The organism is Streptococcus mitis SK1080 (assembly GCF_000220085.1).
In the GTDB taxonomy this organism is placed as follows: Bacteria; Bacillota; Bacilli; order Lactobacillales; family Streptococcaceae; genus Streptococcus; species Streptococcus mitis_K.
This window is the reverse complement of sequence record NZ_AFQV01000013.1, coordinates 1-98,458: the sequence shown is the minus strand read 5'-3', so window position 1 is coordinate 98,458 and position 98,458 is coordinate 1. Positions and strand designations below refer to the sequence as shown.

Genomic DNA, 98,458 nt, shown 5'->3' with positions numbered 1-98,458 from the left:
ATTTTACGAGCCTGTTTTCGCTTTTCCTCCGCAGCCCTTTCCAATCGGGCACGTTCCGCAATAAATTGTTCGTATTCTGCAGCTTGGCTCTTACGTTCTTCCTCTTTCTGACGAAGATAATCAGAATAGTTTCCCCAATACTCAGTGATTTTGCCATCTTTCAGTTCCCATATTTTATCTACTATTTCATCAAGAAAATAGCGGTCATGGCTAATAACTAACAGTGCACCTGTAAAATATTTTAGCTGTCCTATTAGAAAATCAATTCCTTCACGGTCTAAATGGCTCGTAGGTTCATCCGCTAAAATACCATGAACCTGTGCCGATAAGGCCTGTGCTATTTTAAGCCTTGTTTCTTCACCACCGCTCATAGTCTGTATATTTAATTGCTCAACACCTAGCTTGCCTACAAGTGCAAAATCTTTTTCCTCCTGCAGAGTTACTTCGTCCAACTGGGGAATATAGGCAAGTTCACCCAGACGATTCATTTTACATCCTGGGGGAGTTAATTCTCCTAAAAGTACCCTGAGTAAAGTGCTTTTTCCAGCACCATTTGCTCCTACTAAACCAATACGGTCATAATCATATACTTCTAATTCATTTATATCTAAAACATCGCGTCCTTTGAATTCCACACGAATGTCTTTTGCTTTTAATATTAATTCCATAACATTTCCTCCTGTCTATAATCGCATGCTTTCATTTGCTTGTATGCAGGGAAAACCCTGCGATTTTAGCAGGAAGAGTTACATGAAAATAAGATACATAAATATTCCTCCAATATTGTTTATTTTAAATCTAATTTTCTAACCTCAGTTATCATTTGGCAAACTATAGCAATGCCAATAATTAAAATACCTGATAGTAAAAACCAATGATTTACACCGATTTTATCAGCAAAGAATCCAGAAAGAATTAACCCAATTGGCATAGCAAGTGACATGATACTTCCGATCAAAGAAAATACACGTCCTAAATATTCAGGCTTAATTTTCTCCTGAAAAAGAGCTGTTTGCACACCGCTATAAAATGGCACCGAAAGCCCCATTATTGCACAGCAAACTACGAATATTACAAATCCATTTGGAGGAAGTATTCCCGAAACGGCTAAACTGGTCCCCATTATAAAAAATGAACTTGTTATTAGTAATACATGCTTTTCGAAGCCCCCTAATCTTCCTAATAATAAGCCTCCTGCTAGCATCCCAAATGCAAAGGAAATTTCCGTAATAGAAATATGCACAGGCGTTCCATTAAAGTGTTCCATGCTTATTAAAGGAAATAGTGCATTGATTGGCATATAAACAAAAGTATATAGTGTTCCTAAGAGTAATAAGGCAAACAATCCTTTGTTTTGTCTCAGAACCACAACTCCTTCTTTCATCTCCCTTATGAAATTTGGTTCTAAACTTTGCACTTGATTACCCAGCTTAGGTATACGTACAATTGCTACCGTAATAGATGCAATCACAGCACCCAATACGTCGATGGCAATAATAGCATTTAAATCCCAAACGGAGTATAAGAGTGCTGCAACTGCCGGACTAACAATATAGCTTATAGACTGCAAAGACTGACTATAGCCTGCGCATTTCGTTAGCTGTTCTTCTGGTACTAAAAGTGGTGTAACCGCATTGAGTGCTGGGGTATGAAAAGCTGTTCCAATGCTACGGATAAACAATACTATCATAATCATCCAGACAGGTAGCTCCATACAGAATGCAACAATAGCAAGCACTGCACCAGCTGCTGCGATAATTAAATCGGCACCAATCATTATCTTCTTCCTATCATGACGATCCACTAGCACACCAATGGCAGGTCCCAAAATCGCATAGGGTAAAAAACCTACTAATGAAGCCATAGACAAGACCATCGCAGATCCTGTTTTTTCTGTAAGGTAAAAAATAATCGCCATTTGCAGGATGGCACTAGTGATTAATGATACTGCTTGCCCTGCCCATATTGCATAAAATTTTCGTTTCCAATTGTTGTATTTTTCCATTTATATTATCTCCTGCATATTATTTTGCTTGAATTTCTATTTTGAATAGCATTCTAGGCAATAAAAAATGCAGGCCAAACCCCACAATGTGGCTTTTGGTCTGCATACATACAATTTGGAAACATTCATATTAAAGACATAGTTAAATAAAGGTATAGTTAAATAACCAATATCCTCACCGTAACTAATGAATGCTCAATATCGTATAAATAAGCACAACAAAAAAGCCTATCATCGGGTATAGATTCTGCTTTTTTTATTGCCAGCTTATCTTAAACGCATTGAGGCTGTCATAGTTTCGGTTCCTCCTACATCTTTGTTTATATCAATTTATAGTATAACACAACAAGATGATATGTTCAATATAAAAGTTATGGAATGAGACTCATACTTCCAATTCGATGCCAGATTTAAAGGATATGACGAAGTTTTCTTCATAGACTGTAACGCTCTGGATTATCTTCCTTAGTAGCAAGCGATTAGCTTTCACAAAATCTTCTGTTTGTAGTTTTAAAAATTCATCAGGATTTTCTAACTCAACCTCAAAATATTTCATTTTACATTCCCTCATTTCATTTATTGATAAATTGAGTTTGCAAAAAAGAGTGGACAATTTTTGTCTACTCTTAACCTTTAAAATAGTTTTTTTAATCGATTTGAAGTTGCCTAAATTATTACTTATTCGGTAAAATGAAGTATTGCTTTCAACAGATTTCCTTCAACTACACTTCACTTGATTCAAACAAGGTGGGTACATTTCTATTCCCACAAACTCCTTGTCAATGGAAACAAACACGTACCCACAGGGTAAATGGAAATAGAAACTGATAATTTCTAGCTATCACTTCTACTCATTCCAAAAATTTTCTCACTCTGATACTTACCCACCATAAAGCAAAAAGCCTTGCAATCAAGGCTTTCATTATCCCTTTCGTTCAAAGGTTTCTAAGCTTTTACGAGCAGAGCAACACACTCCACGTGTGGAGTTAGTCAACATCTATATTATATAACGAAAGTGATAGAGTTGTTGTTTAAAATTAAACTTTAGAATGAAAATATTTAAAAAAAGTAGATCACTTTTAGAAGTGTCCTACTTGTATTATTTTTATTTAAAAAGGGATAAATCCTTAACAAAAGGGGTGTACTCCCGCGCCTTCGGGAAGGAAAAAAAGAAATGGCGCAAAATCAAGGTTTTATTTTTGAAATTTACCAGAAAATACCCTTAATGAAAGTAACGTAGTTCTTGTTGATGGTCATAGTGTGTTCTATTGATGCACGTTCAACGGTTACTAGATTTAGGTTAAAATCGTTAAAGCCCATATCATAGTTTAAAAAAGCGATTATACAAAAACTTGTATATCGCTCTGTTTGTTCACTTACTTTGACAAAGTGGAGGTATCTATCCTCAAGGTCCTCAATGCATTCCATACTGCCAGTAGCGTTACACCAACATCTGCAAAGATTGCCTCCCACATATTAGAAATTCCCAATCCACTTAGAACCAAGAAAATTAGTTTAACTACAATAGCCAAGGTCATGTTTTGCCGAGCTATTCTGACTGTCTTTTTAGCCAGTCGAATGACTTGAGGAAGTTTTCCAAGGTCATCATCCATCAGTACAACATCTGCTGATTCAATGGCTGCGTCCGAACCTAGCCCTCCCATAGCAATACCAACATCTGCCCTAGCAAGAACCGGTGCATCATTCACTCCATCTCCAACAAAGGCAACAGCCTGCTGAGACTGAGTCAGAATTTCCTCAAATGTACTCACCTTATCCTGAGGCAAGCAATCTCCAAATGCATCATTGAAGGCAAATTGCTGTGCAAATTCATCAACCACTGCCTGACGATCACCTGAAAGGAGAACCGTTTTTTTAATTCCGACCGCCTGTAAATCCTTCAAGGCCTCGATGCTCGTCTCCTTCACTTGGTCTGTGATAAGGAAATAGCCTAAAAAGTGACTGTCCTCTGCCAAATAGAGAACTGTTCCTGTGCTGTCAATAGCTGGATAAGCAATCCCTTGAACTTCCATTAATCTAGCATTCCCAAGATAGAGCTGTCTGCCATCTATCCTACCGGACATGCCCTGCCCTGGTAGCTCGGTAATCTGACTCACCCTATTCTCGTCCACTTCCTGTCCATAGGCTGTTCGAATCGAGTTTGCGATTGGATGATTGGAATAGCTTTCCAAATGGGCAGCGAGGTACAGAATATTATCCTCGATACCTTCTGCGTTGACAACGGTATCTACCGCAAAGATACCTTTTGTAATTGTCCCCGTCTTATCAAATACGACCGTATCCAACTTGGCAAGAGCCTCTAAATAATTTCCACCTTTCACTAAGACACCTAATTTAGATGCTCCCCCTAGCCCGCCAAAGAAACTCATTGGTACCGAAACCGCAAGAGCACAAGGGCAAGAAATGACTAAAAAGGTAAGTGCCCGATAAAGCCAAGTCGACCACTCCCCTAAACCAAGCAAGGGAGGCAGGCTTGCAAGCAGAAAAGCGATTCCGACAACCACTGGTGTATACACACGCGAAAAACGTGTGATCATCCGTTCCGTCTCCGCTTTTTTATTGCTTGCATTTTCAACTAATTCCAAAATTTTGTTGACCGTTGATTGCGAAAAAGTCTTTCTCACTTCAATTACCAATGGACTAGTCAAATTGATCACACCACTTGTAATGTCCTCACCAACGCCAATTTCCCTAGGCAGTGATTCTCCTGTCAAGGCTGACGTATCCAGAATAGAACGACCTTTTCTGACCAGACCATCTAGGGGCACCTTCTCCCCAGGCTTAACTAAAATATGGTCCGCAACCCTTACTGTTTCAGGGTCTACTTGAACGGCTTCTCCCCCCTCTAGTCTCCAAGCCTTAACCGACCGAATATCCATCAATTGTGCAATGGACTGACGAGATTGAGAGGTGGCCTTGTCTTGGAAATACTCCCCAATCTGATAAAAAAGCATGACGGCTACTGCCTCTGGAAATTCTCCCAAGAGAAAGGCTCCTAAGGTCGCGATACTCATCAAAAAGTTTTCATCAAAAATATTGCCACGTTGAATATTTTGAACCATCTTGATAAGAACCTTATGACCGATAATGATATATAGGGTCAGATAATAGACCAGACGAATCCAGAAATACTCCTCTGGCAGGAAAAAGCCGAAGGCAAATAGAATCGTAACAGCAAGTAGCAGCTCTTTCGCCCAATCTCGTTTTTCTGGAAGTGCCTCTTCCTTTTTCTCACTGATCACTTCGATTCCAGGTTCAATAGCATCTACTAAGTCAATAATTTCCTTATCTATCCCATCTTCGCTTTTTGTTTCCAAAGTCAGCTTTTGAGCTATCAGATTGACAGTGGCAGATTCTACCTGCTCCAATTGATTGACAGCACGTTCAATCTTAGCAGCACAATTGCCACAGTCAATTCCCCGAAGTACATACTCTTTCTTCATGTTTTTCCTCCTTCAAATGCTTCAGTGTCAAAGACAAGACTGATGCGACATGATTATCCGCAAGTTCATAATAGGTCATCTTTCCTTTTTTCTCCCCCTTGACCAATTGGCAGTCCCGCAGATAGCGTAGTTGGTGAGAAATAGCAGATTTGGTCATCTGTAACGCAATCGCTAAGTCTCCGACACAAATTGTTTTTTGCCGTACTGCTTGTAAAATCCGCAAACGAGTTGGATCAGAAATCGCCTTAAAAAAATTGGACATATTTAGCAATGTAACGGTATCAAACTCCGTCTCATGGACCCCTTGAATTAAATCTGGATTACAAGCTGTTAAACACTGTGACATATTTTGTATTCCTCCTATCCTAAAGTTGTATCAAGTAACATCATAATTAGAAATCCGTCCATAAACTCACCTGTTGCAATATCGGTATTCTTGTGTTCTTGAGCACCTGGCACAAGTTTTTCCACTACAACATAAATCATGGCTCCTGCCGCAAATGAGAGAGCATAAGATAGTAGCTGGGGCATAGACATAACAGCATAGGCCCCTAAAACAACTGCAATCGGCTCAACAATCGCTGACATGGCGCCATAGTAGAAAGCTGATTTCCTACTTCGCCCTTCTGCCCGTAGCGGCAAGGACAAGGCAGAGCCTTCTGGAATATTTTGGATACCAATTCACAAGGCTAATCCAAGGGCACTCATCCACGTAAAGGAAAGTCCAGTTGTGGCATTTGCCACACCAACTGCTAAGCCCTCTGGTATATTATGAATCACTACCGCCAGATAAAGCAGCATGGTCTTTGATAAGGGTCTTTGGGGATTCAAAATCCCTTCCTTATCACTCATCTGTTGATTCAAATGCAGGTGGGGAACCAAATAATCAATAAAGCGGATAATTAAGCCCCCGACAATAAAAACCAACAGCCGTCGGCAACCAGTAAAATCTGTTTGCAGCCATTGACTGGCTATAGCCAAATGAAAGGACAAGCAAAGACCAGACTGCAGCTGCCGTCATAATACCCGCTGCCAAGCCCATCATCATATCCATGAATTTTTGATGAATGGTTTTGACAAAAAAGACCAAACTAGCACCGATAATGGTACAAAACAGGTGAATAAGCCAGCTAATAAAGCTTGCATTACTGGTGATAGAGATGAAAAAAATGACATCTTATACCTCAATAATCGATAATAGTTGAGCAACTGTTCAACTATTACCATTATAGTTGAACAGTTGCTCAATTGTCAAGGAAGAAAGTAAAAAAGCTATGAGAAATCCCCATAACTTTGTAAATTATTGAAGCAATCTCGTGTTCTTAGAGAATATCACAATGCCATAAAAAGCCCAAAGGACTATTTGGAATTATCATATCATATAACGCTTCGACACAATTTAACGATTACTATATTGAGAAACAAACTTTACTCCTCAAGAAAGTTAGATGTTCCCAATGCTATCCGTAAGAGTACTTAAAACCTTGAAACATACTGATTTCAAGGTTTTTATAACGTGTTATTGTATCACCTAATTTCTACTGATTTCCATAGATCAAACCTTTCGTGATTTTTTCATATAGGTGGGTACGTTTCTATTCCCTCAAACTCCTTGTCAATGGAAATAAAAACGTACCCACAGTGTAAATGGAAATAGAATTTGAGAATTCCTAACTATCACTTCCACTCACTCCAAAAATTACTTACTCTAATACTTCCCCACCATAAAGCAAAAAGCCTTGCAATCAAGGCTTTTCATTATCCCTTTCGTTCAAAGGTTCTAGGCTTTTACGAGCAAAGCTACACACTCCACGTGGTGCGTTTGCGGAAATAAATCAACCGGTTGTACTTTCTTCAATTCATATCCCAATTCTTGGTAGAGTTTGATATCACGCGCCATGGTTGCTGGGTTACATGAGACGTAAGTAATCTTCTCAGGTTGCATGGCAACACTGGCTTTGATGAAGCTTTCAGTCAAGCCCTTACGTGGTGGATCCACAATGATGACGTCTGGTTTGATGCCATTCTTACTCCACTTAGTCATGGCATTTTCAGCTGTGTCACAGACATAGTGGGCATTGGTGATGCCATTTATACTAGCATTCTTCTGGCTATTCTCTACTGCTTCTGGGATGACTTCGACACCATAAATTTCCTTGACATGCTTAGCGACAGATAAACCAATAGTACCGATTCCTGAATAGGCATCGATCACCACATCATCTTCACTTAACTCCGCAAAGTCAATAGCTGTCTGATAAAGCTTCTCTGCCATTTCAGTATTAACCTGGTAAAAAGCTGGTCCAGAGATTTGGAAGCTATTCCCTAACATTTGGTCCGTAATGTAATCTTGACCATAAAGCGTACGCCATTCTTTCCCGAAAATGGCATTAGTATTTTGGTCATTGATATTTTGCATAACTGATACGATTTCTGGGAACTGCTTGATGACTTGTTCAATCAACTGTTCTACTCGGAAAATTTTAGGACGAGTGGTCACCAAAATAACCATGATTTGACCTGAATGATGGCCACGACGAACAACAAGGTTACGAATCAGACCAGACTGTTCCTTCTCATCATAGGGTTTTAAGTCATAGCGACGAAGCAAATCACGTAAAGCCACAATAACTTGGTCAATCACTGGATCTTGGATATAAAAATCTTCAAGAGGCATAAGGTCATGAGAATTCTTACGGAAGAAACCAGTTTCTAGAACACCATTTACTCTACGTACAGGGACCTGAGCCTTGTTACGATACTTGATAGGATTTTTCATGCCAAGTGTATCTGCGACCTCTATATCCGTGATTCCAGCAATCTTATAAAGACTGTCCTTAACTTGCTTGGTTTTAAATTTGAGCTGTTCTGGATAGGCAAGATGACCTAAATCCGCGATTCCTGAACGTAGGTAAGCCAAATCTAGATCTTGATTACGGTGTGGTGACTGGACAAGGTATTCTTCAACCTTCCCAAAACCAATCTTTTTATTAACCTTGAGGACACGCATGAGGATTTTTTCACTCGGTAAAGCATTCTCTACAAAAAAGACCAAACCATCCACCTTGGCAACTCCTGCGCCTTCATGGGTCAAGTCAACAATTTCAACTTCTACAATATCATTTTTCTTTAACATTCTCTTCTCTTTCTATTAGCCGACAAAAAAGATGGCAACGTTACGGTTACCATCTATTATACCATGAAATTTCTTAAGAACCAAAACTCTTGAAGAAGTTGACAAGGGCTTGCCAGAGGGAGCTTAAGAAGTTCCCACCGTCCTCTAGCGCCTTATCCGCATCAAAGTTAAGGTTGATATTTTTAAAACTGTCGCCAGCTTGTGAAACAATACTTTGTTTAAGGTCATTCAGGGTTTTAGTGAAGTCTGTATTGCTGAGGATATCACTCTTTGAGAGATTCAAAGCAAAATTGATGATGACATTGATCTGGTTTCCTGTTATGACCTGATCAAGTTTGTAATTTTTTAAGGTATCTTCAACGATTTTACGGACATCTTCCTCTGTCAGATTTCCCTTACTTTCTTTAGCTTTGGCGAGTCCTGACTTGATATCAGCTAGGGCAACGTTTAATTTATTAGCATCATAGCCTGACTTGTCCTTGTTTTCAGCATTGATATCAGACAAAGCCTTCAACTCTTCTTGAGCCAAGTCTTTGTTGGCTTGTGGCACCTTGGCTCCATTGGCTTCTAGCGAATAATAAATCCCTGCTAAAGCACTTTCTCCTGTAACGGGAATAGGTGCTGCTACAGTGATTTTGGCGTGTTCCACACCCAGAGTTACTGCTGCATTTCGGTACATATCCTGAGTTACCTTAGTAATATTTTCTGGTGTTTCAATCTTGACTTCAAGTGGCGATTTGTCACCTAGCTTTTGAATCTTGGCTGATGAATACAGTTGTAAGCTAGAGTCATTGGCAACATTCATAATCTTAGAATAGACATCAGGTGTCATCGTCTTGAGCTCTTTGGTGTCTGTTGAGGCATTGTAGCCTAGTTTTTTTAGGGTTTGATTTTTTTGGTCTTCAGACAATGAAGAACCTAGGACATATTCAGGTTGAACATAGGTTTCATCGATGACTTTTTGAACATCTGTTGCTGCATGGGCGCTATTCATAGCTGTTACTGCCCACAAGACCGCAGCACTAGTCAGAAAGAGTTTCTTTCTCATAGGGATTTTCCTCCTTTACCTTTCTAGAGTAATATATCTATCTTAAAGAAAACTTATAACAAAAACACCTGGACTAGCCAGATGTTGAAAAGAGATTGAAACATTTGATGACGTAAAGGTTGAGTTGGACCTGTCTAGAATAATAATAGTTTCCTCCATTTACATAGAGTTCGGCACCGTGAAGAATGGAAATAGGGTGAATATAACTATAAGTCTTTCCAGTGGTATTGCCAAGCAAGGGAGCAACAGTCTCACGAGAGTACTGTTTGGCCAGAGCCAAGGTATTTTCCTTGCCATTTTGTGCGATAAAATCGATATAGGCAGGACCAAAATTATAGGCTTGAACAGCCGTCCAGACATCTACACCCTGCTTCTGGGCTAGATAGAGATTGTCTGTTAGAGTTTGAACGCCTTGCCGAATGCTAGAGGCGTTATCATTGATGGTGTTGGTGGAACCACTGGCAGACTCACTAGACTGCATAACATCGCCTTCTTTTCCTTTTGTTTCGGTATAAATCATAGCGAGCACAAGCTCTTCGTTTGCTGGGGTGTCTTTTTCACTCAAGATTTCTCGCACCATGGGTTGATAGGTCATGACTTGCTTGACATCTTGGTGAACGCGGTAAGCTTTATATCCAGCAAAAAGGAAGACTGCTAGTACAAGCACTCTTCGAATTCGTTTAAACATTATTTACTTTGGATATCCTCGATATTTTTGATTAAGATAGAGTAGGTTCCATTATCATTTTGGATAAACTCAACAGACTCGGCGTCTTGATAGACGTTATTGGGAACGATGAGCTCAATTCCATTTGACAAGGAGAGTTTTTGGTTTTCAAATTTTTTAAGCTGGCGACTGGCATCAATTTCATCAAATTGAACAGGCTCTGGTACTGCTTCTTTGACTTGGTCAATAAAGCTCAAACGAGCCGTCAGATTATTGTCAAAAAGGTCATTGGCCAATTTTTCAGGTGATAATTCATTGCTTTCTTCTAGGTTGTTGAAAATCGCTGATTTGACCTTGGATTGAAATTGAAAATCATCTGTGTTAAAGGTTTCAGCAATTCTCTGGGCTGTCTTTTCCAGTTCCTTGATGGATTTCTTGGGTGAAATCTTAGGGGCGACGGCAAGAAGATTATCTGAAAAATAGTTCAAGAAAGCCCCGTTGTACTTGATTCGTTTTTCAATCAGATGGTATTTGCGGCTCTGAAGATTGACCACCAAGGCCTCGTCAGCACCCGTTCCAAATCCAGGCAGGTTATTCTGAGTCAGCTTGATTGGATTATCAACTTCTCCTCCGAGGTGGGTCAAGGTCTCCCTCAGGGCAATTCGCAAGAAAGCGAAATGTTCCACGCCTTCTTTAGAAAATTGCACAAAAATCAAGTCATTGGTCTTGAGATTTTCTGAAATGCTGAACTCCTCTTTCCAGAGATTAGCCAGTGTTACTGATGTCTCCAACAAATCGTCTGTGATATGATTGAAGAAGGGATTTTCTTCCTCGAAAATCCCAGTCTTGGCTTCATCTGAATACACACGTTCAATTTTTCTACGCAGGTATTCTTCGATTTTTGGAGTAATATTGAGAAATTTATCCGCTAGGAACAGCTCGGTATCATCCGGACTGAACTGGTGAATAATGGCTTTCTTAATATAAATGTCCATAAAAGTTTTAGTCCTCGTATAATGGGAAGGCATCTGTCAATTCTTTGACTGCACTTCTCACTTCTTCTAAGACAGCCTCATTTTCTGCATTTTTAAGGGTTTTAATGATCAGTTCAGCCACTTTGCGACTTTCTTCTTCACAAAATCCACGTGCAGTGATGGCTGCAGATCCGATACGAATTCCACTTGTCTTAAATGGTGACAAGGTTTCGTAAGGGATTGAGTTTTTATTTAGGGTAATATTGACCTCATCCAGCAAGTTTTGAGCAACTTTTCCGTTTTCTACAACCTTAGTCACATCCACTAGGAAGAGGTGGTTTTCAGTCCCGCCAGAAATAATACGGAAATCAGGGTCTTGTAAGAAGACATCTGCCATAGCCTTGCTGTTCTTGATAACATTAGCAGCATATTCCTTGAAGGCTGGATCCAAAACTTCTTTGAAGGAAACAGCTTTAGCCGCCACAACGTGCTCCAAAGGACCACCCTGAATACCAGGGAAAATAGCTGAATTGATTTTCTTAGCTAAGTCTTCATCATTGGTCAAAATCAAACCACCACGTGGTCCACGAAGGGTTTTGTGGGTCGTTGTTGTCGTGATGTGAGCGTATGGTACTGGGCTTGGGTGAAGACCAGCAGCAACCAAACCAGCGATATGAGCCATATCTACCATGAGTTTAGCACCAACGGCGTCCGCAATTTCACGGAATTTTGAAAAGTCGATAATTTGAGAATAGGCTGAAGCACCTGCTACGATCAATTTTGGTTTTACTTCTTGGGCTTGTTTCAAGATAGCATCAAAATTCAAGAGTTCCGTTTCAGGATCCACACTATAAGAAACAAAGTTGTAGGTTTGACCTGAGAAGCTAACAGGAGCTCCGTGGGTCAAGTGTCCACCTGCTGCCAAATCCATCCCCATAACGGTATCACCTGGCTCAATCAAGGCCATGTAAGCCGCACAGTTGGCTTGGCTTCCTGAGTGAGGTTGGACATTGGCAAATTTTGCACCGAAAATTTCTTTTGCGCGTTCAATGGCTAGAGATTCTACCACGTCTACTACATCTGTTCCACCATAGTAACGGCGTCCTGGGTAACCTTCGGCGTATTTATTCGTCAAGATAGACCCTTGAGCAGCCATAACAGCCTTGGAAACTACGTTTTCCGAAGCAATCAACTCAATGTTGTTTTGTTGTCGTTCTTCTTCTTTGGCAATAGCATTCCAGAGATCAGCATCGTATGCTTTAAAATCATCTTTGTCAAAAATCATAGGTCTTCTCCTTTATTGTGTGACTAGTCCATTAGTTTGATTTTACAATAAGAAAATAAACTAAAAGATGCGAATAAACCGTTTCTGCATTTTATCACAAGTATAACCAACTTTTTCATAAAATGCATGAGCTCCCAGACGATGATCGGCAGAGTTTAAGCGGATAAACCCATAACCACGTCTTTTGGCTTCTTCTTCCAACCCTTGTAGTAAACTTTTACCAATACCTTGACCTTGCGCTTGAGGTGAAACTGCTAAAGCTAAAATATTAAATCCTGCTTTAGAATAAAGTGATTCATAGACCTCAGCGTGGACATATCCAAGCAAGGCATGACTAGCTTCATCCTCATAAGCAAGTAGGAAATGATGTGAATTCTGAGATAGTCTAGCTAGTTGACTAGCCGTTTCCTCTGGACTAAAAGAATAGCCCAAAGCCTCTTGGTTGATCTCACATATAGCTTTCACATCTGTTTCTTGCAAATCTCTTAGCATCTCATTCCTCCTCAAAAGAAATCTCTGGCAACCGAGCAAGTATATCTTCTCGCTTAATGGCCCCTTGGCGTAAGATTTTCACCTTGTCTCCAGACAAGTCCAAAATAGTCGAATCTTGTCCAGTTAGAAAAGCATCGTCTTCCAGACCCAGAACCTCTTGGTCAAAATCCTTCAGAATTTGCTCAAAGGTTACACCACTTGCCTGACCTGAAATATTGGCAGACGGTCCAATCAGGGGCCCCGTCTCTCTAATCAAATCAAGCGTGATGGGATGACTTGGCATCCGAAATCCCACCGTTGCTAGACCAGAATTGACCCAATAAGGAACTCGGTCATTGGCTTCGAGAATAATGGTCAAGGGACCTGGCAAAAAGGTCTCTACAAGTTTTTGTAGATAAGCTGGCTGATTATTAGAAAAGTGCAAGATATCCTCTAAAGAGGCAACATTGAGATTAAGTGCCTTGTCTCTAGGACGACGTTTGAGTTGGTAAACATGGTCAACTGCTTTTTCATCTAAGGCCTTAGCAAAAAGACCATAAACAGTCTCTGTAGGCAGAACGACAGCTCCACCATTTTCCAACTCTTGCCTAATCCTGTCCATCATCAACCACAACCATCCTATCTTGACCAAATTGATCCTTAAGCGTTCTTACACGTTTTTCAGGAAGATGCTTCCTAAAAAGTTCAGGAACACTTTGACCTTGCTTGTATCCAATTTCAAGGTAAATCTTACCACCATCTTTGAGATAGTCTTTTGCATCTTCCGCAATTCTACGGTAAATAGCTAGGCCATCCTCATCTGCAAAGAGAGCTAGATGAGGCTCCGAATGCAAAACATTCAAGCCGACCTCTGACTCATCTTCACGAGAGATATAGGGTGGATTGGAAACAATTATATCATATTTTTCAGAAATTTCTGTAAAACAGTCAGATTTTTTTAAAAATATTTGAAGATTTTGATTTTTAGCATTTTCGTTAGCTAAATCTAAAGCATCTTGGGAAATATCTGCTGCTGTCACTGACCAATCTGGGCTGTTTTTTGCTAAGGCGAGAGCAATAGCTCCACTACCTGTTCCAATATCCAGAACTGAAAGATTTGTCTCAGGATTTTCAGCTAAGATAAACTCCACCAACTCCTCTGTCTCTGGACGAGGAATCAAAACCCGCTCATCCACTTTTAACTGTATTCCATAAAAATCTGCCTGTCCAATGATGTACTGTGCCGGTTTATGAGCTGCTAACTGTTGGAAAATTCCTTTTACAAATACTTCTTCCTCTTCCGTCACTTCCTGCTGGAGGGCAAAAACAAAGTCTGTAAACGTGAGGTCTTTCAGACTACGATAGACAAAAGAGAGGCTTTCTGCTTCCTCTCCTTTTCTTATCAACTCTTCTTCAAAATCTGAAAATAATTGAGCTAATTTCATTATTTGTTTAATTCTTCTAATTTTTGTGTTTGGTCATAGAGCACCAAGGCATCCACAACCTCATCCAATTTACCAGACAAAATAGTATCTAGTTTTTGGAGAGTCAAGCCGATACGGTGGTCTGTGACACGGTTTTGTGGGAAGTTATAAGTACGAATCCGTTCTGAACGGTCCCCAGTACCAATCGTTGACTTACGTTCAGCGTCTTGTTCGTCTTGTGCAATCTGAGCAAAGTGGTCAGCAACACGCGCACGGATGATTTTCATGGCTTTCTCACGGTTTTTCTGCTGGGTACGTTCTTCCTGCATCTCAACCTTGATATTGGTTGGCAAGTGAACGATACGAACGGCAGTCGCAACCTTATTGACGTTCTGTCCACCAGCACCAGAGGCGTGGTAGATGTCGACACGAAGGTCTTTGGGATCAATGTCGTATTCAACTTCTTCAACTTCTGGCATAACAAGAACTGTCGCTGTCGAAGTATGAACACGGCCTTGACTTTCTGTCACAGGGACACGTTGCACACGATGGGCACCTGATTCGTACTTGAGTTTAGAGTATACAGATTGACCTGAAACCATAGCAACAACTTCTTTGAAACCACCGACACCGTTCATAGAAGCTTCCATAACTTCAAAGCGCCAGCCTTGGGCTTCCGCATACTTTTGATACATAGTTAGAAGGTCTCCAGCGAAAAGTGCCGCTTCGTCTCCACCAGCTGCTCCACGGATTTCAAGGATAATATTCTTGTCATCATTTGGATCCTTTGGAAGGAGCAAGATTTTCAGTTTTTCTTCGTATTCTTCTTTTTCAGCCTTGGCATCTTTGAGTTCTTGCTTGGCCATTTCTTCCAAGTCAGCATCTCCACCTGATTCCTTAATCATTTCTTCAGCGTCAACGATGTTTTGAAGGACTTGTTTGTACTCACGGTAGGCTGTTACTGTGTCACGAGTGGAAGCTTCTTCTTTTGAAAGCTCCATGAAACGCTTGGTATCCGATACCACATCTGGGTCACTGAGTAGTTCTCCTAATTCTTCATAACGGTCTTCTACAGCTTGTAGTTGATCATAGATGTTCATTTTTCTTCATTCTCCTTATTGATTTCAGGGGCAAAATAATGTTTACGGCAAACTGAGATATAGGTTTCATTACCACCAATCTGAATCTGTTCACCATCATAGACTGGCAGTCCATCCTGTGTACGCAAAACCATAGTCGCCTTTTTCTTACAATACTGACAGATGGTCTTGATTTCGTCAATCTTGTCTGCTAAGAGCAAGAGATACTTGGAACCTTCGAACAGTTCATTGCGAAAGTCATTTTTCAAGCCAAAAGCCATGACAGGTATGTCTAACTCATCAACTACACGAGCTAGATCGTAAACATGGTGACGCTTGAGAAACTGGGCTTCATCGACCAAAACACAATAAGGCTTTTCTGGTAGGTCTCGGATATAGCCAAAGATATCCGTCGTCTCCTCAATCGCAAGAGCAGGGCGTTTCATACCGATCCGACTCGACACATAGCCAACACCGTCACGAGTATCAAGAGCTGAGGTCATAATCACAACACCTTTTCCTTGCTCCTCATAGTTATAGGCCACCTTGAGAATCTCAATCGTCTTACCAGAGTTCATGGTCCCATAACGATAATACAACTGTGCCATGTTTCTTGCTTCACGTCCATTTCTAAATTTTTGCTACATTCTAGTATATCATAATTTTCTTAAGCTTTAAACGGCAAAATGTGGTAAAATAGAAGAAATCAAAAACTAGTGGAGGAAGCTATTATGCCATTTGTACGCATCGATTTATTTGAAGGACGCACGCTCGAGCAAAAGAAAGCTCTTGCTAAGGAAGTGACGGAAGCTGTTGTCCGTAATACTGGAGCCCCTCAATCTGCTGTCCATGTCATCATCAACGACATGCCAGAAGGAACTTACTTCCCACAAGGGGAAATGCGCACCAAATAAGCTAGCTTAAGCAGAATTGCTTAGGCTTTTTCAATCTCCAAGTAGCATTCATTGAAGAAATATCCTAAATTTGTTACAATTTGAAAAGAGACTTGGAAAAATTTCCAAGCAAAGAGCTATTTATTAAAGGAAACATTATGATTACACGTGAATTTGATACCATCGCTGCTATCTCTACTCCACTAGGTGAAGGGGCTATTGGTATTGTCCGCCTGAGCGGAACAGACAGTTTTGCTATTGCGCAAAAGATTTTTAAAGGAAAAGACTTGAGTCAGGTTGCTAGCCATACCCTTAACTACGGTCACATCGTTGACCCTCTGACTGGTAAAGTCATGGACGAGGTTATGGTTGGGGCTATGAAATCTCCAAAAACCTTCACTCGTGAAGATATTATCGAGATTAACACCCACGGTGGGATTGCGGTGACCAATGAAATTCTCCAGCTAGCTATTCGTGAAGGAGCTCGGTTGGCAGAACCCGGTGAATTTACCAAACGTGCCTTCCTAAACGGTCGTGTGGACTTAACTCAGGCAGAGGCTGTGATGGATATCATCCGTGCTAAGACAGATAAAGCCATGAACATTGCTGTCAAACAATTAGACGGCTCCCTTTCTGATCTTATCAATAATACCCGTCAAGAAATCCTCAATACACTTGCCCAAGTCGAGGTTAATATTGACTATCCTGAGTATGACGATGTTGAGGAAGCGACTACTGCTGTGGTCCGGGAAAAGACTATGGAGTTTGAGCAATTGCTAACTAATCTCCTTAGAACAGCCCGTCGCGGCAAAATCCTCCGTGAAGGAATTTCCACTGCTATCATCGGCCGTCCTAACGTTGGAAAATCCAGCCTCCTCAACAACCTCTTGCGTGAGGACAAGGCTATCGTTACAGACATTGCTGGTACGACACGTGATGTCATCGAAGAATACGTCAACATCAACGGTGTCCCTCTCAAATTGATTGATACAGCAGGTATTCGTGAAACGGATGACATCGTTGAACAAATAGGGGTTGAGCGTTCGAAAAAAGCCCTCAAGGAAGCTGACTTGGTTCTGCTAGTACTAAACGTTAGCGAGCCCTTAACTGCCCAAGACAGACAACTTCTTGAAATTAGTCAGGAGACTAATCGCATTATTCTTCTTAACAAAACTGACCTGCCAGAGGTTATTGAAACCTCTGAACTTCCAGAAGATGTCATTCGCATTTCAGTCCTTAAAAATCAAAATATCGATAAGATTGAAGAGAGAATTAACAACCTCTTCTTTGAAAATGCTGGTTTGGTTGAGCAAGACGCAACCTACCTATCAAATGCCCGTCATATTTCCTTGATTGAAAAGGCAGTTGAAAGCCTACAAGCTGTTAACCAAGGGCTGGAACTAGGTATGCCAGTTGATCTGCTTCAGGTTGACTTGACTCGTACTTGGGAAATCCTCGGAGAAATCACTGGAGATGCTGCTCCAGATGAACTCATCACCCAACTCTTTAGCCAATTCTGTTTAGGAAAATAAGAAAAATCCATGCTCGTTCGTGCGGTCATGGATTTTATTGTCTTTATTAGTAATCTGGTCTTAAGACACCTGTTACAGTTGCCTTGGTCGCTTCGTAGTCGCCATCTACAACAACCTTGATAATGCGTTTGGCATCTTCTTCTGGTGCTGGAACAAGAGGTAGACGAGTTGGGCCAGCTTCAAATCCCATATAGTTAAGAACGGCCTTAACAGGAGCAGGACTTGGATAAGAGAAGAGGGCATTGACCTTAGGAATGAATTTACGTTGAATAGCTGCAGCCTTCTTCATATCGCTTTCTGCAATGGCGGTAAACATCTCGTGCATTTCATCCCCATTTGTATGAGATGCAACAGAAATAACACCATCCGCACCAAGGTTCATGGCATGGAAGGCATCTCCATCCTCACCTGTATAGACCAAGAACTCCTCTGGCTTGTGCTCAATCAAGTAAGCCATATTGGCCAAGCTAGTACATTCTTTGACACCAATGATATTTGGATGGTCAGCCAAGCGAAGCATAGTTTCTGGAGTCAATTCGACAACCACACGACCTGGAATGTTATAGATAATAATTGGTAGGTCAGAAGCATCTGCAATGGCTTTAAAATGCTGATACATTCCTTCTTGAGAAGGTTTGTTGTAGTAAGGAACAATAGCAAGCCCAGCTGCGAAACCACCAAATTCTGCTACTTCTTTGACAAACTCGATCGAGTCACGCGTATCATTAGTACCTACACCCGCAATCAAAGGAACGCGTCCATTGACAACCTTTTGTACAGCCGCAAATAGCTCCAACTCTTCATCGTGAGTCAAGGTTGGACTCTCAGCAGTCGTTCCTGCGAGAAGAATACCATCTGTATGATGAGCCAACAAATGCTCAATCAAGGCTGGAATAGCATCAAAGTTGATGGAACCATCCTCGTGGAAGGGAGTAATAAAGGCAGTGATGATTTTACACTCTTTTAAATCTTGATAAGACATGAAAACACCTCTCTATTTCAAAGAAGGAGTTCATCTGAACTCCTAAACGTTATGACTATTTTAATTCAAATTTCAATTCAGCTGTTGGACGAACCAAGCCACGTTCGTGCAAAGTTTCAGCAATCTGAACTGAGTTCCAAGCAGCACCTTTGAGAAGATTATCTGAAACAACCCACATGTGGATCCCTTTTTCAGCATCCAAGTCTTTACGGATACGACCAACAAAGGTATCACGCGAACCCACTGCATTGATGGCTTGCGGATAGATTTGATGAGCTACATCATCTTCAAGAACAGCGCCTGGGAAGGCTGCGATAGCTGCTTTGACTTCTTCTATTGGAGCCACTTCTTTTGTTTCGATGTAAACAGACTCAGAGTGAGCTGACAAGACTGGAATACGCACACATGTTGCAGATACTGCAATGCTATCATCTTCCATGATTTTCTTAGTTTCCTTGGTCATCTTCATCTCTTCGTATGTGTAATCATTGTCAGTGAAGACATCGATTTGTGGAAGAGCGTTAAAGGCGATAGGATAGTGTTTCTTGTCACCACCTGAAGGCAAGATTTCCGCATGCAAATCACGTGGTTTCACTCCGTCATTCAAGACCTCACGAAGCTCACGTTGTGTCTCAAGAATTGCTCCCATACCAGCACCTGAAACGGCTTGATAAGTTGAAACAATGATACGGTCCAAGCCCCATTTTTGGCGAACTGGCTCAAGAGCCACCATCATTTGGATTGTTGAACAGTTAGGGCAAGCAATAATCCCGTTGTGGGCATCAAGTGCGTGAGCATTGACCTCTGGAACAACCAAAGGAACATCTGGATTTTGACGGAAGTAAGATGTATTATCTACTACTACCGCTCCAGCCTTCACTGCGTATGGTGCATACTTAGCTGATGTAGAACCACCTGCTGAAAAGAGAGCAATATCAACTCCTTCAAAAGCAGTTTCAGTCGTTTCTTCAATCGTAATATCTTGGTCTTTAAATTTCAAAGTCTTGCCTGCTGAACGTGCAGAAGCAAGTAAACGAATTTTATCGATTGGAAGTGTTGATTCTTCCAACATTTTTATCATCTGAGCTCCGACAGCACCTGTCGCGCCGACTACAGCAACTGTATATCCCATAAATAACCTCTTTCGGAATTTTCTAAAAATTTCTATAATAGAAGTATTATACTACTTTTTCCATGAATTGCAAAGCTTTTTCATCATTTTTTGGAAAATAAAAATCCCCAGTTGCTAGACTAGGGACTAAGAGGCATCTTCATGTGATGAGCAGGTTCACACAACTCATCAAGGTCCGCTCCTGCGTTATGACCTCCTTATGCTCAATAGTAGTCCGAAGACTACCTATCGACTCATCGCATCTACTATTCTACTAGATAGAGTCACTTTTGTCAACAGCCAAAACTCTTTATACTCTTCGAAAATCTCTTCAAACTTCGTCAACGTCGCCTTACCGTATGTATGGTTACTGACTTCGTCAGTTTCATCTACAACCTCAAAAACATGTTTTGAGCTGACTTCGTCAGTCTTATCTACAACCTCAAAACAGTGCTTTGAGCAACCTGCGGCTAGCTTCCTAGTTTGCTCTTTGATTTTCATTGAGTATTAGTTTTATTTACACAGGTGCATAAGAAATATCTTTGAAAAATTTGGGGCATACATAACAAAAACCCTTGTAAATAAAGGGTTTTGCTGTCTATATCATGCTAATTGCCGGGATTGAACCGGCGACCTCATCCTTACCATGGATGCGCTCTGCCAACTGAGCTAAATCAGCTTACTTAAAAAGTATACTATAGTTAGAAAAACTTGTCAAGTTTCCTTAGAAATTTTCCATAAGAAAAAGCCAGGTAAGAGCTACCTAGCTTATCTTCTTCTATTTGCTTAAATCGATTCGACGACCAATTTTACCGATAATAATCGCTCCAATAATCAATGAGGCAAATTCACCAATTCCTGTTGTGAACCAAGTAAGGAAAAATGGTAATTGCGCTACAATATTTAACTCTGCAGCGATGGTAAACATGGAAATTGAAAAGAGGATTGAAAAGAAGAAATGATCTTTTCGAATCAATCCGTTAAAGAGGTAATCTTTGCTGTATTTTGCAAAAAGCCAAACACCTAGACTGAGGAATACTAAGGTTGATCCACCACCAACAAAGACATCTAACAGTCCGAAGCTAAAGAAATTAGCAATCATACAACCGATGGTAACTCCGATGATGTACTTAGGATTGTAAAAAGCCATAAAGTTCATCATTTCTGAGATACGGAACTGATAAGCACCATAGCTGATGGCATTTAGAGGCGGTGTGACAGTCAAAACGACATAGATAGCAGCAACGATTGCAATATCTGCAACATCACGAATAGTTAATTTTTTCATCTTTTCTCCTTTAGCGGGTTGTCCGCGTAAAATATGCTTGGTGAAAGAAGCTAAGCACCAAGGGTTGCTTTATTCAACCTTACTAGTATAGCACAATAGCCTGCTTTATGCTATACTTAAAGCATGAAAAAACCTATTCAAAAATTTTTTAACAATGAAATCTTAGCCTATCTCTTTTTTGGCCTTGCAACAACTCTAGTTTCAATTCTCTCACGACTAGTCATTTATCAGCTAACTCATAAAGAACTCCTCGCTACTGCCCTAGCAAATAGTATTGGCATCCTATTTGCCTTTATCACAAATGATACGATTGTATTTAAGCAAGCAAGGAAGAATCGCCTTATCCGTTTATTGAAATTTTCTCTTGCCCGCCTTTCTACTTTTCTATTAGATTTGCTCTTTACTTTTCTGTTTGTGACTCAATTCCCTCATATCATAGGGCAATTCGTAAATGAAAATCTTGATAAAGTAAATGCAATCGAAACACTCCTTGCACAATTATTGATAATTATTCTTAATTACATTTTAAGCAAGGTCTATGTTTTTTAATAAATAAAACTTCTGAGCATCTATCTTGCAAGCTTTTCTTAATTAATATATAATAAATAGTAAAAATTTTTGAAAGGATATTATGAAAATGTTAAAAGATCTTAAAGCATTTTTGCTTCGTGGTAATGTTGTTGACCTTGCTGTCGGTGTGATCATTGCCTCTGCTTTTGGTGCTATCGTAACTTCATTCGTTAACGATATCATCACCCCACTTCTATTGAACCCAGCCTTGGAAGCTGCGAAAGTACAAAATATCGCTGAGCTTGCATGGAATGGTGTTACATATGGTAAATTCTTGAGTGCTATTATCAACTTCCTTGTTGTAGGTACTGTTCTCTTCTTTGCGATTAAAGCAATGGAAAAAGCTCAAAGCCTTACTAAAAAAGAAGAATCTGTTGAAGAAGTTCCAGCTGGTCCAACTGAGTTGGAAGTCCTTCAAGAAATCAAAGCTCTTCTTGAGAAAAAATAATCGTTTAAAAGGATCTAGCGCAAAGCTAAATCCTTTTTCTTTACTCTTTCGGCAACTTGCCTGCTTTTTCTAGCATCTTCTTGATAAGATAAGGCATCTTGACATTCTCCCGACCTTTTTTCTCAATCAGTTTTTTCACAAATTCAGGCATTTGTAAATCTTGAGATTCAGCCAAAATGTTTTTCGTCTCATCTGAAGGAACTAACTCATCAAAGGTTTCTTCTTCTGGAAGAAATTCCTTAAACTCTTGATCTTCATTGGCTCTGACTGTACTAATCAAGGCATCAATCAAACGAGAATCCGTATTTGGCATTGGTGGTCGATGGTAGTTCACACCCAATTCTTGACACAAGTCATAACATTCCACATCGTTGTCAAACAAGACTTCAATATGCTCACTAATGAAGCTGATAGGAACAAAAATATAATGGTCTGGATGTTCTGTCTGTTCTCTGAGATACTCCAAAACATCTGGCTTAATCCATGGAATCCCGATATCACTTTCACTCTGCCAAGTGTTGGTATATTGTTCTGAACTCAAACCTAGTTTTTCAGCGACTAGCTTGCTATTTTCAAAAATTTGGTCGATATAAGGATCACCAAAGTCCAAGGCAAAAATGGGCACACTGTGGGCTGAAAAGATGACTTTAAAGCTATCCTGCTTTACTTCTTCTTTTAAAATCTTAGCAATTTCATCTGCCCAATAGTTTATCAAGGCCTCTTCTTGATACCAGTCCTTAATGACTAAAAATTGAATTTGCTTGCTTTCTAAAAATTTCTCATAACCCATGACAGAGTAGAAAGAATAATGGGGCTCCAAAATCAGGCAAATACATTGCTCGATTCCGTCTGCTTCCATCTGACCAATCACATCTGGGATAAAGGGTCTAGAAAACTTATTGGCAAAATAGACACTATACTCATCCTCCAGCCTAGCTTCTACCAAGGCAACCTCTTCACGGGTAATTTTTTGCAGAGGCGTGCCTCCAATAAGTACATAATTATCATAGAGTGTTTGAATCTCATGGTCTTGAGGTCTCACTCCACGACGAATGTTTGTGAAAAAATCAGCTACACCTTCAAAGGTAATCTCTTCTGGCGAACCAAAAGTCATCATTAAAATTGCTTTTTTCATAATCGCTTCCTTGTGATATTTTTATCAAGTTTATTTTATCATTTATTCATTAATAAGTAAACGCCAACATAGCGAATTTCCCTAACTTCTGTCTTTTGTTTTTCACTCTTTTCTATGATACAATGGAAAAAATGAATTCAAAAGGAGTTTTTTATGACTTATCCCAATCTCTTGGACCGCTTCTTAACCTACGTTAAGGTCAACACGCGCTCTGATGAACACTCTACTACTACTCCAAGTACACAGAGTCAGGTTGACTTTGCGACAAATGTCCTAATTCCTGAAATGAAACGTGTTGGATTACAAAATGTTTATTATCTACCAAATGGTTTTGCTATTGGAACTTTGCCAGCCAATGATCCGTCTTTAACACGTAAAATTGGCTTCATCTCCCATATGGATACTGCTGATTTTAATGCCGAAGGAGTCAATCCACAGGTAATTGAAAACTACGATGGTGGTGTGATTGAACTAGGAAATTCTGGTTTCAAACTCGATCCAGCTGACTTTAAGAGTCTTGAGAAATATCCAGGACAAACGCTCATCACAACAGATGGAACAACCTTGCTAGGTGCTGATGACAAGTCAGGGATTGCTGAGATTATGACTGCCATTGAATATCTGACTGCCCATCCTGAAATCAAACACTGTGAAATTCGTGTTGGTTTTGGTCCAGATGAGGAAATCGGTGTTGGTGCTAATAAATTTGATGCAGAAGATTTTGATGTTGATTTTGCCTACACAGTTGATGGTGGCCCACTAGGTGAACTTCAGTACGAGACCTTTTCAGCAGCGGGTGCTGAATTGCATTTCCAAGGACGCAATGTCCACCCTGGTACTGCCAAAGGGCAAATGGTCAACGCTCTTCAGCTAGCAATTGATTTTCATAATCAACTTCCAGAGAATGACCGACCTGAGTTAACAGAAGGTTATCAAGGCTTCTACCATCTAATGGATGTGACAGGTAGTGTCGAGGAGGCACGTGCAAACTACATCATTCGTGATTTTGAAAAAGATGCCTTTGAAGCGCGTAAAGCAGCTTTGCAGTCTATCGCTGATAAGATGAATCAGGAACTTGGTAGCGACCGTATCACCCTAAACTTGACAGACCAGTACTACAATATGAAAGAAGTCATTGAAAAAGATATGACTCCAATTACCATTGCTAAAGCCGTTATGGAAGATTTGGGGATCACTCCTATAATCGAACCAATCCGTGGAGGGACAGACGGCTCTAAGATTTCCTTTATGGGAATCCCAACTCCTAATATCTTTGCGGGAGGAGAAAATATGCACGGACGTTTTGAATACGTCAGCCTTCAGACTATGGAACGTGCAGTTGATACAATCATTGGCATCGTAGCTTATAAAGACTAAAAAGACGAGGTAGCTTAGCTACTTCGCCTTTCTTTTTATTGAGCTGGATTTTCTTGATTTCCAGTACTTATTGTAGATTCTGTTGTTTCCTTTTCTGAAGCTGGTTCAGCAGGTTTAGAATCTGTTGTATTGCTTGGTTTGTTTTCGTCGCTTGCGGTATCACTGTTAGATTCAGATGCTACTGGTGCTTCGGTTGCTGTACTTGCAATTGGTTGATTCTCTGCACTTGTGCTATCAGCATTCGATTCAGGTTTTGTTGCTGGAGTTGCTTCTTCACTTGCTCTTGATTTTGACTTGATTTCTTGATTCAAGGCTACTATTGTTTTGGCTAATTCAAGTAAAGCTTCCTTATCATTATTTTTCACATCATCATCAAGCTGATCGAATAGTTTATCAACTTTTTCAAATTCTTCATTTGAACCATTGTTATCTTCTAAATACTTATGTAGTGAGTTGATATATCCATAGAGTTGTTTATGTAGATTAATTATTTGTGGATCTTGTTGCGCAGTCTCTTTCTCTTTTTGTAGAGTAGCTACAATACGTTTCAAGAGATCTTTAACTTGGACATTGATTTCATCCAAATCTGCATCAGCCTTGCTAGCTGCAACTTTTAGATTTTCTACTTCTTCTGCCAAGGATTGTCTGATTCCTACTTCTTTAACTTGAGCTAAGAATTGCTCTGCTTTGGTTAAGATAGTTTCAACTTGCTCTTTACTTACATGATTGACATGTTCCTCCTTCTTAAGATTAGGATAGATCTCTTTCAGGAATTCATAAATTGCTTGCTTAGCAGATTGACTATCAACTGTTTCTTTATCTAAAACTGTTTCATTTACTTTTGCAGTAGCTGGCTGATTTTTCAAAGCCTCTTCTACTTCTTGTTTTGTTTGGTAAATGCTTGGGAACAGTTTATTCAAATCTACAGCCTTACGGAAAGATTGGGATTGATATAAAGTCAAAGTCAAATTAGCAACTTTATTACGAAGCTCATCACTTAAACGACCATCAGTTACATGCTCGTAGAAGTACTTGATGTATTCCACTGTTGTATCACCAGTACGATCATTAAAGTCTTGAAGAGCTTGAAGTTGTGATTCAACCGCTGCTAAAGCAGCCTCATCTTTAGCCAATTTAGCCTCTTGGAGTCGAACGAGAAGGTTTTTCTTAGGAAGTCCAAAAGTGTCTGTATCCAGAGTATTGATTTTATCAATCAAGGCCTGATATTTCTTATCTAAAGCACTTGTTTCAACAGGTTTGACACTTTCATCAATATGGATATATTGCTTATCAAAGAGATCAAGGGTTGCAAGATAACCTGCTGTAGAGTTAGTTGCCAGTTTCTTCATGTTCTCAGTAAACTGACCTAAGGCTAACTCAATCTGTCTTTGTTCGATAGGCTTGTCTTTGTAGATGCTTCTGCTATCAGCTAGAAGTTGATCTACTTTTTCCAAGACTGCCTTCTCATCAAAAGCTCCAGGTTGGTAGTTAGATTGAAGAGCTGGAATCTTGTTTTTCAAAGCTACTTCATAGCCCTTGGTTTGAACCTTAATGTAGTGATTGTGGTCACCATGAGGAATCACAAAACTACCATTTTCTACCTGTAAGCTATACGGAGACACGCCATCTCTCAAAGCAGTCGTATAGAGTTCGTTTAGGAAATCAAGTTCTGGATTGCCAGTTTGCAGTGGCAAACGAACATGTTCCTTACGAACAGCATATGGGTGGATATGAGTTGGATCGTAGGCTTGGTCTGGATTTCCAAAGACAAAGAATCCGTTTGAAATTCTAATCGCTTCAAGTGGAACACCATAAGTTTTAGAGATATAAGCAATCTTTTCTTCATCGCTAGCATCTTTTGAGAAAGACTCTACCGTTTTAGCAAGAGGTTTTACAGGCTCTGCATCATGATGTGTTTTCAAATGATCCTGAGCTGCCTTAATTTGCTCTGCTGTCAAATCTTTCTTGAAGAAGTAATGATTGTGGTCGCCGTGACTCATGACAAAACCTTGTTCATCCTCACTGATGACACGATTGGCATCAAAACCGTGATCATGGTCTTCATCATGATGGTGTCCATGATGATCTTCATCGTGATCGGCATCATGGGCTGGGCTTGGTGTTACTGGCGTTTTACCTCTCAAATGATCCTGTGCTGCCTTAATTTGGTCTGCTGTCAAATCTTTCTTGAAGAAGTAATGATTGTTGTTACCATGAGTCATGATAAATCCTGATTCATCTTCAGCAATAATACGATTGGCATCAAAGTCGTGTCCACCTTCTTCATGTTCCTCATGTGAAACACCAGGATTGACTGGAAGAGATGGCGAAGGTGTTGTTAGACCATTGTTTGGAAGAGTCGGTTGCCCAATTACGGTTGATTTTGGAATGTAATGGAAATGATCACCATGTCTTACAATATAGGCTGTAGCAGTTTCTTCGACAATATCTTTAGGATTAAAGATATAACCATCAGATGTTGAAGAAATTTTCTTATTTAACGTTGAAGAAGCATTATTCAATATAGATGGATTACTTGGAAGACTTCCCAGACTAGATGCCACTTCACGGGTCTTTTCATTTGTAGAGACCGTAGAACCAGTTCCACCGATAGGCACCATTCTGGCAATCTTTTCTTCTAAAGCAGAAAGCTTGCTGTAAGGAATAAAGTGATAATGATCGCCATGCGGAATCGCAACTCCATTTGGTGTACGACTGATAATCTTAGCAGGGTCAAAGACCAAACCATCTGATTCACTGTAACGTTGGTCACTAGGTGAATCATAGAGTTCCTTCAAAAGACTTTGGAGATTCTCAACTTTGCTTTCTGGCTTGCTAGTTGAGCCTTGCTCTATAGCTTGAGTATTATTGGCACTAGCTGTTGAAGAATAGCTTAGCTGACTTGGTTGCGTATTTTTTCCAGCTAGAATAGCTTTAGCGGCTGCTAATTCACTAGCAGACAAATCACTTTTTGGAATGTAGTGATAGTGACCTCCGTGAGGAACGATATAAGCATCACCAGTATCTTCGATAATATCAGCTGGATTAAAGACATAACCATCATCTGTCGTATAGCGTCCCTGAGACCTTGCTACAGCAACATCAGAGCTGACCTTCTCATTATCTTTGACATGTTCTTGTTTTTGACGATTGATTTCATCTTTGGTTCGAACATTATCAGCATGAGCTGCATCTTTCAGGTAGACATAATATTTTCCATCGACCTTGATGATATAGCCACCCTTGACCTCATTGACAATATCTCCATCCTTAAGTTGGTAGTTTGGATCCTTCATCAAAAGTTCTTCACTAAAGAGGGCATCATAAGGAACTTTCCCATTATAGTAATGATAGTGATCACCGTGTGACGTCACATAGCCCTGATCTGTAATTTTGATGACAATTTGCTCAGCCTGAATTCCTTCTTTCTGGCTAACCTGATCTGGTGTCAAGTTTTCACTTTTCTGACTTGACTGGCTGCCATCCACATAAGAAACCCGATTATTGTCCTTATTTTCCTGCGAGCGATGCTGGTTCAGTGCATAGGCGCAAAGACTCAAGGATACAATAACAGCTGATCCGGCTGCAATATACTTTTTACTGAATTTCATAAATCCCTCATTTCAATAAATAATGAAGCTTTTTCTTAACTTCTTTTTCTCGGTTAAACAGTTTTTCTAAACCGGTTATTTAACCATTTAATTAACCAGTAAATAGTTTGCCTTTTTTAAACTTATCTGTCAAGATTTTTAGTGAAAGATAATAAAATGATTACTTTAAGAATCTTTTTTCATTTTTTATCAAGAAATTTCATCTTTTTATTAACAAATAAAAGGACATTATTCTATCCAAATAATAGAACAATATCCTTTCAACTAGATTATCATTAGTCAAAATATTCTAAGGTTTAATTTGCTTAAGAGTTTTAATATCATAGGTTACTAAATCCCCATTCTTATTATAAAATTGAACACCTTCTGATGAAAAAATAAGATATTTAGAATCAATTTGAGCAATTTGTGCTATTTGGTTTATATGATTTTTTAAAGTATCCTTATCTAATCCATAATCTGGTATATCGTCATAATCATCTTTCTTATTTTCTTCTACTTTAGGTTTGTCTTTTTCATCCGAAGGATTGTTGATAGTCGCATCTGCCTCATTTTGAGGTGTATTATCCTTTGGTTGTTCATCGACTTTACCTGAATCACCTTCTTCTTTCTTTGTTTCCGATTTCTTATCTGAAGAAACTAGATGTGAATTAGAAGAATCATTTGTTGTTTCTTTTTCTTCACTTCTTTTAGCTATCAACTCTTGAGCTTGTTTCCACTCTTTCTCTGATAAATCAGACTGAGTGATACTTCTCAATGAGCCACCGCTAGCTTTTGGAATACTGAAAGATTTATCTGCCCAAATATAGGTTCCCTTTGCCAATACATCCTGAGGATCAAAAATATATCCATCAGGAGTTGCAAACTTGCCTTCTTTAAGTGCTTTCTGAACTTCTTCCGCAGAATGGATAATTTGCCAGTTCTGCATTCCAGCACGTTTTTCAAGAGGAGTTACATTAGCAATAACAGATCCAGCATCATCATGACCTGGTTTTGACCAAACTTCAGGACGCACATCAGGATGTTGCATTACATATTTTATAGTTGCTATTTGCTCACTATTTAACCAAGAATAAGGTACGACGTGAATGTGATCGATATGCGGAATAATGAAGGAAGTTCCAGTATCATACGTAGTATTGGCTGCATGCATAGGCAAGCTAGATACATCAACAGCTAATCTTGGTTTAATTTCTGTTTCTACAATATCATAACGATAATTATCTTTATCTTTAAGCATTAGTTCCTGCTCAGAAAAAGCTATTTGAGTAAGATCGAGTTCTTCACGTGAATAAAAATAATCTTTACCACCCTCATTAATTATATAACCAACTTTACTATTTCTAGAAATTCTATTAGTTACTTTTTTATAATCAAACTTTGGTCTTTCCTTCTCATCTGAGTGAACTGAAGAAACAATGTCGTCTGGATTTTTACCAGTTTCTTGAATCCATTTAGCAACTTCATCCAATTCGAATTGTTCTAATTCACCATATCCCATATAATGGAAATGATCTCCGTGTTTGGCAATAACACCTGATTTATCAACAGAATCGATGGAATCTTTGGTAAATATGTATCCATCACTCGTATCATAAGGTTTACCATCTAAACCTTTTCCATAAGCTTTGATTGGTTGTCCTAAGAACTTATGAACTACTTCTTTTGATACTAAAGGTTTAATGTCTGTACCAATTTGATTTAATCCATTTTGTCCTTTTAACGGAATCATTCTTGCAATCTTCTGCTCTAAATCAGACATTTGTGAATAAGGGATAAAGTGATAATGGTCTCCGTGAGGCACTGCGACACCATTTGCAGTACGTTTGATGATTTGTGCCGGATCAAAGACTAAGCCATCAGATTCCACATGGCGTTCTGATAAGGGTTTGGCATACAATTCACGTAAAAGGCTTGAAATGTCTTCCCCTTGATTTTGATGATATGTTGGAGTGACAGTCAGGTTTGGAGTCTCTGTCAAACTTGGTTGAGCTGGATTTGCATTATGACTAGAACTTGAAGAAGGACGAGACCCCTGCTTCCCATTCCAATAGGCTTGGGCTGCAGCCAATTCCCCTGCAGACAAAGCGCCTTTTGGTATATAGTGGAAATGATTGCCATGCGGTACAATAAAAGCGTCTCCTGTATCTTCAATCACATCTGTCGGACTAAAGACATACCCATCATCCGTTGTATAGGCGCCTCCAGTTGCTCGATTCGGTGCTTGCGTATTGAGATTAAAGTTTGGTTTAATGGTTGAACTTAGTTTCGCAGGACTGCTTGGTTTCGTATTATCAGCATGACTTTGAACTGGCTGACCTCCAATTGGTAGATTTCGAGCCAATTTTTCTTCCAAAGCAGACATTTGCGAATACGGAATGAAATGGAAATGATCCCCGTGAGGAACTGCCACACCATTTGCAGTACGTTTTATAATCTGTGCTGGGTCAAATACCAATCCATCAGACTCCACATGACGTTGGCTAAGTGGCAAAGCGTACAACTCTTGAAGGAGACTAGCTAAGTCCTCACTTTGACTTTCAGAATCTGTTGCAGGATTTTGAGGAGTTCCAGATGGACTCGTTCTCACACTAGATCTTGTTTCTCCCCTGCTAGAACGATATTCAACCGTACTTAATTGACCGCCTTTTCCAGATAAGAAGGCTTGGGCAGCAGCTAATTCACTGGCAGACAAGTCACTCTTCGGAATATAGTGGAAGTGATTGCCATGAGGAACGATATAGGCATCACCTGTATCCTCAATAATATCAGAGGCATTGAAGATATAACCATCATCCGTTGTATAGCGTCCTTGGGCTCTGGCTGCAGCAACAGCATTATCTGTACTTGAATTATGATTATGACTGTGTTCCTGCTTCTGACGTTTAATCTCTTCTTTTGTCCGAATATTGTCCGCATGGGCCGCATCTTTAAGGTAAACATAGTATTTCCCGTCTACCTTAATGACATAGCCACCCTTGATTTCATTGACAATGTCTGCATCTTTCAACTGATAATTAGGATCTTTCATGAGAAGTTCTTCACTGATGATAGCATCATAAGGAACCTTACCATTATAGTAATGATAATGGTCTCCATGAGAGGTCACATAACCTTGATCCGTAATCTTGATAACAATTTGTTCGGCGTTGATTCCCTCTCTCTTACTGACTTCATCTGGTGTCAAATTTTCTGCCTTTTGACCAGCCTGATCACCATCTATATAAGCAACTCGATTAGACTCTTTCTTAGCCTGACCAGCTTGGTAACGACCAAGTTCATAGGAACAAACACTTAGGGCAAGAACTGCCACTGAACCTGCGACATATTTTTTATTGATTTTCATTCTTTCCTCACTTTAATTCTTCTGCTAAAACACTTATATTTTCTTCAAGATTTTCTAAATAGGTCTTGTCATTTTGTGGGTCTGCCTCTAAAGGATTCAGAGTTTTAAGACCCACACCTGTTGATTTGACAAGAGTTTCAGCTACTTTTGAAGAAGCATTACTTTCTGTAAAAATCGTTTTAACCTTATAGGTCTTAACAAATTCCTGAATTTCTGTTAGTTGTCTTGGACTTGGTTCTTGTTCAGGAGAGATGCCTGCAATACCAAGTTGATTAAGTCCAAATCTCTTCGCTAGATAAGAAAAGGCTGTATGTTGTGTTACAAAAGTTTTCTGACTCGCTTTTTCAAATTTAGGCTGGAATTTCTTAGTCAATTCTTGAGCTTTTTTGATAAAGGCTTGCGCATTTTTTTGATAAGTTTCTTTATGTTCACTATCCACCTCTGAAAGTTTATCAGCGATAATCTGAGCTTCTTCGCCAGCTTTTTCAGGATCTAGCCAAGTGTGAGGGTCATAGAGCGTTTTTTCATCAACTCCATCCCCTGCTTCCACATCCTCTAGTCCAGGGACACGTTCCAAAGTCATTCCCTCTGAAGCCTCTAAGACCTTCACTTTAGATTTTTTTAGATTGGGATCTAAACTTCCTGCCCAAGATTCGAGTGTATGAGAATGATAAACAAAGACATCTGCATCATAGATGGCCGCGATGTCATTTGCCGAAGGCTCAAAGGAGTGAATCCCACTACTTGACTGAATCATCCGAACATCATTCAAGTCACCAGATACTTCCTTAACCATAGCGTAGATAGGATAAAAACTGGTCACAATTTTCATCCCCTTTCCTGTCTGGCTTTCCTTTTGTCCACAGGCTCCTAGCAATAAAAGAAAAACACTTAACAAGACTAAAAATAAATTTTGTTTCTTCATGAACAACTCCTTAACCATTTAATTAACTAGTAAACATTCTACTCCTAAAAATTTAATCTGTCAAGATATTTTTAGAAAAAATTTGAAATTTCTTTCACATATAAAAATCTGCTGAGTGTCAACAACTCAACAGATTCTCACTTTATATACTCAATGAAAATCAAAGAACAAATTAGGAAGCTAGCCGCAGGCTGCTCAAAACACTGTTTTGAGGTTGTAGATAAGACTGACGAAGTCAGCTCAAAACATGTTTTTGAGGTTGTAGATGAAACTGACGAAGTCAGCTCAAAACATGTTTTTGAGGTTGTAGATGAAACTGACGAAGTCAGTAACCATACATACAGCAAGGCGAAGCTGACGTGGTTTGAAGAGATTTTCGAAGAGTATTATTCTTCTATGGTAGAATGCTTATAGCCATAAGTGAAGTAAATGATACTTCCTACTAACAAAGCAACTAGGAAAGCAATCCAAGTTTCCATATTATACTGCAACATAAAGGATAAACAAATGATGATTGATAAAATTGGTAACAGGGGTACCAATGGTGTTTTAAATTCGCCCGCTTTGGGCATTCCTTTTTCTTTCCGTAAGCGAATCAGACCATAAGCTAGCATAATCAAGTAGGCTAAGGTACAAATATTTAAGAAGGCTGCGATACTAGCAAGAGGGAACATTCCTGCTGCTACTGCTGAAGCTAGACCTGTCAAGATAGTAGCATTCTTTGGTACCTTGCTTGTCTTCGTCAGTTCCTTAAAGATGGCAGGCATTAAGCCATCGCGCGCTAAACTGTAAATCATACGCGATAGGGCATAGGTCATCGAAATACAAACTGTAATCAAGGTTAAGATAGCCACTAATGACACATAGTTAGCTGCCCAACCAATCCCAATGCTACGAAGGGCAAAGGCAACGGCATCATCGACATTTAGATGACTATAGTGAACCACACCAGTCAAGACAAGCGTCACCAAGGCATAGAGAATAGTTACGATAGAAAGCGATAAGACAATCCCTCTAGGAATATTTTTTTGAGGAGTCTTGACTTCATCTACAGCCATAGAGATGGATTCAAAGCCCAAAAATCCAAAGAACATTAAGGACGCACCAGCCATAATACCAGTACTAGCGCCATAGATTTGTCCAAAACCGTAAGGAGCAAAATTACTCCAATTATCAAGTTTAATATTCCAAATTCCTACTAAAATAAAGAGAGCTAAAGCCGAGAATTTCAGAATGACCAAAATCGAATTAAAACGTAATGCTGCTTTAGCATTGAGTAAAACAAGCGAAGTCACCAAGACCAAGACAAGAATAGGCAATAAATCAACAAATGTCCCAGCTTGAGGATTAAAGGTACCATTTAAAGCCTGAGGAAGGGCTATCCCATATTGAGAAAGCAAGCCTTTAAAATAAGCTGCCCAACCCGAAGCCACACCAGATATGGCTGTCATGAATTCCATCATGGTTAACCAGCCAGCCAACCAAGCTGGAAATTCTCCTAAGATAGCATAGAGATAACTGTAGGCACCACCTGTAGCAGGTACTCGTGAAGCAAATTCTGCAAAAAAGAGAGCTGATAATCCCACACACAAGGCAGAAATGACAATTGAAATCACTAGGGCTGGACCAGCAAGCGTTGCAGCTGCAGTACCTGTTATTGTAAAGACACCTGTCCCTACCATGGCTCCGATACCCAGCAAAATCAGATCCCATAACTTCAAATGCCTGTGCATCTCCGTTTTATCCAAACTTACATTCTTTGTTCTAAATATATTCATCTTTGACTCCAAAATAAACTGATGATTCTATTTTACCATAAATATAGGAGATTTGTGAATATTTATAAAATAATTTTCTAAAAAAATCTGACTACATCTTGTAATCAGATTTTATCGATTCTAGTTCATTTCTTTAAAGGCTGCTTCTGCATCCGCATTGCTGATAGCACCAAATTGAATCTTTCCAATCTTCCCTTGACTATCAATCAGATATTCTGTAGGAATGCTTCGAATTTGATAAGCTTGGAAGGTGGTTGCTTTGGTATCATAAAGCACTGGGATATCCTTATATCCTTGTTCTTGGAACCATTGTGGGAATTGCTCAACGGTTTTTTCACCTTGAATTCCTGGTGCAATGACACTAAGAATTTCGAAATCACGATCTGGTTTCGCAGCTAATTCCATCAACTCAGGCATACTTTTCTTACATGGACCACACCATGAAGCCCAAAACTTCAAGTAAACCTTTTTACCCTTAAAATCAGATAACTTAACTTCTTTACCATCCATTGATTGCAAGGTAAAGTCTGGAGCCTCTTTTCCAACAGCGATTTGTTGTACAGTCGTTTCTTGTTTTGGCTGTTGTGGGGCTTGAGTTTTTTTAGTCTCTTCCTCACCACAGGCCATCAATACGACTAATGACAAAAGGCTTAAACCAGCAAACATTACTTTTTTCATTTGTTCTCCTTTATTCAAAAATTCCAGCTAGAATATTTACTTGTCCTAGTATTAACAAAATTCCCATTAAAATAATGAGGAAACCACCAATTTTCTTCAGTAGCATCATATGACGTTTGATTTTACTAAAATAAGGCATGACTACACCTGAAGCTAGAGCCAAAACCAAGAAAGGAAGGGCCATCCCCAGAGTGTAAATGAGAGTATAGATAGCTCCTTGCCAAGCTCCATTACCACCAGAAGCTGCAAGCGCTAAAACGGAACTTAAAACTGGACCGATACAAGGCGTCCAACCAAAGCTAAAGGTAATACCGAGTAAAAAAGCTGACCAATAACGATTAGAATCTGATTTTTTAAAGGTAAAGCTTTTTTGAACCTCTAATTTCTTAAAATGAAAAATTTCCATCTGGTGAAGACCCAAAATGATAATAATAGCTCCCATGACATATCGAAACCAATTTGCATAGAGAATATGACCAAAGTAACCTGCACCAAAGCCTAGAATAAAGAAAATGAGAGAGATACCTACGATAAAGCAAAATGTTCGAATCAAACCTGACCAAAGAACCTTTCTCCCAAACAAGGAAAAACTTTTTGCGCTTTCCTGATCATCCAATAAAATCCCAGCATAAACTGGCAGAAGTGGAAAAATACAAGGAGAAAAAAAGGATAAAACACCTGCTAGAAAAACAGAGATTGAAAATACTATCGTTTCCAATAAAGGACCAACTTTCTTAAGATTTCTAATCCTATTTTACTATATTCAATTTTATTTGTAAGCTTTCTGCTACACAAATTGAATTATCCTGTATTTGAAAGAGCCTTATTTTTCACGAATGACTTCGACCTTGTATCCATCAGGGTCTTTAACAAAGTAATAGTTAGGTGCAGTTCCTGGTAGACCATTTGGCTCAGTCACTTCATAGCCTTTGGCACTATGCTCTTGATGAAGCGCCTCAAGATCAGGTGTACTGAGGGCGATATGGGCAAATCCATCTCCAACCACATAAGGACCGTGATCGTAGTTATAAGTCAATTCCAACTCATAGTCGTCACCCTCAAGACCTAGATAGACAATCGTGAAGGCATGATCTGGAAAATCTCTGCGACGCAATTCTTTAAAACCAAAAGCATCTTGATAAAATGCGATTGATTTTTCAAGGTTTTCTACTCGCAAGCAAGTGTGTAGCATTTTTGAAGCCATATTTTTCTCCTTTATTTTTAAAAAGACTGGGACAATCCTGTTCCAGTCTTATCTGTTATTATTTACCAAGTTTTGCTTTAGCTGCATCTGCAAGAGCTGTGAAAGCTGCTGCATCGTTAACAGCCAAGTCAGCAAGCATTTTACGGTTAACTTCGATCTCAGCCAATTTCAAACCATGCATCAATTGTGAGTATGAAAGTCCGTTCATACGAGCTGCCGCGTTGATACGAGTGATCCACAATTTGCGGAAGTCACGTTTTTTCTGACGACGGTCACGGTATGCATAGTAGTAAGAGTTCATTACTTGTTCTTTTGCAGTACGGAACAAGATGTGTTTAGCTCCATAGTAACCTTTTGCTAATTTAAGAATACGTTTACGACGTTTGCGTGATACAACGCCACCTTTAACACGTGCCATGTTTTATTTCCTCCAAATATTTCCTAGAATTGTTTACTTACAGTCAAGCTATTATTTCAAGCGAGTAAGCATTGCTTTGATACGTTTGTAATCTCCTGAATGCACCATAGATGCTTTACGAAGATGACGACGTTGTTTCTTAGTTTTTCCGTGGAAACGGTGAGAAGTGTAAGCACGGAAACGTTTAAGTCCACCAGAACCTGTACGTTTGAAACGTTTAGCTGATGCGCGGTGTGTTTTTTGTTTTGGCATGATTTTTCTCCTTTGTTTAACTTTCTGACAATTATTTTTTGTCAGTCGCTGGCGCCAATTGCATGAACATTTGACGTCCATCCATTTTAGCACGTTGTTCGATGATGGCAATATCTTGAGTTGCTTCAGCAAACTCGGCTAAAACTTTTGCACCAATCTCTTTATGGGTAATCATACGACCCTTAAAGCGAATAGATACCTTAACTTTATTTCCTTTTTCAAGGAATTTGCGTGCATTGCGAAGTTTTGTATCAAAGTCACCCTTGTCAATAGTTGGACTTAGACGAACTTCTTTCACAGTAACAACACTTTGTTTTTTACGTTGTTCTTTTTGCTTCTTCTGGTACTCAAATTTGAACTTACCGTAGTCCATAATTTTTGCAACAGGCGGTTTGGCTTGGGGTTGAATCAATACTAGGTCAACATTAGCGTTATCAGCCAAAGCTTGCGCTTCACTGAGTGGCTTGATGCCTAGCTGTTCTCCTTCAAGACCAATCAAGCGAACTTCACGTACACGAATCTCATCATTGATGAATAAGTCTTGCTTTGCTATGGTTTTCACCTCTTTTGTTTTATTAGAGAAAAACAATAACGGACTCGTAAATATACAAGCCCGCACGTTATGATAGCGTTTCTTAGAAACTTTTCATCCGTAGGGCCAGGCAACTTAATGTCACAAGGCGAGAAGCTCTCACTTCTGCTTTTCTCAACTTTTATATGATACCAAGTTTTCTAGCCCTTGTCAAGATAAAAAGTTATTTTTTGAAAAGTTTCTGTTTGTATTTTGCCTTGATTTCCTAATCAAAAAGAGAGAACCAAGTTGATTCCCTCTCTATGTTAGTTTTTACTTATTTTCCCTATAGGAAAGCTAGGATTTATTAAAAAATTCTTTTTTCTGTGAACTTCCCCATCTTTCGATAAATAAGATCCCCACTAACAAAAGGATAACCAGGCAAGGAAGTAAAACCATCCCCATACTCCAATTTAGATTGACATTATCAATTTGCTTAGGTAATCTTCCAGATAAAATATCCACTGAACGTAAGTAAGTAAAGGGAATCAGATGTGCAATCTTTTGAAGAGGCTGAATTGTTTGGATGCCAAACAATAAGCCAACAATTCCAATGAGTGAAAGAAAGAGGACAGGCATTTTTTGCTTGAAAAAGTAAGCAATCAAGTACACTACTTCCACAATGACGATAAAGGCTAAGAAAGCTAATAACAAGCCAGGAAATAACACATCTTGTATTTTTCCAATAGTTACCTCTTGATTCACTAAGCTATAAATCGGGTAGGGATAATCTAACTGTCCAAAACCACTTATCAGACTTCCCACTAGAAAAGAAAATCCGCTGATTCCGATAAACAGCACAGTTACATAACCCACTCCAACTCCAAGAGAGGATATTGCAAATGTCACTTTTGAAAAAGGATATAACTGAGCTGTGTCCAGATGATTTTGATATCTTTCTGCAAATAGTTGCGTTAGCATAAAAATAATAGCAATCACAAACAAGGTTGGGATGATAGCCTCTAAAATCCAGATAATCTGATCAATCCCGTGGGTCGGAAACTCCAAAGTATGTGCTTTTATGTTCAAGGGATACAGGGCTTGGTAAATCTTTCTTTGGCGGTCAACCGCCATTTTAAAGTCAGAGCTAACAGTCGGGTTATTTGATATCCTTTCATAATTCTTCTCTTCATCTTGCCACTGCAAATAGTAGGCTTCTTTCCATCGCCCTTCTTTTAATAAAGTCAGAATTTCTGTCTTTTGAGTCGAATGATTTTTTTGCGATTCTAAATTAATTTTAGCAATCTGGTATTCCTCCGAGTTGGTATCAGATATTTGGGAGAGTTCCTCTTCATATTCATTGATGACTCTCTCATTTTTTACAAGATAGGTTTCCAACTCGCTCTCCAAGCTGTGAGAGTTTGCAGTCCGACTATTTAAATAAAAGGTAACACCGAGTCCAGATACAAATAAAGCTAAGATAATCCAGTTTAAGCGACTTTTGAAAACTTTTTTTAATAAAAATAGACTAACATCTTTCATAAACTAAACCTCTTCTATTTGCCCCTGGTGAATGGTTACTACTCTATCGCAGACATCAAGCAACTCTTCCTTATAGTGGGAACTTAAAAGAACCAGCTGTTCTTGTCTATCGATTTGTGCTAGCCTATCAAAAAACTTCTGTCGATAATACTCATCTAAGCCATTTGTAATCTCATCCATAAGCCAGCATTTCGCCTGACTGAGGAAATACATAGCAATCACCAAGCGTTGCTTCATGCCTAAGGAATACTTGCGAATGGGAAGGCTGATATAGTCAGACATTTCCCAGTAGGCAATTTCATCCCTCAAGTTCAGACCTGACTTCCAGATGTTTTTGATAAGGCGAAGATAGTCCATCCCACTTAAGTTTCCATCCAGCCATTCAATACTCTCATAATAAAACAAAGAAGGAGAGACTGAGATATTTCCACTACTTATAGGAATTAAATTGCTAATGGCGCGGAACAGGGTCGTCTTTCCAGAACCATTTATAGCAAGAATACCATAAATCCTACCCTTTTCAAATGTAAAATCAACATCTTGTAAGATGACTTGTCGCGTTTTTAAGGTCACATGAGTAAGTTGCAACATACCTAGCCCTCCTTTTTATCACTCTTTAGGGATTAATAGGCTCCACTGGAGTAGTTTCGTACCTCATAACGATTGTACTTCCAGCCTCCGCCAACTTTATACTCAGAATAGCTGTCATAACGATACTATAACAGGGGATTAATATAGTTATATCTCTGGGAATTCATACTAGACTTATAGTAGATATTCCAATCATACCTATAAGTTTTAAGAACGCTCACAGCAGATATACTGGACTGAAAAAGACCAATAATCATAAACTAACTAATTAAACGATTTTTGCTAATTTTTAATAGTTTTATATCTTCAATATTGAAGACGCTTTCATTATATCGTTTTTATCATTATTATGCAACAGATTTTTAGTTTATTTTACTAATATATAGTATTTATCCTTCCTATCGAACGCTTTCGATTTTCCAACTATTCAACCCCTTAAACCGTATAGCTCCTTGCTGATCAGTTCGGTAAACTTTACTATTGATATCTTCCAGTCGGGTCAAGGTTTCCTGATGGGGGAGTTTGGTTCGATTGTTCTTTCCAACTGAAATGAGAGTCATCTCTGGTTTGAGCTGTTCTAAAAAGACTGAACTTGATGATTTTTTAGATCCATGTTGGCCAGCTTTCAAGACATCAACTTTCAAGTCTGGATAGTGCTTCAGCAAGTCCTTCTCTCCTTTCTCCTCCAAATTTCCCGTGAAAAGAAAGTGCTTATCCAAAAGTTTCCCATACAGAACCAGGGAATCTTCATGACCTCCATCTCCAATTTTCCTTGGAGATAAGACTTCTAACTGACTTCCAAAAATTGGCAAATTCTCTCCCACTGACACACTACGAACCTTGGTTTGAGTCGCCTGCAGTTCTACTACAAATTCCTTCTGTTTCAGACTGCCTTTTGATACTAAAATCTCCCCTACATGGAAAGCCTTGGCCACTTCCAGCAAATCTCCAACATGTTCCTTGTCCGTATTGGTCAAAATCAGCTGGTCAATCTTGGCTACTCCTCGACTTTTGAGATAGGGAATCAAGGTTCGCTGGACATTGCTAGTTGTCGCCTTTTCTTGCCATTTTTCTATTTTCTTACTAGACTCTGCCTTACCGCCTACATCTATGAGAATGGTTTTACCAGTTACATCCCTTAGGAAAATACTTTCTCCTTGCCCCACATCCAGCATGGTAATTTCATTTTCCAGTGGATGCTTGGTCAAGAAAAAGAGACCCGTAATCAATAAGCTCAATACTGCTAGCCTTTTAATGTTTTTCCTCAAATCATAGACTAAAGCCAAGGAAATTAATAGTAGTATCAACAGACATGCATTGGGTTGTCCAAAGACAAGCGGTCTACTTGCCACCTGTGATACCAAGCGAATAATGTCCTCCAACCATTCAAAAATAAAATTCAGCTGAATGACTGGATAGAGAAAGGAAAGGGCAAATAAGATAGACAAGAGCGGTAAGAAGACCAAGTCAAATAGAAAGGAAAAGACAAAGGTCAAAAGGATAGACCAAGGTTGAAATTCTGCAAAATAGAAGGATAGAATGGGCAATATTCCCAAGGAAATGACTAGACTTTCTCTGACCACAGCCTTGAGACCCTCTCCTTCTTTGCTGGTCATGGTCAAGATAAAAGCATAAGCGCAGGACAAGACTCCTCCAGCAGTCAAGAAAAAGTTGGGCATGATGATAAAGAGGACAAGCACCGTCAAGGCAAAATTATCCAAGCCCTTAACACCATGTTGAGCCAGTAACTTCTGCAAGAGACTGCGAATGACTGATGCTGAAAATCCTGTCAGACCTGCATAAATAAGGGAAAAGGGATAAGTCAGCCATTTCAACTTTTCTTGGGTCAAGCCTAATCGCAAGAGTAGTTTCTTAAAGCCATCCATGAAAAAGCCTACCTGCATACCCGATAAGGCAAAGAGATGGATAATTCCTAGACTGGAATAAAGTTCATTCATCTCCTCAAAGTCTGTATCCAGATGTCCTAGCAAGAGCCCCGTCATGTAATTGCGCATAGGATCTGGAAAGTGCATCTTAATCCAAACTACAGCCTTTCGACGTAAACTGGACAGGTTTTCACCTACATCCCAACTGCCAACCCTTTGAAATGACTGGATTTTTTTGATATTGAGAGTCTGGTAAATCCCCTGAGTCTTCAGATATGCTTGATAGTCAAAGCCACCAAAATTTCTCTGCCCTTCTGGTTCTGAAAGTTTTCCTTCTAGTCCTATCTCATGAAGATCTGTTAAAGCTTGAAATTGTTCTTTCTCCTCCTCGGACTGTAGTTTATAATAGACTTGGAAAATTCGTCCGTCAGACTTACCACGAAAGGATAAACTATCACCATTGACCTTAATAGTGTCGGGCAGGATCCGTACCCTTTCAACAGAATCTGCCAAATGTTGACTCGCTTGACTCTGTTGCCAATTTTGAAACAGAAACCAAAATCCAAAGATTCCGCAAATTACTAGAACTTTTCCAACAGACTTCCACGGAAATTGGATAAAGAGACAGACTAGCAGAAAAACAAAACCTAGCAGTGCGAGATAAGATGATGAGAAAATGGCGTAGTAAAGCCAAAGCAATAGAAAACTCAGGTAAATTAGGGGAATAGGGAGTTTCTTAATCCACTGTAACATAGTCTTTTAGCTTTTCTATCGTTTTAGCACCAATGCCAGAGACCTTCTTAAGTTCATCAACCGACTTGAATTTGCCATTCGTCTCACGATGATCGATAATATCCTGGGCTCGTTTTCCTCCCAAGCCTTTGACCTGCTTGAGTTCTTCCAGACTGGCCTTGTTAATATTGACCTTCTTTTCCTTGCTTGTTGAAGAAGCCATCCCAGAACCAGTCTGTTGACTAGCTGCTTCTTCTCCCTTAGTGGGAACGTAAACCAGAGCCTCATCACTAACTTTCTGAGCTAGATTGAGCCCCTTGCTGTCTGCTTGCTCTGTCAAGCCACCAGCCTTCTGAACGGCGTCATTGACTCGACTACCTACAGGCAAATCATAAATTCCAGGTGCTTTAACAGCGCCTTTTACATCTACTGTGATTAGATCTTGTTCAACCGGTTCTTCCTTTTCTTCCTTCTTCACATCCTTTTTGGTCGATGAATCCTTGGAAACAGCTGCAACTTCTGCCTGCAAATTCGTTTCTTTGACAGGTGTTTGTGGAGCTGGCTTTAGCAGGAAAAATCCTCCTACAAGCAAGCCCAGACCAGTACAGATGACAATGATTTTATACTCTTTGATTTTCTCGATAATTGCTTCCATATTTTCTCCTCTCTTAAATTATTCGTAAGAGGAAGAAAAAACAGTCGAAAAATTTCTTTTCAACTGCTTATTTATTTGCAAAATAGTCTTCCTTGGTCAAGACATAATGAACTCTTGTCACGATTCGGCCTTCTTCATGCTGGTCCATACAAGCATAAGGTTCTGCATGGGAAAAACGCATGCCTGATTTCTCCATGACCTTTCCAGATGCAGGATTGTCCTTATCATGAAGGGCAATCAACTTATTCATCCCTATCTTCTCAAAAGCTAGCTCAATTACGGCACGATTGGCTTCTGTCGTCAAACCTTGATTCCAATATTTTTTATTGATAATGTAACCAATAGCTGCCTTCTTAAGAACAGGATCAATCTTGTGCAAGTCAATGGTTCCGATAAATTTGCCATTACTTTTTAGCTCTATTCCCCAACGGCCTAATGGATTAGCTAGATAGAACTGAGCAATATTATTCTTGGTTTCTTCCAAGCTTTGATTGGTTGGAAAAGTGTAGCGCGTATTTTCTCTGTCCGAGGCATAGGCAAACATTGCTTCTGCATCATCCAAGGTTACAGGTCGAAGCAACAAACGTTCTGTCTCTACTATGGGATACTGAGCTAGTTTTAAAAAGATTGATTCCATAAATTTCTTCCACTTGAAACGTTTCTAATCTAATACAAGGATATTGAATAAAACATTTAAAAAGCAAACTTATAGTAGATTGAAATAAGATATAAACAAATCAATCAGAAAATTCAAATTAATTTCTAGAAATATTTTAGCAGTCACGACGTACTATTCTAGCTTCAATCAACTATAGATTTAGTATTGAGATAACTTTAAGTACAAAAGAACTATCCTTCAGATAGAGGTTGAGGATCCAATTATTCACTCTCTTCATTTTTAACTGGTACTGGTTCATAAGCTCGGATAATCTGAGCGACAACTGGATGGCGAACCACATCCTTAGCTGAAAAATGAACAAAGTCAATCTGGTGAATGTTCTTGAGCTTTTCCTGAGCATCAATCAAACCGGACTTGACGTTACGCGGAAGGTCAATCTGACTGATATCTCCATTGACAATCATCTTAGAATTAAAACCTAAACGAGTCAAGAACATCTTCATCTGCATGATAGTCGTATTTTGCGCCTCATCGAGAATGACAAAGGCATCATCCAAGGTCCGTCCACGCATATAGGCAAGAGGTGCAATCTCGATAATTTCACGCTCCATGAGACGAGTCGTTTGGTCTTTTCCGAGAATTTGATACAAGGCATCGTAAACAGGTCGAAGGTAAGGATCTACCTTCTCTTTAAGATCCCCCGGAAGAAATCCGAGACTCTCGCCCGCTTCTACCGCTGGACGAGTCAAGATAATACGTTTAACTTGCCCACGTTTAAGGGCTGTCACAGCCAAGGTCACTGCAAGAAAGGTCTTCCCTGTCCCTGCAGGTCCGATTCCAAAGGTCACATCATGCTGTTTGACACTATCCACATAAAGCTTTTGACCCAGTGTTTTGACACGGATAGGCTTCCCAGTATTGTCTTTGATGATTTCTTCTTCGTAAAGGGCGACAAACTTGTCGATTTCATCGTTTTTGACCATGCTAATTGCAGTCACCACATCTGGCGTACCAACGGTCATCCCACGATTTACCAAGACCATCAAAGCCTGAATAACTTGACGGGCTTCCTCACAGGCAGACTCTTCTCCCAAAACCTGGACAATCTCCGTACGGGCATGAATCACAACATCAAGCTCTTCTTCCATCAAACGAAGATGGCGTTCATTGGAACCAAAAAGATGAAACAGGTCATCTGGATGACTCAGTTGAATGTCTATTGAATGTTCCTTCAAATAAAGAACCTCTCTAATCCTTTTATTTCTTTTTATTATAGCAAAGGGATGGAGAAATTACTAGCCCAAACCCAGTGAATCATGCTAGTGTTCTAAGTATTCTTGCCAAATGCTGTCAAAATCTCCTAGGTTAAAAGAGAAACTGGCATGTTCCTCCAAAAATCGACTGACCTCATCAAAATCATCGGTGTGTTTTGGGAAGGCTGACTCTTCAAAAGCGAGGTCTGCTAGGATAGCCTTTGGACTGTTACTTTTAGGATTGCGCTCGGTCATGAGCCAAGTGTAAAATGATTTTCTCATACAACTCCTTAAACCAACTCTGTCCCAAACTGGTCCTGCTTAATTTTACCAGCCTTCATCAAACCACCGAGTGCTTTCTTGAACTGACCTTTAGAAATGCCAAAGGTTGCTTTGATGTCGTCTGGAGATGACTTATCATTTAGGGTCATGAAACCACCATTGCTTTCCAAATAGGTCAAAATCATCTGAGCATCATTTTCCAACATTTCAAAAGAACGTGGTTTGAGGGAGAGGTTCAAGGTACGGTCCACTTCGCGGAAACCAATGACACGCGCATCTAATACTTGCCCCAAACGTGGCTCTGCGTAGCGCTCGCTAGGATGGATAAAGCCAAGCATGTTATTTTCTGGTAGGTAGACAAAGGTTCCTGACAGCTTGAGGCGGTACACAATGGCTGGCCAGTTTTGGTTCTGCATGTTGTTGTAGGCAGGACGAGCCAGACGTTGGAAGTCTTCTTGATAGGCCAAGAGTCCCCAGATACGGTCTTTCTTGTCCACTTCAAGACGTATGTAGAGTTGGTCACCCTTCTTAGGCCAGAGTTCCTTAAGTTCAGGGAGAATATCGAGTGACACAACGATTTCCTTGTCAGGAAGGCCTGTATCCACAAAGACACCCAAGTCCTTGCGTACTTCTGTGACACGACCCCAACCAAATTGATCCTGAGTAGCAGTCACTTCTAAAGTGGTCAAGCGGAGCTTTTGCTTCATATCTGTATAGGCAAAACCTTTAACCGTATCCCCTACTGTATGCTGACCTTCTTCCTTAGCAAGAGCATAGGTTTGACCATCCTTTTGCACAAAGTAAAAACGGTCATTTTCATCGATGATGAGTCCAACGATAAAACTTGCAAGATTTGTATTCATATTTCCTTCTTTCGAATAAAACTCAGCCAGCAATGCCAACTGAGTTTTTCTGTTTATTTTTAGACTTCCAAAAGTTCTTTCTCTTTGTTGGCAGTCATGTCGTCGATGTGTTTAACAGCATCGTCTGTTACTTTTTGAATGTCTTTTTCAAGAGTCTTCAATTCGTCTTCAGTGATTTCTTTTGCTTTTTCTTGTTTCTTAGCTTCGTCCATAGCGTCACGACGGATATTGCGCACAGCTACTTTAGCATTTTCACCGACCTTCTTCACTTCTTTAGCAAGGTCACGACGAGTTTCTTCTGTAAGAGCAGGGATAACCAAGCGGATTACAGAACCATCGTTAGCTGGTGTAATACCAAGATCAGAAGCGTTCAAGGCACGTTCGATATCTTTCAATGAAGATTTATCAAATGGTGTTACCAACAAAACACGCGCTTCTGGAATCGTAATTGAAGCGATTTGGTTAAGAGGAGTTTCGACTCCATAGTATTCTACATGTACACGGTCAAGCAAGCTTGCATTGGCACGGCCAGCACGGATACCACCAAATTCACGAGCAAGTGATTGGTGAGACTGGGTCATTCTCTCTTTAGCTTTTTCAATAATTGCGTTAGCCATAATCTTTCTTATTCCTTTTCTTAGATATTATTTGAAACTGTTGTTCCGATATTTTCACCAAATACGACACGTTTGATGTTGCCTGGTTGGTTCATGTTGAAGACAACCAAGTCAATGTCGTTGTCCATTGAGAGGGTTGAAGCTGTTGAGTCCATGATACGAAGACCTTTATTGATAACGTCACGGTGAGTCAATTCTTCAAACTTAACGGCTGTCTTGTCTTTCTTAGGATCGGCATTGTAAACACCATCGACACCGTTTTTAGCCATAAGAATGGCATCCGCTTCGATTTCAGCTGCACGAAGGGCCGCTGTTGTATCTGTTGAGAAGTATGGTGAACCAATTCCAGCACCAAAAATAACGATACGACCTTTCTCAAGGTGACGAAGGGCACGTCCACGGACATAAGGCTCGGCCACTTGTTGCATGGCAATGGCTGTTTGCACACGCGTATCAACACCAACTTGCTGCAATGAATCTGCCATCACAAGAGCATTCATAACAGTCCCAAGCATTCCTGTGTAATCTGCCTGAACGCGGTCCATTCCTGCTTCTGCAGCAGGTTCTCCACGCCAGAGATTTCCTCCACCGATAACAAGGGCAATTTCGATACCTAAGCTATGAACTTCTTGAATCTCTTTTGCGATTGTTTGAACTGTTTGGATATCAATCCCTACGCCACGTTCACCGGCAAGGGCTTCACCTGATAACTTGATTAAAATACGTTTATACTTGGGATTCGCCATTTTCACTCTCCTTCTTTTATCCTACCTATTTTATCACAATTTCTAAGATTTTTATAGTATCATGAGCAATTCTTTCAAAAAAATTAGACAGTTAAAAATTCCTCTAAGTCGGCAAGGGCACGCTCTGCAATTTTTTCATAACGAGCCTTCTTATCACGAATACGTTCGCCTTCCAACTCCTTGATGATCCCAAAATTGACATTCATTGGTTGGAAATGTTTACTGTCGGCATGGGTGATGTAATGAGCTAGGCTTCCAATCGCTGTTGTCTCTGGGAAAATAGCCTCACTTTCACCTTTGAAGAGTCGAGCCGCGTTAATACCTGCAACTAAGCCTGATGCTGCGGACTCTACATAGCCTTCCACACCCGTCATCTGACCAGCAAAGAAGAGATTTGGTTGTTTCTTAGAACGGTAGGTCTGCTCCAGAAGATTTGGTGAATCCATGTAAGAATTGCGGTGCATGACCCCATAACGAACAAACTCAGCATTTTCAAGACCTGGAATCATTTGGAAGACACGCTTTTGCTCTCCCCATTTGAGGTGGGTCTGGAAACCAACGATATTGTAGAGGCTACCAGCCGCATTGTCCTGACGAAGTTGAACCACCGCATAAGGTGTTTTAAATTCTCCATCACGAGGTCCTGTGTAGTCATCTGGATACTCCAAACCGACTGGCTTCATAGGGCCATAAAGCATGGTTTTAATACCACGTTTAGCCATGACTTCGATTGGCATACAGCCTTCAAAGTACTTTTCTTTTTCAAAAGAATTGAGCGGTGCTTCTTCCGCATTGACCAAGGCTTCATGGAAATCCATAAACTCTTGTTTTGTCATGGGAGCGTTGAGATAAGCCGCTTCTCCCTTGTCATAACGAGATTTGAGATAAACCTTGCTCATATCGATAGTGTTGACATCGATAATAGGCGCTGCTGCGTCGTAGAAATAGAAGCCATCGCCGTCATTAAGGGCATGAATTTTCTCAGCTAGGGAATCGCTTGTCAAAGGACCAGTAGCGACAACCGTAATAACATCCGTTGGCAATTCTATAATTTCATCACGCACTACTTCGATTAAGGGATGATTGGCTACTTTTTCGGTCACCGTTTGGGAGAAACCATCGCGATCCACCGCAAGGGCACCGCCTGCAGGAACACGTGTAGCTTCTGCTGATTCCAAAATGACAGAACCCAAGCGGCGCATTTCTTCCTTGAGTAGCCCGACAGCATTGGTCAAAGCATCCCCACGTAGGGAATTGGAACAAACCAACTCAGCAAAATTGTCTGTTTTGTGTTGAGGTGTTGACTTGACACCACGCATTTCATAAAGTTTAACTGGAATACCACGTTCTGCAATTTGGTAGGCTGCTTCAGAACCTGCCAAACCAGCACCGATAACATTGATATAAGATTGAGACACGACACTAATACCTCTTTGGGAGTGTGAAGACAAGGTTCACATTGAAAAAGCCAATCAATCTTAAGAGTTTTCGAATTTCTTGGCTCAGGCTGAAAAAGTCCATAGGACTTACTTCGCTTTCGAATTTCCTGGCTCAGGCTGAAAAAGTCCCCCGGACTTACTTCGCTCTCGAGTTTCTTGGCTCAGGCTGAAAAAGTCCCCCGGACTTTTTCACTCCCACAAATCTTTCTATTTTTTTCTTCTACTAGTATAACAAAAAAAGGGAAGAAGGCAAACTTCCCTGTTTAGTCATTTTCTTGATTTTCTTCCCAGTCATGGTAGGCAGCGTAGAGTTGACTTTTATTCCACTGGTAAATCTTAGCGACTTCCTTGATAGCTTGATTTTTCTTCATGCCTTGCTGGATGCGTACTTGTATTTCTGAAAACAAGTCCTCCTCGTCTTTTTCTTCCACATCCTGACTGGCACCTTCAACAATGATAAGGCATTCTCCCTTAAGTGGCGTTTCAGAGATACTTTCCAGCAATTCAGAGATCTTTCCCCTTTGGTATTCTTCATAGATTTTGGTCAATTCCCTGACCAAAACGACCGAGCGGTCACCATAGACTGCTAGCATATTTTCTAGCGTATCTGCCACACGATGAGGCGATTCGTAGAAAATTTGTGTTTCAGGATAGTCTTTTTTCGAGTCGAAAAATTGCTTTTGCTGGCCTGATTTTCTAGGTAAGAAACCATAAAAGATATGCGGTTGCGGGGCCAAACCACTGGCAATCAAGGCAGAAATTCCTGCAGAGGCACCTGGAACAGTCACAACCGTAATTTCTTCCTCAATCGCTACCTTAACCAAATCATGCCCAGGGTCTGAGATACTAGGCAAACCTGCGTCGGATACCTGAGCAATACTTTGCCCTGCTTTCAGGAAACCAATCAAATCAGGAATCTTTTCCTTGGCATTGTGCTCATGAAAACTGATCTGCTTGGTAGAAATATCAAAATGCTTGAGCAATAGACCTGTATTGCGCGTATCCTCAGCAGCAATCCAGTCCACTTCTTTCAGGGTTTGGATAGCTCGAAAGGTCATATCATCTAGATTGCCAATCGGCGTTGCTACTAGGTACAGCTTCCCGTAGGAAGACTGCCCCTTAAAACTTTTTTGAATCTGCATGCCTACTCCCTGTACAACAACTCGTCACAGAACATACATTCCTCATCCTGCTCCCGACGTTGTCCATAAAAATCATTACATACGTGAAAACCATCTTTATAAATTCGACGGACACTTTCACGAACATGCTTAGCCTTGACAGGAGCGTCTGCTTCCACCTCACCCAAGCGTTCGCGCAACTTAGAATTTTCCAAGCGAAGAGCTGTATTTTCTTCTACTAGGCTCTTGAGATTTTTCTTGATGGCTTCCACATCGGCCAAGGTTACCAATAACTGTTGGGAAAAATCATCCAGCGCGTCAAATAATTCTTTTTTATCCATAAACCAGCCCTTTCCTTTCTTTATCGTTCATTTTTGAGTTTATATTTCTTTCAAGACCAGATATTCCATGGCATTTTGAAAGCTGACATTAGCTTGCCACATTTTTCTAGCTTCTAGCAAATCTTGTAGAATCACTCTTACTCTTGCTTGCAGGAGGTCCTGCCCACAGAGGACTTCAAGAATCCGTAAAACCTGATCTTGTTTTTCCTTGTCATCTGCCAAGCTAGCTAATTTAGCAACCTGCAGATAACTTTCTTTTTTCTTAGCTACTAACCAAGTCAGCAGGCGTTCACTTTCATCGACCAAGGTCCAAAAACTTGCCTGATTGGCTAACTTTTCTGCTTCAGCTCGCGATTGACTAAACTGGGCTAAAAGAGTTGCTTTTTTCTTAACCAGTCCCATTTGTTCTAAGAGCAAGATGAGCTTCTCTTCTTGCTTTTTAAAGTGGAAAATCTGGGTCCGACTTCGAATTGTTGGTAAGATCTTTTCCTCATCGCTGGTCAAGAAGAAAATATAAACCTCACTCTGGGGTTCTTCGATGACCTTGAGCAGAGAATTGGTTGCATTAGGATGCATTTTCTCAGCTTGCTCGATAATAAAGACCTGTTGTTGGTTTTCAATCCCTGCTTGAGAAAACTGCCCCACTAATTCTCGAATCCGTTCTGTCTTGATGACCTGATTGACTGGCTTAATCAAAGTGACATCGGGAAATTCTCCCTGTTCAATCAGCTTACAATTTCGGCAGTTTTCACATGGTAAAACGCCTACCTTATCTGTACAAAAGAGGCTTTTAGCTAAAAACTGCGCCATTTCCAAGCTTCCAAAAAAACCTGAAAAAAGATAGGCGTGATTGAGCTGGTCTTGCTCCAAAATACGGACAAAGCGGTCAAACTGGGCTGGTTGCCAAGCCTTTAGTTGATCTTGTTTCATTTGGCCAAGCCCATTCTGTCAAACAAGACAGCCTTGGTAGTTTCCACAACCTGCTCCAAAGGGAGACTAGCATCAATCTTGACAATGCGATTTCTTTCTTTGTCCAGAAGAGAAAGGTAGCCTTGACGGACTTTCTTGTGCAATTCCAACCCTTCCAAGTCCAGACGATTGACCTCGCGATTGCTATTAGCAGCAATGCGAGCCAGTCCTTCTTCCACCTCAATATCAAAATAGAGTGTCAAATCGGGTTTGAGGCCATCTGTCGCAAACTGGTTAAGCCAGTCAATGGCTTCAATGTCCAAACCACGACCAAATCCCTGATAGGCAACAGAACTATCAATAAAACGATCCATAATGACCAACTTACCAGCTTCAAGTGCTGGAAGAACTTTTTCTACCAAGTGCTGTCTGCGACTGGCGATATAGAGAAGAAGTTCTGTCTTCGCATCCATCTGAGTATGACTTGGATCCAAAATCACTTCCCGAATCTTCTCCCCAATCAAGACTCCGCCAGGTTCACGGGTCGTCAGCACCTCTACCCCTGTTTCCTCTAAAATTGGGAGCAGAGTCTCTAAAACACTGGTCTTTCCTGCTCCCTCTGGTCCCTCAAGAGAGACTAAAAATCCTTTTGACATGTCTAACTCATTTCTTTTTTACTACTTCTATTCTATCAAAAAAATAGGGGTTTGTGACAATCTTTTTGTTTTCTCATTTCATACTCAATGAAAATCAAAGAGCAAACTAGGAAGCTAGTCGCAGGTTGCTCAAAACACTGTTTTGAGGTTACAGATGGAAGCTGACGCAGTTTGAAGAGATTTTCGAAGAGTATCAACCACCATAAAAGAGGCAGACAAATCCACCTCTTATTTACCTAGTTCTTGTGTTCGTTTGTAGGCTTGACCAACTGCATCCATGACCGTTCCTCGAAAAGCATGCGCTTCTAGGCTCGCTACACCAGCGATAGTCGAACCACCTGGGCTACAAACTTGATCTTTCAAGACCCCAGGATGTTGCTGACTTTCAAGGACCAATTGCCCAGCTCCTACCACAGTTTGAGCCGCCATTTTCAAGGCCGTTTCTCGTGGCAATCCCGTCTGAACACCCGCATCTGCCAAGGACTCAATAAAGAGATAGACAAATGCTGGTCCACAGCCTGCAAGACCTGTAGCTGCATCTATTAAGCCTTCCCCAAGTTCAACCAAGAGGCCAGCCTTGGTTAAAAGCTGACAAAAGAGCTCACTGTCCTCAGCCCTGCAATTAGGAGACAAGGCATAACTAATCACTCCTTGCCCGATAGAAGCAGGGGTATTTGGCATCATACGAATAATTCGGTGTTGACTTGGGATAAGACTTGCTAGTCTTTCTAAAGTCAATCCAGCTGCCATGGAAATCAAAAGAAGACCTTCTCTTTTTTTAAGGATGGTTTGATATTGAGATAGCAAGTCTGAGAACTGAGCTGGCTTAACACCTAAAAAAATCACATCTGCTTCTGCAAAGATTTCGTCATTGCTAGAAGCCTGACCACCAAAGTCTGCAATGAAAACATCTACCTTGGCTTGACTACGATTGGCAATGAGAATCTGAGCACCCGTCTTGGCCTGCAAAACAGCCTTGGCCAAACTAGCTCCCATATTCCCCAAACCGATAAATCCAATCTTCATCTCTTACTCCCTTATCTGTCCGTCACCAGTAACCACATACTTGTAGCTAGTCAATTCCTTCAAGCCCATGGGACCACGCGCGTGCAGTTTCTGAGTAGAAATCCCCATTTCACAACCAAGACCAAATTGGCCACCATCGGTAAAACGAGTTGAGGCATTGACATAAACTGCTGCAGAGTCCACTTGATCTGTAAAGTAAGCTGCAGCTTCAGCATTTTCCGTCACAATGGCATCCGAATGATGGGTACTGTGGGTTTCAATATGGACAACCGCTTCTTCTAAACTGCTCACAACCTTAACAGCTAGGACATAGTCTAAAAACTCGGTGTCAAAGTCTTGGGCCTCAGCTGCTCGACCTGAAACAAACTGACTTGCTTTGCTATCAAGTCGGAATTGAATTGGTTCCAACCCAGCTTCTTTTCGATCTGCAACCAGCACTTGCTCCAAACGAGGAAGGAAGCTTGCTGCCTTGTCTTCATGAACCAGCAGAACCTCCATGGCATTGCAGACAGAAGGACGACTGGTTTTAGCATTATTGATGATAGACAGAGCCTTGTCTTCATCTGCATCCTTATCCACATAGACATGTACAATCCCAGTCCCTGTCTCGATAACAGGTACAATCGCATTCTCAACCACGGCATTAATCAAGCCAGCTCCTCCACGAGGAATGAGAAGATCTAAATAGCCCTTGGCCTTCATCATAGCATAGCTACTTTCTCGGCTGGTATCTTCCACTAGTTGAATCACATCTGGATGAATGGTAGTCGTCTCCAAGCCCTTTTTCAAGGCTGTGACAATAGCATGAGCTGTTTGATAGGCATCCTTACCACTACGAAGAACGACCGCATTTCCACTCTTAAGAGCCAAAGCAGCCGCATCAGACGTCACATTTGGACGACTTTCATAGATAATACCGATGACCCCCATAGCCACTCGTTTCTTGGTGATAACCAAGCCATTTTCAAGATGATTGGTTTCTAAAACTTCACCGATTGGATCTGGTAAGGCAACCACTTCACGAATCCCTCTTGCCATCGCTTCTATACGACTTGCATCCAAATAAAGACGATCCAGCATCACATCTGAGATTTTACCTTTGGCCGCTGCCATATCGAGGGCATTAGCCGCTAAAATTTCCTCTGTAGCAGCCACTAAGTAATCAGCCATGGCTAGCAAGGCTTGGTTTTTCACCTCTTCACTAGCTGTGTTGATCGATTTTTTAACAGCCTGTACCTGTTCAAATTGTTCTTGTGTACTTAGCATAGTTTACCTCTAAAATTCTGTAAAGAGTAGTTGGATTTCAGGCGTAATGGAAATCCAGTCATCACGGTGAATCAAGACCCCCTTGGCTTTTTGAGAACGCAACATATCCTCCAAAGCAGATGCACCAAATTGCACACGCCCTTTTCCAAGTGATTTTCCACTTTCCTTGTCAAATACTGTCACGATATCACCGTAAGAAAAGGCTCCTTCTGCTTCAACAATACCAGATAAGAGAAGACTCTTTCCATGTTGAGAGAGAGCTTCTGCAGCCCCTTTATCAACCCAAATAGAACCTTGACTCTGAGCATAAAAGGCCAGCCATTGTTTTTGGGTACGAAGTCCCTTCTCTTGCGCAACAAAGTAGGAACCATCCTTGGTCTCCTCAGCTGCTTCAATCATGGCATCTGACTTCAAGGATGAGCAGATATAAACAGGAACTCCTGATTCCGTCGCGATCGTAGCTGCTTTGATCTTAGTCAACATACCACCTGTCCCATTAGACGAACCTGCTCCACCGGCCATATCAATAATCTCACGATTGATAGTCTCAATTTTCTCCAAGCGTTTGGCTCTTGGGTCTGAATTAGGATTTCCAGTATAAAGACCGTCGACGTCTGTCAAGAGAACCAAAAGGTCTGCTTGGACCATGGCCGCTACCTGGGCACTTAGAGTATCATTGTCCCCAACCTTGAGCTCATCAATAACGACACTGTCATTCTCATTGATGATAGGAATCGCGCCACGGCTAAGTAAAACTGACAAAGCCTGATGGGCATTTTTATAACGGCGCTTATCTACAAAATCATCCTGAGTCAGCAAGATTTGTGCAGAAACGATTTGGCGCAAGAGAAGATTGGTCGTGTATTCTTCCAACAAAAGCCCTTGCCCTACCGCTGCTGAAGCCTGTTTATCAGCAATCTTAGTCGGACGCTTTTTAAATCCTAAGGCTCCAAAACCTGCAGCAATGGCACCTGACGACACCAAAATCAATTCATGACCAGCCTCGTGCAGCATAGCCAACTGCTGGGTAATAGCCTTTACCTTACTACGTGATAAACTTCCATCCTCATTTGTCAGAGAAGAAGTCCCTACCTTAAAGACAATCCGTTTGTATTTCATAGTCTCACTCCGATTCTTCATATTTATCCATTATAACATGAATAACAGGAAATAGAAAAGAGTTGATAGGAAAAAGAAGGCCCTAAAACCTTCTTTTTTACTACTGTTCTGATTCCGATTTGTTTGCACTCGTTTCAGAGCTTTTTGAAGTTGATGATGTCAAATCTTGACTAGTTGAAGAATTTGTAACACTTTCATGTTGACTCGTTTCTTTATTTTCAAGATCCTTTTTCACTACTTCTTTCGATTCTTTTATTTCTGAATGACTTGTAGTTTTAATTGTAGCAGATTTTTCGACTGGAACATCCACTAACCAAGCACCACTTGAATTAACAGTATAGCCTTCTGGTGTCTTACCGTTCACAAGCAATTGACCATTTTCTTTCAAGAAGTACCATTTATCCTTGTCCTTGATCCAACCCACAGCTCGTGAACCGTCTTCCTTGTAGAAATACCAATCATTTTCCTTTTTAAGCCAACCTTGCTTCATAGCTCCTGAATCTTCTAGATAGTAATGATGACCAGCAACTTCTATCTCGCCTGTCTTCATGACACCAGTAGAATCCATATAGTACCAGGTTTCTTTATCTTTTACCCAACCCGTTTTCATTTCTCCTGATTGAGCAAAGTAATACCATTGCCCCTTATATTGAAGCCAACCTGTTTGCAGCGAACCATCCTTGGATAAATAATAATTCTGACCTCCAGTATTTACCCAACCAATTTCCATCTGATTTTCTTTGTTGAAATAATACCAGATTCCATCAATTTTCTTCCAATTTTTAGCAGAAGCACCAGAGTCTGTCAAATAGAACCAATGATTGTTCCATTTTTTCCATTGATTCTGTAACAAGATACCCGTTTGGTTAAAGTAATACCATTCACCTTCGATTTCATTCCAACCGACAGCATATTCTCCTGTAGAGTCAGGCGCTTGATACCACCAATTTCCATATGCACTCTTATGCCAACCAGCTTGAAAACTTGGAATCGGCTTGTAGGAAGTTGAAATATTGACAAACCCATCTTGTCGAATCTCAAAAACTGTCGCATCATAGTCTTTGCTGGCTGCGTTGATTCTCTCAATTCCTCGTTCTTTAAGCCAATTGACATACTCACTATCAACACCATTTTTCCAAGGTAAACTATCCGAGGTTTGAACAATCAAACTCGGACTCAAATGTTTAATGAAATCCTTGGTGTTTGATTTATTGGTATCACGGTGATGGTTAAACTTCATCAAATCAACTTTTCCAATGAGAGGACCATACTTGTCTTCTGCTCCATGAACATTATCTAAGTCGCCCCCAAGGTAAATTTTCTTGCCATTGACTTTCACTACACTAATCAGGGAATTGGAATTGTCATCCCAAATTTTCTTTAATTCATCTGATGAATCAGTTTCATTTTCATAGTTATAGAGTTGAATATCCATGTCCCCAAACTGAAAATGAGCATCTCCCTGTGTGATGTTTTGAATAACTGAAACACCTTTTTCAGCGGCAGTCTGTAAAACCTTATCATAACCGTACAAATTATCCCATAAACGTTCAGAATTAGTAATACGATTATCACTATATTTTTTAAGATAGACTCGGTCAACTGGATAGGTAGACAGTAATTCATCAACATTTCCAATATGATCACTGTGAGTATGGGTCACCAAAATAAAATCAAGTTTTTGAACACCCAATTCCTTCAAACGACGAAAGACACGGTCTGTTAGAACATGCTTATAAGATGTTTCAATTCCTTCTCTCCATGGGTAACGAGAATCACTTCCATCTGGGAAATCATAATCTTCTCCTGTATCCACCATGGCAAAATGTCCATTGCTTTCAAGAATAATCGCATCACTGCCACCTTCTTGAACATTGATAAAGTGGATTTTATTTCCTGAACTTTCTTGAGCTTGAACATTCCCATACCATGACAAACCTAAAAAAGCGCCTGCAAGTGCTAAACTAATCAATTTCTTTTTCATTCTTACTTCCTTAATTTCTCCAAGGTTTCCTTAAATATCTCTGGGATATCTGCTGTAAATTCCAAGGTCTCACCTGTTCTCGGATGGGTAAATCCTAGAGTCTTGGCATGGAGAAACTGTCCATGCCCCTTAAGTGTCTTGCGTGGACCATAGACTTCATCCCCAGCGACTGGATGGCCAATATAAGCCATGTGAACACGAATCTGATGGGTACGCCCTGTCTCCAGCTGCAACTCTACCAAGCTATAATCACCAAAGCGTTCCAAAACGTGGAAACGGGTAACTGCAGGTTTCCCTTTCGCAGTCACAGCCTGTTTCTTACGGTCTTTTTCACTACGGCCAATCGGCGCTTCAATCACACCACGATCATTGGGCAAATTTCCATGAACAATCGCCCAATATTTGCGGAGAGACTTTTTATCCTTGAGTTCTTGGGCAAGTGCTAGATGCGCCTCATCATTTTTAGCAATCATGAGAAGACCTGACGTATCCTTATCAATACGGTGAACAATTCCCGGACGCAGAACCCCATTGATACCAGACAAGTCCTTAATATGATACATAAGGGCATTTACTAGGGTTCCACTAGTATGACCAGCACTCGGATGCACAACCATCCCCTGAGGTTTGTTAACGACAGCCACATCCTCATCTTGGTAGACTATTTCTAGCGGAATATCCTCAGCCACATACTCTAATACCTCTGGTTCTGGCACATGGTAAGTGACAACATCACCCTCTTGGACCGTGTACTTAGCTTTCTTGACTTGACCATTGACCAAGACCTGGCCTAATTTGATTTGTTCATTCGCGAGACTGCGTGATAATTCTGTCAAATCTGACAAAGCCTTATCTAAACGCAGGCCACCAGTTTCAATTTTAATTTCCATTTATTTCCTCTTTTAGCATTGCAATCAATAAAATAATCACTCCAACCGTCAGATAGCTATCTGCCACATTGAAAATTGCAAAGTTGATAAAGTCAAGGTGGATCATATCCACAACAAAGCCCTGACTGATTCTGTCAATAAAGTTCCCAAGGCCACCTGCAATAATCAAGGTCAAACCCAAGACCATCCAGAGTGAGTCCTCCATGTGTTTATGTAGATACCAAATGGCACCTACCACGACAACCAAAGTAATGATAGCGAATAGCAACTGCTGATCTTGTAAGATAGAAAAGGCTGCCCCTCGATTTTGCAGGTAGGTCAAGCTAACGAAATTGGGAATCCAAGAACGAACTTCACCCAGTGGAATCTGTTGGACGATATAGGATTTAACTAACTGATCCAGCGCAATCAAAAGCAGTACAATGACTGCCACCATTCCTCTTTTTTTCATGATTTCCTCTTCTGATCAAAATACTCTTGCATGACTTCTACAAAGAGAGTCCCAGCTTGACTCAGCTCCACTTCTTCACGTTTAACATAGACCATGCGATTATCTAGGTTATCCTTGAGACGAATAACTGTGATGCCATTAACACTGTCACTATCTAAAAATCCAGAACCTGTTGCATAAGCGTCCGTCCGCTCCAAAATACCATTCAAGGTGGCACGGTCTGTCACATTAAACATCTGTGAGCTGGCACTGGTATCAACAAAGTTCTCCGAATAATAAAGGTACTCATCTTTCTCTTGAGTAAAACGAACTGTCGGTAAATCCGCTAAATCCTCCATGACCAATTCCTCTTTCTGAGCTAAAGGATGACCCTCTCGAAGATAAATGTGGGTATGGAAGGGAATCAATTCAATGACCTCTAGACCTAGCTTTTCAACCCGCTGCATAATCCCCTTTTTATTTTGATTGTTGAGGTAGATAATCCCAATCTCACTATGCCCTTGCGCTACTTCGTCTAAAATTTGAACAGTAGTTGATTCAAAAATACGGAAGTTCTTATAATCAGGATAGCGCTCTGAAAAGGCCGTAATCGTTGGTGGCAAAAAATCATAGTGCTGACTGGCAATGGAAAATTCATCCTTTTCTTCCTCAGGATTGGCATACTGATTTTGAAAAATATCAAATCCTTTGACCAATTCTTGCGCTTTTTCATAGAATTCCATACCACGACGAGTCAAGAAAGTCCCTGAACTGGTCCGACGGAAAATCTTAAAGCCCAACTCTTTTTCCAAATCACGAACAGAAATAGACAGACTTGGCTGACTAACATACATCTTTTCAGCAGCTTCACGGAAAGTACCACTATTGGCAATGGCAACAACATAGCGTAATTGTTGAATGTTCATCTTCTACCCCCAACTTCTTTATCTTTTCATTATACCATATTTTAGAAGTTTTCCAAAAAGGAAAAAAGTATGGAAATTTTCAAGACTCAATGAAGACTCTAACATCCCAATCCAAGAATTAGAATAATGTCTTTTTTCAGTCCTTATCTGATTTCAATCAAATAAAAACAGCAAATCTTTTTGATTTACCGTTTAAAACATAATACAAGACAACTCTCTAAAAATTTCTTGAATTCTATAAATCAACTAGAAAAAGTCTCTTCAATCCTATTAGCTATATCTGGATTTACTTCCCAGATACCAGCATAAGGTTGCTCAATATACTGTCTTTTCTTCTTAGTATATAGATAGACTACACTATCCTTTTCTTCATTCTGATGATAAAACTTGATAATGATGTAATCTTTAACATTTGTCGGTTGATCATTTACACTCTCCAAAGAGGTAGATTTTGACTGTTTCTGTATCTCCTCAATCAATTTTGAAATTTCTTCTCTCTTGTTGATAGTTTTAACATCTTCAGAGGTTTTTTCTGCAGAGAAATTACAGAAATACTTTCAGGTTCAGGAAGAATAAGTTTTTTCTTACTAACGCAAGCAGATAGAACAAGAAATGAGATTGAACAGACTATTATGGTGATAAGATGTTTCATACAAGTTTACATCCTTTCATTCTTCTTACTTTTTCTCTGAGATACAATTATAGTATCATACCTTATCAATTTTTACAATATCTTATTCCCTTATAACATTCATTACTGTAAAAGGTTTACATTCCACTATTTTATATTTGTGAAATAAAAGATAAAGTAGCCGATAAATTCGCTTTGTACATAAAATTTTTTCCGATACTAATTCATTCAGATTCTGCCCCCAAAATGCCCCAAAGCAAACAAAAAAGCCTACTGACCAAGCTAGAAAGCTTGATACAATAGGCTTTTTAAAGGCTGATTATTTAACAGCGTCTTTAAGAGCTTTACCAGCTTTGAATGCTGGAACTTTAGAAGCTGCAATTGTGATTTCTTTACCAGTTTGTGGGTTGCGACCTTTACGTGCAGCACGCTCACGAACTTCAAAGTTACCAAAACCGATCAATTGAACTTTTTCACCAGCTGCAAGGTAGTCAGCTACTGCTGCGAATACAGCTTCAACTGCTGCTGCTGAGTCTTTCTTAGTCAATTCTGTAGCTTCTGCTACTTTAGCGATCAAATCTTGTTTGTTTGCCATGTTAATGATTCCTCCAAATTAATTTCTAATTAACAAATATAATCATATCCTAAAATCGCTTTTAGGTCAAGTTAAAAACGCTATTTCTTCCCATTTTATTTATTTTTTTAGGAGTGGTAACGTACCAAAATAGCCCAAGCGTTCTCACCCGTATGAGTTTGAATAATAGAACCCGTTTCCAAAACAGAAATTGGCTGTTCAACATAAGCTTGTAAGCTTTCTTTCATCTCTTTTGCCCAATCAGAACTACCAGAATATGAAATTCCAATCTCTGCTACAGAACGGTCAGAGAGCAATGTTATCAACTCATCCAACCATTTTTTAAAAGTTTTAGCTCCACGCCCTTTAACCATTGGTTGCAATTCATGATCCTTCATCTGCATGACAACACGGATATTGAGAAGTGAGCTCAACAATCCAGTTACACGGCCAATTCGTCCACCTTTTACTAGATTTTCTAGAGTAGAAACGCCAATATAGAGCTCTGTGTGGTTTTTTACTTCTTCTACATGAGACAGAATTTCCTCCATATCTTTGCCTTCTTGTGCTAATTTAGCAGCTTCGACAACTTGGAATTTCAAGGCTTGGTCAGTGAAGGAACTGTCAATAACTGTTACATCAGCAGTAGATAAACTAGCACCTTGGCGCGCTGCTTCTACAGTACCTGAAAGAGCATGGGACATATGAATAGCAAGAATCTGGCTACCATCCTTGCATAGGTCTTCAAACACTTCAGCAAAGACACCTACAGGCGGTTGACTTGTTTTCGGAAGATTCTTAGCTTCTTGCATCAACTGAAGAAATTTACCTTCTTCTTTCAAATCAGCATCAGAATAAACAACATTATCAATCATTACAGATAATGGAACAATTGTAATATCTAATTGCTTTGCTAGTTCTGGTTCAATAGTAACAGATGAATCGGTTACAATCTTAATTTTTGTCATAGTATCAATCTTTCTATTTTAGGATTCAGATTGGTTTTCTTACTTCTAATTATATCAAAAAAAGATTAAAAATCCTAATGGAGTCACTCAAATTTTCCTTAAAAATTTGATATAATCTACTTATAAGAAAAGAGGTGTCCTATGATTAAAAAAATTTACCCCATTTTAACCATTTTATTAGGAGCTGCTATTTATGCTTTTGGGCTGACTTATTTTGTAGTTCCTCATCATCTCTTTGAAGGAGGGGCGACAGGTATTACCCTCATCACCTTTTATCTTTTTAAAATCCCTGTTTCGCTCATGAACTTGCTGATTAACATTCCCCTTTTCATCCTAGCTTGGAAAATATTTGGAGCAAAATCTCTCTATTCTAGTTTGCTAGGAACCTTAGCCTTATCCGCCTGGTTAGCCTTTTTTGAACGTATTCCCCTTCATATTGACCTTCAAGGTGATTTACTGATTACTGCACTTATAGCGGGAATTCTATTGGGAATTGGTCTTGGAATTATCTTTAATGCTGGAGGTACAACTGGCGGAACTGATATTCTAGCTCGTATTCTCAACAAATACACTCATATATCCATGGGAAAACTGCTCTTTATCTTAGATTTTTGTATTCTCATGCTCATCCTCCTAATCTTCAAGGACTTGAGATTGGTTTCCTACACGCTCTTATTTGATTTTATCGTTTCTCGTGTTATTGATTTGATTGGTGAAGGTGGCTACGCTGGCAAAGGTTTTATGATTATCACAAAACGTCCTGACCAACTTGCTAAAGCGATTAATGATGACCTAGGAAGAGGTGTTACTTTTATTTCTGGTCAAGGCTACTATAGTAAAGAAAATTTGAAAATCATTTACTGTATTGTCGGTAGAAATGAGATTGTGAAAATGAAGGAAATGATTCATCGAATCGATCCTCAAGCCTTTATCACTATTACAGAAGCCCATGAAATCCTTGGAGAAGGATTCACCTTTGAAAAAGAATAAAAAGAGGTAATGTCGTGACCTCAAAAGTTAGACTTATTCATCTATCTTTTGGGTTACAAACAACCTCTTTTTTAATTACCCAAACTACTCTTAAGACCAATTCCGAGCAACTTCTTCATCTGCCTTTAACTGATCCACTAATTGGTCAACTGAGTCAAATTTGGTCATATCTCGAATGCGATCAAGCCAATAAACCATGACGGTTTCCCCATAAATATCTTGATTAAAATCAAAAATATTGACTTCAAAACGTGCTTCTTCTCCATCAAAGGTCACATTTTTCCCGACACTAGCCATAGCACGATACTTCTGTCTTTGAATCTCAACATCAACGACATAAACGCCATCTGCTGGCATATAAGTACGATCTAAAAGCACCAAATTAGCTGTTGGATAACCAATCGTACGACCACGAGCATTGCCATGAACCACCATCCCTCTTGATGGAAGCGGTGCCCCCAAAAGTTCTCCTGCTTCTTTCACATTTCCATCTAAAATAGCTTGACGGATACGAGTTGAACTAATCTTTCCTTTCTCATCTTCTACAGGTGGAACGATAATGACTTCTCCATCAAAGTAATCCTTTAAGTCTTCTGCCGTTTTTTGATCAGAACCAAATGTATAATCAAAACCTGCAACAATAATTTTGGCATTCATAGCCTTGATATAAGTTGCAAAAAATTCTTCTGCCGTGAGACTAGCGAATTGACTACTAAAATCAAGGAGATATAATTCTTCTACGCCTTCACGTTTTAATTTTCTTTCACGTTCAGCAGGGTTCAAAATATGCAAAAACAGATCCGGATGATAGGGCTCTAAAGCAATCTTTGGAGATTCATTAAAGGTCATAACGACGATAGGTAATAAATCTTTTCTCGCAGCCTTATTGGCAACGCGAAATAATTCTTGATGCCCCTTGTGTATACCATCAAAATAGCCGAGAACAACGACTGAATCAGATGGTGTGCCAATATCTTTTTGGTTTTTTATAGGAATAGTAATAATCATAAAATAATTATATCATAGCGATAGCTATTTCTGGAACAGAAAATCTAAAATGTCGTTTTTTTAACCTGAAGTGTACTATTTTAGAAGAATTATGTTTTTAAAATCAGAAAAACGCATTATACCAGGCATTAAAAGCTTGATACAATGCGTTTTTTATGAAAAGATTTAATGGGTTTTCTAACAAAATGAATTTCCAGCAGTATTTCCGCTTTCTATTAATAAGTTCCTTCTTCACCTTGACTAGTCAAGATAACAGGACCATCTTTCGTAATCACGAATTGGTGTTCATACTGACATGACAATCCACCATCGATGGTCTTATGCGCCCAACCAGTTTTCATATCTGTATTAATTTCCCAGTCACCTGTATTGATCATCGGTTCAATAGTCAAGACCATTCCTTCACGAAGACGGAGTCCACGACCTGCAATACCATAGTTCGGAACCATTGGTTCTTCGTGCATGGTTGGGCCAACACCATGACCAACCAAATCACGCACTACACCGTAACCACGACTTTCAGCGTATTCTTGAATAGCCGCACCGATATCACCGATACGATTTCCAACAACAGCTTGCTCAATTCCCTTATACATGGCTTCTTTGGTTACATCCATCAAATTTTTCACTTCTTCGGACGGTGTACCAACAGCATAAGCCCAACAAGAGTCTGCTAGACCACCAGAATAGCTCTGAGTGTATTTTTTCATTTGTTCCACATTGTTGAAGTTTAATTTTGAAACATTCAGGTCAGATTTAGCAATTGGGCCTCCCAAAACCATGTCAACCTTGAGCAAATCACCATCTTTCAAGATATAGTGACGAGGGAAAGCATGAGCCACTTCATCATTAAGAGAGCAACAGGTAGCATAAGGATAGTCCATCATGGCACCGTCAACCCCAATCTGAAGCGGAAGGAAATTTTCTTCCTTACAACGTCTACGAACATACTCTTCAACTTCCCACATATCTACGCCAGGCTTAATCAAATCACGTAAGCCGATATGAATACTTGCTAGAAAATCACCGGCTTTATCCATAGCTTCAATTTCACGAGCTGATTTTAATGTTATCATTATTTCTCCTAGTTTCTAATTAATTTTAACGGTCACATTTGCTTTTGAAACAATCTGATGACCATGATAAATATCGTAATCAATAATAGCTGACCGTCTAGTATGGTGGATAATGCGTGCTTGAATGCGCAGTATATCATCTATCTGAACAGCCTGCAAAAAGTAGATTAGCATTTGTTCGATGATGAGATTGCGACCACTATTCACAACTAAATCTTGGGTCATATGAGTCAGTATCTCTGCCAATACACCGTTAGCCAAAACACCGTTTTTCTCAAGCATAAAAGGTTCCACTGTAATCACTACTTCATCATGGTGATAAGAAAGTTTTTGACCAATCTGCTCAGAAAAAGTAGGTAGAGCAGAAACTTGGGAACGACTCATCTTCGCCATGACATCTCGTCTGGTCACAACTCCAAGCAAGGTTTGATTATTTCGAACAACCGGTACCATTTCAAAGTCTTCTGCGATCATCCGTTGACTCACATTGGCAATATTTGTCGATAATCCAACCAAAAATAAACTACGAGACATGACCTTATCAATTGTAGTACTTGGTGATTTATCGCCAGCATCTCTCATAGTTACAACTCCAACGACAATCTGATGTTGGTTAATAACTGGAAAACGACTGCTACGATTCTTGCGTACCAAGTCCAAATAATCTTTAACAGTGTCTGTCTCTCTCAGAAAACCATACTCATGACTTGGACGATAAAGCTTCTCAACTGTCAAAATATCAGTCTTGATTTGGACATTTGACAAGGCTTTATTAATCATAGTCGCAACAGTGAAAGTGTCATGCTTGCTTCTCAGAACAGGAATTCCTTTTTGATTGGCCAGTTTAAGAACATCATCATGAACCTGAAATCCACCTGTAACTAGAACAGCATTTTCATTTTCAAGTGCTAACAGTTGGATACGGGTACGGTCTCCGACAATCAAGAGTCCCCCATCATGAAGGTAAGACAAAATATTTTGTTCGGTCATGGCACCGATTGAAAACTTACTAAATTCTCTCTCTAAACCTTCTTGCCCAGCCAGAACCTCAGAAGAAGTCACTTCTGCAATTTCAGCAAAAGTTAATCTCTCTATGGCAACTTTCTGAGATTTGACGCGGATAGTACCACTTCTTGGTCGAGTCTCCACAATTCCACGATTTTCAGCTTCCTTGATAGCGCGATAAGCCGTTCCATCACTGACTCCCAGATGGTTGGAAATACTACGAACACTAACCCTCTTTCCGACAGGTAATTCTTCCAAATAGCTTAGAATTTCCTGATGCTTACTCATTGAATTCTCCTTTTACATACCGAAATTCAAGATAATCCCGCATTTTTCTTGTGTAACGATCACTTCCCTTAAACTGACGAATCAAACGGAATCCAGACTTAAGGGCAACCCGTTGACTAGCTTCATTTTCAAGATGGGTAATGATGGATAATTGTTTTAAGCCAAATTCCTCAAAAGAAAGTTGACAAATTTTTCTAACAACCTCTGTCATAAATCCTTGCGACCAAGCATCTTTTCTCAAAAAATAACCAAGCTCAGCTTCTTTTTTGATTTCATCTAGCTTTTCAAACTTAATTGAACCAATCATTTTTTCAGTTTTCTTGTCACAAATAGCCCATACTCCTAAAGGAGCCTTCATAAAGTAATTGGCCAGTGCATACTGACTTTCTTCCAGACTTGCCTGAGTTGGGAAAATAAATTGTAAATTTTCAGGATTTGAGGCTATCTCATGGAAGTCTTGACTATCACTAAAAAAGAAAGGACGCAAATACAAGCGATCCGTTTCAAAAAAAGAAAACATTGCTAATTTGGTCCAAATATTCATAAACACCTCTACGGTTTAATCCTCAACAAGTGTAATATCCGCTCCTAGATTACGTAATTTTTCAATAATATCAGAATAACCACGTAAGATAAACTCAATATTGGTAATTTCAGTTTGTCCCTCGGCCATCAAACCAGCAATAACCAAAGCTGCGCCAGCTCTTAAGTCGGTCGCTTTAACACTGGCTCCACGCAAATTACGTCCACCCGTGTACAAAATATGACCATTTGTTGTCGAAATGTCCGCATCCATCTTTGCTAGTTCAAAAACATGATTTACACGTTTTTCGTAAATCGTATCAACAATTGTACCACGACCATTCGCTCTTAGTAAAAGTGGGGTAATCGGTTGTTGCAAATCAGTTGCAAAGCCTGGGTAAGGAGCTGTCTTAATATTGATTGCTTTCAAATTAGACTGCTCTTCGACAAAAATGCTGTCTTCAGATACAGTCATTCTCACTCCCATTTCTTCCAACTTAGCAATAAATCCTTCTAGGTGTTCGTAAAGAACATTATTTATACGAATCCCCTTGCCGACTGCAGCAGCTAAAGAAATATATGTTCCAGCTTCAATACGATCTGGAATCACCTGATGACGGGTTCCATGTAATCTTTCAACACCATCAATAATGATGATATTAGTTCCTGCACCACGGATATGGGCTCCCATATTATTCAAGAGGGTAGCTACATCAATAATTTCAGGTTCACGGGCTGCATTTTCAATAATAGTACGACCATTCGCTTTAACCGCAGCAATCATCGTATTAATCGTTGCACCGACACTAACCGTGTCCATGTAAATACTTGCACCATGAAGTCCTGTATCTTTAGCAGATAACCTCATGTTATCTCCCTCGTAGCTAACAGTGGCACCCATAGCTTCAAAAGCCTTAAGGTGTAAGTCAATCGGACGAGGACCAAGATCACATCCTCCCGGTAAACCAACTGTCGCTTCACCAAAACGGCCTAAGAGGCTCCCATAAAAATAGTAAGATGCACGAAGACTATTAATTTTCCCATAAGGCATTGGAATATTTTGAACACCTCTTGGATCAATCTCCAATACATCGTCATAACGCTTAATAGTAGCTCCCATCAATTCCATGATTTCGACAAGACTTGCTACATCCGAAATATCTGGAACGCAATCCAAAGTCACCACATCATCAGCCAAGATAATAGCCGGAATTAAGGCTACAACACTATTTTTAGCACCACTAATAGTGATTTCACCTTGCAGTGGTAATCCACCATTGATAACAATTTTTCTCATTCTAAGTTTTCAATACTCTTTCAAGATTTCTAATAAGGTCTTTGAAATAAAGTATATCATAAATTTATCCTTTTTTCCATACTTTTCAATTTTATTGGATAAATCAGAGTTGATGCCATTATTTTATAAAACGCTTGACATGTCTCACCCAAAAGGTTAAAATTAAAGCATAATTAAAAACCTTGATAAAACCTTATATCTATCAACTTATTCGCTCTCCAAAGCTATTTATTTTTAGATAAGTTTTAACTTCGTTTTTTACTAACTCGTTAACTTACAAAAACTATTATGAACCTAATTAGGTGATGTGTCAACACTTTTCACTTAAAAAGTTGAAATGTTTTTTGTTATGTTCCAGAAAGGTTGATTTAATAATGTTTCCGACATACGAAAAAATCAAAGAACTTGCTGATAAGCATGGAATTTCTCTTATGAAGTTAGAAGAAGATTTGGGTTACAGTAGAAATACACTCTATAAGTTGAAATCACAAAAACCCAACGCTGAACGAATTTCAGAAATCGCCGACTACTTCAACGTGTCCACCGACTACCTGCTCGGACGAACAGATAACCCTGCTATCGCTGGGAGTGATGAATTTGCTCAAGTAAACGGACAAATCATAGACTTATGCAAAGCAGCAGCCAACACCATGTTATTTGACGGGAAACCACTAAATGAAGATGATATCGACTTCATCACATCCGTCCTATCCGCCCACTTCAAAAGCAAAGGAGAACGCTAATGACTATCACTATCAACTTCACAGAAAAAAATTCCTACATCACGGACTATCTAAACAAACACGGTATCGACACAACGATCATGGATTTTGACGACTTCATGGCGCTCATGGAAGATATCGAAGACGCACGAGCAGCCGACCAAGCCTATATGGAGTATTTAGCCGACCCAGTTACTTATACCATGGATGAGATCTTGGATGAACTAGGACTAACTCGAGAGGATATTGCTTAATGTATCGGCTAGATATTGATAAAAAAGCTCTCAAGCAACTTAAAAAACTAGATACCCCAACCAGAAAACAAATCCTATCCTGGCTTGCTAAAAACATTGAAAACACAACCAATCCACGACAACATGGAAAAGCATTAAAAACCAACCTTGCAGGTTACTGGCGATACAGAGTAGAGAATTACCGCATCATCTGTGATATCCAAGACGATAAACTAGTCGTCCTAGCCGTGGAAATCGCCCACCGCAGAGATGTTTATAAATAACGAAGGAGAACTATAACACTCGCTAAACTCTGCGAAGAATATCAAGTAAAACTTTGTCTCTTCGACGGTTCAAACTGGCAGAGTAGCAGTTTCTACAATCCAGACACAAACGTACTCGCTATTGACCACAACTTGGCTTCTGAACAACAAATCCAAGTCGCCCTACATGAACTTGGACACAAAGACCACACACGCTCAGAGTACCAGAACGCCCGTCTACGCTGTGAAAACGAAGCTGATAGGAATATGATCCATCATCTCGTAAAAGACGCACTAGAAAACTTAGACGACCCCACAGAGTTTGATTACCTCAAATTCATATCTTACTACAATCTAAAAACCATGACAAATGAAATCATGGTTAAAGAAGAGTATTTAGCATTAGTAAATTAAAAAAAGGAGTATCAATATGGAAATTGATAAAGTAAAAGCCGATTTAAAACAAGTCGGCAAACGTGTAGCGGACCTCAGTCAAAGCATTACAAATGAAGAGCAAACCAAAAATGCCTTCATTATGCCTTTCTTCCAAGCGCTTGGATATGATATTTTCAACCCTCTTGAGTTTGTCCCAGAGTTTACTGCCGACGTGGGCATTAAAAAAGGCGAAAAAGTCGACTATGCAATCATTTTGGATGGCGAGCCTCAGATCCTAATTGAATGTAAATCAATTACAGAAAACCTTACTAAGCACGACTCTCAACTATTCAGATATTTCGTAACTACTAAATCAAAATTCGGTATCTTGACAAATGGTAGAGAATATAAATTCTTTACTGATTTAGATGAACCAAATAAAATGGACACAACTCCATTCTTAACAATCGATGTGACTGATATTAAAGAAAACCAATTTACTGAGATCATCAAATTCCACAAAGAGAATTTTGATATTGATAATATTGTCTCATCAGCTTCTGAATTGAAATACCTCAACAATCTTAAAGCGTTTCTTACTGAAAATATCACTACGCCTTCAGATAGCTTCCTCAGATACCTAACATCAGAAATCTATGAAGGTCGTGTAACTCAAAATATCCTAACGACATTTTCTCCTATCATCGTGAAAGGATTTAATCAATTCATCACAGAAAGAGTTAATGAAAAATTAAGTGCAGCACTTAATACAAGCGTTGAAACAAAAGTAACAACCGATATTCAAAAAGTTGAAGCTGAACCTGAAGAGATTGTTGAAGTAGCTGATGAAATTATCACAACTCCTGCTGAGTTAGAAGTCTATACTGTTGTTAAAATGCTTGCTAAGGATGTAGTATCTCCAGAACGTGTATTTTATAGAGATAACCGAAGCTATTTCAATGTTTTGGTTGACGATAATATCAAAAAGTGGGTATTACGTTATCGTTCAAATTCAAAGAAAAGTACTATCGAAATTCGTGATAAAGGTATCTTCCCAGTATCCACTCCCCTCGAAGTCGCAAATTATGCTAACGAGATTCTAGAAGTAATCAAGAAATTCTCATAATAAAAAATCGTAGCCGTTAAAACAAACTGTCATTACGACAACTGGGGAAACCTAATCCCTATCCAAAGCGTTTTAAACGACGGATGTCACAAAACACTAGCAGGCAACTCACGCTACTGCCTAGATTGTGGAGGAAAATCAACCTACTTCTATCAAGGACTACTAAAAAATTGGGACATCGAGAAAAAAGAACATGATGAGTTCCAGATTTGAAGGTGAGGTTGTGGATAGAAAAAAACAAAACCAACTATTTCCATTTTGGAAATAGTTGGCATGTAAAAAACGGAATACCAATACAGGTAAAGATATAATCTAGAAAGATTTTAAGAATATTGTAGGAGTGTAAATATGGTCTATATCAAAGAACTTAAAATAAAAGATTTCAGGTTAATAAAAGAGTTGTCTTTTCAACCATCAAAATACGTTAATATAATTTCGGGAAAAAACGGAACTGGCAAATCCACTATTCTTGGAATGATAGCTCAAGGCTTTTCATACAATAATAATGTCATCGAATTTGTTTCTTCAGAGTGTCAAGAACTTAATAAAATAAAATTTTCTAAATTAGACCCTGAATTAGATTCACGGCTTATAACTGAGTATAATTCCATTCTTACTCATTTTGGAAAACCGTTTGAATCCTCTTCAAACGAACATTTTAAACTGTCTGAAAAAGATGTCAGAGAAATGGAACATATCAATGTAATTTTAGATAATGAGGAATCTTTCAAAGTAAAAACCACAAATCATACAGACAGAATATTACCTCGTTTTGTAACTAGACGAGATAATAATGAATCCGCCAATTATATCCATCCTGTTATTTATCTTGGCCTTGATCGATTAACACCATTAGTCAAAACTAAAAACAAAAATTTTAGTCTTGAGATTTCAGAACAGGATAAGAATGATATTCATATTTTATATGAATCCATATTGCTTAAACAATATCCGGATAATTTAACTGCTACTGAGACTGATACAAAAAAACAAACTGCAGCATATATCGATCTTGAACGGACAATAGAAATGATATCTTCTGGAGAAGATATTGTTGGACAACTATTACTTGCATTGTATTCATTTAAAAAATTAAAAGATAATTATCCGGATGATTATAAAGGTGGAATTTTATTAGTTGACGAAGTTGATGCAACACTATACCCTGCTGCACAAAATACACTTCTCGATATCTTTTTAGAAAAAGCCCGAGCGTGGAATATACAAATATTCGTAACCACTCATTCACTTACTCTTTTAGAACATCTTGAAACAGAAAAACTCAAAAATCAAAGAGTAAATCGCGATATTAAAATATTTACAACAAAATCTCTTAATAATACTGGTTCAGATATCAAAATAACCGAGCTTGACTTTTTATATAATTTTAAAAATGAATTGCTAGCTCTAGTGAATCAAGAACTAATATTGGATAAGGTAAAAGTTTATTTTGAAGACTCTGAAGCATATTTTGTTTTTAAAAATCTAATTAAAGGATTTAAAGGTAGTCATAATGTAGCTGTTTCAAAAAGAATCAAGTCCATCAAAGGAGTTAGTATTTCTTCTACTCAATATCAATCGCTTCACAAACATAAAGTTCCTGAATTTACAAACAACTCCATTATATGTTTAGATGGTGATCAAGAAATAGACAATGGTAAGTACAAAAATTTTATTACCCTACCTAATCATGGATCAAAGGCTAATCCAGAAGAATTTGTTTTTGATATATTAAATAATCCAGACTCTGAATTCTGGAAGCAGACTAATGACAACTACAATTTTCCTATTTTTATGAATAATCCCAAGTACCGTGTTCTACAATCCATCAAAAACGGTACATACGAAGAACAATATAAAAACCAGAACGGTACATACCAAAATACAAAACCTAGAGAAGTTTGGAAGGCTTGGTTTAATGATGAAAAATCAAATTGGAAAGGGAAAAATAATCCAATAGTTTATTGGAGAAATAAAAATCTAGATTCTGTTAATGAATTTGAAAAATCATTTAAAAAGCATATGATTTTGTGGCTAAAAATAATAAAATACCTAGATTATAAAACTGGCCAAAATTTTTAAGATAGTGTATTATAAATAGAAAGGAGGAATGATTTATGAAAAATATTAGCCCTTTAAGATATCCAGGTGGAAAGTCTCAAATTTACGATTATGTCAGAGAGCTCGTTGTAGCTAACAATGCAACAACTTATATTGAGCCTTATATGGGCGGAATGGGAATTGCCTTGAAGTTACTTTTTAATAATGACGTAGAAAAAATCATGGTAAATGATTTTGATAAAGCAATTTATGCTTTTTGGTATTCCGTATTAAATTATACTGAACAGCTGATTAAAAAAATTGAAACCACACCTATCACTATCGAAGAATGGAAAATTCAAAGAGATATCCAGAATAATAAAGATAATTGTGACGATTTGCTTTCTCTAGGTTTTTCAACTTTATTCCTCAATCGTACGAATCGTTCAGGTATTATAAAGGCAGGTGTAATTGGTGGTTTAAAACAAGACGGATATTACAAACTTGATTGTCGATTCAATAGAGAAAAAATTATTGAGAAAATTACATTGATTGCATCTCTAAAAAAACGTATTAAACTTTATAATATGGATGCTGAAAAGTTTATTCGTTTAAATATTTCTAGAACAAAAAATTCTTTTACATTTTTTGATCCACCTTATTATAAAAAAGGACCTGGATTATATACAAACTTCTATAATCATGAAAATCATCTTAGTTTAGCCAAATCCATAAAAAAATATATGTCTAATAAAAATTGGATTCTTACATATGATGTTTCTGATGAAATTTTTAAAATGTATAGCAACCTTAGGAATGAAAAGTATTATCTAAATTATTCTGTGACAAAACCTAGTAAAGGAATTGAATATATTTTTTACTCGAAACAATTAATTATTCCAATAGAAACACAATTTTTGAAAAAAGCTTAAATAAAAATCCCCACACTCTCCATCGCCAAATTTTGAGTGTGAGGATATCCAGTATAGTAAAAGGCATTAAAAAGCCTGTTTTACTATACCCATTTTATCAAAAAGGTGAGGTAAAAACAATGTGGATGGAAGAACTTCCCAACGGAAAATACAAATTTTTTGAGCGATACAAAGACCCTTATACTGAGAAACGAAAAAGGGTGTCTGTCACTCTTGACTCTGGCTCAAGCAGGGCAAAAAAAGAAGCTCAAAAACAACTGGATGAGAAAATAGAATCCATGATTCAGAAGCTGACTACTGCTTCTGCTCTATTTCATCCAGTCTTTGACGAATGGTGGGAATTTTATCAAAAATAAATAAAATTAAGCACCTATAAAACAACTCTAGCAACCTACAATAGAATTAATGAAAAAATCGAGTTAGGAACAAAGTTAGAAAATATAGATGTGCGATTGATTCAAAGATTGATTGATACGGAAGAATGGACATATACTCAGAAGTATAGGGTTAAATCATTTCTAAACATATTCTTTGATTATGCTATTGATCAAGGATTTATCGAAAACAACCCAGCAAGAAAAGCAAAGCTACCTCGAAAAAAACAAAGCTTGGAGCAGATTAAAAATGCAAAGGATAAATATCTAGAACCAAAAGAATACAAGGCTATTTTAAAAGAACTTTATCGAAAAGATATCACATTACGGTACGCTTTGGCATGTGAGTTCATGATTCTGAATGGTTGTCGTGTCGGAGAGTTAGCTGGTCTTACACTAGACAAATATCATAAAGATAGCAAGACATTAGACATCCATACAACATTCAACCGATACATTCCAGATGATGATGGAACTAAGACTTTTGCCAGCTTCAGAACAACTCACCTCACAAAGAGAGAGATTGAGATACTAGACAAAATGGTTGAACTGAACCAGCTCAGTGAAAATACTGACCCAAATTGGTACAAGAGCACTCGTATATTCGTCACAAACACTGGTAAGCCAATCCATAGTTCAATTCTAAGCAAGTCTCTCCAGCGAGCAAACGAACGTCTTAAAAAACCAATTCCCAAACATCTGTCCCCTCACATCTTCAGACATACAACTATTAGCATTTTAGCTGAAAATAAAATTCCGCTAAAAACAATCATGGATAGGGTTGGACATTCTGATTCTGATGTTACTAATTCCATCTATACCCACGTCACAAAGAACATGAAAGATGAAGCAATCAATGTACTGGATAAAGTTATGAAAAAGATTTTTTAAAAAGTTTTGCCCCCTAAATACAAAAATAGCCCTTCGGATAAAATCCGAGGGGCTAGAAACGTTGTTAAATCAACGATTATTTCTTAAGGTTGTAGAATGATTTCAATCCACGGTATTCAGCTACTTCACCAAGTTGGTCTTCGATGCGAAGCAATTGGTTGTATTTAGCGATACGGTCTGTACGTGAAAGTGAACCAGTCTTGATTTGTCCTGCGTTAGTTGCAACTGCGATATCAGCGATTGTTGAATCTTCAGTTTCACCTGAACGGTGTGATACAACGGCAGTGTAACCAGCTTCTTTAGCCATTTCGATAGCTTCAAAAGTTTCAGTAAGAGTACCGATTTGGTTAACTTTGATAAGGATTGAGTTAGCAGCACCTTCTTGAATACCACGTGCAAGGTAGTCAGTGTTTGTTACGAAGAAGTCGTCACCAACAAGTTGTACTTTCTTACCAAGACGTTCAGTAAGAGCTTTCCAACCATCCCAGTCGTTTTCATCCATACCATCTTCGATAGTGATGATTGGATATTTGTTAACCAATTCTTCAAGGTAGTCGATTTGTTCTGCAGATGTACGAACAGCAGCGCCTTCACCTTCAAATTTAGTGTAGTCGTAAACTTTACGTTCTTTATCGTAGAATTCTGATGAAGCACAGTCAAATCCGATAAATACGTCTTTACCTGGAACATATCCAGCAGCTTCGATCGCAGTAAGGATAGTTTCAACTCCGTCTTCAGTTCCTTCAAAACGAGGAGCGAATCCACCTTCGTCACCTACGGCAGTTTCCAAACCACGAGATTTAAGGATTTTCTTAAGAGCGTGGAAGATTTCAGCACCGTAACGAAGAGCTTCTTTGAATGATGGCGCACCAACTGGCAAGATCATGAACTCTTGGAAAGCGATTGGAGCGTCAGAGTGAGAACCACCGTTGATGATGTTCATCATTGGAGTTGGAAGAACTTTAGTGTTGAATCCACCAAGGTAGCTGTAAAGTGGGATTTCAAGGTAGTCAGCAGCAGCGCGAGCTACAGCGATAGACACACCAAGGATTGCGTTAGCACCCAATTTACCTTTGTTAGGAGTACCGTCAAGTGCGATCATAGCACGGTCGATAGCTTGTTGATCACGTACATCGTAGCCGATGATAGCTTCAGCAATGATGTTGTTTACGTTGTCAACAGCTTTTTGTGTACCAAGACCACCGTAACGAGATTTGTCACCGTCGCGAAGTTCAACTGCTTCGTGTTCACCAGTAGAAGCTCCTGATGGAACCATACCACGTCCGAAAGCACCTGATTCAGTGTAAACTTCTACTTCAAGTGTTGGGTTACCGCGTGAGTCTAGGACTTCGCGAGCGTAAACATCAGTAATAATTGACATTTTTTACTCTCCTTATGAGTTAAATTTTTTACACCTCTATAATACCTTAAAACCCTTCCTTTTTCAAGAAAAAACGTTATCTTTGTGCAAATTTTCCTTAACTTTATAAAGTAATCGCTTTCTTTTGTCTGTTTTATTCTAACTTTTATGATATACTGTTTTCATGACAGATTTATCAAAACAATTACTTGAAAAAGCTCATGGTGGAGCAAAATTAAATCCGGATGAGCAAAGACGCTATCTTGGTACTTTTGAGGAAAGAGTTCTTGGATATGCAGATATTGACACAGCAAATAGCCCTCAGTTAGAAAAAGGCTTTTTATCTATTTTAGAAAAACTTCAGGAAAAAGCAGATCCACTATTTGTGAAGATTTCACCAAACATCGAATTTGACAAGCAAGTTTTCTACTTGAAAGAAGCAAAAGAAACTGATAGTCAAGCCACCATAGTATCTGAGGAACATACTTCTTCTCCTTTCGGTCTGATTATCCATAGCAATGCACCCGTTCAAGTAGAAGAAAAGAACCTTCGACTTGCTTTTGCAAAACTTTGGGAAGTTAAAAAGGAAGAACCAGTCAAAACATCCTTCTGGAAGAAATGGTTCGGCTAAATCTTGCGCATAGTTAATAAACCCCCAATATTGGCAGCCGTGCGCTCCAGATAGAGACTGGCATTTTTCAAACTATCTTCTAGAGGTTTACTTTTCTCTAAAATAGAAAAGGCAGCTTGAATATTTTCAAATGGTAGGGAAGGTAAATCTTCAGCAAGACTACCACAAATAGCAATGACAGGAACTCCGACCGGGGTTCTTTTTGCAACACCTATAGGTGCTTTACCTGCTAAACTTTGACGATCTAGCTTTCCTTCTCCAACAATAACCAAATCAGCAGCTAAAACTTTCTTATCAAAATCAATCAAATCTAAACAGGTATCAATTCCAGACACGATATTTGCCTGAGCAAAGGCACACAAACCGCCAGCAATGCCTCCACCAGCTCCCGCTCCTTTAATTTCCAATATTGCAGGTGATACTTTTTCATAAAAATCTTGTATTGCCTGATCTACAACTGCAAACATAGTAGGAGCTAGGCCTTTTTGTTTGCCAAAAATGTAGGTCGCACCTTGATGACCACATAAGGGACTCACGACATCTGCTAAAATACGAATTTGCACATCTTCAGGAATTTCATAGCGATTTTCTATTGAAACAAAAGATAAGTTCAATAAGGATTGACCACAAGCGGGCAAGATATTTCCATCCCTATCATAAAATTGATAACCTAAACCAGCTGCAATCCCCAGTCCTCCATCATTACTAGCCGTGCCACCAACGCCAATATAGATATCTTTAATCCCTTGAGCAATGAGATGACGAATCAACTCTCCAATACCACAAGTTTGGATTTGAAGTGGATTTCGTTTCTCTATCGGAATTTTTCCAAGGCCAACCAAATCAGCTACTTCAAATAGTGCCAGTTGACTTTTTTGAAAATAGCGCATGGATTCTTTTTGTCCAAAAGGTCCTGTCACTTGGATCCATTTTTCTTCAAGGTCAAGAGAATATCGAATGGAATCTACTGTACCTTCGCCACCATCACCAACAGGGCAGAGGAGATAGTCTACATCTGCAAGCGATTGTTGGAAACCTCTTTTTATAGCTTCAGCCACCTCTTCAGAGCTCAAACTTTCCTTAAATGAATCTGGTGCAATTACAATCTTCATATTTTCCCCTCATTCTAAATAGTCAATCAAAGGAAGAACTTCTAAAAAATCCCTCTTGTCAACATGATGTTGTATTTCTTTTTTTAGCACTTCTTTGGCACAAAAGGCGATTCCTAGTCCCGCAGACTTCAACATTAATAGGTCATTGGCCCCATCACCGATTGCAATCGTTCTTTCCCTAGGAAGTTGCAGTTCCTTTCTCCATTGTTCTAGAGTATCTTTTTTGACCTCAGGACTTATAATTTGTCCAATCAATTTTCCGGTTAAAAGACCATCTTTGACTTTAAGTTGGTTGGCAGAGAAATAGGCAATACCAAGGGATTTTGCAAGCCTCTCAACTATTGGAGTAAATCCACCGGACACTAGACCAACTAGGATTTCATTCTTTTGGAGAATAGAGATAAATTTCTGTGCATTTAGCGATAGATGAATTGAGTTGAAAACTTTATCAAAGACCGAATCAGGGAGGCCTTTTAACAAAGCTACTCTCTCTCGTAAACTGCTTTCAAAGTCCAACTCTCCTCGCATTGCCCGACTTGTAAGCTGCGAAATTTCCTCCTCACAACCTGCCTCTCTTCCCAACAAATCAATCACTTCTTCTAGGATTAAGGTTCCATCCACATCCAACACACACAAGCCTTTTACTTGAGACATATCTTCTCCTCTCTAAATAGCCTAAAAATCGTATGAAGTCATCATACGATTTTATCTATTAATTAACTAAACTATGGTACAAGTCAAGGTATGACTTGCAGGCTGTATCCCATGAGAAATCACACTCCATAGCTTGTTTTTGTAGATTTCTCCAAACATCAGGATGGTTTCTATACAAGTCCAATGCTGTTTGGAAAGTCCAATTTAACCAATAAGGAGATAGATTGTCAAAGCTAAAACCAGTACCGCTTCCTTCGATTGGATTGAAAGCGCGAACGGTATCTCGCAAGCCACCAACTTCATGGACCAATGGCAAGGTTCCATAACGCATAGCCATCATTTGAGACAAGCCACACGGCTCAAAACGACTCGGCATGAGGAAGAGGTCGCAAGCAGCGTATATTTCTTGAGCTAGTTTGACATCAAAAGTGATATTTGCTGATAGTTTGTCTGGATAGATTTGAGCAAACCATGAGAAAGCTCCTTCAAAGGCTGGATCGCCAGTTCCCAAAAGAACAATCTGAACATCATTTTGCAAGATATGGTGCAAACTTTCCACCACCACATCAAAACCTTTTTGACGTGTCAAACGAGAAACAATTCCCACCAGTGGAACATCAGCCCTAACGGGTAAACCAACTCTTTCTTGCAATTTTGCCTTATTTTTGGCTTTTCCAGACAAATCTTCCTGATTGAAATGATAGTCTAAAAGAGCATCCGTCTGAGGATTATACAGATCAGCATCAATCCCATTCACGATACCAGAGACCTTGCCAGATTCCATTCTAAGAATCTGATCCAAGTTACATCCGAACTGACTTGTCATAATTTCATGAGCATAGCTAGGTGAAACGGTTGAAACACGGTCTGCGTAAAGAATTCCAGCCTTCATCCAGTTCAGACAGTTGTTCCAGCGAAGGGTACCATCAGCATAACGTTCAAAACCAACTCCAAACAAATCCCATAACATTCCTTCTGAAAATTGTCCTTGGAATTCCAAATTATGAATGGTTAAAACAGTTTTTATTCCTTGATAGGCTTGAATCCAACGGTATTTTTCCTTTAACAAGAACGGTATCATAGCTGTATGGTAGTCATGAGCATGGAGAAGATCAGGGATAAAGTCAATTCTTTCCATAGCCTCAATGGCAGCAAGTTGGAAAAAGGCAAAGCGCTCTCCGTCATCAAAATCACCGTAAACATGACCACGGAAGAAATAATATTGGCTGTCAATAAAGTAGAAGGTTACACCATTTAAGACGGTTTTCTTAATTCCACAATACTGTCTGCGCCAACCAACACTCACCTCAAAATGAAGAACATCTTCAATTTGATTTCCAAATTTAGCCTCTACCATATCATAGTAGGGTAAAATCACTGCAACTTCGTGCCCAGCTTTTACCAGTGATTTTGGAAGAGCGCCAATAACGTCTCCCAAACCACCTGTTTTTGAAAAGGGTGCACCCTCTGCTGCTACAAATAAAATTTTCATGAATGAATATCCTCTGTTACTTTGCTACCTTTCTTAACAACAACTGGATGTTCTGCAGTTCCTCGAATCACAACACCAGGCTCAACTTCAACACCCTTGTCTAAGATAGCATATTCTACCTGAGCTCCTTCTCCAATGACAACACGAGGGAAGAGCAGGCTATCTTTAACCAAGCTATCCTTGTAAACATGAATATTACGTGATAGAACAGAATTAGCCACTTGACCTTCAATGATACTACCAGACGCAAACTGAGAAGTGCTTACCTTAGATGTATTAGCATAATAAGTTGGTTCTTCGTTTTTGACCTTTGTATAAATCTTTTGATTTGGTGAGAAGAGAGAATAGAATTTCTGTGATTCAAGCATATCTTTATTAGCTTGGTAATAAGATTCTACAGAATGAATATTTGCAAGGTAGCCTGTATACTCGTAGGCGAAAGCTCCCTCTTTTGCAGCCAAATCCCGTAAAACATAACGCAACTTCTCTGGATGTTCTTTTTTAGTTTCTTCTTCCAAGCGTTCAATCAACCAAGGTGTATCAACGACAAAGATATCTGTAGACATATTGAACGTTTCAGCTGCTGACTTGCTATCAAAGAGTTTATGAGAAAGAACATGGTCTGTTTCATCTACTTCCAAGATTGCGTTCACTTCTGAAATATCTTTCTTAGGAAGTTTCTTATAAACAACTGTAATAGGCCCCTTCGTTGTGTTATGAAGGTGGAAAACTTGGTTCAAATCAATGTTAATCAAGACATCGCAGTTGAGGGCAACCGTTTGGTTTGAGCCAGAACGTTTCAAATAAGTAAGAAGCTGTTGGTAGTATTCTTTTCCAACTGTGCTACTTTCTACACGGGTATTGTAAATTCCTAGATAGTAATGGCTAAGAAGGGTTGATAAGCCCCACTCGCGTCCTGAACGAATATGGTCAAAGACTGAGCTGATATTATCCTGCTGGAAAATACCAAAGACACTACGAACACCTGCATTAGCAAGACTAGAAAGCGGGAAGTCAATCAAACGATATTTCCCACCAAATGGCAAACTTGCTACTGGACGGTGGTCCGTCAATGTCGACATATCATGAAAACCAACTGTATTTCCTAAAATGGCAGAATATTTATCAATCTTCATCTGTTGCTACCCCCACTACTTCATTATATCCTACAACTTGTACTTCATCTGTTCCATCAATTTCGACACCGTCAGAAATAATCGCACCTTCACCAATAATGGCACGTTTAATCTTAGCTCCTTGACCAATGATAGCTCCACTCATGATAACTGAATCAACAACTTCCGCTCCTTCGCGAACTTGCGCGCCTGTTGAAAGGATAGAATGTTTAACAGTTCCATCAACGAAACATCCGTCTACAACTAATGAGTCTTCCACATCAGCATTTGCCCCGAGGAAGTTTGGTGGTGAAATCAAGTTTCTTGAGTAAATCTTCCATTGACGGTTACGACTATCCAAGGCATTTTCTGGAGAAATATACTCCATGTTCGCTTCCCAAAGTGACTCAATCGTACCAACATCTTTCCAGTAACCGCTAAATTCGTAAGCATAAACACTTTCACCTGACTCAAGGTAATTTGGAATGACATTTTTACCAAAGTCTGACATATCGACATTGCTCTTTTCAGCAGCAACAAGCATATTGCGGAGACGTTGCCAATCAAAAATGTAGATTCCCATAGAAGCTTTTGTAGATTTTGGTTGTGCTGGCTTTTCTTCAAATTCAACAATGCGGTTATTGGCATCGGTATTCATGATACCAAAACGGCTAGCTTCCTTTAGAGGAACATCAAGAACTGCGACTGTCAAACTAGCATTATTATCCTTGTGAGACTGGAGCATATCATCATAATCCATTTTGTAGATATGGTCCCCAGATAGAATCAAAACATACTCAGGGTTGACACTGTCGATATAATCAATATTTTGGTAAATAGCGTGGCTAGTCCCCTCAAACCAACGATTTCCTTCACTTGCAGAATAAGGTTGAAGAATAGAGACACCAGAATTGATACCGTCTAGTCCCCAGCTTGAACCATTCCCAATATGGTTATTGAGAGCAAGAGGTTGGTACTGTGTAATGACTCCAACATTGTGAATCCCTGAGTTGGCACAGTTTGAAAGAGCAAAGTCAATGATACGGTAGCGCCCACCAAATTGCACAGCTGGTTTTGCGATGCTTTGAGTGAGTTTACCGAGACGAGTTCCTTGCCCACCAGCAAGAATCAAAGCTAACATTTCATTCTTCATTTTCTACTCCTTTTTGGTTTTTACTTGTGACGGTTTTTGCAGATTTCAAGCGGCGTTTGATTTTCCAGACACTAGCTCCCATAGCTGGTAGGGTAAAGGTTAAGGTCTGCTCATAATCTTTCCATAGTCCTTCTTGCGTTTGAACAGTTTGATTATGTTCTTTCCAAACGCCTCCCCACTCTTCTAACTCAGTATTCCAGACTTCTTCGTAAATTCCTGCAACGGGTAGTCCGATTGTAAAATCTCTTCGTTCAACAGGTGCCATATTAAAGACGCAGACTAGCATTTCTCCCTTTTTACCCTTACGAATAAAGGAAAGAACACTCTGGTCTCGATTATCCGCATCAATGATTTCAATACCATCATAGCTGGTATCAATTTCCCACAGACAGCGGTTGTCTTTGTAAAACTGGTTTAGCTGAGAAGTGAAATACTTCATCTTAGCATTCATTGGGTCTTCTAGGTTAGACCATTCCAACTGTTCTTCAGATTTCCATTCTAGGAATTGACCATATTCGCTACCCATGAAGAGCAATTTCTTACCAGGGTGACAAATTTGGTACGTATAGAGATTGCGCAAGCCTGCGAATTGATTGTAACGATCTCCCCACATCTTATGCATCATACTCTTCTTGCCATGAACCACTTCATCGTGCGAGAATGGCAAGAGATAGTTTTCATTGAAAACATACATAAAGCTGAAAGTCACCAAATTAAAGTCATATTTACGATAAATCGGATCTTCTTCGTAGAAACGGAGGATATCATTCATCCAGCCCATATTCCATTTGTAGTCAAATCCTAGACCACCAAGCTCTTTCATTCCCGTAATCTTGGTTGCAGACGAACTTTCTTCTGCAATCATCATCACATCTGGATATTCTAACTTAATAATGTCATTCAAGCGTTGAAGGAAATAATAACCTTCATAGTTGAGATTTCCCCCATCTTTATTAGGTGTCCATGGAGCATCATCATAGTCCAAATAGAGCATGTTGCTAACTGCATCCACACGAATACCATCCAAATGATAGACATCGATCCAATGCTTAATACAAGAAATCAAGAAGGACTGGACTTCATTTTTTCCAAGGTCAAAATTGAGAGCGCCCCAACCATAGTTATGAGCCTTATTATGGTCTTGGTACTCAAAAGTCGGTGTCCCGTCATAATAGGCTAAGGCATCATCATTGATGGTAAAGTGACCAGGTACCCAGTCTACGATAACCCCAATATTATGGATATGACACTCCTCGACAAAATCTTGAAACTCCTCTGGTCGGCCATAGGCATGCTCTAAAGCGAAGTAACCCATAAGCTGATACCCCCAACTCAAGCCCAAAGGGTGGGACATCAAGGGCATAAACTCAATATGAGTATAGTTCATTTCAACGAGATAAGGAATGAGTTCATCCTTGAGCTGGGCAAAACTATAAGGACTACCATCAGGATTTCTTTTCCATGACCCAGCGTGAACTTCATAGATATTGACCGGACGTTCAGCAAAGCCCCAACGTTTTCTTCGTGCCAGCCAAAGTCCATCCCTCCATTTCTTCTCAGGAAGCTCTGTTACGATTGCCCCTGTTCCTGGACGCGCCTCATATCTGACAGCAAAAGGGTCAATCTTCATCAGTTGATGACCATTTTGACGTGTGACATGATATTTGTAAATATGCCCTTCTTGAGCCATATTGGTAAAGACTTCCCAGACCCCAAAGTCATTTCTTACCATTGGAATCTGACCCTCAATCCAGTTGGTAAAATCACCAACCAAGTGAACAGCCTGAGCATTAGGTGCCCAAACACGGAAAGTATAACCATACTCTCCATTTAGCTCTTCCCTATGTGCTCCTAGATAATGCTGAAGGTGAAAATTCTCTCCTGTCATAAAGGTGCGCAAAGCTTCTCTTTTATCCATAATACCCCCTCTTTTCTGTAAGCGTTTTCTATGTTTTTATTATACTACCTTTTTAGAGAAGATTCAAGTGAATTACTATATTTAGTAAAAATTCTTTTGAAAATCTTCAACAAATTCACTGATGTGTCCACTTGTAAATCAATGTTTTTTCAAAAAAATGTGAAAACGCCTTTCTTTTCTCTACTATAATACCAAAAAGTTCGTATTTTTGCTACCAATATTATTTTTTTATAGCAAAAAATAAAACCAGGAAAACAATTTCCTGATTTTACACGTTTGATGAAAATATTTATCAAATTTTCTATACAAGTGAGTTATCAGCTAAGTTCTTTCTATTCGTTCACTTCCAATGATGTGTTAGAATAGCGAGATAGATGGTCTTTATAAAACACTCAAGACGGCTAGACTAATATCATCTAACACATTGTCTTCTTTTGAGCGACTGTTGGTTACCAACATAGCTAAATTTCCTGCATTTTCAAATGGATAGGGTTCTGATTTAGCATTCACAACCACCAAGAGATGTTCTTTGCCGTGAACTTCATAGATAAGGCAGCCGCTATGTTCAATCGCAGAATGCACAAAGACATGATGGTAAATTTCATCATAGCTAGAGTAAGAAAAGGCACCAGTTTTTGTCTTCAATCGGATGACTTGACGGATAAACTCAATACTATCTTGACGCTCATTGATCAAATCCCAGTTGACTTGGTTCACACTGTCAGGAGCATTATAGCTATTCATCGCACGCTCTCTATCATCATGGGTCAACTCACCATTCTCACCAGTCGCAACCAGTTTGGTACGACCAAATTCTTGACCGATTTCCATAAAGGCCATCCCTTGCATGAGTAGGTTCATAGCTGTGGCTGTCTCAACCTTGCGCATGATTTGTTCTGAACTTTGGTCTGGATGAAGGGTTGCCAATAAATCGTGAAGATTGTAATTGTCATGGGCTTCTACATAGTTAAGCACCTGATTTGGATGTGTATAGGTTCCTAATTCACGACTTCCTAGGATTGCTTTAGCTAGAATTGGCTCTGTCGCAGCACCACTGACAAAACCTGACTTGATAGCACCATAAACTTCTCCACCTTTGACAGCATCACGCTGATTGTCATTAAAGAAACCAATATTTGGCATTTCGTAGGCGTTGTCTTTCTTAGCCTTATCATAAGGGGCAAGACCTGTTCCCATATCCCATCCTTCTCCATAGAGGATAATGTTAGGATCGATTTCATCCAAACTCTGACGAATCATCTGCATGGTCTTGACATCATGAATCCCCATCAAGTCAAAACGGAAGCCGTCAATATTGTATTCCTGCACCCAGTATAGAAGAGAATCAATCATATACTTGCGAAACATTTCGTGTTCACTGGCTGTTTCATTTCCAACACCCGTTCCATTCTGGAAGGTACCGTCTGGATTCATGCGATAATAGTAATCAGGGACTGTTGTTTGGAAAGGTGCATCAACAACTGAGAAGGTATGGTTATAGACCACATCCATAATAACACCAATACCCGCATCGTGGTAAGCTTGAACCATGGTCTTCAAATCGCGAATGGCCTGAGCTGGATCATCTGGATTAGTTGAAAAACTAGTTTCTGGTGCGTTATAGTTTTGTGGATCATAACCCCAGTTGTAGGTTACATTCCCATCCTCATCGTATTCTTTGTGACGGTCTGCAATTGGTTGCAACTGAACATAATTGTAGCCCAACTTCTTGATGTGATCAAAAGCAGTTGACTGACCGTACTGGTTAACTGTTTCAGTCTGAGCAGCACCCAAGAACGTTCCTCGAAGATGTTCATCTACACCTGATGTCGGTGATTGGGTCAAATCACGAATATGCATTTCACAAATAACTGCCTTACATGGATTTTCCAAACGCCAAGTAGCCTCAGAACCGTGCTTAACCTCGAAGTTTTCGACTTGTTTTTCTGCATGGCTCAGAATAGCAGAACGTTTGCCATCAGGACTGGTCGCAATGGTGTAAGGATCACGTGTCAGTGTTTGGTGATGAGGGAATTGGACTTGATACTGATAAGCCTTACCAGTCAAATCTTCCTCAACATCCAAACTCCAGACACCAATAGTATTGTCCTTATGGTTATAAGAGTAACGATTGCCTCTCTCCATATCAAAAGTTTTCCAAACAGAGGCATCATTAGCAGCTGATTCATAAACCACAACCTGCACTGCTGTCGCTGTTGGTGACCAAAGGGAAAAATGAGCCTGATTGTCCTCTACATGGCACCCCAATTCACCTTGGTAGCCCCAGTGGTGGTCAAAACTAGCACTGTTAATGGCCTTATCAAAGGCAAAAGGATTTTGATTTTTATAGAAAGGACTGGCAATAGCAGGATTTTCAGAGTAATAAATTCTATCATCCCCTTCCAAAATCCAGACCTCCGTTAAGAGAGGATAGTGATTAAAACGGATAGCATACTCTTTACTGGTTTGTCCTGTATGAACCACAAAATTCAAGCTTTCTAAGGCATGAGAACTTGGGTGTTCAAAACTAAATAAGGCACCAAAATAATCTTCTTGGTAAGTTAGTAAATCAATTCGCTGGTCATGGCTTTTTACAAAAGAGCAAGTGTCATATTCACCATTCTTGCGATGGTAATGAATGCGCATAGGGTAGGTATACATTTTTATTTTTCCTTTTTTAATTTATTTCTGTTTTATTAATAAATTTTTGACTAATTTTGTCCCGATTAACAAACATTGTCATTCTATCTAAACTCTGTTTTTAAACGATCATTACAGACTTTCTAGCCAAGCTTCATCTCGAACCTCAATACCGAGTTCTTGGGCTTTTTGAAGTTTACTTCCAGCATCTGCTCCTGCAACGACGAGGTCGGTCTTTTTAGAAACACTGCCTGTCACCTTGGCACCCAGACTTTCGAGTTTGCTTTTAGCTTCTGAGCGCTTGAGCCGTTCCAATTTTCCAGTCAATACCACTGTCAAACCTGACAAGGCTGCATCTGCTACTACCGTCTGTCCTTTATAGTCCAGATTGACCCCAGTTTCTTTCAATTCTCTGAGGAGAATTTCAGAGCCTTCTGTAGCAAAATAAGTCTGAAGACTGTTGGCAATCACACCACCCAAACTTTCAATACTCGCCACTTCCTCTGGATCTGCCTGAGCCAGATTTTCAATTGAATGGAAATGTTGAAGTAACAGCTGACTAGCCTTACTGCCGACATGGCGAATCCCTAGTCCAAACAAGAGTTTTTCAGCAGAGTTTTCCTTAGATGCTTGGATGGCCTGATACAGTTTAGCAGCTGACTTTTCCTTAACCCCCTCTAAAAGGAGGAAATCGTCTTCTCGCAAACGGTAAATATCCGCCACATCCTTGACTAAATTGGCAGCAAAGAGTTTTTCGACTACCGACGGACCAAGACCTGTAATATTCATGGCATCTCGAGAGGCAAAGTGAATCAAGCCTTCCATGATTTGGGCAGGGCAACGTGGATTGATACAACGTAAGGCAACTTCATCTTCAAAATGCAACAAATCCGAGTCACAACTTGGGCAGTTTGTAGGGATATCTAGTTTCTCTTCAGAAACCCGTTTGGACTCTACCACGCGTAAAACAGCAGGGATGATGTCCCCGGCCTTATAGACGATAACCGTATCATCTTTTCGGATATCTTTTTCAGCAATATAATCCACATTGTGCAGGGTCGCACGACTAACTGTTGTCCCAGCAAGCTGAACGGGAGTCAGATTGGCAGTTGGAGTCACAACACCCGTACGGCCAACTGTCCAATCAACTGACAGGAGCTGAGCTTCTTTTTCCTCAGCAGGAAACTTATAGGCTACTGCCCACTTTGGAGCCTTAACGGTAAAACCAAGCTCTTCTTGGCCTGCTAGATCATTGACCTTGATCACCACCCCATCGATATCATAGGGCAGATTGTCTCGTTCCTGTCCTACTTCTTGGATAAAATTCCAAATCTCATCCATGCTTTCAGCCAAAATTCGCTTAGGATTAACTACAAAACCAAGTTGTTCTAAGTGCTTCAAAACCTTTTCTTGACTGTCACGAGTTGAAGGGCTGGCTTCTTGATAGAGAAACGTTGCAAGATTGCGCTTGGCAACTACTGCTGTATCCAACTGACGCAGGGTGCCTGCTGCCGCATTACGAGGATTGGCAAATTCAGGTTCTCCATTTTCTTGGCGAGCTTGGTTGACCTGGTCAAAAGAAGCGCGTGGCATGTAACATTCCCCACGAACGGTGATATCTAGTTCTTCTGGCAAGATCAATGGAATGTCCTTAACACGCTTAAGATTTTCTGTGATATTCTCCCCAACAGAACCATCTCCACGCGTTGCCCCAGCAACTAAAATCCCCTTTTCATAAGTCAGCGAGATAGATAAGCCATCGATTTTCAGCTCACAAATATAGGTCGGATGAGCCACTTCCTTACGAACACGCGCGTCAAAAGCTTCAAGCTCCTCACGTGAAAAAGCATCCTGCAAACTATAAAGAGGATACTGATGACTGTATTTTTCAAAACCATCTAAAACCTTGCCACCAACACGATGGGTCGGACTATCTGCTAACACTTGATCTGGATAGGCAGTTTCTAACTCGACCAACTCACGGTAAAGGCGATCATACTCATTGTCTGAAACCGACGGATTATCGCTGGTATAGTACTCAGTCGCATAGCGATTGAGCAAGGCGACTAACTCATTCATTCTTTTATTCATAAGACCATTTTACCATAAAACAAGCCCTCCTCACAAACGAGAAGGGCGGAAAAAATACTTAGATTGGAATTATTTTTAAAACTCAAGCAACCTTATATCAATTTTTCAAAATGAGTTCGAACATAAATAAACGATATACAAGACAAGATGATAACACCACTTCCAATTATCAGGAAAGAAGAGAGATGTACACTTGGCAAGACTGTCATAAATCCTTTTGCAATAGGCATAAATAAAATAGCTAAGGTAAAAATTGTACTTAGTACTCTCCCAAGAAATTCGCTCTCAACCTTGGTTTGTACTTGAGTAAAAAAGTGAATATTAAAAATCGTCATAAACAATTCACAAACTAAATTTCCAGAAAAGGAAAGAAAATTTGGAAGTGGTAGTCCCATCATAAAAACTCCGACACCTGTCAAAGCCAGTAAAATCAAAAGATTATAAACATTAGCTTTAATTTTGCTAGCTAGAATAGCTCCCACAATGGAACCAATAGCCCCCATAGTTAAAATACTTGCATAGGCTCCTTCTGACCCGTAAAGCTGATTTGAAAAGGGGAGGAGAAATTCAAAAGCGGCAAAAAAGAAATTAACGCTGGAAGCTACCAGCAAAAGGAAGAAAATTTCTTGCTGATGCCAGATATAGTGTAACCCATCCTTGATATCTACAAAAATATCTCTCCCAGTAAAAGCCTTTTTCTCTTGAACTTTTGCTTCCTCTTTTGGAAGGAAAGCCACTAGAACAAAAGCAATGAAAAAAGTCAGCGAGTCTAGCAATAGCGTCATATGGAGACTTGCAAACTGTAAAACAAGGAAGGAAAGAACAGGAGAGCTAACACCTACAACCTGCAAAACCAGCTCTAAGCGAGAGTTATAGATCACAATCTCATCTTTCTCCACCACTTCAGTTATGATAGCTTTATTGGCTGTACGAGAAAATGCGAAAGCAATAGCCTGAACAATGTTGGCAAAAATCAAAGCTCCAATCATCCAGCTGTCATTCCTTATGAAAGAAATAGCCAGACAAAGAATCCCACAAACAAGGTCTGTCACCATTAAAATCTTACGACGAGAAAAACGGTCTGAAATGACTCCTCCAAAAGGATTTACGAGAATAGATGTGACGAGTTCAGAAATCTGATACATTCCTAAAACTGTCTGTCCGATAGTCCCCATGGAAGCCAACCAGACACTATTTCCATAATCATAGAGCATATTCCCTATCTTGTTAACAGCTCCACGGCTAATCAACTGTACTGCATAGCGATTCATATAAAACTCCTCTCAAATTTTGAAACTATTGTATCAAAATCGAAAGGAGCTTTTTTCTTTTTCCCTTATTTGGGAAAATTAACCTTTGATAAATTTTTCGTAGTGTTCCTGGTAGTAGGCTACTTGCTCTGGAAGACCTAGCACGTCAAAAATATGCATGGCCTCTTGCATCTGCTTACAACCTTCTTTACACTTTCCTTTTTGATATAAGGCAAAACCTTTTAAATAATGGAAAACATTACGCTCATAAAGCTTAATACCTTTACCAATAATCTTCTCTGTATAAGTCTCAAAATAGCTTGCATTGTCAAAAGAAAGATGCTCTAAACAATGCTGGTAACAATTGAGGGCCAAAATCAACACCAATCTCTTATGGCGACCAATCTCTTGGTAAAATTCTTCCCTCTCCATAACTTCTCTACCAATCCGAGTGACATAGTCCACATCGTAGAAACTATAGAGGTTACCGAAAAGAATCAACTCATACATGGTCCATTCTTCCGTTTTAAAGAGATAATCTGCTACCTTATCCAAATCATCCTGCTCCATATGATAACTCGAATCTCTTTGACAAATCAGACCCTGTAGCAAAATCCAGTTCAGCTCAAAATAGAGGGGATTTGTCGAACTCTTAGCCTTTTCAAGTTGTTCTTCTTGAAGCTTTTGAAAACCTGCAATATCATTTGAATAGTAAAGAGGCACAATTTGTCCCATCATGGCAACATGTTCATGATTGTGAAAATTCCTAGCCTTATCCATGAAATTTTCGATGGTCACATGAATATTATCCAAAATCTCAAAGAACCGTGAGACTGCTAGGTCAGACTCCCCAAGCTCAAAGCGAGATAACTGAGAGGTTGAACAGGACTCACCTGCTGCCTCCTTTAAGGAATAATTGCCACTTGTTCGAAATTCACGAAATACTTTTCCAAGATGTTCCATTTTACACCTGCTCTGATAATTCTTCCCACTCAAGCATGGCTTCTTCCTGACGATGGCTGATTTTGTCCAGTTCAGCCTGCAATTCCATCAGTTTGCTGGCATCATTTGTTTCCAACATTTGTTCAGAAATGGCTTGACTTTGACTTTCTAGCTCTTCAATTTCAGCTTCTAGACTTTCGATTTGTCGCATGAGTTTGCGAACTTCTTTTTGACTTTCTTTCTGAGCTTGATAGTCATTAACTAGGCTTGCTTCTTTTGTTTGATTGCTAGTTGAAGCTTCCTCAGCCTGAGTCATTTCTACTTCTGCTTTCTTCTCAACATAGTAGTCGTAATCTCCCAAGTAAAGAGTCGAGCCATTCTCTGACAATTCCAGTACATGAGTGGCCACACGATTGATAAAGTAACGGTCGTGGCTGACAAATAGAAGAGTTCCATCAAAGTCGATCAAAGCATTTTCCAACACTTCCTTGCTATCAATATCCAAATGGTTGGTTGGCTCATCCAGAATCAAGAAGTTGTTGTTTTCCATGGACAATTTAGCCAAAAGTAAGCGAGCTTTTTCGCCACCAGACAGCATGCCGACTGATTTTTTGACATCATCTCCAGAAAAAAGGAAAGCACCTAGGCGGTTACGGATTTCAACTTCCGGTGTCAATTTAAAATCATTCCAGAGTTCATCCAGTACCGTATTACTTGGTGTTAGCTTGCTTTGAGTCTGATCATAGTAGCCAACCTCAACATTAGCGCCAAATCGCTTTTCACCCTTGATAAAAGGAATCTGGTCTACTATAGACTTGATAAAGGTTGATTTCCCAATACCATTTGGTCCAACAATAGCGACAGCATTCATCTTACGAAGATCCAGATTGATAGGCTCTGACAATATTTCCCCATCATAGCCAATAGCCGCATTTTCAACAGTCAGGACAACATTGCCCGACATTTTCTCAGACTGGAAGGTCATGTTGGCAGATTTCTTACCAGCTTCCGGCTTGTCCAAACGCTCCATTTTTTCCAGTTGTTTACGACGAGATTGGGCACGTTTGGTCGTTGAAGCTCGGACTAGATTGCGGTTGACAAAGTCTTCCAGAGCAGCGATTTCCTTCTGCTGCTTTTCATAGTTTTTTGCCTCAGTAGCTAGCTTTTGCTCTTTCAACTCAACAAAACGAGAGTAATTACCCACATAGCGATCCAAAGAATGCTTGGTCAAATCTAGCGTAATTGTCGCAACCTTGTCCAAGAAATAACGGTCGTGGCTAACAATAATGAGGGCACCACTATAGTTTACCAAATAATTCTCCAGCCAAGCAATAGTTTCAATATCCAAGTGGTTGGTTGGCTCGTCCAAAACCAAGAGATTAGGCTTTTCAAGGAGCATTTTAGCTAGAGCCAAACGAGTATTTTGACCACCCGAAAGCTCGGCAATTTTCATCTGCCACATAGATTCGTCAAACTTGAATCCATTTAAAATCGCTCGAATATCAGCTTCATAGGTAAAGCCGCCTGCTTGGCGAAAATTCTCAGATAAGCGATCGTAATCTGACATCAGTTTATCCAAATCCTCACCAGACTTTTCACCCATCTCCAGCTCCATCTGACGAAGTTGTTTCTCAGTCCGACGCAAGTCATCAAAGACATGAAGCATCTCATCATAGATGGTATTTTCAGACTCAAAACGACTATCTTGAGCTAGGTAAGACAGAGAAATATCTTTTTTCTTATTGATTTCTCCACTAGTTGGCTCCTCTTCTCCAACTAAAATCTTCAAAAGAGTAGACTTACCTGCACCATTTTTCCCAACAAGGGCAATCCGATCTCGTTCATCAACTTGCAGGTTGATATTATCGAAAAGAACCTCTCCTGCAAAAGAACGTTCAATTTTATTAGCTTGTAAAATAATCATACAAGTAGTATAGCATGTTTCCCTAAGGCATTCAAGATAATCGTAAGTCTTAACCCAAATATCCTAGAAAAATCGGCTCTGCTTATGCTTGGTATTCAAAAATATTTGGATTAGAAACTCTATTTATTTTGCAAAATAGCTGGTAAAATATTTTCACTCGTTCACAAGAGTGCCTCAAACTCTTCCACTGTCATACCCAACTGCTGACTAGCTACCTCAGATGGCAGCAGACCTTGGCGAACGAGATTTACTAGACCTACTTTTAATCCCTCTTCAATGCCTTCCGCTCGTCCTCGTTCAAGACCACGCTCCAGTCCTTGTTCAACCCCCTCCGCTCTAGCTGTTTCCAAGGCATAATCCTGTGCTAACAAGGCTTGTTCTTCACGCATACGTAGTTGGCTAAACATTTTCCTGTCCTCCTCGGACCAGCTTTTATAGTCCAGCAGTTGATCTGCTTGGCTGATGGCTCGCTCAGGTTGCTGGGTAAAGGGTTTGTTCCCGAAAAACTCTAACCACGGTTTGCGAACCTCGTCTTTGCTGGTTTCTCTGTATTTTTTAGTTCTTATTTGTGATGGTCTCTCAACAGTGCCTCAAACTCAGATACTGACATACCCAACTGCTGACTAGCTACCTCAGATGGCAGCAGACCTTGGCGAACGAGATTTACTAGACCTACTTTTAATCCCTCTTCAATGCCTTCCGCTCGTCCTCGTTCCAACCCTTGTTCAATACCTTCCGCTCTAGCTGTTTCCAAGGCATAGTCCTGCGCTAACAAGGCTTGTTCTTCGCGCATACGTAATTGACTAAACATTTTCCTGTCCTCCTCGGACCAGCTTTTATAGTCCAGCAGTTGGTCTGCCTGGCTGATGGCTCGCTCAGGTTGCTGGGTAAAGGGTTTGTTCCCAAAAAACTCCAACCACGGTTTGCGAATACTATCTTTGCTGGTTTCCCTATATTTTTTTAATTCTAAGAATGCCATCTTGACCAGATGGTTTTCTTGACCATTGTTGATAATGGTTAAAACCTCACCTGTCGTGTCCTCGCGCATGCTAAAACTGTGGAAAGCTAGATCATCTTGGAAATAATTACTATCCACAATGGCTATTGCGTAAACAGGTGCGATATGCTTGTAACTCTGGTGGGTATCACCTTCTCGCTGGCGAATTTTTTCTAGGTTTTGATTGACCTGACTGCACAAGTAAGCCCACAGGCGATTGATGAAAAAATTCTGATGATGTACCTGAATCTCAATAATTACTTGAGTGCCGTTATCCAACTCCGCCAAGACGTCTATACTGGTATAGAAATCTTGGGCTGAATAAGGCAGGGAAGGTAGTACATGAATATTGCTCCCCTCCAAAATGGTCACATTTTTGGCTGGCAAGTCCAGCATATCGCGAATAAATTGACAAGTGATTTCTGGATTGCTGAAAATTTTCTTAGCAACCAAGTCATTGGTTGGGCTGATGCCCGGATGACGTACAGTCATGTTTGCTCTCCTTTCATTATAGCACATTTTTTAATCTAATTTACTAGATTTGATGCTTCTATCTATTTATTCGGAAAAAGAGTAGAAAAAATAAAAGAAATCTCAAACTTTATAGCAAAATGAAATAAACTCTGAACAAATAGGATAGTAAAGTCGAATCAATTTCTAGCAATGTTTTATAAGTTATAATGTTCTATTCTGAATTTAAGATAACATATAATTTAAAGAGACTGGGCCAAAACTCAACTTCTGGAGAAAATGAAGTAAATCTTCCCACAATAAAACGCATAGTCTCAAGTTTTTCAATACCTGATACTATGCGTTTTTCTGATTTGAGAGGCTTTTTCTCAGCCTCTTCTTAATCTTAGCTTTTCTCAACCTGCTACAGTTGATAAAGAGCTTTATTTTTCATCTTCTTTTTTCTTGAAGAATCCTAGTCCTAGACCAGCTAACAAGGTCATGATACCAGCGCTAGCCAAGGTAGCATTAGCTTCTGTACCTGTGTTTGGCAATTCCTCTCTTCTATTTGTCTCAGAAGTCGGAGTATTTGCTTCTGGAGTGTTTGGAGTTGGAATTTGACTTTCTGGTGTTGGAATAGTCGGATCTTGTGGAGTTGGAATCGGTGTGGTCGGTTTCTGTGGAACAGGATTATTAGGATCTACTGGTGTTATCTTTTCAAATTTATGAATTGTAACACCATCCTTCGTTACAGTTGTAATATATCTGTATCCAGGAATATTTCCTGGTTCATGAGTTCCAGGTTTTTCTGGTTTCAATGGCTTACCGTTTTCATCCACCCAGATTGTAATATGATTACTTTCTGGAGTTGGTTTTACCGGTTCTTCCGGACTAGGCGTATTTGGAACTTTTACATACTCAATCGGTGTATCCTGACCAGGTTCTGTTGGTACTGGTGGAATGTATCCTTGTGTTGGATCATTTGGCACTTTTGGTACTAATGGATTTCCATCTGGTGTCTTAGGTGTATAACCTGGCACATATGGAATCACTGGTACATTTGGTGTAGTAGGATCCGTTGGATCTCCAGGCTTAGTTGGGTCTGTTGGATTGTTTGGATATGGTAGTGGCGTTGGTGTTTCTACACCTGGCACTTTTGGTATCCATGATCCTAACTTAGTATAAACTACTTTACGATCTAAATTAGTTGAATTTACATTAGTTTCTACTTCTTCTACTGAAGATACGTTTGCTACATATCCATCTAATTTTTCTGTCGGAACAGCTTCTAGCGTTTTATCCGTACTTGTCCATTCTCCTGGCGTTACTACTTTTGTTACTAAGTTGTATGTTGCACTACGTTTGAAGTGCGCTGTTTGTTTCTTAGTTGGTTTCGCATCCGCTATTTCTGGTCCATCCGCAGTTTCTTTCTTAACGTAAGTAATTGTTCTTGTTACTTCTTTTTCTAAGTCAGATTTTGCTAAGCCTTCTGTTGGCCATTTTGGTCCTTCTGGTTTATCTGGATCTACTGGATCATTTGGATTTTTTGGCTCTGTTACTGTCACAACTTTTTCATGTACTTTTAATTTGAATACTTGTGTTGGATCTCCATCTGTTGGATCTTTTTCGTTATCAAATTTTTGATTATTTAATAAGTCTTTATTTTCAACTACATATCCACGTTTTTCTAAGTCTGCAATCTTGGCTGTTACTGAATCAGTTGGAATTGCTGAATCCGTTGTTCCGTTATCAATACTTACTTTCTCAGTTGGTAATTCTACCTCTGTTCCTGTTGTTGTATTGAATACTTTCACTACAGCTTTTTGTGGATCTGCCACGTACGTAATATCTGTGTTTGTTCCAGGTTCTGTTGGCACCGCTGGTGGAATGTATCCTTGTGTTGGATCATTTGGCACTTTCGGTTGTAACGGTGTTTCCCCAATCTTCGGTGTGTATCCCGGTACGTATGGAATTACTGGTACATTTGGATCCGTTGGATCTCCAGGCTTCGTTGGATCTGTTGGATGGTTTGGATATGGTAGTGGCGTTGGTGTTTCTACACCAGGCACTTTTGGTACCCATGATCCTAACTTAGTATAAACTACTTTGCGATCTAAATTAGTTGAATTTACATTAGTTTCTACTTCTTCTACTGAAGGTACGTTTGCTACATATCCATCTAATTTTTCTGTCGGTACAGCTTCTAGAGTTTTATCCGTACTTTCCCATTTTCCGTATGTGATTGTTCCTGTAACTACATTATAGCTTGCTTTTCTTGTGAAATGAGCTGTTTGTGTTACTGGGTCTTTTCCACTTGGCTCTTCTTTTCCATCTGCAGTTTCTTTCTTAACATAAGTAATTGTTCTTGTTACTTCTTTTTTAAGATCAGATTCTTTTAGTCCTTCTGCTGGCCATTTTGGTACTGTTGGGTCAACAGGTTTATTTGGCTCTACTGGTACATTTGGATCCACCGGTGTATTTGGTGTTGGTGGTTCTGTTACTTCTACCACTTTTTCATGTACTTTCAAGTTGAAGACTTGTGTTGGATCTCCAGTTTCTGAATCTTTCTGATTATCGAATTTTTGATTATTTAATAAATCTTTATTCTCAACTACATATCCACGTTTTTCTAAGTCTGCAATCTTAGCTGTTACTGAATCAGTTGGAATTGCTGAATCTGTTGTTCCATTATCAATACTTACTTTCTCAGCTGGTAATTCTACCTCTTTTCCTGTTGTTGTATTGAATACTTTCACTACAGCTTTTTGTGGATCTGCCACATACGTAATATCTGTGTTTGTCCCAGGTGTTGTTGGTACTGGTGGTACCTTGTATCCATTTTCTGGATGTTCTGGATCTACTGGTACTAATGGATTTCCATCTGGTGTCTTAGGTGTATAACCTGGCACATATGGAATTACCGGTGTTCCAGGAGTGATTGGTTGTCCTGGTTCAGGATATACTGGTGTTCCAGGTGTTGTTGGATCTGTTGGATGGTTTGGATATGGTTTTGGTGTCATATCTGTTCCTGTCGGTGGTTTTACACCTTCTGGTAATCTTGGTACCCATGATCCTAACTTAGTATAAACTACTTTTTGATCTAATCCTGTTGAATCTGCATTTGTTTCCACTTTATCTACTGAAGCTTTGTCTGCTACATAGCCTGTTAATGTAGGTGTGTCTACTTTTGCTAATTCTTTATCCGTACTTTCCCAATTTCCGTATGTGATTGCTCCTGTAACTACGTTATAGCTTGCTTTTCTAGTGAAGTGGGCTGTTTGTGTTACTGGGTCTTTTCCACTTGCTACTTCTTCTCCGTTTGGAGTTTCTTTCTTAACGTAAGTAATTGTTCTTGTTACTTCTTTTTTAAGATCAGATTCTTTTAGTCCTTCTGCTGGCCATTTTGGTACTGTTGGGTCAACAGGTTTATTTGGCTCTACTGGTACATTTGGATCCACCGGTGTATTTGGTGTTGGTGGTTCTGTTACTTCTACCACTTTTTCATGTACTTTCAAGTTGAAGACTTGTGTTGGATCTCCAGTTTCTGAATCTTTCTGATTATCGAATTTTTGATTATTTAATAAATCTTTATTCTCAACTACATATCCACGTTTTTCTAAGTCTGCAATCTTAGCTGTTACTGAATCAGTTGGAATTGCTGAATCTGTTGTTCCATTATCAATACTTACTTTCTCAGCTGGTAATTCTACCTCTTTTCCTGTTGTTGTATTGAATACTTTCACTACAGCTTTTTGTGGATCTGCCACATACGTAATATCTGTGTTTGTTCCAGGTGTTGTTGGTACTGGTGGTACCTTGTATCCATTTTCTGGATGTTCTGGATCTACTGGTACTAATGGATTTCCATCTGGTGTCTTAGGTGTATAACCTGGCACATATGGAATTACC

The 98,458-nt window shown here is 39.5% G+C and carries 90 protein-coding genes, 1 tRNA gene, 4 pseudogenes, 1 riboswitch and 1 other annotated feature; of the genes and pseudogenes, 18 read left to right on the top strand and 77 right to left on the bottom strand.

Annotated features, from left to right (window positions below; all coding sequences use genetic code 11):
• From msr(D) to HMPREF9957_RS05780, 16 genes and pseudogenes are all read right to left on the bottom strand, one after another.
• A pseudogene (gene msr(D) / locus HMPREF9957_RS05860) lies at positions 1–668 on the bottom strand (ABC-F type ribosomal protection protein Msr(D)); the annotation flags it as partial.
• 119 nt (positions 669–787) lie between these two features.
• Complete coding sequence (mef(A), locus tag HMPREF9957_RS05855) at positions 788–2,005, bottom strand: macrolide efflux MFS transporter Mef(A) (protein WP_000417519.1); 1,218 nt, start codon at positions 2,003–2,005, stop codon at positions 788–790.
• A gap of 385 nt (positions 2,006–2,390) precedes the next feature.
• Positions 2,391–2,561, bottom strand: a complete 171-nt coding sequence (locus HMPREF9957_RS05850; protein WP_000873143.1) for a hypothetical protein — start codon at positions 2,559–2,561, stop codon at positions 2,391–2,393.
• Between the two features lie 820 nt (positions 2,562–3,381).
• Positions 3,382–5,469 (bottom strand): heavy metal translocating P-type ATPase, encoded by a 2,088-nt coding sequence (locus HMPREF9957_RS05845; protein WP_000712649.1) that lies wholly within the window; start codon positions 5,467–5,469, stop codon positions 3,382–3,384.
• A complete protein-coding gene (locus HMPREF9957_RS05840) occupies positions 5,438–5,815 on the bottom strand; it encodes an ArsR/SmtB family transcription factor (RefSeq protein ID WP_000076060.1) in 378 nt (125 codons plus the stop codon). Before HMPREF9957_RS05840 ends, HMPREF9957_RS05845 begins: the two co-directional genes overlap by 32 nt.
• A gap of 14 nt (positions 5,816–5,829) precedes the next feature.
• A pseudogene (locus HMPREF9957_RS13540) lies at positions 5,830–6,645 on the bottom strand (ZIP family metal transporter).
• A 604-nt stretch (positions 6,646–7,249) separates the two neighbouring features.
• Positions 7,250–8,605 carry a 23S rRNA (uracil(1939)-C(5))-methyltransferase RlmD gene (rlmD, locus tag HMPREF9957_RS05825; protein ID WP_000914560.1) on the bottom strand — a complete coding sequence of 452 codons (1,356 nt, stop codon included), beginning with the start codon at positions 8,603–8,605 and terminating at the stop codon, positions 7,250–7,252.
• Positions 8,606–8,678: 73 nt separating this feature from the next.
• Complete coding sequence (locus HMPREF9957_RS05820) at positions 8,679–9,653, bottom strand: DUF1002 domain-containing protein (protein ID WP_001227751.1); 975 nt, start codon at positions 9,651–9,653, stop codon at positions 8,679–8,681.
• A 73-nt stretch (positions 9,654–9,726) separates the two neighbouring features.
• The gene (gene pmp23 / locus HMPREF9957_RS05815; protein WP_000476380.1) at positions 9,727–10,341 is read right to left on the bottom strand and encodes a cell wall hydrolase Pmp23; all 615 of its coding nucleotides are present in this window, start codon (positions 10,339–10,341) and stop codon (positions 9,727–9,729) included.
• Positions 10,341–11,315, bottom strand: coding sequence for a nucleoid-associated protein (locus HMPREF9957_RS05810; RefSeq protein ID WP_000356122.1), 975 nt, complete (start codon positions 11,313–11,315; stop codon positions 10,341–10,343). The genes pmp23 and HMPREF9957_RS05810 overlap by 1 nt, the downstream gene beginning before the upstream one ends.
• A 7-nt stretch (positions 11,316–11,322) precedes the next feature.
• Complete coding sequence (gene glyA, locus HMPREF9957_RS05805; RefSeq protein WP_000575484.1) at positions 11,323–12,579, bottom strand: serine hydroxymethyltransferase; 1,257 nt, start codon at positions 12,577–12,579, stop codon at positions 11,323–11,325.
• Positions 12,580–12,639: 60 nt separating this feature from the next.
• The gene (locus HMPREF9957_RS05800) at positions 12,640–13,071 is read right to left on the bottom strand and encodes a GNAT family N-acetyltransferase (protein WP_000942943.1); all 432 of its coding nucleotides are present in this window, start codon (positions 13,069–13,071) and stop codon (positions 12,640–12,642) included.
• Position 13,072: 1 nt separating this feature from the next.
• Complete coding sequence (locus HMPREF9957_RS05795; protein ID WP_000969301.1) at positions 13,073–13,675, bottom strand: L-threonylcarbamoyladenylate synthase; 603 nt, start codon at positions 13,673–13,675, stop codon at positions 13,073–13,075.
• On the bottom strand, positions 13,659–14,495 hold the full coding sequence (gene prmC, locus HMPREF9957_RS05790; RefSeq protein ID WP_000761858.1) for a peptide chain release factor N(5)-glutamine methyltransferase: 837 nt from the start codon (positions 14,493–14,495) through the stop codon (positions 13,659–13,661). The genes HMPREF9957_RS05795 and prmC overlap by 17 nt, the downstream gene beginning before the upstream one ends.
• Positions 14,495–15,574 carry a peptide chain release factor 1 gene (gene prfA, locus HMPREF9957_RS05785; protein ID WP_001028815.1) on the bottom strand — a complete coding sequence of 360 codons (1,080 nt, stop codon included), beginning with the start codon at positions 15,572–15,574 and terminating at the stop codon, positions 14,495–14,497. Before prfA ends, prmC begins: the two co-directional genes overlap by 1 nt.
• The gene (locus HMPREF9957_RS05780; RefSeq protein ID WP_000068143.1) at positions 15,571–16,161 is read right to left on the bottom strand and encodes a thymidine kinase; all 591 of its coding nucleotides are present in this window, start codon (positions 16,159–16,161) and stop codon (positions 15,571–15,573) included. The genes prfA and HMPREF9957_RS05780 overlap by 4 nt, the downstream gene beginning before the upstream one ends.
• A gap of 123 nt (positions 16,162–16,284) precedes the next feature.
• Between HMPREF9957_RS05780 and HMPREF9957_RS05775 the strand changes: the two genes are divergently transcribed.
• Both HMPREF9957_RS05775 and mnmE read left to right on the top strand, forming a co-directional pair.
• Positions 16,285–16,467, top strand: a complete 183-nt coding sequence (locus HMPREF9957_RS05775; RefSeq protein ID WP_001117401.1) for a 4-oxalocrotonate tautomerase — start codon at positions 16,285–16,287, stop codon at positions 16,465–16,467.
• Positions 16,468–16,604: 137 nt separating this feature from the next.
• The gene (mnmE, locus tag HMPREF9957_RS05770) at positions 16,605–17,978 is read left to right on the top strand and encodes a tRNA uridine-5-carboxymethylaminomethyl(34) synthesis GTPase MnmE (protein WP_000632751.1); all 1,374 of its coding nucleotides are present in this window, start codon (positions 16,605–16,607) and stop codon (positions 17,976–17,978) included.
• Between the two features lie 46 nt (positions 17,979–18,024).
• On the opposite strand, the gene dapA is transcribed toward mnmE, so the two are convergent.
• The 5 genes from dapA to HMPREF9957_RS05750 form a co-directional block, all read right to left on the bottom strand.
• The gene (gene dapA, locus HMPREF9957_RS05765) at positions 18,025–18,960 is read right to left on the bottom strand and encodes a 4-hydroxy-tetrahydrodipicolinate synthase (RefSeq protein WP_000121625.1); all 936 of its coding nucleotides are present in this window, start codon (positions 18,958–18,960) and stop codon (positions 18,025–18,027) included.
• A gap of 55 nt (positions 18,961–19,015) precedes the next feature.
• On the bottom strand, positions 19,016–20,092 hold the full coding sequence (locus HMPREF9957_RS05760; RefSeq protein WP_000542462.1) for an aspartate-semialdehyde dehydrogenase: 1,077 nt from the start codon (positions 20,090–20,092) through the stop codon (positions 19,016–19,018).
• A gap of 225 nt (positions 20,093–20,317) precedes the next feature.
• Entirely contained in the window at positions 20,318–20,572 is a 255-nt protein-coding gene (locus tag HMPREF9957_RS13535) for a hypothetical protein (protein WP_000693057.1), read from the bottom strand.
• 105 nt (positions 20,573–20,677) lie between these two features.
• Positions 20,678–20,750 (bottom strand) — tRNA-Thr (locus HMPREF9957_RS05755).
• Positions 20,751–20,849: 99 nt separating this feature from the next.
• A complete protein-coding gene (locus HMPREF9957_RS05750) occupies positions 20,850–21,359 on the bottom strand; it encodes a QueT transporter family protein (protein ID WP_000737072.1) in 510 nt (169 codons plus the stop codon).
• Positions 21,357–21,454, bottom strand: a riboswitch (PreQ1 riboswitch). It overlaps the preceding gene by 3 nt.
• Before the next feature lie 28 nt (positions 21,455–21,482).
• On the opposite strand from HMPREF9957_RS05750, the gene HMPREF9957_RS05745 reads away from it, so the two are divergent.
• On the top strand, positions 21,483–21,908 hold the full coding sequence (locus tag HMPREF9957_RS05745; RefSeq protein ID WP_000743001.1) for a GtrA family protein: 426 nt from the start codon (positions 21,483–21,485) through the stop codon (positions 21,906–21,908).
• A gap of 88 nt (positions 21,909–21,996) precedes the next feature.
• Positions 21,997–22,377, top strand: a complete 381-nt coding sequence (gene mscL, locus HMPREF9957_RS05740; RefSeq protein WP_025170692.1) for a large conductance mechanosensitive channel protein MscL — start codon at positions 21,997–21,999, stop codon at positions 22,375–22,377.
• A gap of 40 nt (positions 22,378–22,417) precedes the next feature.
• Here the strand turns inward: mscL and hemH are convergent, their stop codons facing one another.
• Positions 22,418–23,512: a ferrochelatase gene (gene hemH, locus HMPREF9957_RS05735; protein WP_000709229.1), complete on the bottom strand. Its 1,095-nt coding sequence runs from the start codon at positions 23,510–23,512 to the stop codon at positions 22,418–22,420.
• A 153-nt stretch (positions 23,513–23,665) separates the two neighbouring features.
• On the opposite strand from hemH, the gene pepT reads away from it, so the two are divergent.
• Positions 23,666–24,889, top strand: a complete 1,224-nt coding sequence (gene pepT / locus HMPREF9957_RS05730) for a peptidase T (protein ID WP_000222050.1) — start codon at positions 23,666–23,668, stop codon at positions 24,887–24,889.
• Positions 24,890–24,924: 35 nt separating this feature from the next.
• On the opposite strand, the gene HMPREF9957_RS05725 is transcribed toward pepT, so the two are convergent.
• From HMPREF9957_RS05725 to adcAII, 3 genes are all read right to left on the bottom strand, one after another.
• A complete protein-coding gene (locus HMPREF9957_RS05725; protein WP_000672611.1) occupies positions 24,925–28,500 on the bottom strand; it encodes a pneumococcal-type histidine triad protein in 3,576 nt (1,191 codons plus the stop codon).
• 289 nt (positions 28,501–28,789) lie between these two features.
• A complete protein-coding gene (locus HMPREF9957_RS05720; RefSeq protein WP_000700502.1) occupies positions 28,790–31,846 on the bottom strand; it encodes a pneumococcal-type histidine triad protein in 3,057 nt (1,018 codons plus the stop codon).
• A 7-nt stretch (positions 31,847–31,853) separates the two neighbouring features.
• Positions 31,854–32,771 (bottom strand): zinc-binding lipoprotein AdcAII, encoded by a 918-nt coding sequence (gene adcAII / locus HMPREF9957_RS05715; RefSeq protein WP_000744535.1) that lies wholly within the window; start codon positions 32,769–32,771, stop codon positions 31,854–31,856.
• A gap of 153 nt (positions 32,772–32,924) precedes the next feature.
• On the opposite strand from adcAII, the gene HMPREF9957_RS13530 reads away from it, so the two are divergent.
• A complete protein-coding gene (locus tag HMPREF9957_RS13530; RefSeq protein ID WP_000692896.1) occupies positions 32,925–33,185 on the top strand; it encodes a hypothetical protein in 261 nt (86 codons plus the stop codon).
• On the opposite strand, the gene HMPREF9957_RS05705 is transcribed toward HMPREF9957_RS13530, so the two are convergent.
• The 29 genes from HMPREF9957_RS05705 to HMPREF9957_RS05560 all read right to left on the bottom strand — a co-directional run bounded on the left by HMPREF9957_RS05705 (position 33,158) and on the right by HMPREF9957_RS05560 (position 59,505).
• Positions 33,158–34,549, bottom strand: coding sequence for an APC family permease (locus tag HMPREF9957_RS05705; RefSeq protein ID WP_001020316.1), 1,392 nt, complete (start codon positions 34,547–34,549; stop codon positions 33,158–33,160). The two genes, HMPREF9957_RS13530 and HMPREF9957_RS05705, sit on opposite strands and share 28 nt — an antisense overlap.
• Before the next feature lie 120 nt (positions 34,550–34,669).
• Positions 34,670–35,227, bottom strand: a complete 558-nt coding sequence (gene sdbB / locus HMPREF9957_RS05700) for a thiol-disulfide oxidoreductase-associated lipoprotein SdbB (RefSeq protein ID WP_000757381.1) — start codon at positions 35,225–35,227, stop codon at positions 34,670–34,672.
• A 10-nt stretch (positions 35,228–35,237) separates the two neighbouring features.
• Positions 35,238–35,945: a thiol-disulfide oxidoreductase-associated membrane protein CcdA2 gene (ccdA2, locus tag HMPREF9957_RS05695; protein ID WP_000447999.1), complete on the bottom strand. Its 708-nt coding sequence runs from the start codon at positions 35,943–35,945 to the stop codon at positions 35,238–35,240.
• Positions 35,946–36,050: 105 nt separating this feature from the next.
• Positions 36,051–36,431 carry a lactoylglutathione lyase gene (gene gloA / locus HMPREF9957_RS05690; RefSeq protein WP_000157153.1) on the bottom strand — a complete coding sequence of 127 codons (381 nt, stop codon included), beginning with the start codon at positions 36,429–36,431 and terminating at the stop codon, positions 36,051–36,053.
• 58 nt (positions 36,432–36,489) lie between these two features.
• Positions 36,490–36,849: a 50S ribosomal protein L20 gene (gene rplT, locus HMPREF9957_RS05685; RefSeq protein ID WP_000124834.1), complete on the bottom strand. Its 360-nt coding sequence runs from the start codon at positions 36,847–36,849 to the stop codon at positions 36,490–36,492.
• Positions 36,850–36,900: 51 nt separating this feature from the next.
• Complete coding sequence (gene rpmI, locus HMPREF9957_RS05680) at positions 36,901–37,101, bottom strand: 50S ribosomal protein L35 (RefSeq protein WP_001125943.1); 201 nt, start codon at positions 37,099–37,101, stop codon at positions 36,901–36,903.
• Positions 37,102–37,132: 31 nt separating this feature from the next.
• Positions 37,133–37,663: a translation initiation factor IF-3 gene (gene infC, locus HMPREF9957_RS05675; RefSeq protein ID WP_000848180.1), complete on the bottom strand. Its 531-nt coding sequence runs from the start codon at positions 37,661–37,663 to the stop codon at positions 37,133–37,135.
• A 15-nt stretch (positions 37,664–37,678) separates the two neighbouring features.
• Positions 37,679–37,810, bottom strand: a sequence feature (ribosomal protein L20 leader region).
• Positions 37,811–37,969: 159 nt separating this feature from the next.
• Positions 37,970–39,154 carry a hypothetical protein gene (locus HMPREF9957_RS05670; RefSeq protein ID WP_000655928.1) on the bottom strand — a complete coding sequence of 395 codons (1,185 nt, stop codon included), beginning with the start codon at positions 39,152–39,154 and terminating at the stop codon, positions 37,970–37,972.
• A 3-nt stretch (positions 39,155–39,157) separates the two neighbouring features.
• Positions 39,158–39,745: an ABC transporter ATP-binding protein gene (locus tag HMPREF9957_RS05665; RefSeq protein WP_000939890.1), complete on the bottom strand. Its 588-nt coding sequence runs from the start codon at positions 39,743–39,745 to the stop codon at positions 39,158–39,160.
• A gap of 398 nt (positions 39,746–40,143) precedes the next feature.
• Complete coding sequence (locus HMPREF9957_RS05655; RefSeq protein WP_000942374.1) at positions 40,144–42,384, bottom strand: DNA internalization-related competence protein ComEC/Rec2; 2,241 nt, start codon at positions 42,382–42,384, stop codon at positions 40,144–40,146.
• Entirely contained in the window at positions 42,368–43,018 is a 651-nt protein-coding gene (locus HMPREF9957_RS05650; protein ID WP_000387348.1) for a helix-hairpin-helix domain-containing protein, read from the bottom strand. The genes HMPREF9957_RS05655 and HMPREF9957_RS05650 overlap by 17 nt, the downstream gene beginning before the upstream one ends.
• 67 nt (positions 43,019–43,085) lie before the next feature.
• Positions 43,086–43,655 carry a GNAT family N-acetyltransferase gene (locus HMPREF9957_RS05645; protein ID WP_000443728.1) on the bottom strand — a complete coding sequence of 190 codons (570 nt, stop codon included), beginning with the start codon at positions 43,653–43,655 and terminating at the stop codon, positions 43,086–43,088.
• Positions 43,656–43,897: 242 nt separating this feature from the next.
• Complete coding sequence (locus HMPREF9957_RS05640; protein WP_000658190.1) at positions 43,898–44,872, bottom strand: PhoH family protein; 975 nt, start codon at positions 44,870–44,872, stop codon at positions 43,898–43,900.
• 84 nt (positions 44,873–44,956) lie between these two features.
• Positions 44,957–45,172, bottom strand: a complete 216-nt coding sequence (locus HMPREF9957_RS05635; protein WP_001232085.1) for a YozE family protein — start codon at positions 45,170–45,172, stop codon at positions 44,957–44,959.
• 8 nt (positions 45,173–45,180) lie between these two features.
• Entirely contained in the window at positions 45,181–46,035 is an 855-nt protein-coding gene (cvfB, locus tag HMPREF9957_RS05630; RefSeq protein ID WP_001095446.1) for an RNA-binding virulence regulatory protein CvfB, read from the bottom strand.
• Between the two features lie 59 nt (positions 46,036–46,094).
• Positions 46,095–46,652: a ribosome recycling factor gene (gene frr / locus HMPREF9957_RS05625; RefSeq protein WP_001262225.1), complete on the bottom strand. Its 558-nt coding sequence runs from the start codon at positions 46,650–46,652 to the stop codon at positions 46,095–46,097.
• A 20-nt stretch (positions 46,653–46,672) separates the two neighbouring features.
• Positions 46,673–47,398, bottom strand: coding sequence for a UMP kinase (pyrH, locus tag HMPREF9957_RS05620; RefSeq protein ID WP_000002995.1), 726 nt, complete (start codon positions 47,396–47,398; stop codon positions 46,673–46,675).
• Positions 47,399–47,481: 83 nt separating this feature from the next.
• Positions 47,482–48,816, bottom strand: a complete 1,335-nt coding sequence (gene trmFO, locus HMPREF9957_RS05615; protein WP_000083737.1) for a methylenetetrahydrofolate--tRNA-(uracil(54)-C(5))-methyltransferase (FADH(2)-oxidizing) TrmFO — start codon at positions 48,814–48,816, stop codon at positions 47,482–47,484.
• A gap of 284 nt (positions 48,817–49,100) precedes the next feature.
• Positions 49,101–49,979, bottom strand: coding sequence for a 16S rRNA (cytidine(1402)-2'-O)-methyltransferase (gene rsmI / locus HMPREF9957_RS05610; protein WP_001166905.1), 879 nt, complete (start codon positions 49,977–49,979; stop codon positions 49,101–49,103).
• Positions 49,980–49,981: 2 nt separating this feature from the next.
• Complete coding sequence (gene yabA, locus HMPREF9957_RS05605) at positions 49,982–50,299, bottom strand: DNA replication initiation control protein YabA (protein ID WP_000358227.1); 318 nt, start codon at positions 50,297–50,299, stop codon at positions 49,982–49,984.
• Positions 50,300–50,338: 39 nt separating this feature from the next.
• Positions 50,339–51,229 carry a DNA polymerase III subunit delta' gene (locus HMPREF9957_RS05600; protein WP_000806718.1) on the bottom strand — a complete coding sequence of 297 codons (891 nt, stop codon included), beginning with the start codon at positions 51,227–51,229 and terminating at the stop codon, positions 50,339–50,341.
• Complete coding sequence (gene tmk, locus HMPREF9957_RS05595; protein WP_000033399.1) at positions 51,226–51,864, bottom strand: dTMP kinase; 639 nt, start codon at positions 51,862–51,864, stop codon at positions 51,226–51,228. The genes HMPREF9957_RS05600 and tmk overlap by 4 nt, the downstream gene beginning before the upstream one ends.
• A gap of 228 nt (positions 51,865–52,092) precedes the next feature.
• Positions 52,093–52,890: a pyrroline-5-carboxylate reductase gene (gene proC, locus HMPREF9957_RS05590; RefSeq protein ID WP_000689669.1), complete on the bottom strand. Its 798-nt coding sequence runs from the start codon at positions 52,888–52,890 to the stop codon at positions 52,093–52,095.
• Between the two features lie 3 nt (positions 52,891–52,893).
• Positions 52,894–54,156: a glutamate-5-semialdehyde dehydrogenase gene (locus HMPREF9957_RS05585; protein ID WP_000953400.1), complete on the bottom strand. Its 1,263-nt coding sequence runs from the start codon at positions 54,154–54,156 to the stop codon at positions 52,894–52,896.
• A 9-nt stretch (positions 54,157–54,165) separates the two neighbouring features.
• On the bottom strand, positions 54,166–55,275 hold the full coding sequence (gene proB / locus HMPREF9957_RS05580; RefSeq protein WP_000875717.1) for a glutamate 5-kinase: 1,110 nt from the start codon (positions 55,273–55,275) through the stop codon (positions 54,166–54,168).
• A 100-nt stretch (positions 55,276–55,375) separates the two neighbouring features.
• Positions 55,376–57,259 carry a phosphorylcholine esterase CbpE gene (gene cbpE, locus HMPREF9957_RS05575; RefSeq protein ID WP_000727871.1) on the bottom strand — a complete coding sequence of 628 codons (1,884 nt, stop codon included), beginning with the start codon at positions 57,257–57,259 and terminating at the stop codon, positions 55,376–55,378.
• A 2-nt stretch (positions 57,260–57,261) separates the two neighbouring features.
• Positions 57,262–58,149, bottom strand: coding sequence for an RluA family pseudouridine synthase (locus HMPREF9957_RS05570; protein ID WP_000403204.1), 888 nt, complete (start codon positions 58,147–58,149; stop codon positions 57,262–57,264).
• Positions 58,139–58,600: a signal peptidase II gene (gene lspA / locus HMPREF9957_RS05565; RefSeq protein ID WP_000745699.1), complete on the bottom strand. Its 462-nt coding sequence runs from the start codon at positions 58,598–58,600 to the stop codon at positions 58,139–58,141. The genes HMPREF9957_RS05570 and lspA overlap by 11 nt, the downstream gene beginning before the upstream one ends.
• On the bottom strand, positions 58,597–59,505 hold the full coding sequence (locus HMPREF9957_RS05560; RefSeq protein ID WP_001025693.1) for a LysR family transcriptional regulator: 909 nt from the start codon (positions 59,503–59,505) through the stop codon (positions 58,597–58,599). The genes lspA and HMPREF9957_RS05560 overlap by 4 nt, the downstream gene beginning before the upstream one ends.
• Between HMPREF9957_RS05560 and HMPREF9957_RS13520 the strand changes: the two are divergent.
• Positions 59,498–59,572 (top strand): annotated as a pseudogene (locus HMPREF9957_RS13520) (AraC family transcriptional regulator); the annotation flags it as partial. The gene HMPREF9957_RS05560 and the pseudogene HMPREF9957_RS13520 overlap by 8 nt on opposite strands.
• 175 nt (positions 59,573–59,747) lie before the next feature.
• Here the strand turns inward: HMPREF9957_RS13520 and HMPREF9957_RS13760 are convergent.
• The 3 genes from HMPREF9957_RS13760 to HMPREF9957_RS05545 all read right to left on the bottom strand — a co-directional run bounded on the left by HMPREF9957_RS13760 (position 59,748) and on the right by HMPREF9957_RS05545 (position 61,678).
• Entirely contained in the window at positions 59,748–59,993 is a 246-nt protein-coding gene (locus HMPREF9957_RS13760) for a DUF5301 domain-containing protein (protein ID WP_474104450.1), read from the bottom strand.
• Positions 59,994–60,455: 462 nt separating this feature from the next.
• On the bottom strand, positions 60,456–60,731 hold the full coding sequence (locus HMPREF9957_RS05550) for an HU family DNA-binding protein (RefSeq protein WP_001284637.1): 276 nt from the start codon (positions 60,729–60,731) through the stop codon (positions 60,456–60,458).
• A gap of 107 nt (positions 60,732–60,838) precedes the next feature.
• Positions 60,839–61,678, bottom strand: a complete 840-nt coding sequence (locus HMPREF9957_RS05545) for a DegV family protein (protein WP_000161381.1) — start codon at positions 61,676–61,678, stop codon at positions 60,839–60,841.
• 141 nt (positions 61,679–61,819) lie between these two features.
• Here HMPREF9957_RS05545 and HMPREF9957_RS05540 point away from each other — a divergent pair, with 141 nt between their 5' ends.
• Positions 61,820–62,668 (top strand): YitT family protein, encoded by an 849-nt coding sequence (locus tag HMPREF9957_RS05540; RefSeq protein ID WP_000592063.1) that lies wholly within the window; start codon positions 61,820–61,822, stop codon positions 62,666–62,668.
• Between the two features lie 90 nt (positions 62,669–62,758).
• On the opposite strand, the gene HMPREF9957_RS05535 is transcribed toward HMPREF9957_RS05540, so the two are convergent.
• The 5 genes from HMPREF9957_RS05535 to HMPREF9957_RS05515 all read right to left on the bottom strand — a co-directional run bounded on the left by HMPREF9957_RS05535 (position 62,759) and on the right by HMPREF9957_RS05515 (position 67,864).
• Positions 62,759–63,676 carry a bifunctional riboflavin kinase/FAD synthetase gene (locus HMPREF9957_RS05535; protein WP_000587439.1) on the bottom strand — a complete coding sequence of 306 codons (918 nt, stop codon included), beginning with the start codon at positions 63,674–63,676 and terminating at the stop codon, positions 62,759–62,761.
• A gap of 215 nt (positions 63,677–63,891) precedes the next feature.
• Positions 63,892–64,752, bottom strand: a complete 861-nt coding sequence (locus HMPREF9957_RS05530; protein ID WP_000631546.1) for a methionyl aminopeptidase — start codon at positions 64,750–64,752, stop codon at positions 63,892–63,894.
• Positions 64,753–64,767: 15 nt separating this feature from the next.
• A complete protein-coding gene (gene spxR / locus HMPREF9957_RS05525) occupies positions 64,768–66,045 on the bottom strand; it encodes a CBS-HotDog domain-containing transcription factor SpxR (protein WP_000033824.1) in 1,278 nt (425 codons plus the stop codon).
• Complete coding sequence (locus HMPREF9957_RS05520) at positions 66,038–66,589, bottom strand: GNAT family N-acetyltransferase (RefSeq protein ID WP_001028721.1); 552 nt, start codon at positions 66,587–66,589, stop codon at positions 66,038–66,040. Before HMPREF9957_RS05520 ends, spxR begins: the two co-directional genes overlap by 8 nt.
• Before the next feature lie 15 nt (positions 66,590–66,604).
• Positions 66,605–67,864 carry a UDP-N-acetylglucosamine 1-carboxyvinyltransferase gene (locus HMPREF9957_RS05515; RefSeq protein ID WP_001227078.1) on the bottom strand — a complete coding sequence of 420 codons (1,260 nt, stop codon included), beginning with the start codon at positions 67,862–67,864 and terminating at the stop codon, positions 66,605–66,607.
• A 374-nt stretch (positions 67,865–68,238) separates the two neighbouring features.
• Here HMPREF9957_RS05515 and HMPREF9957_RS05510 point away from each other — a divergent pair, with 374 nt between their 5' ends.
• The 9 genes from HMPREF9957_RS05510 to HMPREF9957_RS05480 all read left to right on the top strand — a co-directional run bounded on the left by HMPREF9957_RS05510 (position 68,239) and on the right by HMPREF9957_RS05480 (position 74,820).
• Positions 68,239–68,607: a helix-turn-helix domain-containing protein gene (locus tag HMPREF9957_RS05510; protein WP_000484468.1), complete on the top strand. Its 369-nt coding sequence runs from the start codon at positions 68,239–68,241 to the stop codon at positions 68,605–68,607.
• On the top strand, positions 68,607–68,840 hold the full coding sequence (locus HMPREF9957_RS05505) for a hypothetical protein (protein ID WP_000156418.1): 234 nt from the start codon (positions 68,607–68,609) through the stop codon (positions 68,838–68,840). The genes HMPREF9957_RS05510 and HMPREF9957_RS05505 overlap by 1 nt, the downstream gene beginning before the upstream one ends.
• Positions 68,840–69,103: a type II toxin-antitoxin system RelE family toxin gene (locus tag HMPREF9957_RS05500; RefSeq protein WP_000285964.1), complete on the top strand. Its 264-nt coding sequence runs from the start codon at positions 68,840–68,842 to the stop codon at positions 69,101–69,103. The genes HMPREF9957_RS05505 and HMPREF9957_RS05500 overlap by 1 nt, the downstream gene beginning before the upstream one ends.
• Positions 69,104–69,115: 12 nt before the next feature.
• On the top strand, positions 69,116–69,496 hold the full coding sequence (locus HMPREF9957_RS0102290) for an ImmA/IrrE family metallo-endopeptidase (protein ID WP_025170691.1): 381 nt from the start codon (positions 69,116–69,118) through the stop codon (positions 69,494–69,496).
• A 16-nt stretch (positions 69,497–69,512) separates the two neighbouring features.
• Positions 69,513–70,583 carry a type I restriction endonuclease gene (locus HMPREF9957_RS05495; RefSeq protein WP_000401842.1) on the top strand — a complete coding sequence of 357 codons (1,071 nt, stop codon included), beginning with the start codon at positions 69,513–69,515 and terminating at the stop codon, positions 70,581–70,583.
• Between the two features lie 348 nt (positions 70,584–70,931).
• Positions 70,932–72,665: an AAA family ATPase gene (locus HMPREF9957_RS05490; RefSeq protein WP_000262543.1), complete on the top strand. Its 1,734-nt coding sequence runs from the start codon at positions 70,932–70,934 to the stop codon at positions 72,663–72,665.
• 35 nt (positions 72,666–72,700) lie between these two features.
• Entirely contained in the window at positions 72,701–73,555 is an 855-nt protein-coding gene (locus tag HMPREF9957_RS05485; RefSeq protein WP_000790385.1) for a DNA adenine methylase, read from the top strand.
• A gap of 119 nt (positions 73,556–73,674) precedes the next feature.
• On the top strand, positions 73,675–73,911 hold the full coding sequence (locus HMPREF9957_RS13510; protein WP_000266850.1) for a hypothetical protein: 237 nt from the start codon (positions 73,675–73,677) through the stop codon (positions 73,909–73,911).
• Between the two features lie 90 nt (positions 73,912–74,001).
• On the top strand, positions 74,002–74,820 hold the full coding sequence (locus tag HMPREF9957_RS05480) for a tyrosine-type recombinase/integrase (protein ID WP_001237093.1): 819 nt from the start codon (positions 74,002–74,004) through the stop codon (positions 74,818–74,820).
• Between the two features lie 76 nt (positions 74,821–74,896).
• On the opposite strand, the gene eno is transcribed toward HMPREF9957_RS05480, so the two are convergent.
• Complete coding sequence (eno, locus tag HMPREF9957_RS05475; protein WP_000022812.1) at positions 74,897–76,201, bottom strand: surface-displayed alpha-enolase; 1,305 nt, start codon at positions 76,199–76,201, stop codon at positions 74,897–74,899.
• 163 nt (positions 76,202–76,364) lie between these two features.
• Between eno and HMPREF9957_RS05470 the strand changes: the two genes are divergently transcribed.
• Positions 76,365–76,811: a DUF1694 domain-containing protein gene (locus HMPREF9957_RS05470; RefSeq protein ID WP_000131071.1), complete on the top strand. Its 447-nt coding sequence runs from the start codon at positions 76,365–76,367 to the stop codon at positions 76,809–76,811.
• On the opposite strand, the gene HMPREF9957_RS05465 is transcribed toward HMPREF9957_RS05470, so the two are convergent.
• The 14 genes and pseudogenes from HMPREF9957_RS05465 to HMPREF9957_RS13695 all read right to left on the bottom strand — a co-directional run.
• A complete protein-coding gene (locus HMPREF9957_RS05465; RefSeq protein WP_000706390.1) occupies positions 76,808–77,923 on the bottom strand; it encodes a glycerate kinase in 1,116 nt (371 codons plus the stop codon). The two genes, HMPREF9957_RS05470 and HMPREF9957_RS05465, sit on opposite strands and share 4 nt — an antisense overlap.
• 9 nt (positions 77,924–77,932) lie before the next feature.
• Complete coding sequence (serB, locus tag HMPREF9957_RS05460) at positions 77,933–78,577, bottom strand: phosphoserine phosphatase SerB (RefSeq protein ID WP_000084486.1); 645 nt, start codon at positions 78,575–78,577, stop codon at positions 77,933–77,935.
• Positions 78,578–78,635: 58 nt separating this feature from the next.
• A complete protein-coding gene (gene glgA / locus HMPREF9957_RS05455; protein ID WP_000697306.1) occupies positions 78,636–80,069 on the bottom strand; it encodes a glycogen synthase GlgA in 1,434 nt (477 codons plus the stop codon).
• A complete protein-coding gene (glgD, locus tag HMPREF9957_RS05450) occupies positions 80,066–81,205 on the bottom strand; it encodes a glucose-1-phosphate adenylyltransferase subunit GlgD (protein WP_000687031.1) in 1,140 nt (379 codons plus the stop codon). Before glgD ends, glgA begins: the two co-directional genes overlap by 4 nt.
• The gene (locus tag HMPREF9957_RS05445) at positions 81,195–82,337 is read right to left on the bottom strand and encodes a glucose-1-phosphate adenylyltransferase (RefSeq protein ID WP_000787253.1); all 1,143 of its coding nucleotides are present in this window, start codon (positions 82,335–82,337) and stop codon (positions 81,195–81,197) included. Before HMPREF9957_RS05445 ends, glgD begins: the two co-directional genes overlap by 11 nt.
• Positions 82,327–84,255: a 1,4-alpha-glucan branching protein GlgB gene (gene glgB, locus HMPREF9957_RS05440; protein ID WP_000361116.1), complete on the bottom strand. Its 1,929-nt coding sequence runs from the start codon at positions 84,253–84,255 to the stop codon at positions 82,327–82,329. The genes HMPREF9957_RS05445 and glgB overlap by 11 nt, the downstream gene beginning before the upstream one ends.
• A gap of 381 nt (positions 84,256–84,636) precedes the next feature.
• On the bottom strand, positions 84,637–86,916 hold the full coding sequence (gene pulA, locus HMPREF9957_RS05435) for a type I pullulanase (RefSeq protein ID WP_000288994.1): 2,280 nt from the start codon (positions 86,914–86,916) through the stop codon (positions 84,637–84,639).
• Positions 86,917–87,027: 111 nt separating this feature from the next.
• Positions 87,028–88,986: an NAD-dependent DNA ligase LigA gene (gene ligA / locus HMPREF9957_RS05430; RefSeq protein WP_001042571.1), complete on the bottom strand. Its 1,959-nt coding sequence runs from the start codon at positions 88,984–88,986 to the stop codon at positions 87,028–87,030.
• Positions 88,987–89,078: 92 nt separating this feature from the next.
• Positions 89,079–90,257 (bottom strand): MFS transporter, encoded by a 1,179-nt coding sequence (locus tag HMPREF9957_RS05425; protein ID WP_001083045.1) that lies wholly within the window; start codon positions 90,255–90,257, stop codon positions 89,079–89,081.
• A 78-nt stretch (positions 90,258–90,335) separates the two neighbouring features.
• Positions 90,336–91,199: an Rgg family transcriptional regulator gene (locus tag HMPREF9957_RS05420; RefSeq protein WP_000400540.1), complete on the bottom strand. Its 864-nt coding sequence runs from the start codon at positions 91,197–91,199 to the stop codon at positions 90,336–90,338.
• Between the two features lies 1 nt (position 91,200).
• Complete coding sequence (locus HMPREF9957_RS05415; RefSeq protein WP_000584864.1) at positions 91,201–93,102, bottom strand: ABC transporter ATP-binding protein; 1,902 nt, start codon at positions 93,100–93,102, stop codon at positions 91,201–91,203.
• Positions 93,103–93,263: 161 nt separating this feature from the next.
• Positions 93,264–93,668: pseudogene (locus tag HMPREF9957_RS13755) on the bottom strand (Rpn family recombination-promoting nuclease/putative transposase); the annotation flags it as partial.
• Complete coding sequence (locus HMPREF9957_RS05405) at positions 93,665–94,591, bottom strand: Rpn family recombination-promoting nuclease/putative transposase (RefSeq protein WP_000218319.1); 927 nt, start codon at positions 94,589–94,591, stop codon at positions 93,665–93,667. The pseudogene HMPREF9957_RS13755 and the gene HMPREF9957_RS05405, both read right to left, overlap by 4 nt.
• 401 nt (positions 94,592–94,992) lie before the next feature.
• On the bottom strand, positions 94,993–98,458 hold a 3,466-nt coding region (locus HMPREF9957_RS13695; protein ID WP_000322074.1), incomplete at its 5' end, for a mucin-binding protein.

Bases quoted from the DNA above. Each gene is read 5' to 3' on its own strand.
- cvfB (WP_001095446.1), bottom strand. From the start codon at position 46,035: ATGAATACAAATCTTGCAAGTTTTATCGTTGGACTCATCATCGATGAA.
- tmk (WP_000033399.1), bottom strand. From the start codon at position 51,864: ATGTCAAAAGGATTTTTAGTCTCTCTTGAGGGACCAGAGGGAGCAGGA.
- HMPREF9957_RS05540 (WP_000592063.1), top strand. From the start codon at position 61,820: ATGATTAAAAAAATTTACCCCATTTTAACCATTTTATTAGGAGCTGCT.
- HMPREF9957_RS05585 (WP_000953400.1), bottom strand. From the start codon at position 54,156: ATGCTAAGTACACAAGAACAATTTGAACAGGTACAGGCTGTTAAAAAA.
- HMPREF9957_RS05725 (WP_000672611.1), bottom strand. From the start codon at position 28,500: ATGAAATTCAGTAAAAAGTATATTGCAGCCGGATCAGCTGTTATTGTA.
- HMPREF9957_RS05560 (WP_001025693.1), bottom strand. From the start codon at position 59,505: ATGAACATTCAACAATTACGCTATGTTGTTGCCATTGCCAATAGTGGT.
- HMPREF9957_RS05530 (WP_000631546.1), bottom strand. From the start codon at position 64,752: ATGATAACATTAAAATCAGCTCGTGAAATTGAAGCTATGGATAAAGCC.
- HMPREF9957_RS05470 (WP_000131071.1), top strand. From the start codon at position 76,365: ATGACAGATTTATCAAAACAATTACTTGAAAAAGCTCATGGTGGAGCA.
- HMPREF9957_RS05415 (WP_000584864.1), bottom strand. From the start codon at position 93,102: ATGATTATTTTACAAGCTAATAAAATTGAACGTTCTTTTGCAGGAGAG.
- pmp23 (WP_000476380.1), bottom strand. From the start codon at position 10,341: ATGTTTAAACGAATTCGAAGAGTGCTTGTACTAGCAGTCTTCCTTTTT.
- HMPREF9957_RS05745 (WP_000743001.1), top strand. From the start codon at position 21,483: ATGAAAAAACCTATTCAAAAATTTTTTAACAATGAAATCTTAGCCTAT.
- HMPREF9957_RS05820 (WP_001227751.1), bottom strand. From the start codon at position 9,653: ATGAGAAAGAAACTCTTTCTGACTAGTGCTGCGGTCTTGTGGGCAGTA.
- HMPREF9957_RS05795 (WP_000969301.1), bottom strand. From the start codon at position 13,675: ATGATGGACAGGATTAGGCAAGAGTTGGAAAATGGTGGAGCTGTCGTT.
- glgD (WP_000687031.1), bottom strand. From the start codon at position 81,205: ATGAAGATTGATAAATATTCTGCCATTTTAGGAAATACAGTTGGTTTT.
- rsmI (WP_001166905.1), bottom strand. From the start codon at position 49,979: ATGCAGATTCAAAAAAGTTTTAAGGGGCAGTCTTCCTACGGGAAGCTG.
- lspA (WP_000745699.1), bottom strand. From the start codon at position 58,600: ATGAAAAAAAGAGGAATGGTGGCAGTCATTGTACTGCTTTTGATTGCG.
- mscL (WP_025170692.1), top strand. From the start codon at position 21,997: ATGTTAAAAGATCTTAAAGCATTTTTGCTTCGTGGTAATGTTGTTGAC.
- HMPREF9957_RS05655 (WP_000942374.1), bottom strand. From the start codon at position 42,384: ATGTTACAGTGGATTAAGAAACTCCCTATTCCCCTAATTTACCTGAGT.
- HMPREF9957_RS05600 (WP_000806718.1), bottom strand. From the start codon at position 51,229: ATGAAACAAGATCAACTAAAGGCTTGGCAACCAGCCCAGTTTGACCGC.
- dapA (WP_000121625.1), bottom strand. From the start codon at position 18,960: ATGTCTTATCAAGATTTAAAAGAGTGTAAAATCATCACTGCCTTTATT.
- HMPREF9957_RS05760 (WP_000542462.1), bottom strand. From the start codon at position 20,092: ATGGGATATACAGTTGCTGTAGTCGGCGCGACAGGTGCTGTCGGAGCT.
- HMPREF9957_RS05845 (WP_000712649.1), bottom strand. From the start codon at position 5,469: ATGAAGAAAGAGTATGTACTTCGGGGAATTGACTGTGGCAATTGTGCT.
- HMPREF9957_RS05445 (WP_000787253.1), bottom strand. From the start codon at position 82,337: ATGAAGAATGAAATGTTAGCTTTGATTCTTGCTGGTGGGCAAGGAACT.
- serB (WP_000084486.1), bottom strand. From the start codon at position 78,577: ATGTCTCAAGTAAAAGGCTTGTGTGTGTTGGATGTGGATGGAACCTTA.
- HMPREF9957_RS05650 (WP_000387348.1), bottom strand. From the start codon at position 43,018: ATGGAAGCAATTATCGAGAAAATCAAAGAGTATAAAATCATTGTCATC.
- HMPREF9957_RS05535 (WP_000587439.1), bottom strand. From the start codon at position 63,676: ATGATTATTACTATTCCTATAAAAAACCAAAAAGATATTGGCACACCA.
- HMPREF9957_RS13530 (WP_000692896.1), top strand. From the start codon at position 32,925: ATGAAAATCAAAGAACAAATTAGGAAGCTAGCCGCAGGCTGCTCAAAA.
- HMPREF9957_RS05780 (WP_000068143.1), bottom strand. From the start codon at position 16,161: ATGGCACAGTTGTATTATCGTTATGGGACCATGAACTCTGGTAAGACG.
- HMPREF9957_RS05500 (WP_000285964.1), top strand. From the start codon at position 68,840: ATGTATCGGCTAGATATTGATAAAAAAGCTCTCAAGCAACTTAAAAAA.
- HMPREF9957_RS13535 (WP_000693057.1), bottom strand. From the start codon at position 20,572: ATGAAAATCAAAGAGCAAACTAGGAAGCTAGCCGCAGGTTGCTCAAAG.
- frr (WP_001262225.1), bottom strand. From the start codon at position 46,652: ATGGCTAACGCAATTATTGAAAAAGCTAAAGAGAGAATGACCCAGTCT.
- HMPREF9957_RS05570 (WP_000403204.1), bottom strand. From the start codon at position 58,149: ATGGAAATTAAAATTGAAACTGGTGGCCTGCGTTTAGATAAGGCTTTG.
- HMPREF9957_RS05850 (WP_000873143.1), bottom strand. From the start codon at position 2,561: ATGAAATATTTTGAGGTTGAGTTAGAAAATCCTGATGAATTTTTAAAA.
- HMPREF9957_RS05510 (WP_000484468.1), top strand. From the start codon at position 68,239: ATGTTTCCGACATACGAAAAAATCAAAGAACTTGCTGATAAGCATGGA.
- eno (WP_000022812.1), bottom strand. From the start codon at position 76,201: ATGTCAATTATTACTGATGTTTACGCTCGCGAAGTCCTAGACTCACGC.
- proC (WP_000689669.1), bottom strand. From the start codon at position 52,890: ATGAAGATTGGATTTATCGGTTTGGGGAATATGGGAGCTAGTTTGGCC.
- HMPREF9957_RS05810 (WP_000356122.1), bottom strand. From the start codon at position 11,315: ATGGACATTTATATTAAGAAAGCCATTATTCACCAGTTCAGTCCGGAT.
- HMPREF9957_RS05490 (WP_000262543.1), top strand. From the start codon at position 70,932: ATGGTCTATATCAAAGAACTTAAAATAAAAGATTTCAGGTTAATAAAA.
- HMPREF9957_RS05750 (WP_000737072.1), bottom strand. From the start codon at position 21,359: ATGAAAAAATTAACTATTCGTGATGTTGCAGATATTGCAATCGTTGCT.
- HMPREF9957_RS05495 (WP_000401842.1), top strand. From the start codon at position 69,513: ATGGAAATTGATAAAGTAAAAGCCGATTTAAAACAAGTCGGCAAACGT.
- rpmI (WP_001125943.1), bottom strand. From the start codon at position 37,101: ATGCCAAAACAAAAAACACACCGCGCATCAGCTAAACGTTTCAAACGT.
- HMPREF9957_RS13510 (WP_000266850.1), top strand. From the start codon at position 73,675: ATGTGGATGGAAGAACTTCCCAACGGAAAATACAAATTTTTTGAGCGA.
- ligA (WP_001042571.1), bottom strand. From the start codon at position 88,986: ATGAATAAAAGAATGAATGAGTTAGTCGCCTTGCTCAATCGCTATGCG.
- prfA (WP_001028815.1), bottom strand. From the start codon at position 15,574: ATGAACATCTATGATCAACTACAAGCTGTAGAAGACCGTTATGAAGAA.
- glgB (WP_000361116.1), bottom strand. From the start codon at position 84,255: ATGGATAAAAGAGAAGCTTTGCGCACCTTTATGACAGGAGAGAATTTT.
- pepT (WP_000222050.1), top strand. From the start codon at position 23,666: ATGACTTATCCCAATCTCTTGGACCGCTTCTTAACCTACGTTAAGGTC.
- HMPREF9957_RS05665 (WP_000939890.1), bottom strand. From the start codon at position 39,745: ATGTTGCAACTTACTCATGTGACCTTAAAAACGCGACAAGTCATCTTA.
- HMPREF9957_RS05465 (WP_000706390.1), bottom strand. From the start codon at position 77,923: ATGAAGATTGTAATTGCACCAGATTCATTTAAGGAAAGTTTGAGCTCT.
- glyA (WP_000575484.1), bottom strand. From the start codon at position 12,579: ATGATTTTTGACAAAGATGATTTTAAAGCATACGATGCTGATCTCTGG.
- HMPREF9957_RS05425 (WP_001083045.1), bottom strand. From the start codon at position 90,257: ATGAATCGCTATGCAGTACAGTTGATTAGCCGTGGAGCTGTTAACAAG.
- HMPREF9957_RS05670 (WP_000655928.1), bottom strand. From the start codon at position 39,154: ATGAAAGATGTTAGTCTATTTTTATTAAAAAAAGTTTTCAAAAGTCGC.
- HMPREF9957_RS05520 (WP_001028721.1), bottom strand. From the start codon at position 66,589: ATGAATATTTGGACCAAATTAGCAATGTTTTCTTTTTTTGAAACGGAT.
- pyrH (WP_000002995.1), bottom strand. From the start codon at position 47,398: ATGGCGAATCCCAAGTATAAACGTATTTTAATCAAGTTATCAGGTGAA.
- glgA (WP_000697306.1), bottom strand. From the start codon at position 80,069: ATGAAAATTTTATTTGTAGCAGCAGAGGGTGCACCCTTTTCAAAAACA.
- HMPREF9957_RS05775 (WP_001117401.1), top strand. From the start codon at position 16,285: ATGCCATTTGTACGCATCGATTTATTTGAAGGACGCACGCTCGAGCAA.
- HMPREF9957_RS05420 (WP_000400540.1), bottom strand. From the start codon at position 91,199: ATGGAACATCTTGGAAAAGTATTTCGTGAATTTCGAACAAGTGGCAAT.
- rlmD (WP_000914560.1), bottom strand. From the start codon at position 8,605: ATGTTAAAGAAAAATGATATTGTAGAAGTTGAAATTGTTGACTTGACC.
- HMPREF9957_RS05550 (WP_001284637.1), bottom strand. From the start codon at position 60,731: ATGGCAAACAAACAAGATTTGATCGCTAAAGTAGCAGAAGCTACAGAA.
- rplT (WP_000124834.1), bottom strand. From the start codon at position 36,849: ATGGCACGTGTTAAAGGTGGCGTTGTATCACGCAAACGTCGTAAACGT.
- spxR (WP_000033824.1), bottom strand. From the start codon at position 66,045: ATGAGTAAGCATCAGGAAATTCTAAGCTATTTGGAAGAATTACCTGTC.
- yabA (WP_000358227.1), bottom strand. From the start codon at position 50,299: ATGGATAAAAAAGAATTATTTGACGCGCTGGATGATTTTTCCCAACAG.
- hemH (WP_000709229.1), bottom strand. From the start codon at position 23,512: ATGAAAAAAGCAATTTTAATGATGACTTTTGGTTCGCCAGAAGAGATT.
- HMPREF9957_RS05485 (WP_000790385.1), top strand. From the start codon at position 72,701: ATGAAAAATATTAGCCCTTTAAGATATCCAGGTGGAAAGTCTCAAATT.
- HMPREF9957_RS05645 (WP_000443728.1), bottom strand. From the start codon at position 43,655: ATGGAATCAATCTTTTTAAAACTAGCTCAGTATCCCATAGTAGAGACA.
- cbpE (WP_000727871.1), bottom strand. From the start codon at position 57,259: ATGAAAAAGAAATTGATTAGTTTAGCACTTGCAGGCGCTTTTTTAGGT.
- gloA (WP_000157153.1), bottom strand. From the start codon at position 36,431: ATGGCTTCAAAAATGCTACACACTTGCTTGCGAGTAGAAAACCTTGAA.
- adcAII (WP_000744535.1), bottom strand. From the start codon at position 32,771: ATGAAGAAACAAAATTTATTTTTAGTCTTGTTAAGTGTTTTTCTTTTA.
- HMPREF9957_RS05720 (WP_000700502.1), bottom strand. From the start codon at position 31,846: ATGAAAATCAATAAAAAATATGTCGCAGGTTCAGTGGCAGTTCTTGCC.
- HMPREF9957_RS05505 (WP_000156418.1), top strand. From the start codon at position 68,607: ATGACTATCACTATCAACTTCACAGAAAAAAATTCCTACATCACGGAC.
- HMPREF9957_RS05840 (WP_000076060.1), bottom strand. From the start codon at position 5,815: ATGTCACAGTGTTTAACAGCTTGTAATCCAGATTTAATTCAAGGGGTC.
- HMPREF9957_RS05515 (WP_001227078.1), bottom strand. From the start codon at position 67,864: ATGAGAAAAATTGTTATCAATGGTGGATTACCACTGCAAGGTGAAATC.
- pulA (WP_000288994.1), bottom strand. From the start codon at position 86,916: ATGTATACCTACCCTATGCGCATTCATTACCATCGCAAGAATGGTGAA.
- prmC (WP_000761858.1), bottom strand. From the start codon at position 14,495: ATGAAATTAGCTCAATTATTTTCAGATTTTGAAGAAGAGTTGATAAGA.
- HMPREF9957_RS05545 (WP_000161381.1), bottom strand. From the start codon at position 61,678: ATGACAAAAATTAAGATTGTAACCGATTCATCTGTTACTATTGAACCA.
- proB (WP_000875717.1), bottom strand. From the start codon at position 55,275: ATGAAATACAAACGGATTGTCTTTAAGGTAGGGACTTCTTCTCTGACA.
- mnmE (WP_000632751.1), top strand. From the start codon at position 16,605: ATGATTACACGTGAATTTGATACCATCGCTGCTATCTCTACTCCACTA.
- HMPREF9957_RS05705 (WP_001020316.1), bottom strand. From the start codon at position 34,549: ATGAATATATTTAGAACAAAGAATGTAAGTTTGGATAAAACGGAGATG.
- HMPREF9957_RS05800 (WP_000942943.1), bottom strand. From the start codon at position 13,071: ATGCTAAGAGATTTGCAAGAAACAGATGTGAAAGCTATATGTGAGATC.
- HMPREF9957_RS05405 (WP_000218319.1), bottom strand. From the start codon at position 94,591: ATGACTGTACGTCATCCGGGCATCAGCCCAACCAATGACTTGGTTGCT.
- HMPREF9957_RS05635 (WP_001232085.1), bottom strand. From the start codon at position 45,172: ATGAGAAAATCATTTTACACTTGGCTCATGACCGAGCGCAATCCTAAA.
- sdbB (WP_000757381.1), bottom strand. From the start codon at position 35,227: ATGAAAAAAGTAATGTTTGCTGGTTTAAGCCTTTTGTCATTAGTCGTA.